At 56.3% G+C, this 115,343-nt stretch carries 104 protein-coding genes and 4 tRNA genes (2 of these 108 cut by a window edge); 64 read left to right on the top strand and 44 right to left on the bottom strand.

Annotation, left to right across the window (positions count from 1 at the left end):
- On the bottom strand, positions 1–963 hold the 5' portion of the coding sequence (locus ABIE60_RS07660; RefSeq protein ID WP_354468849.1) for an OprD family outer membrane porin. The gene continues 252 nt to the left of window position 1, outside the view; 963 of the gene's 1,215 nt are visible here — the first part of the coding sequence; the start codon lies at positions 961–963; its stop codon lies off the left edge, out of view.
- Positions 964–1,091: 128 nt separating this feature from the next.
- On the opposite strand from ABIE60_RS07660, the gene ABIE60_RS07655 reads away from it, so the two are divergent.
- The 6 genes from ABIE60_RS07655 (at position 1,092) to ABIE60_RS07630 (ending at position 5,143) form a co-directional block, all read left to right on the top strand.
- Positions 1,092–2,849 carry a phosphoethanolamine transferase gene (locus ABIE60_RS07655; protein WP_354468848.1) on the top strand — a complete coding sequence of 586 codons (1,758 nt, stop codon included), beginning with the start codon at positions 1,092–1,094 and terminating at the stop codon, positions 2,847–2,849.
- Entirely contained in the window at positions 2,846–3,217 is a 372-nt protein-coding gene (locus ABIE60_RS07650; RefSeq protein WP_354468847.1) for a diacylglycerol kinase, read from the top strand. The genes ABIE60_RS07655 and ABIE60_RS07650 overlap by 4 nt, the downstream gene beginning before the upstream one ends.
- An 81-nt stretch (positions 3,218–3,298) precedes the next feature.
- Positions 3,299–4,783 carry a glutamate--tRNA ligase gene (gene gltX / locus ABIE60_RS07645; protein ID WP_354468846.1) on the top strand — a complete coding sequence of 495 codons (1,485 nt, stop codon included), beginning with the start codon at positions 3,299–3,301 and terminating at the stop codon, positions 4,781–4,783.
- A gap of 88 nt (positions 4,784–4,871) precedes the next feature.
- Positions 4,872–4,947, top strand: a tRNA-Ala gene (locus ABIE60_RS07640).
- A gap of 17 nt (positions 4,948–4,964) precedes the next feature.
- Positions 4,965–5,040: transfer RNA gene (locus ABIE60_RS07635), tRNA-Glu, on the top strand.
- Between the two features lie 27 nt (positions 5,041–5,067).
- Positions 5,068–5,143, top strand: a tRNA-Ala gene (locus ABIE60_RS07630).
- Between the two features lie 14 nt (positions 5,144–5,157).
- On the opposite strand, the gene ABIE60_RS07625 is transcribed toward ABIE60_RS07630, so the two are convergent.
- Together ABIE60_RS07625 and ABIE60_RS07620 are read right to left on the bottom strand one after the other, a co-directional pair.
- Positions 5,158–5,745, bottom strand: a complete 588-nt coding sequence (locus ABIE60_RS07625; protein WP_354468845.1) for an indolepyruvate oxidoreductase subunit beta — start codon at positions 5,743–5,745, stop codon at positions 5,158–5,160.
- On the bottom strand, positions 5,742–7,607 hold the full coding sequence (locus ABIE60_RS07620; RefSeq protein ID WP_354468844.1) for a thiamine pyrophosphate-dependent enzyme: 1,866 nt from the start codon (positions 7,605–7,607) through the stop codon (positions 5,742–5,744). The genes ABIE60_RS07625 and ABIE60_RS07620 overlap by 4 nt, the downstream gene beginning before the upstream one ends.
- A gap of 183 nt (positions 7,608–7,790) precedes the next feature.
- On the opposite strand from ABIE60_RS07620, the gene ABIE60_RS07615 reads away from it, so the two are divergent.
- Complete coding sequence (locus tag ABIE60_RS07615; RefSeq protein ID WP_354468843.1) at positions 7,791–8,540, top strand: metallophosphoesterase; 750 nt, start codon at positions 7,791–7,793, stop codon at positions 8,538–8,540.
- Positions 8,541–8,548: 8 nt separating this feature from the next.
- On the opposite strand, the gene ABIE60_RS07610 is transcribed toward ABIE60_RS07615, so the two are convergent.
- Positions 8,549–11,248 carry a cation-transporting P-type ATPase gene (locus ABIE60_RS07610; RefSeq protein ID WP_354468842.1) on the bottom strand — a complete coding sequence of 900 codons (2,700 nt, stop codon included), beginning with the start codon at positions 11,246–11,248 and terminating at the stop codon, positions 8,549–8,551.
- Between the two features lie 436 nt (positions 11,249–11,684).
- Between ABIE60_RS07610 and paaA the strand changes: the two genes are divergently transcribed.
- From paaA to paaE, 5 genes are read left to right on the top strand one after another with little or no spacing between them, the layout of a single operon-like run.
- Complete coding sequence (paaA, locus tag ABIE60_RS07605) at positions 11,685–12,626, top strand: 1,2-phenylacetyl-CoA epoxidase subunit PaaA (protein WP_354468841.1); 942 nt, start codon at positions 11,685–11,687, stop codon at positions 12,624–12,626.
- A 13-nt stretch (positions 12,627–12,639) separates the two neighbouring features.
- A complete protein-coding gene (paaB, locus tag ABIE60_RS07600) occupies positions 12,640–12,933 on the top strand; it encodes a 1,2-phenylacetyl-CoA epoxidase subunit PaaB (RefSeq protein WP_354468840.1) in 294 nt (97 codons plus the stop codon).
- Positions 12,934–12,952: 19 nt separating this feature from the next.
- Positions 12,953–13,717, top strand: coding sequence for a 1,2-phenylacetyl-CoA epoxidase subunit PaaC (paaC, locus tag ABIE60_RS07595; protein ID WP_354468839.1), 765 nt, complete (start codon positions 12,953–12,955; stop codon positions 13,715–13,717).
- Positions 13,718–13,723: 6 nt separating this feature from the next.
- Positions 13,724–14,263, top strand: coding sequence for a 1,2-phenylacetyl-CoA epoxidase subunit PaaD (gene paaD, locus ABIE60_RS07590; RefSeq protein WP_354468838.1), 540 nt, complete (start codon positions 13,724–13,726; stop codon positions 14,261–14,263).
- Positions 14,264–14,271: 8 nt separating this feature from the next.
- Positions 14,272–15,369: a 1,2-phenylacetyl-CoA epoxidase subunit PaaE gene (gene paaE / locus ABIE60_RS07585; RefSeq protein ID WP_354468837.1), complete on the top strand. Its 1,098-nt coding sequence runs from the start codon at positions 14,272–14,274 to the stop codon at positions 15,367–15,369.
- 53 nt (positions 15,370–15,422) lie between these two features.
- On the opposite strand, the gene ABIE60_RS07580 is transcribed toward paaE, so the two are convergent.
- Positions 15,423–16,031 (bottom strand): peptidylprolyl isomerase, encoded by a 609-nt coding sequence (locus tag ABIE60_RS07580; RefSeq protein WP_354468836.1) that lies wholly within the window; start codon positions 16,029–16,031, stop codon positions 15,423–15,425.
- Positions 16,032–16,195: 164 nt separating this feature from the next.
- Between ABIE60_RS07580 and ABIE60_RS07575 the strand changes: the two genes are divergently transcribed.
- Complete coding sequence (locus ABIE60_RS07575) at positions 16,196–16,951, top strand: EAL domain-containing protein (protein WP_354468835.1); 756 nt, start codon at positions 16,196–16,198, stop codon at positions 16,949–16,951.
- Between the two features lie 16 nt (positions 16,952–16,967).
- Here ABIE60_RS07575 and ABIE60_RS07570 read toward each other — a convergent pair whose 3' ends face one another.
- Positions 16,968–18,599, bottom strand: a complete 1,632-nt coding sequence (locus tag ABIE60_RS07570) for a BCCT family transporter (RefSeq protein ID WP_354468834.1) — start codon at positions 18,597–18,599, stop codon at positions 16,968–16,970.
- A 126-nt stretch (positions 18,600–18,725) separates the two neighbouring features.
- Between ABIE60_RS07570 and ABIE60_RS07565 the strand changes: the two genes are divergently transcribed.
- The 5 genes from ABIE60_RS07565 (at position 18,726) to ABIE60_RS07545 (ending at position 25,539) form a co-directional block, all read left to right on the top strand.
- Positions 18,726–22,205 carry an acyl-[ACP]--phospholipid O-acyltransferase gene (locus ABIE60_RS07565; protein WP_354468833.1) on the top strand — a complete coding sequence of 1,160 codons (3,480 nt, stop codon included), beginning with the start codon at positions 18,726–18,728 and terminating at the stop codon, positions 22,203–22,205.
- A 55-nt stretch (positions 22,206–22,260) separates the two neighbouring features.
- Positions 22,261–23,358 carry an iron-sulfur cluster carrier protein ApbC gene (gene apbC, locus ABIE60_RS07560; protein ID WP_354468832.1) on the top strand — a complete coding sequence of 366 codons (1,098 nt, stop codon included), beginning with the start codon at positions 22,261–22,263 and terminating at the stop codon, positions 23,356–23,358.
- A 115-nt stretch (positions 23,359–23,473) separates the two neighbouring features.
- A complete protein-coding gene (dcd, locus tag ABIE60_RS07555) occupies positions 23,474–24,040 on the top strand; it encodes a dCTP deaminase (RefSeq protein WP_354468831.1) in 567 nt (188 codons plus the stop codon).
- 24 nt (positions 24,041–24,064) lie between these two features.
- Positions 24,065–24,712 carry a hypothetical protein gene (locus ABIE60_RS07550; RefSeq protein ID WP_354468830.1) on the top strand — a complete coding sequence of 216 codons (648 nt, stop codon included), beginning with the start codon at positions 24,065–24,067 and terminating at the stop codon, positions 24,710–24,712.
- A 35-nt stretch (positions 24,713–24,747) separates the two neighbouring features.
- Entirely contained in the window at positions 24,748–25,539 is a 792-nt protein-coding gene (locus tag ABIE60_RS07545; RefSeq protein WP_354468829.1) for a hypothetical protein, read from the top strand.
- A 97-nt stretch (positions 25,540–25,636) separates the two neighbouring features.
- Here the strand turns inward: ABIE60_RS07545 and ABIE60_RS07540 are convergent, their stop codons facing one another.
- The 4 genes from ABIE60_RS07540 to ABIE60_RS07525 all read right to left on the bottom strand — a co-directional run bounded on the left by ABIE60_RS07540 (position 25,637) and on the right by ABIE60_RS07525 (position 30,107).
- Entirely contained in the window at positions 25,637–26,950 is a 1,314-nt protein-coding gene (locus ABIE60_RS07540) for a TolC family outer membrane protein (protein WP_354468828.1), read from the bottom strand.
- Positions 26,937–27,593, bottom strand: a complete 657-nt coding sequence (locus tag ABIE60_RS07535; RefSeq protein ID WP_354468827.1) for a TetR/AcrR family transcriptional regulator — start codon at positions 27,591–27,593, stop codon at positions 26,937–26,939. The genes ABIE60_RS07540 and ABIE60_RS07535 overlap by 14 nt, the downstream gene beginning before the upstream one ends.
- A gap of 71 nt (positions 27,594–27,664) precedes the next feature.
- Positions 27,665–28,858: a GGDEF domain-containing protein gene (locus ABIE60_RS07530; RefSeq protein WP_354468826.1), complete on the bottom strand. Its 1,194-nt coding sequence runs from the start codon at positions 28,856–28,858 to the stop codon at positions 27,665–27,667.
- A gap of 61 nt (positions 28,859–28,919) precedes the next feature.
- Entirely contained in the window at positions 28,920–30,107 is a 1,188-nt protein-coding gene (locus ABIE60_RS07525) for a pyridoxal phosphate-dependent aminotransferase (RefSeq protein WP_354468825.1), read from the bottom strand.
- A gap of 187 nt (positions 30,108–30,294) precedes the next feature.
- On the opposite strand from ABIE60_RS07525, the gene uvrB reads away from it, so the two are divergent.
- The 9 genes from uvrB (at position 30,295) to ABIE60_RS07480 (ending at position 41,225) form a co-directional block, all read left to right on the top strand.
- On the top strand, positions 30,295–32,307 hold the full coding sequence (gene uvrB, locus ABIE60_RS07520) for an excinuclease ABC subunit UvrB (RefSeq protein WP_354468824.1): 2,013 nt from the start codon (positions 30,295–30,297) through the stop codon (positions 32,305–32,307).
- A gap of 9 nt (positions 32,308–32,316) precedes the next feature.
- Positions 32,317–33,054, top strand: a complete 738-nt coding sequence (locus tag ABIE60_RS07515) for a sulfite exporter TauE/SafE family protein (RefSeq protein ID WP_354468823.1) — start codon at positions 32,317–32,319, stop codon at positions 33,052–33,054.
- Between the two features lie 46 nt (positions 33,055–33,100).
- Positions 33,101–34,222, top strand: coding sequence for a substrate-binding domain-containing protein (locus ABIE60_RS07510; RefSeq protein WP_354468822.1), 1,122 nt, complete (start codon positions 33,101–33,103; stop codon positions 34,220–34,222).
- Positions 34,167–35,966, top strand: coding sequence for a sensor histidine kinase (locus tag ABIE60_RS07505; protein WP_354468821.1), 1,800 nt, complete (start codon positions 34,167–34,169; stop codon positions 35,964–35,966). The genes ABIE60_RS07510 and ABIE60_RS07505 overlap by 56 nt, the downstream gene beginning before the upstream one ends.
- 166 nt (positions 35,967–36,132) lie before the next feature.
- Complete coding sequence (locus ABIE60_RS07500) at positions 36,133–37,206, top strand: TRAP transporter substrate-binding protein (protein ID WP_354468820.1); 1,074 nt, start codon at positions 36,133–36,135, stop codon at positions 37,204–37,206.
- Between the two features lie 86 nt (positions 37,207–37,292).
- Complete coding sequence (locus tag ABIE60_RS07495) at positions 37,293–37,829, top strand: TRAP transporter small permease subunit (protein ID WP_354468819.1); 537 nt, start codon at positions 37,293–37,295, stop codon at positions 37,827–37,829.
- A gap of 17 nt (positions 37,830–37,846) precedes the next feature.
- Complete coding sequence (locus tag ABIE60_RS07490; protein WP_354468818.1) at positions 37,847–39,136, top strand: TRAP transporter large permease; 1,290 nt, start codon at positions 37,847–37,849, stop codon at positions 39,134–39,136.
- A gap of 71 nt (positions 39,137–39,207) precedes the next feature.
- Positions 39,208–40,578 carry a cache domain-containing protein gene (locus ABIE60_RS07485; RefSeq protein ID WP_354468817.1) on the top strand — a complete coding sequence of 457 codons (1,371 nt, stop codon included), beginning with the start codon at positions 39,208–39,210 and terminating at the stop codon, positions 40,576–40,578.
- Positions 40,575–41,225 (top strand): response regulator, encoded by a 651-nt coding sequence (locus ABIE60_RS07480; RefSeq protein WP_354468816.1) that lies wholly within the window; start codon positions 40,575–40,577, stop codon positions 41,223–41,225. The genes ABIE60_RS07485 and ABIE60_RS07480 overlap by 4 nt, the downstream gene beginning before the upstream one ends.
- Here ABIE60_RS07480 and ABIE60_RS07475 read toward each other — a convergent pair.
- The gene (locus ABIE60_RS07475) at positions 41,219–41,941 is read right to left on the bottom strand and encodes an ABC transporter substrate-binding protein (protein ID WP_354468815.1); all 723 of its coding nucleotides are present in this window, start codon (positions 41,939–41,941) and stop codon (positions 41,219–41,221) included. The two genes, ABIE60_RS07480 and ABIE60_RS07475, sit on opposite strands and share 7 nt — an antisense overlap.
- 186 nt (positions 41,942–42,127) lie before the next feature.
- Here ABIE60_RS07475 and ABIE60_RS07470 point away from each other — a divergent pair, with 186 nt between their 5' ends.
- Positions 42,128–44,740: a putative bifunctional diguanylate cyclase/phosphodiesterase gene (locus ABIE60_RS07470; protein WP_354468814.1), complete on the top strand. Its 2,613-nt coding sequence runs from the start codon at positions 42,128–42,130 to the stop codon at positions 44,738–44,740.
- Between the two features lie 97 nt (positions 44,741–44,837).
- Positions 44,838–44,914 (top strand) — tRNA-Val (locus tag ABIE60_RS07465).
- 127 nt (positions 44,915–45,041) lie between these two features.
- On the opposite strand, the gene ABIE60_RS07460 is transcribed toward ABIE60_RS07465, so the two are convergent.
- Positions 45,042–45,278: a hypothetical protein gene (locus ABIE60_RS07460; protein ID WP_354468813.1), complete on the bottom strand. Its 237-nt coding sequence runs from the start codon at positions 45,276–45,278 to the stop codon at positions 45,042–45,044.
- A gap of 146 nt (positions 45,279–45,424) precedes the next feature.
- Positions 45,425–46,702, bottom strand: coding sequence for a citrate synthase (gene gltA / locus ABIE60_RS07455; RefSeq protein ID WP_354468812.1), 1,278 nt, complete (start codon positions 46,700–46,702; stop codon positions 45,425–45,427).
- 439 nt (positions 46,703–47,141) lie between these two features.
- Between gltA and sdhC the strand changes: the two genes are divergently transcribed.
- From sdhC to ABIE60_RS07400, 11 genes are all read left to right on the top strand, one after another.
- Entirely contained in the window at positions 47,142–47,519 is a 378-nt protein-coding gene (sdhC, locus tag ABIE60_RS07450; RefSeq protein ID WP_354468811.1) for a succinate dehydrogenase, cytochrome b556 subunit, read from the top strand.
- Positions 47,513–47,860: a succinate dehydrogenase, hydrophobic membrane anchor protein gene (gene sdhD, locus ABIE60_RS07445; RefSeq protein ID WP_354468810.1), complete on the top strand. Its 348-nt coding sequence runs from the start codon at positions 47,513–47,515 to the stop codon at positions 47,858–47,860. The genes sdhC and sdhD overlap by 7 nt, the downstream gene beginning before the upstream one ends.
- Before the next feature lie 3 nt (positions 47,861–47,863).
- On the top strand, positions 47,864–49,639 hold the full coding sequence (gene sdhA, locus ABIE60_RS07440) for a succinate dehydrogenase flavoprotein subunit (protein WP_354468809.1): 1,776 nt from the start codon (positions 47,864–47,866) through the stop codon (positions 49,637–49,639).
- A gap of 12 nt (positions 49,640–49,651) precedes the next feature.
- Complete coding sequence (locus ABIE60_RS07435) at positions 49,652–50,356, top strand: succinate dehydrogenase iron-sulfur subunit (RefSeq protein WP_354468808.1); 705 nt, start codon at positions 49,652–49,654, stop codon at positions 50,354–50,356.
- Between the two features lie 309 nt (positions 50,357–50,665).
- On the top strand, positions 50,666–53,497 hold the full coding sequence (locus ABIE60_RS07430; protein WP_354468807.1) for a 2-oxoglutarate dehydrogenase E1 component: 2,832 nt from the start codon (positions 50,666–50,668) through the stop codon (positions 53,495–53,497).
- 48 nt (positions 53,498–53,545) lie between these two features.
- The gene (gene odhB, locus ABIE60_RS07425; RefSeq protein WP_354468806.1) at positions 53,546–54,766 is read left to right on the top strand and encodes a 2-oxoglutarate dehydrogenase complex dihydrolipoyllysine-residue succinyltransferase; all 1,221 of its coding nucleotides are present in this window, start codon (positions 53,546–53,548) and stop codon (positions 54,764–54,766) included.
- Positions 54,767–54,806: 40 nt separating this feature from the next.
- Positions 54,807–56,246, top strand: a complete 1,440-nt coding sequence (gene lpdA / locus ABIE60_RS07420; RefSeq protein ID WP_354468805.1) for a dihydrolipoyl dehydrogenase — start codon at positions 54,807–54,809, stop codon at positions 56,244–56,246.
- A 125-nt stretch (positions 56,247–56,371) separates the two neighbouring features.
- A complete protein-coding gene (gene sucC, locus ABIE60_RS07415) occupies positions 56,372–57,538 on the top strand; it encodes an ADP-forming succinate--CoA ligase subunit beta (protein WP_354468804.1) in 1,167 nt (388 codons plus the stop codon).
- A 2-nt stretch (positions 57,539–57,540) separates the two neighbouring features.
- Positions 57,541–58,422 carry a succinate--CoA ligase subunit alpha gene (gene sucD, locus ABIE60_RS07410; protein ID WP_091823358.1) on the top strand — a complete coding sequence of 294 codons (882 nt, stop codon included), beginning with the start codon at positions 57,541–57,543 and terminating at the stop codon, positions 58,420–58,422.
- A 114-nt stretch (positions 58,423–58,536) separates the two neighbouring features.
- The gene (gene dbpA / locus ABIE60_RS07405) at positions 58,537–59,913 is read left to right on the top strand and encodes an ATP-dependent RNA helicase DbpA (protein ID WP_354468803.1); all 1,377 of its coding nucleotides are present in this window, start codon (positions 58,537–58,539) and stop codon (positions 59,911–59,913) included.
- Positions 59,914–59,922: 9 nt separating this feature from the next.
- Complete coding sequence (locus tag ABIE60_RS07400; protein ID WP_354468802.1) at positions 59,923–60,381, top strand: YaiI/YqxD family protein; 459 nt, start codon at positions 59,923–59,925, stop codon at positions 60,379–60,381.
- On the opposite strand, the gene ABIE60_RS07395 is transcribed toward ABIE60_RS07400, so the two are convergent.
- Entirely contained in the window at positions 60,378–60,698 is a 321-nt protein-coding gene (locus ABIE60_RS07395; RefSeq protein WP_354468801.1) for a DUF3301 domain-containing protein, read from the bottom strand. The two genes, ABIE60_RS07400 and ABIE60_RS07395, sit on opposite strands and share 4 nt — an antisense overlap.
- A 125-nt stretch (positions 60,699–60,823) precedes the next feature.
- Here ABIE60_RS07395 and ABIE60_RS07390 point away from each other — a divergent pair, with 125 nt between their 5' ends.
- From ABIE60_RS07390 to ABIE60_RS07365, 6 genes are all read left to right on the top strand, one after another.
- On the top strand, positions 60,824–62,299 hold the full coding sequence (locus ABIE60_RS07390) for a protein adenylyltransferase SelO (RefSeq protein WP_354468800.1): 1,476 nt from the start codon (positions 60,824–60,826) through the stop codon (positions 62,297–62,299).
- Between the two features lie 86 nt (positions 62,300–62,385).
- Entirely contained in the window at positions 62,386–63,105 is a 720-nt protein-coding gene (locus ABIE60_RS07385; protein ID WP_354468799.1) for a DUF599 domain-containing protein, read from the top strand.
- Complete coding sequence (locus tag ABIE60_RS07380) at positions 63,102–63,587, top strand: PaaI family thioesterase (RefSeq protein WP_354468798.1); 486 nt, start codon at positions 63,102–63,104, stop codon at positions 63,585–63,587. Before ABIE60_RS07385 ends, ABIE60_RS07380 begins: the two co-directional genes overlap by 4 nt.
- A complete protein-coding gene (locus ABIE60_RS07375; protein WP_354468797.1) occupies positions 63,571–64,032 on the top strand; it encodes a PaaI family thioesterase in 462 nt (153 codons plus the stop codon). Before ABIE60_RS07380 ends, ABIE60_RS07375 begins: the two co-directional genes overlap by 17 nt.
- Before the next feature lie 74 nt (positions 64,033–64,106).
- Entirely contained in the window at positions 64,107–66,020 is a 1,914-nt protein-coding gene (gene htpG / locus ABIE60_RS07370) for a molecular chaperone HtpG (protein WP_354468796.1), read from the top strand.
- Positions 66,021–66,145: 125 nt separating this feature from the next.
- The gene (locus ABIE60_RS07365) at positions 66,146–66,448 is read left to right on the top strand and encodes a c-type cytochrome (RefSeq protein ID WP_354468795.1); all 303 of its coding nucleotides are present in this window, start codon (positions 66,146–66,148) and stop codon (positions 66,446–66,448) included.
- Positions 66,449–66,484: 36 nt separating this feature from the next.
- Here ABIE60_RS07365 and ABIE60_RS07360 read toward each other — a convergent pair whose 3' ends face one another.
- Positions 66,485–67,702, bottom strand: coding sequence for an EAL and HDOD domain-containing protein (locus ABIE60_RS07360; protein WP_354468794.1), 1,218 nt, complete (start codon positions 67,700–67,702; stop codon positions 66,485–66,487).
- A 244-nt stretch (positions 67,703–67,946) separates the two neighbouring features.
- Between ABIE60_RS07360 and ABIE60_RS07355 the strand changes: the two genes are divergently transcribed.
- Positions 67,947–68,840: a GGDEF domain-containing protein gene (locus ABIE60_RS07355; protein WP_354468793.1), complete on the top strand. Its 894-nt coding sequence runs from the start codon at positions 67,947–67,949 to the stop codon at positions 68,838–68,840.
- Positions 68,841–68,859: 19 nt separating this feature from the next.
- On the opposite strand, the gene hisC is transcribed toward ABIE60_RS07355, so the two are convergent.
- Both hisC and ABIE60_RS07345 read right to left on the bottom strand, forming a co-directional pair.
- A complete protein-coding gene (hisC, locus tag ABIE60_RS07350; RefSeq protein ID WP_354468792.1) occupies positions 68,860–69,921 on the bottom strand; it encodes a histidinol-phosphate transaminase in 1,062 nt (353 codons plus the stop codon).
- 90 nt (positions 69,922–70,011) lie between these two features.
- Entirely contained in the window at positions 70,012–70,539 is a 528-nt protein-coding gene (locus ABIE60_RS07345) for a MarR family winged helix-turn-helix transcriptional regulator (RefSeq protein ID WP_354468791.1), read from the bottom strand.
- 270 nt (positions 70,540–70,809) lie between these two features.
- On the opposite strand from ABIE60_RS07345, the gene ectA reads away from it, so the two are divergent.
- The 5 genes from ectA to ABIE60_RS07320 all read left to right on the top strand — a co-directional run bounded on the left by ectA (position 70,810) and on the right by ABIE60_RS07320 (position 75,568).
- Positions 70,810–71,322, top strand: a complete 513-nt coding sequence (ectA, locus tag ABIE60_RS07340; RefSeq protein WP_354468790.1) for a diaminobutyrate acetyltransferase — start codon at positions 70,810–70,812, stop codon at positions 71,320–71,322.
- A 13-nt stretch (positions 71,323–71,335) separates the two neighbouring features.
- Positions 71,336–72,610 carry a diaminobutyrate--2-oxoglutarate transaminase gene (gene ectB, locus ABIE60_RS07335; protein WP_354468789.1) on the top strand — a complete coding sequence of 425 codons (1,275 nt, stop codon included), beginning with the start codon at positions 71,336–71,338 and terminating at the stop codon, positions 72,608–72,610.
- An 81-nt stretch (positions 72,611–72,691) separates the two neighbouring features.
- Positions 72,692–73,090 carry an ectoine synthase gene (locus ABIE60_RS07330; RefSeq protein WP_354468788.1) on the top strand — a complete coding sequence of 133 codons (399 nt, stop codon included), beginning with the start codon at positions 72,692–72,694 and terminating at the stop codon, positions 73,088–73,090.
- A 97-nt stretch (positions 73,091–73,187) separates the two neighbouring features.
- Complete coding sequence (locus ABIE60_RS07325) at positions 73,188–74,618, top strand: aspartate kinase (RefSeq protein ID WP_354468787.1); 1,431 nt, start codon at positions 73,188–73,190, stop codon at positions 74,616–74,618.
- Positions 74,606–75,568 carry a TPR end-of-group domain-containing protein gene (locus ABIE60_RS07320; RefSeq protein ID WP_354468786.1) on the top strand — a complete coding sequence of 321 codons (963 nt, stop codon included), beginning with the start codon at positions 74,606–74,608 and terminating at the stop codon, positions 75,566–75,568. The genes ABIE60_RS07325 and ABIE60_RS07320 overlap by 13 nt, the downstream gene beginning before the upstream one ends.
- Before the next feature lie 24 nt (positions 75,569–75,592).
- On the opposite strand, the gene ABIE60_RS07315 is transcribed toward ABIE60_RS07320, so the two are convergent.
- Positions 75,593–75,838, bottom strand: coding sequence for a PA3496 family putative envelope integrity protein (locus ABIE60_RS07315; protein ID WP_354468785.1), 246 nt, complete (start codon positions 75,836–75,838; stop codon positions 75,593–75,595).
- 213 nt (positions 75,839–76,051) lie between these two features.
- On the bottom strand, positions 76,052–77,782 hold the full coding sequence (locus ABIE60_RS07310; RefSeq protein WP_354468784.1) for a PHA/PHB synthase family protein: 1,731 nt from the start codon (positions 77,780–77,782) through the stop codon (positions 76,052–76,054).
- Positions 77,783–77,999: 217 nt separating this feature from the next.
- On the opposite strand from ABIE60_RS07310, the gene ABIE60_RS07305 reads away from it, so the two are divergent.
- From ABIE60_RS07305 to ABIE60_RS07295, 3 genes are all read left to right on the top strand, one after another.
- Positions 78,000–80,735 carry a bifunctional acetate--CoA ligase family protein/GNAT family N-acetyltransferase gene (locus ABIE60_RS07305; RefSeq protein ID WP_354468783.1) on the top strand — a complete coding sequence of 912 codons (2,736 nt, stop codon included), beginning with the start codon at positions 78,000–78,002 and terminating at the stop codon, positions 80,733–80,735.
- Between the two features lie 66 nt (positions 80,736–80,801).
- A complete protein-coding gene (locus ABIE60_RS07300) occupies positions 80,802–81,503 on the top strand; it encodes an AzlC family ABC transporter permease (RefSeq protein WP_354468782.1) in 702 nt (233 codons plus the stop codon).
- On the top strand, positions 81,479–81,808 hold the full coding sequence (locus ABIE60_RS07295) for a branched-chain amino acid transporter permease (RefSeq protein WP_354468781.1): 330 nt from the start codon (positions 81,479–81,481) through the stop codon (positions 81,806–81,808). The genes ABIE60_RS07300 and ABIE60_RS07295 overlap by 25 nt, the downstream gene beginning before the upstream one ends.
- Before the next feature lie 6 nt (positions 81,809–81,814).
- On the opposite strand, the gene ABIE60_RS07290 is transcribed toward ABIE60_RS07295, so the two are convergent.
- Positions 81,815–82,102 carry an ArsR/SmtB family transcription factor gene (locus tag ABIE60_RS07290; protein ID WP_354468901.1) on the bottom strand — a complete coding sequence of 96 codons (288 nt, stop codon included), beginning with the start codon at positions 82,100–82,102 and terminating at the stop codon, positions 81,815–81,817.
- A 397-nt stretch (positions 82,103–82,499) separates the two neighbouring features.
- Here ABIE60_RS07290 and ABIE60_RS07285 point away from each other — a divergent pair, with 397 nt between their 5' ends.
- Positions 82,500–83,903, top strand: a complete 1,404-nt coding sequence (locus ABIE60_RS07285; protein ID WP_354468780.1) for a xanthine/uracil/vitamin C permease — start codon at positions 82,500–82,502, stop codon at positions 83,901–83,903.
- 38 nt (positions 83,904–83,941) lie between these two features.
- Here the strand turns inward: ABIE60_RS07285 and ABIE60_RS07280 are convergent, their stop codons facing one another.
- Positions 83,942–85,225: a GGDEF domain-containing protein gene (locus tag ABIE60_RS07280; RefSeq protein WP_354468779.1), complete on the bottom strand. Its 1,284-nt coding sequence runs from the start codon at positions 85,223–85,225 to the stop codon at positions 83,942–83,944.
- Between the two features lie 102 nt (positions 85,226–85,327).
- A complete protein-coding gene (locus ABIE60_RS07275) occupies positions 85,328–85,741 on the bottom strand; it encodes a YgaP family membrane protein (protein ID WP_354468778.1) in 414 nt (137 codons plus the stop codon).
- Between the two features lie 147 nt (positions 85,742–85,888).
- Between ABIE60_RS07275 and ABIE60_RS07270 the strand changes: the two genes are divergently transcribed.
- Positions 85,889–86,827 carry a universal stress protein gene (locus tag ABIE60_RS07270; protein WP_354468777.1) on the top strand — a complete coding sequence of 313 codons (939 nt, stop codon included), beginning with the start codon at positions 85,889–85,891 and terminating at the stop codon, positions 86,825–86,827.
- Positions 86,828–86,836: 9 nt separating this feature from the next.
- Here ABIE60_RS07270 and xthA read toward each other — a convergent pair whose 3' ends face one another.
- The gene (gene xthA / locus ABIE60_RS07265; protein WP_354468776.1) at positions 86,837–87,652 is read right to left on the bottom strand and encodes an exodeoxyribonuclease III; all 816 of its coding nucleotides are present in this window, start codon (positions 87,650–87,652) and stop codon (positions 86,837–86,839) included.
- Positions 87,653–87,829: 177 nt separating this feature from the next.
- Between xthA and gor the strand changes: the two genes are divergently transcribed.
- Complete coding sequence (gene gor / locus ABIE60_RS07260) at positions 87,830–89,185, top strand: glutathione-disulfide reductase (protein ID WP_354468775.1); 1,356 nt, start codon at positions 87,830–87,832, stop codon at positions 89,183–89,185.
- 81 nt (positions 89,186–89,266) lie between these two features.
- Here gor and ABIE60_RS07255 read toward each other — a convergent pair whose 3' ends face one another.
- A complete protein-coding gene (locus tag ABIE60_RS07255; RefSeq protein WP_354468774.1) occupies positions 89,267–90,436 on the bottom strand; it encodes a cation diffusion facilitator family transporter in 1,170 nt (389 codons plus the stop codon).
- Positions 90,437–90,781: 345 nt separating this feature from the next.
- Here ABIE60_RS07255 and ABIE60_RS07250 point away from each other — a divergent pair, with 345 nt between their 5' ends.
- Positions 90,782–91,663 carry a bile acid:sodium symporter family protein gene (locus ABIE60_RS07250; protein WP_354468773.1) on the top strand — a complete coding sequence of 294 codons (882 nt, stop codon included), beginning with the start codon at positions 90,782–90,784 and terminating at the stop codon, positions 91,661–91,663.
- On the opposite strand, the gene queE is transcribed toward ABIE60_RS07250, so the two are convergent.
- From queE to ccoN, 14 genes are all read right to left on the bottom strand, one after another.
- Complete coding sequence (gene queE, locus ABIE60_RS07245) at positions 91,664–92,296, bottom strand: 7-carboxy-7-deazaguanine synthase (RefSeq protein ID WP_354468772.1); 633 nt, start codon at positions 92,294–92,296, stop codon at positions 91,664–91,666. It abuts the gene before it with no gap.
- Positions 92,283–93,197 carry a recombination-associated protein RdgC gene (locus tag ABIE60_RS07240; RefSeq protein ID WP_354468771.1) on the bottom strand — a complete coding sequence of 305 codons (915 nt, stop codon included), beginning with the start codon at positions 93,195–93,197 and terminating at the stop codon, positions 92,283–92,285. The genes queE and ABIE60_RS07240 overlap by 14 nt, the downstream gene beginning before the upstream one ends.
- Before the next feature lie 81 nt (positions 93,198–93,278).
- Complete coding sequence (locus ABIE60_RS07235; RefSeq protein ID WP_354468770.1) at positions 93,279–93,821, bottom strand: adenine phosphoribosyltransferase; 543 nt, start codon at positions 93,819–93,821, stop codon at positions 93,279–93,281.
- 222 nt (positions 93,822–94,043) lie between these two features.
- Positions 94,044–94,820: a fumarate/nitrate reduction transcriptional regulator Fnr gene (gene fnr, locus ABIE60_RS07230; RefSeq protein WP_354468769.1), complete on the bottom strand. Its 777-nt coding sequence runs from the start codon at positions 94,818–94,820 to the stop codon at positions 94,044–94,046.
- A gap of 106 nt (positions 94,821–94,926) precedes the next feature.
- Entirely contained in the window at positions 94,927–96,318 is a 1,392-nt protein-coding gene (hemN, locus tag ABIE60_RS07225) for an oxygen-independent coproporphyrinogen III oxidase (RefSeq protein ID WP_354468768.1), read from the bottom strand.
- A gap of 69 nt (positions 96,319–96,387) precedes the next feature.
- The gene (locus ABIE60_RS07220; protein WP_354468767.1) at positions 96,388–97,056 is read right to left on the bottom strand and encodes a sulfite exporter TauE/SafE family protein; all 669 of its coding nucleotides are present in this window, start codon (positions 97,054–97,056) and stop codon (positions 96,388–96,390) included.
- A gap of 2 nt (positions 97,057–97,058) precedes the next feature.
- On the bottom strand, positions 97,059–97,274 hold the full coding sequence (gene ccoS, locus ABIE60_RS07215) for a cbb3-type cytochrome oxidase assembly protein CcoS (RefSeq protein WP_354468766.1): 216 nt from the start codon (positions 97,272–97,274) through the stop codon (positions 97,059–97,061).
- The gene (locus ABIE60_RS07210) at positions 97,274–99,736 is read right to left on the bottom strand and encodes a heavy metal translocating P-type ATPase (RefSeq protein WP_354468765.1); all 2,463 of its coding nucleotides are present in this window, start codon (positions 99,734–99,736) and stop codon (positions 97,274–97,276) included. Before ABIE60_RS07210 ends, ccoS begins: the two co-directional genes overlap by 1 nt.
- Positions 99,737–99,743: 7 nt before the next feature.
- The gene (locus ABIE60_RS07205; RefSeq protein ID WP_354468764.1) at positions 99,744–100,259 is read right to left on the bottom strand and encodes a FixH family protein; all 516 of its coding nucleotides are present in this window, start codon (positions 100,257–100,259) and stop codon (positions 99,744–99,746) included.
- A gap of 70 nt (positions 100,260–100,329) precedes the next feature.
- Positions 100,330–101,754 (bottom strand): cytochrome c oxidase accessory protein CcoG, encoded by a 1,425-nt coding sequence (gene ccoG / locus ABIE60_RS07200; RefSeq protein ID WP_354468763.1) that lies wholly within the window; start codon positions 101,752–101,754, stop codon positions 100,330–100,332.
- A gap of 133 nt (positions 101,755–101,887) precedes the next feature.
- On the bottom strand, positions 101,888–102,784 hold the full coding sequence (ccoP, locus tag ABIE60_RS07195; protein WP_354468762.1) for a cytochrome-c oxidase, cbb3-type subunit III: 897 nt from the start codon (positions 102,782–102,784) through the stop codon (positions 101,888–101,890).
- Positions 102,781–102,987 carry a cbb3-type cytochrome oxidase subunit 3 gene (locus ABIE60_RS07190; protein ID WP_354468761.1) on the bottom strand — a complete coding sequence of 69 codons (207 nt, stop codon included), beginning with the start codon at positions 102,985–102,987 and terminating at the stop codon, positions 102,781–102,783. The genes ccoP and ABIE60_RS07190 overlap by 4 nt, the downstream gene beginning before the upstream one ends.
- 6 nt (positions 102,988–102,993) lie before the next feature.
- Positions 102,994–103,614 (bottom strand): cytochrome-c oxidase, cbb3-type subunit II, encoded by a 621-nt coding sequence (ccoO, locus tag ABIE60_RS07185; protein ID WP_354468760.1) that lies wholly within the window; start codon positions 103,612–103,614, stop codon positions 102,994–102,996.
- 22 nt (positions 103,615–103,636) lie between these two features.
- A complete protein-coding gene (gene ccoN / locus ABIE60_RS07180; RefSeq protein WP_354468759.1) occupies positions 103,637–105,067 on the bottom strand; it encodes a cytochrome-c oxidase, cbb3-type subunit I in 1,431 nt (476 codons plus the stop codon).
- Between the two features lie 399 nt (positions 105,068–105,466).
- Here ccoN and rlmM point away from each other — a divergent pair, with 399 nt between their 5' ends.
- A complete protein-coding gene (gene rlmM / locus ABIE60_RS07175; protein ID WP_354468758.1) occupies positions 105,467–106,540 on the top strand; it encodes a 23S rRNA (cytidine(2498)-2'-O)-methyltransferase RlmM in 1,074 nt (357 codons plus the stop codon).
- Between the two features lie 6 nt (positions 106,541–106,546).
- Here rlmM and ABIE60_RS07170 read toward each other — a convergent pair whose 3' ends face one another.
- Positions 106,547–106,828, bottom strand: coding sequence for an antibiotic biosynthesis monooxygenase family protein (locus ABIE60_RS07170; RefSeq protein WP_354468757.1), 282 nt, complete (start codon positions 106,826–106,828; stop codon positions 106,547–106,549).
- Positions 106,829–106,962: 134 nt separating this feature from the next.
- Between ABIE60_RS07170 and tusA the strand changes: the two genes are divergently transcribed.
- From tusA to trxC, 3 genes are all read left to right on the top strand, one after another.
- Positions 106,963–107,208, top strand: a complete 246-nt coding sequence (tusA, locus tag ABIE60_RS07165; protein ID WP_354468756.1) for a sulfurtransferase TusA — start codon at positions 106,963–106,965, stop codon at positions 107,206–107,208.
- A complete protein-coding gene (locus ABIE60_RS07160; RefSeq protein ID WP_354468755.1) occupies positions 107,209–107,778 on the top strand; it encodes a ProQ/FINO family protein in 570 nt (189 codons plus the stop codon). It begins immediately after the preceding gene.
- Between the two features lie 65 nt (positions 107,779–107,843).
- Entirely contained in the window at positions 107,844–108,278 is a 435-nt protein-coding gene (gene trxC / locus ABIE60_RS07155) for a thioredoxin TrxC (RefSeq protein ID WP_354468754.1), read from the top strand.
- 3 nt (positions 108,279–108,281) lie between these two features.
- Here trxC and ABIE60_RS07150 read toward each other — a convergent pair whose 3' ends face one another.
- Genes ABIE60_RS07150 through ABIE60_RS07135 form a run of 4 tightly spaced genes read right to left on the bottom strand, consistent with a single transcriptional unit; the run spans position 108,282 to position 113,414 of the window.
- Positions 108,282–110,225 (bottom strand): bifunctional diguanylate cyclase/phosphodiesterase, encoded by a 1,944-nt coding sequence (locus ABIE60_RS07150; RefSeq protein ID WP_354468753.1) that lies wholly within the window; start codon positions 110,223–110,225, stop codon positions 108,282–108,284.
- On the bottom strand, positions 110,225–110,938 hold the full coding sequence (locus tag ABIE60_RS07145; protein WP_354468752.1) for a transglutaminase-like cysteine peptidase: 714 nt from the start codon (positions 110,936–110,938) through the stop codon (positions 110,225–110,227). The genes ABIE60_RS07150 and ABIE60_RS07145 overlap by 1 nt, the downstream gene beginning before the upstream one ends.
- A 57-nt stretch (positions 110,939–110,995) precedes the next feature.
- On the bottom strand, positions 110,996–112,069 hold the full coding sequence (locus tag ABIE60_RS07140) for a DUF3080 family protein (RefSeq protein ID WP_354468751.1): 1,074 nt from the start codon (positions 112,067–112,069) through the stop codon (positions 110,996–110,998).
- Positions 112,014–113,414 (bottom strand): MATE family efflux transporter, encoded by a 1,401-nt coding sequence (locus tag ABIE60_RS07135; protein ID WP_354468750.1) that lies wholly within the window; start codon positions 113,412–113,414, stop codon positions 112,014–112,016. Before ABIE60_RS07135 ends, ABIE60_RS07140 begins: the two co-directional genes overlap by 56 nt.
- Positions 113,415–113,586: 172 nt before the next feature.
- Here ABIE60_RS07135 and ABIE60_RS07130 point away from each other — a divergent pair, with 172 nt between their 5' ends.
- Positions 113,587–115,038, top strand: a complete 1,452-nt coding sequence (locus ABIE60_RS07130; protein WP_354468749.1) for an NAD-dependent succinate-semialdehyde dehydrogenase — start codon at positions 113,587–113,589, stop codon at positions 115,036–115,038.
- Positions 115,039–115,094: 56 nt separating this feature from the next.
- Here ABIE60_RS07130 and ABIE60_RS07125 read toward each other — a convergent pair whose 3' ends face one another.
- A protein-coding gene (locus tag ABIE60_RS07125) for a PHA/PHB synthase family protein (protein ID WP_354468748.1) crosses the window boundary here: on the bottom strand, positions 115,095–115,343 show its 3' portion. Its footprint extends 1,497 nt past the window's final position; 249 of the gene's 1,746 nt are visible here — the last part of the coding sequence; its start codon lies off the right edge, out of view — the gene reads right to left on this strand; its stop codon occupies positions 115,095–115,097.

The following is a 115,343-nucleotide window of genomic DNA, read 5'->3' as shown; positions in this document are numbered from 1 at the left end:
GCGAACCTGCAGTGACTGTTCATCCGCACTGTTGAAGTCCAGATATTGAACAGAGTTCCAGACCATCAGAATATTGTTGTCGTTGTTGAAACCGTCCCAGCTGTAGTCATAACCGTCATCGCCGCCGATGTTTTGGTAAGACAGTGTCATGGTCAGGTCGCCAGTCGTGTAGCGGCCTGCGAGATTGAACAGGCTGGACTGATAATCACGGCCGTAAAGGTCGCCGTCATCCGTGCCGTAGTAATAGTGTGCATCCACCAGAATGCTGTCGCCGTTGTTCAGTTCAAACGGGTAGGATGCGTTCAGGTAGGTCTGACGCAGGTAGTCATCAGCGATGCCGTGAGCTGCCTGGACGCTCAGGCCGTTATTGAAGCTGTAGCTGCCGCCGAGTACATACAGGTCGTACTCTTCACCGTTGGCTTCGTACTTGTCAAAGTCGGTTTCGGCCATGTTGACAGCACGATCACTGTAGATGGCATACAGGTCAGCGCCGCCCAACTGAGTATCCAGCTTGATCGCCTGGGTCGAGCTGGGGGTTGAGCGAGAGTCGTCATCGTATAACAGGGGGGTCGCGAGAACCATGCGACCGGCACGCAGCTCGGTGACGTCACCCAGTTTCAGTTTGATGAATGCCTGGCCCAGCTTGGCATAGCTCTCGGTGTCATCGCCATCGGCTTTAAGCATGCCGATACTTTCATCGCCACCGCGGCCATCCAGTTTTAGGGCTCCAAACAGGGAGGCGTCAAAGCCGATCACATCGTTGATATAGGGAGAAGCATAATCAACGCGCACGGCCTGCGAAGCGGCTACGCGGTCTTCCGCGGTGCCCTGACGAAAATCACGGTTGAAGTAAAGCGTACGCAGGTTGATATCCAGGCTCGGCTCATTGGCAAAGGCAGCTGGTGTGGCGATCATGCAGCAACCGGCCAATGCAATGGCGAGTGGTTTTTTTAGTGTATTCATCGTGGCTGTACCCTGTTGAATAAGAAGATCTGCAGATTTATGTTCGCCAAATTTGGCGTTGGCAGCAGACTGAACGGGGCGCAGTGTAATAAAATGCACCTTTTAGCTCAAACGTGCGGGATTAGACCTTGTCTGTATTTAAAACCTTATCCGGGCCCCTGCTGGGGTTGCCTGTAGCGATCGTTTTTCTTTTGCTGCTCGATCTGCTGTTGGTGCGAGACCTGGCGTGGACGCTGGAGAACTATCAAGGCAAGCGTTTCTGGGTCAATTTCGGTATCAGCGCTTTTGTGCTTTGGGCGCTGCTGTTCAATATCCGTGGCTATTGGAACCTGCACCGCCGCACTGCAGTTGCCTTGTTGGCCGGTGTGGCCATTGCCTATTTCGCGCAAAGTGCCTACTTCGGTGTATACCGCAAGTTTGTGACGGTATTTGACTTCCGTTTTTTCGCCACTGATCCCCTTATGACCGTTGAGTTGTGGCTGGAGCACGGTACCTTTCTGCGTCCTGTTCTGGCTGCAGGGCTCGCCTGTATGGTGTTATACCTGATCATGTGCCAGCCGGCTTCTCCTCGTCGCTGGTTGCGCTGGAGCAAGGGTGGACTGGGTGTTGCGTTTTTTTTGCTGGTTACCCTGAATTGGTATGGCGCACCTCATTTTCAGCTTGCACCGGTGGCTTATGCCGGCAACCTTATCAGTGCAGTCGAGTTTAATTACAACCGCGATGACTACCCGCCAAAACCTGTGCTGAATTACCGTGAGCAGGCGCCAGAAGGTGTGCCTTCACTGGTGTTTGTGATCGGTGAGTCACTGAATGTGGATCATATGGGGGTTTATGGCTACGAGCGGGATACAACACCCAACCTGACTCGGCTGGAGCGTGAACAGAAGCTGGTCGCAATGCGCAACGCGGTGAGTATTGGTCCACGTACACTGACCTCTGTACCCTACATGCTGACCGGACTGCAGGGTGTGGATCCGCACGGGGTGATCTACTCTGTACCGACCCTGTTCAACTATGCCAAAAGTGCGGGTTACAGTACGGCGCTGATCACGGCGCAGGACTTCCAGTGGCGCAATACCGACAAACTGTTTGTTGACCAGGATATGGATCACTTCGAACAGGGCAGTCACTTCAGCCCTGATGTCAGCGTCTCGATCGGAGCTGATGATCGAACAGTGCTGGAAAAAGGAATTAAGCCCTGGCTTGGACGTCAGTCAGGAGGTGATCGCCCCTTCATGCTGGTGGTACAGATGAGCGGCAGTCACACCCCGTTCTCGCGTCAGGTGCCGGCCGATATGAAGCAGTTCCTGCCGGAAGAAAACCCGAACAGTATTAACGCCTATGACAACACGGTGTGGTACACGGATCTTGTTCTAAATGAACTGCTACAGGCAGTAAGAGCCGAGAATCCGAACAGCTGGATATTCTATTCCTCCGATCATGGGGAACATGTAACCGGGAAGGGTGGTGCGTTTCATGGTGATTTTCAGGATGAGGTGACACACAACAGCTTTCTGGTATTTCCGCCTGTATCGCACTATGAAGCGATTGCTGACAAGGTGGATTCCCCGCTGTCACAGGCAGACATATTCGCTACCCTGTTGGAACTGATGCAAGTGGAACCGGTGACCCCTATTGATGGCTTGAGCCTTTTGGGCGATATCCCCGAAGATCGCATGCGAATTGTCACGGCGTTCATGAAAACCCTGCATAATGACCCGCGGGCAGCGTTGGTATTCCCGGATCGTCGTATCTGGGAGGTGGATTTTGAGCGCAGTAATGTGCGTCTGGCTGATGGGGAGAGTGTGATTCCCTACCGCCAAATGGGTGCGCAGTACCGTCAGATGTTCGACCGTCGTATTAATGCAGGGAGAACAAGCGAATGATCGTGACCAAAGCCACCGGTCTGGCAAGGTTCTATTACGCCACACGTTATTCAATCAAGGGGTTGCGAGCCGCCTACCGCAGTGAGCCGGCGTTTCGGTACGAGCTGTGGGCGGCAGCGTTGCTGTTGCCACTGGCATTCTGGCTGGCTCAATCCGGCTTGCAGCTGGGGCTTTTGATCAGCACGCTGCTGTTTGTGCTGATCATGGAGCTGATCAATACCGCCATAGAAGCCGTGGTCGACCGCGCCGGTACAGAGTTCCATGCTCTGGCGGGTCTTGCCAAGGATCTTGGGTCGGCAGCGGTGTTACTGTCACTACTCATTACGGCGGTGGTCTGGGGCGGTATCGCCTGGGACAATTTCAGCTGACGTTCCTGCATGGCAGCCTGCCTCTCTTGCGCGTTATAATGCCGCGTTTAACTCACCCCATTACAGGATCGAGTCACCATCATGACTGTTCGTACCCGTGTAGCACCGTCACCTACTGGCGATCCCCACGTAGGCACCGCCTATATTGCACTGTTCAACCTCGCTTTTGCCCGTCAGCACGGCGGCCAGTTCATTCTGCGTATTGAGGATACCGACCAAACCCGCAGTACGGCTGAGTCGGAGCAGGCGATTCTGGATTCGTTGCGCTGGCTGGGGCTTGAGTGGGATGAAGGGCCTGACGTGGGTGGTCCTCATGGGCCTTACCGCCAGAGCGAGCGCAAGGGTATGTACAAGGACTTTGCCATGCGTCTGGTGGAAGAAGGCACGGCGTTCCTCTGCTTCCGTACCGCAGAGGAGCTGGACGAGTTGCGCGAAACCCGTCGTGCCGATGGCAAGCATACTGCACTGAAACAGAGTGACCTTGAGTTGCCGCAGGATGAGGTTGAGCGTCGCATGGCGGCGGGAATGCCTTATGTGGTGCGCATGAAGGTGCCGGAAGAGGGTGTCTGTGTGATTGACGACATGCTGCGCGGTCCCATTGAGCTGGATTGGGGGCAGGTCGACGCCCAGATCCTGCTCAAGTCCGATGGCATGCCGACCTACCATCTGGCCAACGTGGTTGATGATCATCTGATGCAGATCACCCACGTGATCCGTGGCGAAGAATGGATCAACTCGGCGCCCAAACACAAACTGCTGTACCAGTACTTTGGCTGGGATATGCCGCAGTTGTGCCACATGCCGCTGCTGCGCAACCCGGACAAATCCAAGCTCTCCAAGCGCAAGAACCCGACCAGTATTCTGTACTATCAGCGCATGGGCTACCTGCCGGAAGCGCTGCTGAACTATCTGGGTCGCATGGGGTGGTCCATGCCGGATGAGCGTGAGAAGTTCAACCGTGACGAGATGTTCGCCAGCTTCGATATTCAGCGTGTATCTTTGGGCGGGCCGGTTTTCGATCAGGAAAAACTGAGCTGGCTCAATGGCCTCTGGATCCGTGAAGAGCTGAGCCCTGAGCAGTTTGCGGCACAGGTACAGAAGTGGGCGTTGAACCCCGAGTATCTGGCGCAGATCATTCCGCTGATTCAACCGCGTGTTGAAAAATTTACCGATATTGCACCGCTGGCCGGTTTTTTCCTGAGCGGAATGCTGCCGATCACTGAGGCGGATTTCGAGCACAAGAAAATCGAGCTTGAAGAGGTGCGTCGCATTCTGCAGTTCAGTGTTTGGCATATGGATCAGCAGGGACACTGGGACCGTGACAGTCTGTTCGCCGAGCTGAAAAAACTGGCTGATGGCATGGATATCAAGATTCGTGATTTCCTGTTTCCGCTGTTCGTGGCCATATCCGGTACTGCTCAGAGTGTTTCGGTGGTGGATGCGATGTCCATTTTGGGGCCGGACATGAGTCGTGCCCGCCTGCGTCACGCGCTTGAAGTAGTGGGTATGCCGTCCAAGAAGGAAACCAAGCGTCTGGAAAAGGAATACAAGGCGCTAACTGACTGATTCAGTTGTGCAAATTGTCAAGATTCCTGCAAGAAAACGTTTGACAGCACAGGGTGGGACCATTAATATACGCCCCGTCCTGTGACGAGGGGCCTTAGCTCAGCTGGGAGAGCGCAACACTGGCAGTGTTGAGGTCAGCGGTTCGATCCCGCTAGGCTCCACCAAAATCGTCATACACAGCGTCCCATTCGTCTAGTGGCCTAGGACACCGCCCTTTCACGGCGGTAACAGGGGTTCGAACCCCCTATGGGACGCCATCCTTTTGCAGGCATTCGCCTGACTGTGGGGCCTTAGCTCAGCTGGGAGAGCGCGACACTGGCAGTGTCGAGGTCAGCGGTTCGATCCCGCTAGGCTCCACCATCCTCTTATGTATTTCAAGATTCTCTGTAACCGGCATCAAATGCCTGCTCATTAAGAGACAGCATCTTTCCACCCTTGTTGGCAAAACGGTCCAGCAGTGCCTGTTTCAGCAAGCCGCTGTCGAAAGGCAGATATCTGGCTGCGGCACCGAGCATGAGGCTGTTTACCAGTCGACGATCTCCCATACCAATAGCCATATCCCAGGCGTTCAGGCTGCTGATGCTGATTGGATACCGGGCCAGCTGTTCCAGTGGTGCATCCGGATATTCAAACAGCCCTAAAGATACAACCGGTGGGGTTTGTGCAAAGGTGTTGACCAGTGCGGCTGCACCTGTGCGGAGATGCCCCGCCCAGCGCAGTGCCTCGGCGGGCTCGAACGCCAGCAGCAGATCGGCATTTCCGGGTGTGATGGAGGGGGAGTATACCCGAGCGCCAAAGCGCACATGTGAAGTTACGACACCGCCGCGCTGTGCCATGCCTGCCACCTCTGTTTTTTTCACATCATGGCCGGCGCGAATGGCAGCCTGAGCGATGATGTCAGCCGCGGTCATGACGCCCTGCCCACCAATCCCGGCCACCAGTATATTGGTTACATGGCTCATGCACTTACCTCCACGGCATTGATTCGGTTGTCGCGGCTCAGCGGAATGATGGCATCCGGGCCGCAGGTGTTGATGCAGAGGTTGCAGCCGGTACAGGCTGCGCTGTCGATTTTCACGAAGGCCAGTTGTTTTTCACGACCGTTGGGTTTGATCACCGTTTCACGCCGTTCAACCAGAATGGCCGGGCAGCCCACATCAAGACAGTTGCTGCAGCCGGTGCACCTGTTGGCGTCTACGGACAGCGCCGGTTGCTGGCTGTAGCGCTCGGTAAGGACGCAGGGCTGATTGGTTATGATGACCGATGGCCCGGTTTGCTTGACCTCTTCACGCAACGCCTTGAACAGTGTGGGCAGTTCGTATGGATTGACCTCATGGATCCGCTCGGGTTTGACCCCCAGGGCTTCGCACAGCTTTCTGAAGTCAACCTGCACGGTTTGTTGGCCGTGAAGGTCAAGGCCCGAAGAGGGTGCGTTCTGTCCGCCGGTCATGCCTACCGCTCGGTTGTCCAGCAGCAGAATGGTGACGTTGCCACGGTTGTAGGTGATGTCCAGCAGTCCCTGCATGCCCATATGCAGGAATGTGGAGTCGCCGATGACCGCAATGACATTCTTGTTTTGATCCGCTTCACTGCGTCCCTTGTCGATCCCCTGGGCAACGCTTAGCGAAGCTCCCATGCTGATGCAGGTATCCAGTGCATTCCACGGCTGGCCGGCCCCCAGCGTGTAGCAACCGATGTCGCCGGAGATAATGGTGTTTTTAACGTGCGCGAGACAGTAGTAGATACCCATGTGAGGGCAGGCAACACACAGGGTTGGCGGGCGCGGAAACAAATCGTTTTGAGTTGCAGGGGCAGTGGTGCAGGTGTCACCGGTGAGCGGGGCCAGTGCAGGCCTCAGCACTGACGGTGTCAGCTCTCCGATTCGGGGCAGGATGTCCTTGCCGCTGAGCCGGATGCCGGCTGCTTTCAACTCGGTTTCCAGCAGTGGCTCGACCTCTTCGGCCACAATCACTTGATCAACCCCCTGGGCGAACGCTCTGATTGTTTCGATGGGAGCGGGGTGGCTCAGCCCGAGCTTCAGAACGGGGGCTTCCGGGAATGTTTCACGCACATGGCAATAGGCGGCACCCGAGGTGACAAAGCCAATCCGTCGATCGCGGCCGGACTCGAATCGGTTCAGCTCACAACCTTCCGAAAACTGCGCTAATGCATTGTCACGCTGCATCATCAACGGTATGCGGTTGCGCGCGTTGCCCGGCACCATGACGTAGCGGCTGCTATCTTTATTAAAGCACCGTGCAACCGCTGTTTCGGGCGCCTCGGTGCTGACCAGTCCCTTTACATGACAGATGCGGGTGGTCAGGCGCAGCAACACGGGTACTGAAAATCGCTCTGACAGGGCAAAGGCAAAGCGGGTCATGCTGTAGGCTTCCTGCGCGTCACAGGGCTCGAGCACCGGGATATGGGCGAAGCGACCCCAGTAGCGAGAGTCCTGCTCATTCTGTGAGGAAGAGAGCCCTACATCATCCGCCACTGCAATGACCAGCCCGCCGACTGCGCCGATCAGGGTCTGGGTCATCAAGGCATCGGATGCCACGTTGAGTCCAACATGCTTCATGGCACAGAGGGCTCGGCTTCCGGCAAGAGAGGCACCAATTGCGACCTCAAGTGAAACCTTTTCGTTGATCGACCACTCTGAGTAGACCGTTGGATAGGCTGACAGATATTCCAGTATTTCGGTGGATGGTGTGCCGGGGTAGGCTGCCGCCACACGGCAATCGGCATCGCGGGCAGCCATCGCTACCGCTTCGTTGCCGGAAATGAAAATGGCCTGCGGATTACGTACCTGTTCGGCGGCGGTCATCGGGCGCTCCATGACAAGATGATATTTTTTGTTCGGGGTCTTGCTTGAAAATGAATCATGTATCGAGTGTAGAGCGGCAGCTGTGGGCGTATACGGACCTGGATCAATAAAGCGTGAATGTGGCACATTAGCCAATAGTAGCGCGGTGAAGGGCGCTGATGTCGATCATCAGGGAGCGAGAATATGATGAATGTGATCCAGCATGTGACAGCTAATCAGCACGGGCGCGATTTTGTGGTGGGTGATATTCATGGCTGGTACGAGCCCTTGATGGCCGAACTGGAAGCGGTCTGTTTTGACCCTGCACATGACCGGCTGTTTTCAGTGGGTGACTTGATCAACCGGGGACCGGATTCAGAGCGTTGTCTGCTGTTGACCCAAGAGCCCTGGTTTTTTGCGGTACGGGGTAATCACGAGCAGATCCTGTTCAATTGGCTTCAGCAGCCGGAGGCGGTGGATGTGGAAACGTGGCTGCGTTACGGCGGCAGAACCTGGCTGGGAGCGGGGCCGGAGCACTACTTTGCCCGCCATCCTGAGCTGCGTCGCCATGCTGAAGTGCTGGCTGGCCAGATGCCCTGGGTGATCGAGCTTGAGGTAGGCGATGGGCGCAGAATTGGCATCTCACACAGTACCTTCCCGCTGGATGAATGGGAGGATCTGGCACTGAGGCTACCGTTCGAGCCCGCGTTGCAGGAAGCCTTGCTGTGGGAGCGCCCCATCAAGCAGCCTGAGTTTGTGCACCATGTGGAGGGGATCGATCTGACGGTACACGGCCATGTGGTCGTGCCAAGAGTCGAGCGACGGGGCAACGGCATATATATTGATACGGGGGCAGCACTGTTTGAGCAGCCGATTAAGCCCGAAAGCCGTACCCATAACCCGCGTATTACGGCGATTGAACTCAGTGAGCTGTTTATGATCACAGCTCACTGAGCCTGAGTCTAGAAGTGGCCGCTGGCGGAAAAACGGATGCGCAGCTGCTTTTCGATTTCCACACAGATGAACAGCATCACCCCCAGAGCCACAATCAACAGACCATCGAAAAGGGCGATTGCTTCAGTTTCAAACACCATTTGCAGCACAGGCAGATAGGTGATGGCAAACTGTCCGGCCGTGACCAGAATGATGGCCAGCCATACGGCGCGAGTGCCCAGTGCGGCGCGCCAGTTCAGCGATGTGCTGTAGATGTTGCGGATGAAAAACAGGTGGAATATTTTCATCACGACCAGTGTATTCATTGCCAGTGTACGGGCCATCTCTTCGGAGTAGCCCTGATTGATGGCATAGGTATGGATCCCGAAAATAGCCAGCAGGAAGAGCGTGCCTACCAATATGATGTGCCAGACAAGTGCCCCGTTGAGGAGCGGTTCCTGACGTGAGCGGGGCGGTCGTTTCATGGTGTTGGACTCGGTGGGCTCAAATGCCAGCGCGATTCCCAGGGTAACGGCGGTGATCATATTGACCCATAAAATCTGCAGCGGCGTGATTGGCAGCGACATACCCAGCGCCAGTGCCAGCAGAATGGTCCCGGCTTCACCGGCATTGGTGGGCAGGGTCCAGCTGATCACCTTCTTGATGTTGTCGTATACGGTACGCCCCTCTCGTACGGCTGCGGCAATGGAAGCAAAGTTGTCATCCGCCAGCACCAGTTCGGATGCCTCGCGAGCGGCTGCGCTGCCGTTCAGCCCCATGGCGATGCCGGCATCGGCGCGCTTGAGTGCCGGCGCGTCGTTGACGCCATCGCCGGTCATGGCAACCGTCATGCCCTGTGTCTGCAGTACCTGAACCAGTCGCAGCTTGTGCTCGGGGCTGGTGCGTGCAAACACATCCGACTGACGTACCGCTTCGGACAGGGCCGCGTCATCCATCTGGTCAATATCACGCCCCGTAATAACCCGGTCGGTGTGGGTGAGCCCGATCTGGCGGGCAATCGCCCCTGCGGTGGTGGCATGATCACCGGTAATCATTTTGACATTGATCCCGGCGTCATGGCACTCCTGTACAGCGGTAATGGCCTCGTTGCGTGGAGGATCAATCAGGCCTGTAAGACCCAGGAAAACAAGTGCCTGTTCAAGATCACTGTGCTCCAGCACGGTATGATCTGTACTGACAGGGCGCATGGCCAGTGCCAGAACACGCTGACCCTGCTCGGCCAGCGCTTCGGCCTGTTGCAGCCAGTACTCGACCGCGATCGGTGCGGTGTCACCCTCGAGCTGAAGTTGTTGTTGGCACATCTGCAGTACCTGCTCAGGGGCGCCTTTAACGAAAATATAGGCCTCGTTGTCATGGTTGTGGTGCAGGCTGGCCATGAACTTGTGGCGTGAGTCGAAGGGTATGACATCCGTCCGCGTCCATTGCCGACGGGCATCAAGCCCATCGCTTAATGCCTTGGCTGCAAAAGCCAGCAGCGCGGCTTCCATCGGGTCACCTTCCGCTTGCCAATGGCTGTTGTTGCGAGTCAGCTCGGCATCGTTGCACAGCAGGGCGGCGCGAGCGGCCTGAATCAGTCCGGTCTGACTGTCGGCTGTTGTCTTGCCTGATGATGCCTCCAGAGGGCCTTCAGGGGCATAGCCTTCACCTGTAACACTGAACTGCTCGTTGGCCAGTATCAGGCGGGTGACGCTCATTTCATTGCGGGTCAGTGTGCCGGTCTTGTCGGAACAGATGACGGATACGGCGCCGATGGTTTCAATCGCGGGCAGACGTCGAATGATGGCGTTACGCCTCGCCATGGCCTGAACGCCAACGGCAAGCGTAATGGTCAGAACGGCGGGCAGCCCTTCGGGAATGGCCGAAACCGACAGGGCGACCACGGACATGAACAGCTGTGCAAACTCGTGCTCCAGTACGAAGTAGCCGAATCCGAGAATGACCGTGGCCAGGCTGACGATAAAAGCGGTCAACCAGCGCGAGAACTCGCTCATCTGTGCAACCAGTGGGGTGGTGAGCGTCTCTACGCCGGTCAGCAGCTCACTTATGCGGCCAATCTCGGTAGATTCGCCAGTAGCCACAACAACCCCGACACCCTGGCCGCTGGTGACCGTGGTGCCGCTGAAAGCGAGGCAGGTGCGATCGCCGAGTGCGGCGTCAGCGGCAACGGCAGCGGTCTGCTTGTCCACCGCCACTGATTCGCCGGTCAGAATCGCTTCCTGTATCTGCAGATCATGGCTTTTCAGCAAGCGCAGGTCTGCAGGCACCTTGTCACCGGCTTCCAGCATGACGATGTCGCCGGGCACCAGCTCTTCACCGGCCAGGGTGGTGCGTTTGCCATTGCGCATGACAGACGCTCTGGGCGCGAGCATCTGCCGAATGGCATCCATCGCGCGTTCAGCCTTACCTTCCTGCAGTACACCGATAATGGCATTGATCAGCACCACGGCCAGGATCACGCCGGTGTCGATGTAGTGCTGCAACAGGCCGGTGATGAACGCCGCCCCCAATAACACATAAATGAGAATATTGTGGAACTGCATGACAAATCGAAGCAGCGGATGGGGGCGGGGCGGCTCAGGCAGCCTGTTGCGCCCATACTGCTGTTGTCTTTGCTGCGCTGTCTCATGACTCAGCCCTTCAGGGCCTGTATCCATCTGCTGCAGAACATCTTCTGCAGCATGATGATGCCACTGTTCTCTGTGTTTCATGTGTCGATTCCCTGGGTTATGGTTGGGCGGCCTTGTTCTGCTGTGAGTCGCGCTCAGGCTGCAGGTTCCGCAACTGCAGCATGAAGCACTAACGATCAGTACGGTACCTGACGTGCATCAATTTCAGCATTGGTTTGCAGGTCTGGGCTCGCTTGTCATTTTTATTGACTAGACTGATCCATACAGCTGCGTCCGCAGTATCAAATCATCAAGTGATACACTAATACAAAAAAAGTTTAGCTTTTGTGTATCATTTGAATAAATTTGATAGTACATTTAATCCATCGCATGTTGGTGAGCGTATCCTGTTGTATCTGTGCCTGCAGCGGTACAGCTAAACAGGCTGAAAGCGGCCGGAGCGATACAAAAAACACTCTGGCTTAGAAAAATAAGTTACACAGTGCGACAGAATGAACCAAGATCGGAGAGCAGAACGATGACGCCCGAAGAAAAGAATTTCATGCGTAAGATCGAAGCGGAAGAGAAGATCGAACCGAAGGACTGGATGCCTGCTGAGTATCGCAAGAACCTGATCCGTCAGATCTCTCAGCATGCTCACTCTGAAGTGATCGGCATGCAGCCGGAAGGCAACTGGATCACCCGCGCACCTTCCCTGCGTCGCAAGGCAGTACTGTTGTCCAAGGTACAGGACGAGGCAGGTCACGGCCTTTATCTGTACAGCGCGGCTGAAACCCTGGGTATCTCCCGCTCTGAAATGATCGAACAGCTGCAGAGCGGCAAGGCCAAGTATTCCTCGATCTTCAACTACCCGACCCTGACATGGGCTGACGTAGCGGCGATCGGCTGGCTGGTTGATGGTGCTGCCATCGTGAACCAGGTATCCCTGCAGCGCACCTCTTACGGCCCGTACTCACGCGGCATGATCCGTATCTGTAAGGAAGAAAGTTTCCATCAGCGCCAGGGCTACGAAGCCATGCTGGCACTGGCCAAGGGCTCCCCGGAGCAGAAAGCGATGGCTCAGGATGCTCTGAACCGCTTCTACTGGCCGGCCCTGATGATGTTTGGTCCGCACGACTCCGAGTCTGCACACTCCCAGAAATCCATGGAGTGGAAGATCAAGCGCGAGACCAACGATGACCTGCGGCAGAAATTCGTCGATCAGACCGTCAAGCAGATCGAAGTGCTGGGTCTTGACCACCCGGACGCCAACATCAAGTGGAACGAAGCACGTGGCCACTACGACAGCAGCGACCTGAACTGGGACGAGTTCTGGAGTGTGATCAACGGTAACGGCCACTGCAACCGTCAGCGTATCGAACACCATGTTGCCGCCCACGATGAAGGCGAGTGGGTTCGTGACGCCATTACTGCATACAACGAAAAGAAACGCGCCAAGAAAGCACAGCGTGCAGCTTAAGAGGTAACTGGAAATGACAAAGCCAACTGAAAAACTGGAACTGTTTGAGGTTTTCGTACGCTCCAAGCGTGGTCTGGACCACAAGCATGTCGGCAGCCTGCACGCTGAAGATCATGAACAGGCGCTGGAATACGCCCGTGACTGCTACACCCGTCGCAGCGAAGGCGTCAGCCTGTGGGTCGTCAAGTCCAGCGACATCTGCTCATCTCAGGAAGATGATGCGGATTGCTTCTACGACCCGAATGATGACAAGCCCTACCGTCACGCGACTTATTACGTGCTGCCCGATCCCGTCAACAACATGTAATCGGTGAGGAGATAGAGTAATGAGTGACGCAATCAAGGCGGCAACGCTTGAGTATGCCACCCGTTTGGGTGATGACTCCGTGGTTCTGGGCCACCGTATCTCCGAGTGGGTGAGCTACGGTCCGTTCCTGGAAGAAGATATCGCTTACGGCAACGTATCACTGGATTACATTGGCCGTGCCCGCATGTTCTACACCTATGCGGCTGAGCTGGCCAACGATGGCCGCAGTGAAGATGACTTTGCCTACATGCGCAGTGATCGTGAGTACCGCAATCTGCTGCTGATGGAAATGCCCAAGGGTGACTTTGCTTACTCTCAGGTACGTCAGCTGTTCGCGGATGTGTACTACACACTGGTACTGCCGGAGCTGGAAAAGTCGAAGGACGAAACCCTGGCGGCAATCGCCTCCAAGGCGATCAAGGAAACCAAGTATCACCTGCGCCGCAGCCGTGACTGGGTTCTGCGCCTGGGTGATGGCACTGAAGAAAGTCACAAGCGCACGCAGAAGGCCGTGGATGCGCTCTGGGGTTATACCCACGAGATGTTCGACATGGACGAAACCGAGCAGCTGCTGGCTGACAACGGTATTGGTGTCGACGTATCCAGGCTGCGTGATCAGTGGCACAAGATGGTCAGCGACATTCTGACCGAAGCCACTCTGACCGTGCCGGAAGACGCCTGGGCCGTGCGTGGTGGTCGTACCGGTTACCACACCGAGAATCTGGGTCATATGTTGACCGAGATGCAGATCGTGCACCGCTCTCACCCCGGATGCCAGTGGTAAAGCGCCATGAATGAAATCTCATTGATGCCGGAAGAGCAGTATCGTCGCCTGCAGCAACGCAACGCGCCGGACGTAAAGGAACTCTGGAACCTGCTCGATGAAGTGAAGGATCCTGAAGTCCCGGTACTGAGCATCTGGGATCTGGGGATTCTGCGTGACGTGGAGCGTGATGGTGACCGTATTGTGGTCACCATCACTCCGACGTACTCCGGCTGTCCGGCGATGAACACCATCACCGATGACGTAGTGGCCCAGCTCAATCGACACGGCTATGACGATGTTGAAGTCAAAACGGCCCTGTCGCCAGCCTGGAGCTCTGAGTGGATGTCGCCGGAAGGGCGCCGCAAATTGCGCAACTACGGCATAGCACCGCCGGAGGACGCCGATATCGATGCGGATGGTCTGACCCCGGATGCCCATGCCCAGTGTCCGCACTGCGGCTCGCGCAACACCCGTCGGATAAGCGAGTTTGGCTCCACCGCCTGCAAGGCGCTGTTCCAGTGCAACGATTGCAACGAGCCTTTTGACTATTTTAAGAAGATATAGGTGAAGCGATGTCTGACACCAATTTCTACACGCTGAAAGTGGCCGAAGTCCAGCCGGAAACGGACTCGGCGATCTGCGTGACCTTCGAAGTACCCGAAGAACTGAAGCAGAAGTTCAAGTTTATCCAGGGCCAGTTCCTGACCCTGCGCGCCATGATTGATGGCGAAGATGTACGTCGTTCCTACTCCATCTGTTCCGGCGTGAACGATGGCCACATGCGTGTCGGCATCAAGCGTGTACAGGATGGCCGGTTCTCCAACTACGCCAACGACCATTTCAAGCCGGGTGTTGAAGTTGAAGTCATGCCGCCGCAGGGCAGCTTCTACACTGAGCTGAACCCGGAAAACGCCAAGAACTACATGTGCATTGCGGCAGGCTCCGGCATCACGCCGATGATCTCGATCATGAAGTCCGTGCTCTCTACCGAGCCGAACAGCAGGGTCACTCTGATCTACGGCAACCAGCGCAGCAATACCGTGATGTTCAAGGACGAGCTGAACTTCATCAAGAACCGTTATATGGATCGCTTCCAGTGGATCAATATCATGGACTATGAAGATCAGGGCGCGGATCTGCTCAACGGTCGCATCGACAACAAGAAAGGCTATGCACTGCAGAAGAGCGGCCTGATCGATATCAAGAGTACTGATGAAGCTTTCATCTGTGGTCCTGAGGCGATGATGACCGAAGTCTCTCGTGGCTTCCGTATGGAAGGTTTGAGCGACAGTCAGATTCACTACGAACTCTTTGCCACCTCGTCTGCAGACTCCAAGGAGATGCTGGAGAAGGCACAGGCGCGCGTAGCGCAGTACGGCGAAGACAAGATGAGCAAGGTGACCGTGGTCGCCGATGGTCGCTCCGTGATGTTTGATCTGGCTACCGTGGGTCAGAACATTCTGGATGCGGGCATGGATGCGGGTATGGACCTGCCTTACTCCTGCAAGGCCGGTGTGTGCTCCACCTGCAAATGCAAACTGACCAAGGGTGAAGTGGAGATGGATATCTCTCACGGACTGGAGCAGCACGAAATCGAAGCCGGTTACGTGCTCAGCTGTCAGGCGCATCCGATCACCGACGAAGTCGTGCTGGATTTCGATCAGCGCTGATACCGCGTCGGTTTATACCAGAACGCCCCGCCCAGTGCGGGGCGTTTGCGTTTCTACTCTTCGTTCGATGGGTTGTCGGACGTGTTGTCGGACGTTGGTTCGACCATGCGCACGGCACTTTCGATCACCACGGGTGTCAGCGGTACATCCCCGTGCATGCCCTGGCGGCCGGTTTTCACCGCACTGATGCTGTCGATGGTGTCCATGCCGTTGACCACTTTGCCGAATACAGTATAACCGGCCGGACCATAGCGGCCATCAAGCCGGATGTTATCCGCTGTATTGATGAAGAACTGCGCCGTGGCGCTGTCCGGATCCCGGGTGCGGGCCATGGCGATGCTGCCGCGCAGATTGCTCAGGCCGTTGCTGGACTCGTTTTTGATCGGCGCACCGGTTTCAACCTGCTCCATCTCGGCCGTGAAACCGCCGCCCTGGATCATGAAACCCGGGATCACGCGGTGAAAGATCAAGCCATCGTAGTGGCCCTTGTCCACATACTGCAGGAAATTGGCAGTGGTGACAGGGGCCTTGTCAGCATCGAGTTGCAGCTCAATTTCCCCCAGGGTCGTTGTCAGCAACACCCGTGGAGCGGTTTCCTGCGCCTGAGCGGGCACGAACGCAGCCGGCAGTAATGCCAGGCCAAGCAGCAGTGTTTTCAACATCCAGGTCATCTCCAGTAGAATTGATCTCGAATTATAACGTGCAAGGCGGTCTTTGGTCCCTGATTGATCGGCCAGTTCCCTTTGTGTCGGCCTGACACTACACTCCTGTTCTACTAGAGTGTGCTTAACGCCTTCATTGAAAGCACTTGATACAAGGATACACCATGCCCCCACAGACGCTTCCCGGTTGCGCCGGATGCCAGGCGCCGCTGGATTTTGATTTTACCTTTGCCTTTCAGCCTCTGGTCGATCTCTCAAGGGGAGAAGTGTACGGCTACGAGGCACTGGTGAGAGGCGTCGATGGCGCGGGAGCCTTTTCGGTGCTGTCGCGTGTCACTGATGAAAACCGCTACGCCTTCGATCAGGCTTGCCGAGTCAAGGCGATAGCCCTGGCTGCGAAGCTGGGTATGGAGCAGGTGTTGAGCATCAACTTCCTGCCCAATGCCGTGTACGAGCCCGCCCACTGTATTCGCAGTACCTTGAAAGCTGCGCGTGAGCATGGCTTTCCCATTGATCGGATCATGTTCGAGATTACCGAGTCGGAGCGAGTGCATGATGCCAATCACCTGACCCGGATCTTCGAGTATTACCGCCAGCAAGGGTTTATAACGGCACTGGATGACTTTGGAGCCGGTCATGCCGGGCTCAACCTTCTGGCCAGCTTTATCCCGCATACTCTGAAACTCGATATGGAGCTGGTGCGTGACATCGATAGCCACCGGGTGAAGCAGATCATCGTGGGCGGGTTGATCGATATCTGTAACCAGCTCGATATCCGCATTCTGGCTGAAGGCGTTGAAACTGCCGCCGAGATGGAATATTTCCTCCAGCGCGGCGTGACCCTGATGCAGGGCTATTACTTCGCCAAACCGGGCTTTGAGTGTCTGCCCAGCGTAGATTTTGGCAAGCTGCCGAATTGATCAGGCACAAGGCCGGTCATAGACCGGCCGAATCCTGTGCTCTGCGTTCCGTCGCGGGCTCTTCGATCACATCTTCCGCAACCACCCAGGGCTCTGCCGGTGCCAGCTTGCGCTCACCGGTGCGGGCTGCATAGCGCTCTTCACGCAGGGCACGCAACAAACCGGTTGCCATGGCCATCACCACCAGTGAAAACGGCAACGCAGCGGCGATGACGGCCGCCTGCAGGGTTTCCAGACCGCCGGCCAGCAGTAGTACGGCAGTCAAAAGCGCGAGAAAAATGCCCCAAACGATACGGTGCCCGGAGGGTGGGTCGGTATCACCCCCGGACAGGATGGTCGTGATCACCAGCGTGCCTGCGTTGGCAGAGGTGATGAGATAGGTCCCGATCAGCACAATCAGCAGGGTAGACACTACCGGGGTCATGATACCCAGTGACATGCCCTCGATCATGACAAACAGGGCCGAGGAGATGTCGTTGTACACGGCCTCGATGACTCCGCCGCCTTGAAACAACTCCTGGTACAGCGCGGTGCCGCCAAACAGGCCGATCCAGATAATGGTGATTCCGGTGGGAACCAGCAGTACACCGGTGACAAACTCGCGGAAGGTGCGTCCGCGCGAAATGCGCGCGATAAACATGCCCACGAAAGGGCTCCATGCCAGCCACCAGCCCCAGAAAAACACTGTCCACTCCGATTGCCAGCGGCTGTCGTGGGTAGCGTTGGTATGAAAGCTCAGGCGCAGCAGGTTCTGGATGTAATCGCCTGTGGCCTCGATGGTGACACCAATCAAATACTGAGTGGGGCCGAGAATCAGCATGAATAGCACTGCCGCGATGCTGAGCCAGAAGTTCATTTCCGACAACAGGCGCACGCCACGAGAAACGCCGGACACTACCGAGGCGGTCGCGATCATCATGATGCCGGCGATCACGGTGAGCTGCAGCTCGGTGGAGTTGATGATACCAAACACGCGGTGCAGCCCCGAGTTCATCTGTTGCACACCCAGGCCCAGTGTCGTGGCGATGCCGAATACGGTACCGAACACGGCCAGCAAATCGATCAGGTCACCCAGAGCACCATGGACTCGGTTGCCCAGCAATGGGCGCAAGGCTGAACGTACGGTCAAGGGCTGATCATGACGGAAAGCAAAATAGGCCATGGTGAGCCCGACAAAGGAAAAGATGGCCCAGCCGTTGATGCCCCAGTGAAAAAACGAGAGCCGCATGGCGATGATGGCCGCATCTGCATCAGCGCTGCCAAACTCAACGAAGGGGTTGTCCTGAAACTGAAGTATTGGCTGTGCCACCGACCAGAACAGAATCCCGACACCGGTACCGGCTGCAAACAGCATGCTGACCCAGGAGAAGAAGGTAAATTCAGGCACCTCGGCATCGTTGCCCAGACGCACATTCTTGTAGCGCCCAGTGCCGAGCCAGATCATGAAAAACAGAAGAAAGGCAACCAGCAGGACGTAATACCATTCAAGAAAGGGGTTGAGCCAGCTGCGCAGCTGACCGATCGCGGCAGCACTTTCATCGGTAAAGAAAACGCCGGCTACCACGGTCGCCAGAACCATCAGGATGGCAATGATGCTCATCCCTGCGTTCATCCCCTTGAACGGGCCTGTCTGTGCCTGATTATACAATGCACTATCCTCCTTTTATCGGGTAAGATCCTGAAATGGTAAGGGTTGAGGCACTGATTACAACCGTGCCGGGAAAATAGAGTCACGGGCTCTCGGTTCGCTGAGGGTGGGGGAGAGGGTGTTGGAATGACGGAATTGCTGAAGATACGGGGGTTTCCGGCGTTCGTTCTGGTGGCGTTCATCAATGCGTTTGTCGACCTGGGACACAAGGTCACCATCCAGAATACCCTGTTCAAAAGTTATGATGGTGAAACCCAGATTCTGCTGACGGCCATCGTTAATGGCCTGATTCTTCTGCCTTTTATTCTGCTGTTTACCCCTGCAGGCTTTGTTTCCGACAAGTATCCCAAACACCGCGTCATGCAGCTGTCGGCGGCGGCGGCCCTGCTGATCACGCTGGCAATAACGGCCTGTTACTATGCCGGTCTGTTCCTTCCCGCTTTTGCCCTGACCTTTGTTCTTGCCGTACAGAGTGCGATTTATTCACCGGCAAAATACGGTTTTATTCGGGAGCTGCTCGGTGTTGAGCGTTTGAGCGAAGGTAACGGTTGGATTCAGGCCGCCACCATCGTAGCGATTCTGAGCGGTATTGTGGTGTTTTCAGCGCTGTTCGAATGGATGCTGGCCGGACAGCTGTTGCACAGCCCGAACGAGATTCTGCCCAATGTGGCATCTCTTGGCTGGATTCTGGTCGGCGGTGCCGCCCTGCAGCTGCTGCTGACCTTGCGTCTGCCGGCCCTGAGCCGAACCGACCCGCAACAGCATTTCAGTGTGCAGGATTACCTCAGTGGGCGCAGCCTGTGGCGCAACCTGGCTGAGCTTGCGAGTGTGCGCACCATCCTGCTGTCCATATTTGGCCTTGCCATGTTCTGGTCAATCAGTCAGGTGATGCTGGCTGTGTTTCCGGCCTATGCCAAAGAGCACCTGGACCAGAACAACACCTTCATCATTCAGGGGGCGATGGCGCTGGCCGGGGTCGGCATCATGATTGGCTCTGTCATCGCGGGCCGCCTGTCGCGACACTATATCAATGCCGGCCTAATTCCGCTGGGTGCCTGTGGTGTGGCGTTAGGGCTGCTGCTGTTGCCGCAGCTGAACAGTATTGCCCTCTGCGCGCTGGCCTTTCTGCTGATCGGTACCTGCGGCGCGATGATGATTATCCCGCTCAACGCCATGATTCAGTTTAATGCCGAAGAATCGCGTCTGGGACGGGTGCTGGCCGGCAATAACTTTGTTCAGAACGTTTCCATGCTCAGTTTCCTGCTGCTGACAGTGACCAGCGCGCTGTTATCGGTGCCCTCAAGCTGGGTACTGTGGCTGCTGGCACTGGTGGCGGCAGGTGGTGCCATTTATGCAGTGATTCTGTTGCCACAGGCACTTGTGCGCCTGATGGCGACAAGCCTGATTCGGCGGCGGTACAACCTGAAGGTGCTCGGGTTTGAGCACCTGCCGGTGAGCGGCGAGGGGACTCTGTTGCTTGGTAATCATATCAGCTGGCTGGACTGGGCCATGCTGCAGATGGCCTGCCCGCGTCATATCCACTTCGTTATGGAACGCTCCATCTATGAGCGCTGGTACCTGCGCTGGTTTCTGGATCTGTATCGTGTCATTCCCATCTCCTCGCGGGGGCCGCGCAGTGCCATGCGTCAAGTGCGCGAGCTGCTGGCCGCTGGCCGGGTTGTATGCCTGTTCCCGGAGGGTGCCATCAGTTACAGCGGTCAGCTGGGCGAGTTCAAGCGAGGTTTTGAGCGGGTCGCACGGGAAAACGGAGACGGTCCCTTACCCGATGCTCGTATTATCCCCTTTTATCTTCGAGGGCTCTGGGGCAGTCGCTTCTCCCGTTCCAGTGAGCGGCTGCAGGGGTTTGACAACCGTGGGCTCAAACGTGATGTGATCGTGGCGTTCGGTAAACCGATGCCGCTTGATACACGTGCTGAAACCGTCAAGCAGACGGTTGCCCAGCTGTCGATTCATGCCTGGAATGAGTACACCGGTAGCCTTGAAACGCTGCCGCGCGCCTTTATTCGTACCGCCAGGGCGGCTCCTTCGGAATGGGCGCTGACCGATCTGAACGGACCGGTGCTGAACCATCGACGGTTACTGACGGCCTGTATCCTGTTCAGCCGCCGGCTCAGGAAAATTGATGAACAGAATGTTGGTCTGCTGCTGCCGACTGCCGCGGGGGGGGCTATTGCCAATATGGCCCTGTTGATGTCGGGCAAGACGCTGGTGAATCTGAACTACACATCACCCGAGCAGGTATTGCTGGACTGTGCCGAACGGGCGGGTGTGCGCACCCTGGTAACTTCGTCACAGTTCCTGCGCAGGCTGGAGCAGCGTGGTCTGAGTTTCAAGCGGTTGCTGGAACAGATGGACGTGATCATCCTGGAGGATGTAAAGGCTCGGATTGGCAAGACCGAGTCGCTGCTGACGCTGTTGCAGGCGGTTGTGCTGCCGGTGTGGGCATTGCACTGGCGTTACGGGGGAGAGTCGAAGCTGGATGAAACCGCTGCAATCATGTTCTCATCAGGCAGTGAGGGTACACCCAAGGGAGTGATGTTGAGCCACCGCAACATGATGGCAAACCTTAAACAGATCGCGGCCGTGTTGAACGTTCAGGAGGATGACTGTGTGCTGGCAACGCTACCCCTGTTCCATGCCTTTGGCCTCACCGTTACCTGCATGATGCCGCTGGTGGAGGGGATCCCGCTGGTCTGCCAACCGGATCCGACTGATGCGGTCAATATCGGCAAGGCGGCAGCACGCTATCGTGCCACCATTCTGTGCGGCACCAACACCTTCCTTGGCATTTATGTCCGCAACCAGAAGCTGCATCCACTGATGTTCAGTTCGTTACGGGTCGTCGTCGCCGGAGCCGAGAAGCTCTCGCCTCAGATAAAATCCGGCTTCGAGGCGCGCTTTCGCGTTCCGGTACTGGAGGGCTATGGCTGTACCGAAACCACGCCGGTGGCCAGCGTGAATCTGCCGGATTACCTCGATACCCAATGGTGGCACCTGCAGCGGGGCCAGCGAGAAGGGACCGTCGGCATGGCGCTGCCCGGCTCCATGTTCAGAATCGTGGACCCGGCTTCGCTGGAGCCGTTGCCGGTGGGTGATAGCGGAATGATCCTGCTGGGAGGCAGCCAGATCATGAAGGGATACCTCAACGAGCCTGATCGTACTGCCGAGGTGATCATTGAGGCGGATGGTTTGCGCTGGTACAAGACCGGTGACAAGGGGTATCTGGATGAAGATGGCTTCCTTACCATCATTGATCGCTATTCACGCTTTGCCAAGATAGGGGGCGAGATGATCTCGCTCAGCTCGGTAGAGCGAGCCGTGCAGTCAGAACTGGATCAGCCGGAGCTGGTGTTGGCGGCGGTTGCTGTGCCGGATGCGCGCAAGGGCGAGAAAATTGTACTGCTGGTGGAGGGGGCTGATTCCGAGGCGATTCAGTCGCGTCTGCGGAAATCATCAATTGCGCCGCTGTGCCGGCCGGCAAGGGTCTATACAGTGGATCAAGTCCCGCTGCTGGGCAGTGGCAAGATGGATCTTGCCGCGCTGCGTCAGCTTGCACTGGAACAGGACCGCCCTTCTGAGGCATAATTCCGACTATTGTAGTTGGTTATTATCTGGGTTCAGGCCGTCCAAGGAGTTTTCCATGACAGCAGCAAGTGCCGAGCAGATACGTGCAGCCATTGAAACCTGGGTTGATCCCGACACCGGGTTGGCTCTGGCGGAAGTGGCCCGTATCGGCTCGATTGAAATCGACAGTAATCGTATCAGTGTTGAGCTGGAGCTGGGTTTTGCCTGTGCCAGCCAGCACCAGCGGTTGCGTGATGATCTGAGCGCATTAATCAATCAGAGGCTGGTGGGGCATGCGGTTGAAATCCATATCCACCAACAGGTTCAGGCGCACCCCAGTCCCAAAAAACTGCCGAGCCTTGAGGGGGTACGCAATATTATCGCCATCGCTTCAGGCAAGGGGGGCGTCGGCAAGTCTACCACCACCGTGAACCTGGCACTGGCGCTGGCGGCAGAAGGTGCTCGAGTGGGTATTCTGGATGCGGATATCTATGGCCCCAGCCAGGGAATGATGCTGGGTATCCCGGAAGGGCAGCGGCCGGAAACCGCAGAGGAGAAGTACTTCCGCCCCATTGTCGGCTACGGGATCCAGTCCATGTCGATGAGCTATCTGGTGGATGAAAATACGCCGATGGTATGGCGTGGCCCGATGGTGAGCGGTGCCATGCAGCAGCTGCTGAATCAGACGCTGTGGCAGGATCTGGACTACCTGTTGATCGACATGCCGCCCGGCACCGGCGATATCCAGCTGACGCTGGCGCAGCGGGTACCGGTCAGCGCGGCGGTCATTGTCACTACGCCACAGGATATTGCTCTGCTGGATGCCCGCAAGGGGATCGAGATGTTCCGCAAGGTGGATATTCCGGTACTCGGAATTGTCGAAAACATGAGCGTGCATATCTGCAGTCAGTGCGGCCATGAAGAAGCGCTGTTCGGTGCCGGTGGTGGGGAACGCATCGCGCAACAGTATGATACGGAGCTGCTGGGGCAGCTGCCGCTTGCTCTGGCGATTCGTGAGCAGACCGATGCCGGCAGGCCGACAGTCGCAGCCGACCCCGAAAGCGGCCACGCTCTGCGCTACCGGGAGATCGCTCGGCGCATGGGTGCGCGTTTGGCAAAAAAAGTGGCGGCCCCCGGGAACTCCATCCCCACTATTCAGGTCAACAGTGACTAGTACAGCGAGATGAGATTTTCCGCCCCAGTGTTACGCCGGGGCGGTTTTTTTTGCCCAAAACGTATAGAATGGTGCGTTGATTTGCGTAACACACATTCAGGTGAACAAGACAGCTATGGGTATAAAGTCGGATCGCTGGATTCGCCAGATGGCGGACAAACACCGCATGATTGAGCCGTTCGAGGCCGGTCAGGTACGTCGTGCCAATGACCAGCCGATCGTTTCCTACGGGACTTCGAGCTATGGCTATGATGTTCGCTGTGCGGATGAATTCAAGATTTTTACCAACATCAACTCCTCCATCGTTGATCCGAAAAACTTTGATGAGGGCAGCTTTGTTGATGTGCAGTCTGATGTCTGCATCATTCCCCCCAATTCCTTTGCGCTGGCGCGGACGGTCGAATATTTTCGCATTCCGCGAGACGTGCTGACGATCTGCCTGGGCAAAAGTACCTATGCCCGCTGCGGTATCATCGTTAACGTGACACCGCTGGAACCCGAATGGGAAGGGCATGTGACCCTCGAATTTTCCAACACGACGCCACTGCCGGCCCGTATCTATGCCAACGAAGGCGTAGCCCAGATGCTGTTTCTGGGCGCGGATGAGGTCTGTGAGACTTCCTATAAAGATCGCAGTGGCAAATACCAGGGACAGACTGGTGTTGTCGTACCGCGAACCTGACACGCTTTAACATCATTGGTGTACATGAATTCCAATCCTGATTTGAATCAGATCCGCGCTTTCTGGCAGCAGATTGAGCAGACGCTCGATCAGCTGCTGGACAGTCAGCAGGATATGCAGTTTGATGCCGACAGCCTGCTCGATACCTACCGTGTCTCGCTGCAGAAGATCGACCGCAATCTGACCTTCCACTTTGAGCGTGAGCATGAAGAGGGGCCGGTTGAGATGATCTTCGGCTGTGACGGCTATCCTGAGTCGATCCATGCTGTACTCAGCGTGGTAGGTGCTGCGCCTGAGCTCAGTGGCATCAACTTTCGTGCCTTCAATCACCGCTATGACCCAGTGCCGTCCTGCGTCAACCTGGGCGAAGAGTACTGTGATATTGAAGAGTTCTGGTGTTCACTGCGCGTGATCGAGGGCAAACTGCACCTGGCCATCTATCTGCAGGACTCCCCCAAAATACTGGAGATGGATCCGCGGGTTGAGGCGGTGATGATTTTCATGGATGCCCTGATCGGCGAGTATGAGCTGATGACCCGGATCTGGGCGCTGGACTGGTGTGAGCTGCCGGCAGAGCCGCTGGACTTCGGTCTGATCCCCTTGCTTCAGCTGCGTGAGCAGTTTGACAAGTTGAAGGATGACGTCAAACCTGTGGGTATTACCATTCACTGAGCAGGGCTTATCCTGCAGATGGGCGGAGGCACGACATGAGTCGTCGGCTGGCAGATCTTATGGACAGGGTGCGGCAGCGTTATGTGCGCACCATGCAGGAAAGCGGTCAGCGTGAGCCCTACATTACGGCACACCGGGTGTGTCAGCAGATGTTGAACCTTTCACCGCTGGCGCTGGCAGAGTTGATCGCTGAAGATCCTAAACTGCTGTCGGCTCGTGCCGGTGAGCTGGTGGAAGATCCTGCCGAGATCGAGAATCCCAGCGTAGGTGTGATTGTGACCAGTAACATCTGTGCCGCCGCCCTTGAAGGGCTGCTGGCAGTTGCCGTCAATCGTGAATGGCTCCAGATTGACAGTGATGACCGCATTCTGGTCGATGCCTGGGAGCTGGACAACATTCCTGAAGTGAAGAGTGTTGACTACAGTGATGTGGCCCCACCTGATCTGAGTCAGCGCCAGAACAGTCAGCTGTCTGTGCTGTTTAATGCGGCCGAGAAGGCCTATCTCAGGCAGTTGGGTGAAGCACCTCATGATGCCTATCAACTGGCGCTGCAGGTGTCTTCGGATTATGTGGTGTTTGCACCGGATGATCTGGCACCGCTGATTCAGGAAAACCCGCTACTGTTGGGGCTTCGTGCCGACGAACTGGTAGATGAAGACATGTTTGAAGGTGATCCGCCTGCCGGGCTGGTTATCAGTGCCCACCTGACTGAAATGCTGCTGCAGCAACTGTTGGAGCTGGCTCAGGAGCAGGGTGCCTTGCCGCTGGACAGTGCCGGCCAGCTGATTTTGCCCGAGTCGGATGAGGATGCGCCCACGTTGCATTGAGGGGCGGCGGCAACGTTTCGGGGATTCGGTTTCAAGGGATCAAAAGCACAGCAAAAAGCCGGCAGCAGCCGGCTTTTTGCGTATTCAGGATCCAGTTTTATTGGGCCGTGGCCGATGACTGCAGCCACTCATCCAGTGCCAACAGATCATCAGGGTTCAGGGTTCCGAGCTGTTGCTTGAAGCGAAACAGGGTCGAAACATGGTTCAGGCGTGCGGTAGCGTAGTCAAGGCGGGCCTGATACAGCGCCTGCTCTGCCTGCAGTACGTCGACCACGTTGCGGGTACCCACGTTGAAGCCTTCTTCGGTGGCACGCAGTGCTGTCTCGCGTGATTTGATGCTCTGCATCCGGGCTTTAACGCTCTGGACGCTGGTTTGCAGGTCGCGCAGCAGGGAGCGGGTCTGCTCGGTCACTGCGCGATACCTGTCTTCACGCTCATACTGCGCCGCGTAAAGATTCTGCTGCGCCTCGCGCACCTGAGAGCTTGTGGCGCCGCCACTGAACAGGGGCATACTCAGAGTCAGAGCTACCGAGCTGTTATCATCCCAGGGGCGGTTGTTGAATTCGGATTCACTGTAGCCATAGTTGGCTTCAAGGTTGACGCGGGGGTGATGGCCGGCGCGTGCAATCTGACTGTCGCGGCGACTGGTTTCGATGCCCAGCTCGCTCAGCTTGAGCGCCAGGTTGCCGCCGCGTGCCTTATCGAGCCATGGCGCGGGATCGGCCGGTGTGATCGGCTCGATCGGATAATCCTCGCGCAGCAGGTCGACAGCGGTAAAACGCTGTCCTGCAAGTCGTTCCAGCGCTTCGTAGCTGTTGGTCAGGGCACCTTCGGCATCGATTCTCTGTACAACGGCGTTATCAAATGAGGCCTGTGCTTCCTGTACATCGGTGATCGCAATCACGCCCACCTCAAACTGGGCATTGACCTGCTCAAGTCGGCGCTGCAGCGCGCGTTCCTGAGCCTGAGCGGTATCCAGTGTGCTCATGGCGCGCAGGACGCCAAGATAGGCGTCAACCGTGCGCTGGATCAGCTGCTGCTGGTCAAGATCGAACTGAAGTGCCGTCTGCTCGCTGATCAGCTGGCTTTTCCGGTAGCCGAACCACTTGGCGGTGTCGAATACCGGCTGTACCAGTGATACCTGCCAGGCGCTGTCATCCGCGCTCTGGTCACGAAAGCCATCATTGCTGTGTGTATAGCTGCCACCGGCGTTGATCTGTGGCAGCAGTTGCGCCAGCCCCTGGGTGCCCGCTTCCTGTCCGGCCAGGTAGCGTGCTTCTGCAGCCTTGAGCTGCGGGTCGTTGTCCAGTGCCATGCGGTACAGGTCGGCCAGGGCCGCTGCGCTGACAGGTGTACTGCTGAAGCTGGCAAGGGCCAGCAGCGGGATGAGTTTCCGTTTAATGCGTTTCACTGTGCAATACTTCCCTTGAGTGATGTTCGGGCCGGTCGTTGTGTTCCGGGTAGGGCAGAATCTGCTGCCATAGCATATCAACTGCGTCATAAAGCGGCTTGCGCGTGTCTTCAACTTTCATACGCAACAGCGCACCCTGCCAATAGTCCCAGATCAGGTGTGCCAGCGCGCTGGCTGACAGGTCGGTGCGGACACTGCCCTCCTGTTGACAGGTCAGCATATCGTCACGGATGGCATCAATGACACGTTGAATGGCATTGCGGATGGCGTGGCGAAATGCCGGTGAAGCCAGCGCCATTTCACCTGAAAGGTTGGCCAGCAGGCAGCCGATACGCTCGCTTTCATCGGAGAAATCCTCGATCAGGCGCAGCATCATGGTTCGCAGCTTGTCGGCATGGGAACCCTGGATGCGGCTGAACTCCTCGCGCCACAGATCCATTTCAAGTGCCTGGTAGTGTTCAATCACTTCAATGGCAAACGACTCCTTGCCGCCGAAGTAATTGTAGAAGGAGCCGCGCGAAACGTCACAGGCATTCAGAATCATGCTCAGGCTGGTGCCGTGGTAGCCGTGGCGCTGGAACAGATAGTTGCCAAGATCCAGCAGGGCCTCGCGGCTGTGAACAGGGGGTCTGCCTCGTGCCATTAAATTGAACCGATCATTCCAGAAAGACGCTATTGTGCATTAACGGACTGATCAGTTCAATAATCGATGACTCAGCTGTTGCGCTGCTTCTTTTCTTTTCTCAGACGGCTGTCCGCCAGCAGCAGCAGCTCATCACCGCTGCCGTTGACTTCAGACAGCAGCGCAAGTCCTGCACTGGCATGAAAGGCAGAACCCAAGGTCTGGGTCATGGCACGGTTGATCTGGTCCAGGCGCTGTTGCAGGGGCGGTGGCGAGTGCTTGACGGGCAGCAGCAGGACGAACTCGTCGCCGCCAAATCGAAACAGGTGGTCATCGGGCCGGCAGATATGGCGCAGGCGGTCTGCAAACTGACATAAAACACGGTCGCCTTCGTGCTGGCCGTGGAGGTTGTTGATTGCCGAAAGGCTGTCGATGTCAATCAGTGCAAGCAGGTAGTCACGACCGGACTGTCTCTGTTCCTGTTCACTGCTGGCCAGGGTGTGATCGAGTGCGTCACGTCCAGGCAGTTGCGTCAGTGGGTCCAGTTGCGGGCGAGGGCTGTGTTCACTGTTTCCCTGCTGTTCCGGCTGCCAGGCGCTGATCAGATCGGCGCAGAGCTGCAGCAGATGGATGCTGTCAGCGAGGCCGGCTGTTTTTTCCGCTCCCCAAAGGCTCAGGTGTCCCAGCGGATTGCCGTCACGGGCATCCACACGCTGTGCAATCCAGAGCCCCTGATTGCCAAGCAGAGGATCACGCACCGTGGTTTCGCTTCTGTCCCACTCCAGAATCAGGGTGCCGGGCTGGCCTTGCTGGTAGAGCGGGGCTGCTGAGCTGTTTTTGAGCTCCAGTGTTTGCGGCGGCAGCAGCTGTTGCCCGGACCAGTGTCCCATCAATGCCAGCTTGTCAGTGCCCTGCAGTTTGCAGCCAGCCGCTTCGGGCCAGTCAAGCAGTGACGCCAGCAGCTGAGGCAGGATGAAGAACGGATCGCTGCCTGATGCCAGTGCAGGCATCAGCTGCTGCAGCAAGGATCGCTGCTGTTGCCCGGCGCGGTGGCCGCACGCGAGTACCAGATAGTGTTCATCGGTTTTGAGGCGTTCGAAGATCACGCCGTTACTGATCAACATGTCGTTACTTTTGCCGTTGCTGCTCCAGTCGACAATGGCCTTGCGCTGCTTCTTGGGCAGTTGCTCAAAGGCGTCGTTGCTCCACTCGAGTTTCGATTCCTTGAGCAGCAGGGCTGGAGTGGATGTATCCGCGAGCAATCGGGTCAGAATTCTGGTTTTCATGGTGGCATTCGATCACGGTGGGGGGGATACAAAAAGCCCCGGACGGTGCCGGGGCTTGTGCTTAGCGTTCCAGTGCTGCCTTGATGCGGCTGATCGCATCCTCCAGCACGTTCAGGCTGGTGGCAAAGGAGAGTCGCATGTTGCCCGGGGTGCCAAAGGCGGATCCGGGTACCAGTGCGACACCGGCTTCCTGCAGCAGAAACTCGGCCAGAGCAATGTCGTCATTAAACTCGGGGCGAGAGTCGATCACCTTGTGAAAGCTCGGGAATGCGTAGAATGTGCCATCGGCACGGATGCAGTCCACTCCTTCGATCTCGTTCAGGGCATTGACCACAAACTCGTGGCGCTGCTTGAACGCGCTGACCATCATTGTGACGCAATCCTGCGGGCCTTCCAATGCCGCCTGAGCGGCCACCTGAGCGATGGAGTTCGGGTTGGAAGTACTCTGTGACTGAATCTTCTTCATGGCGCCGATCAGTTTGGCCGGACCTGCCGCATAACCGATACGCCATCCGGTCATGGAGTAGGCCTTGGAAACACCGTTCAGCACGATGGTACGGTCATACAGCTCAGGACAGGCGTTCAGGATGTTGCAGAACGGCTGGTCGGTGAACAGTATGTGCTCGTACATGTCATCAGTGGCAACCAGTACGTCCGGGTACTTGTTCAACACCTCGCCCAGAGCCTTAAGCTCTTCCAGTGTGTAGGCCACACCGGACGGGTTGGAGGGGCTGTTCAGTACAACCAGGCGGGTGCGCTCGGTAATCGCCTCATCCAGTTGCTGCGGCGTAATCTTGAAGCGCTGCTCCTGGGTTGTGGTGATGATCACCGGCTTGCCTTCGGCTACCAGAACCATATCCGGGTAAGACACCCAGTATGGGGCCGGGATTACGACTTCATCGCCCGGGTTCAACAGGGCCAGCGCCATGTTGAAGAAGCTTTGCTTGCCACCGCTTGAAACCAGAATCTGGTTGGGGGCGTAGCTGAAACCGTTTTCGCGCTCAAATTTGGCAATCACCGCCTTCTTCAACGCCGGGGTACCATCAACGGCAGTGTACTTGGTAAAGCCGTCCTGAATGGCTTTGGTCGCCGCCGCCTTGATATGTTCCGGTGTGTCAAAATCGGGTTCGCCGGCGCCGAGGCCGATGATGTCTTTGCCTTCAGCACGCAACTCGGCGGCACGGTTGGTGACGGCCAGTGTGGGTGAAGGTTTGATGCTGTTAACGCGGTCGGAAAGTTGCACGTCCAAGCCTTGGTCCTCTCTGTAATCGGTGCAAGGTATCCATCAATGCATAGCGAAAAGAGCATACAGCATAACGCATCCGGTCTGAATGCCCCGTTATGAAAAAAAGCGTATCGACGGGCGTTGCAGGCAGGTTTCTGTGTGTTGCATCAAAACAGGTATAATCGGCGGCTGGTTTGCAACAGGTGGAAACATGAAACAGAGGTTCAGAGTACAGTCGGCATTTGCGCCCGCCGGTGATCAGCCGAAGGCGATCAGTGAGCTGGTCGACGGGCTGGAGTCGGGGCTTGCGGCCCAGACCCTGTTGGGCGTGACCGGATCGGGCAAGACCTTCACCATTGCCAACGTGATTGCGGCAGTGCAGCGCCCGACCATCATCATGGCGCACAACAAGACGCTGGCCGCGCAGTTGTATGGCGAGTTCAAGGAGTTCTTCCCGGACAATGCCGTCGAGTACTTTGTTTCGTATTACGACTATTACCAGCCGGAAGCCTATGTGCCGTCGTCGGATACCTTCATCGAGAAGGATGCCTCGATCAATGACCATATCGAGCAGATGCGGCTGTCGGCTACCAAGGCCTTGCTGGAGCGGGATGACGCCATCATCGTGGCCACTGTGTCTGCCATCTACGGCCTGGGTGACCCCAAGTCCTACCTGTCGATGATGCTGCACCTGGACAGAGGCGATGTGATCGATCAGCGTGATCTGTTGCGCAGGCTGGCCGAGCTGCAGTACACCCGCAATGATATCGAGTTTCATCGCGGCACCTATCGGGTGCGCGGGGATGTGATCGATGTGTACCCGGCCGAATCGGACAGGGATGCCATTCGCATTGAGCTGTTCGGCGATGAGGTGGACCAGATCGCCTGGTTTGACCCCTTGACCGGTGAGGTACTGCGCAAGGTGCCGCGCGCCACCATCTATCCCAAGACCCACTATGTGACGCCACGCGAGACCCTGCTGGCGGCCACCGAGTACATCAAGGAGGAGTTGCGCGAACGACTGAAGCAGCTGCGCGACAACAACAAGCTGGTGGAGGCTCAGCGTCTTGAGCAGCGCACCCTGTACGATATCGAAATGATCATGGAGCTGGGCTACTGCTCCGGCATCGAAAACTATTCACGTTACCTGTCCGGGCGTGATCCGGGACAGGCTCCGCCCACCCTGTTCGATTACCTGCCGGACAGTGCGCTGCTGGTGATCGACGAGTCTCATGTCACCGTGCCACAGATCGGCGCCATGTATCGGGGCGACCGCTCGCGCAAGGAAACCCTGGTTGAATACGGCTTCCGGCTGCCTTCAGCGCTGGACAACCGGCCGATGAAGTTCGAGGAATGGGAGCAGCAGGCGCCGCAGATGATCTTCGTCTCAGCGACACCCAGCAAGTACGAGGCTGCAAATGCTCAGCAGATCGTTGAGCAGGTGGTGCGGCCGACCGGCCTGGTGGATCCGCTGGTTGAAGTGCGCCCGGCGAGTACCCAGGTTGACGATCTGCTGGCCGAGATCAACCGTGTTGTGCCCCGCAATGAACGAGTGATCGTCACTGTATTGACCAAGCGGATGGCAGAAGATCTCACCGAATATCTGGCCGAGCACAATGTACGGGTGCGCTATCTCCATTCGGATATCGATACGGTTGAGCGGGTGGAAATTATTCGTGATTTGCGTATTGGCGAATTTGATGTGCTGGTGGGGATCAACCTGCTGCGTGAAGGGATCGACATGCCGGAGGTATCACTGGTGACCATTCTGGATGCCGACAAGGAAGGTTTCCTGCGTTCGGAAACCTCCATGATCCAGACCATCGGCCGTGCGGCACGTAACGTCAATGGTCGCGCCATTCTCTATGCCGATCGCATGACAGGCTCAATGCAGCGCGCAATCGACGAAACCGAGCGGCGCCGTGACAAGCAGATCGCGTTCAATGCCGAGCATGGCATTACCCCCAGAGGGATCAGCAAGTCAGTGGCGGATATCATGGAGGGGGCCAGCCAGATTCCCGGCAAACGTGGCAAGGGGAGCGCGCGCAAGGCTGCAGAGCCGGATGCCGAGTATCGGGTCGATGCTGAACTGCTCAGCCCGGCGGAACTGGCGAAGACCATCACGCGTCTGGAAGACAAGATGTACGAAGCAGCCAAGAATCTGGAGTTCGAGCAGGCCGCCCGTTATCGGGACGAGCTGGAACGTTTGAAGCACAGTGGTTGAGGGTGTCTGATGCTGGAGTGGAGTGTGTTGATAGTGGCCGGATACCTGGCCGGGGTACTGAACTCGATTGCCGGGGGCGGTTCCTTTCTTACCTTTCCGGCGCTGGTCTGGGCCGGCGTGCCGCCGATCACCGCTAATGCCACCAGTGCTGTAGCGGTACTGCCGGGGTATCTGGGCGGAGCGGCGGGGTTCCGTAAAGAGTTGCGCAGTCTCTCCATGCGGCAGCATGTGCAGATGTCGGCGGTGGGTCTGGTTGGCGGTCTCAGCGGTGCGCTGCTGCTGTTAGTGACGCCTGCCGAACTGTTCTCGAAAGTGGTGCCGCTGCTGTTGCTTTTGGCTACCCTGATGTTCGCCTTTGGTCAAAAACTGCTGGCGCTGGTTCGGAACAGTGAAAATCCGCTGCCACTGCTGCCGGGGCTGTTTGTGGTGGCGGTCTATGGTGGCTACTTCAACGGCGGCCTGGGCATTATGCTGCTGGCGATGTTTGCAGCGGCTGGAATGGCCAACATGCTACTGATGAACGGCCTGAAAAACTGGCTGTCATTCGTGCTGTCGCTGATTTCCGTTGCCGCCTTTGCCATCGCCGGTAAAGTGCTTTGGGTTGAGGCACTGGTGATGATGCTCGCCGCGACACTGGGCGGCTATCAGGGAGCGGCCCTGTCGCGTCTGCTGCCGGTTGTCTGGGTCAAGGGGCTGGTGGTGGTTGTAGGGCTGGTGATGACAGTGGTATTTTTCCTGCGTGCCTGAGGGTGCTGGCTGAAAAACCGTAAACCAAAAAAGGATGTGACGAGTCATGCAGGGAGTGAGACAGGTGTTCTGTCCGGTCAGGGCAACGGTGCTGGGGTTGGTGCTGTTGTTGATGACGCCGGTGGTGACGGCAGCGGGTATTGGTGACTACTGGGGCTACGGCGAGTATTACCGGCAACATCCTGAACAGAAGCGCTGGCTGACCGAGCTGACCGAAGCGGTTCGCCAGCACGCAGTACCCGTTGAAGTGGGCCTGCAGACCCGACCCTTGCGAATCGCCATGGTCTATCCCTCCCTGCAGGCATCAAGCTACTGGCCGGATAACGAACGTGCATTGCAGCAACGGTTGGACCAGCTCGGCATTCGATACCACCTGGAGGCACGTTATACCGAGCCGAATATCCAGCTGGTCGAGCAGGTAAGCCAGATCCGTCAGCTGTTGGACTGGCAGCCGGATTACCTGCTTTATACCCTTGATTCATCGCGTCAGCAGTCGATTATCGAACGGCTGATTCAGAATACGGATACGCGGCTGATCCTGCAGAATATCACCACGCCCCTCAAGTCCTGGGGTGACCGACAGCCCCACATGTATGTCGGTTTTGACCATGCTGAAGGGGCGCGGTTGCTTGCCGATCACTTTGTTCAGCGCTTTCCTCAGGGGGCCGACTACGGTGTGCTGTTCCGCAGTCAGGGGCTGATCAGTCAGTTGCGTGGGATGACCTACATCCAGTCGGTACCTGAAAGTCACCGCCTGCGCAGCAGCTATTACACCGATTCCAGTCGGGCGGGCGGGCGCAAGGCGGCGTTGCAGATGTTGAGCGAACAGCCCGAGCTGGATTACATATACGCCTGCTCTACTGATGTGGCCCTTGGCGCCGTTGATGCGCTGGCGGAACTGGGGCGCAGCGATGTGGTCGTCAACGGCTGGGGTGGCAGCCCCGCCGAGATCGAGCAGCTGCGCCTGGGTGGCCTGAAGGCCGTTCTGATGCGCATGAATGACGACAATGCCATCGCCATCGCCGAAGCAATCAAGCGTGACCTGCAGGGCAAGCCGCAGCCGTTGATCTACTCCAGTGACTTTGTCGTGCTGGATGATGGCATGAGCATGAATGAAATACAGGCGTACGAAGCACTGGCACGACGCTACAGCGCTGGCGGGTACTAGCCGCATGAGCCGGCCACGCTTCAAAACGCTGACCTTTCTGCTGACACTGGGCATATCCCTGGTGTTTGTCGCGGTGTTTCTGGTCGTTAGCTTTATCCAGTCACGCAGCGTGATTGAGCAGCAGACGCATACCCTCAACCGCAGCCTGGCCTTACGGTATGAGGAACGGGTTGCGGACTACCTGCAGCAACTTGAAACCGAAGCGCTGGTCCTGGCTGCGGATCGCACCCGCATCGAGGCACTCTATACCGAAAGTCCAGATCGGTTGGAAACACGCTTCGCTCACTGGGAAGAGAGTCATGAAAATCGCCGCTATGACTTTGTGGCGATCTCTTTTTTTGAGTCGGGGCGTTGTCTGCTGTCGCTCAGTTATACCCCAGAGCTCAGTCAGCTGCCCTGTGAGCAGCTGATGAAGCAGCATGGCAGTTTCCAGTACAAGGGATGGAAACTGCTGGAAGTGGGTGATGAGCAGCTTGCAGTCTACTCGGTCCCTCTCTACCTGCGTGACAGTGGCAAGATTGTCGGCCAGCTTCTGTCGGGGATGCGCCTGGGCGGGAATCGCTATCTGCTGAATTCCATTCTGGTCAAGAGTGACAATCTGCAACAGCTGGTACTCCTTGATGGTGACCGGGTACTGAGCCGACTCCAACCGGAGACCGAATCGGTTGAGTCAGTCATGGCACAGGAACTGGTGTACTCAAGCGGCATGGCTCCGCTTGGGCCGCAACTGCGTGTGGGTTTGCTGGCCGATGCCAGTGCACAGCGGCAATTGCGTGATGCGCTCACGGAAACACTGCTGTATGGCTGTCTGCTGGCACTGGTGGTATCTCTGTTGTCGTCTTATCTGTTGTCATCAGCGGTAGATCGCCAGCTGCAACAGCTGATCAGTTTTACCCGCCTGGCCAACCGCCAGAGCAACACACGTTGGCCGCAAAGCTATATTCAGGAGTTCAATCTGATTGGCGAAGAGATCATTGCGATCGTCAACCGTCTGAAAGAGCGGGAGGAAACACTGGAAGGGGTCAATCAGCGGTTGTCGCAGAACATAGAAGAAAAACGTCAGATTCTGCAGCACCTGATGCAGACACAGGAGCGTGAGCGGCTGCGACTGTCCAACGAGTTGCACGATGATATGGCTCAGTTGCTGGTTGCCGTGCGCATGCATCTGCAGCTGCAGCGTCAGGAGCTCGAACAGGCCCGGTTGCCGCAACAGAACCTGCAGTTGGCAGCCGAGTTGATCGACACTATCTATGACACAGTCTACAACCGGATTCGGATGCTGAGACCGCATGAGTTGAGTGACTTTGGCCTCGGTGTCAGTTTGACGACCCTGCCGGCCGTCAGTCTGCTGGAACAGCTTGATTATGCGGTGGAATTTGACATTGAACAGAGCCTGCCGCTGAAGCCTGAGCTTGTGTCGAACCTGTATCGCATCGCGCAGGAAGCCCTGTCCAATGTGACGCGTCACGCCGGTGGAACCTGGGTTTTGGTGCGTCTGCGGGATGAGCCCGACGGGTTGCGCATGACCATTGCCGATGACGGTGTGGGGTTCATGCCGGAACAGAATGGCGATTTTGAAAACTCAGGCTTTGGACTGATGGGAATCCGTGAACGGGCGGGGCATCTGCATGCTCAGGTTGAGATTCACTCCGATCAGGGGGTCAGTATTGACCTGCTGATCCCGCCCGGATACGCGTACCTGCCGATAGGCTCATCTGATGAGACCGGCATGGTCTCTGCGTAAAAATACGTACAAGGTGCTGCGTAGTGTTCGGTATCATCTGCGTAGAACCCCTCCCGTCTCTGGGTGGTATTTCCGATACCGCCCTGTGTCTTTGCTGTCGATAATGTCATGGCTGATGACTCGTCTGGGTCATTGTCAGACCGACAACAGAGGATAGATAACAACAATGCTTAAATTTACCTTTGCCCGCAAATTGATGGCCGCTGCTGCCTGCGCCGCTGTCATGGTCAGCCCCGTTCAGGCGGCCGAGAAAGTCCACAAACTGAAACTGGCTGAAACCTGGCCCACGAACTTTGGCGTTTTCAGCGAGCCGGCTCGCCGCATGGCTGATCTGGCCAACAAGATGTCCAACGGACGTCTGGAAATCAGTATCGATACCGCCAACAAACACAAGTCCGCCTTCGGTGTATTCGACATGGTGCGTGCCGGTCAGTACGACATGGGCCACTCGGCGTCCTACTACTGGAAAGGCAAGGTCCCCAACACCCTGTACTTCACCACCATGCCTTTCGGCATGACCGCTACCGAACAGTACGGCTGGTTCTACCACGGTGGTGGCATGGAGCTGATGCAGAAGGTATATGAGCCGTTCAACCTGCTCTCCTTCCCGGGTGGCAACACCGGCGTTCAGATGGGTGGCTGGTTCCAGAAAGAGATCAATTCCGTAGAAGACCTGGAAGGCCTGAAAATGCGCATTCCGGGGTTCGCGGGTGAAGTGCTGGCTAAGCTGGGTGCCAACCCGACCAACATTCCGCCGGGTGAGCTGTATACTTCTTTGGAGCGTCGCACCATCGATGCACTGGAGTGGGTAGGGCCTTCCATGGACCTGCGCATGGGCTTCCACAAGATTGCACCCTACTACTACACCGGCTGGCATGAGCCTGCGACCGAACTGCAGTTCCTGGTCAACAAGCGTACCTTTGACAAGCTGCCTGCAGACCTTCAGGAAATCCTGACCACTGCCATGCGCGTTGCGGCCTATGACATGACCATTCAGTCGCACCATGAGTCCGGTGTGAACTGGGCTACCATGAAGGCGGAGTTCCCGAATGTTCAGGTCAAGCAGTTCCCGCCGGACGTTATCAAGGCCCTGAGCAAGGCTAACGACGAGTTGCTGGCTGAGCATGCGGCCAACGATGAGCTGGCCAAGGAGATTCTGGACTCCCAGGCTGAGTACATGGACGTGGTTCGTCAGTGGACTGACATTGCCGACCGCGCCTACCTGAACAGCTTCGAGTAAACCTGTTCCGTTCGAGGCCCCGATATCGGGGCCTCACACGCATCCGGAAGATGTATCTGACAGCCTTGGGCTGCGAGGGATTCTGAATGTTTCTGTTACGCCTGGAGCAGACGATCAACGCCTTTTCCGACTGGCTGGGCAAGATCTCTGCCGTTCTGTTTGTGATCATGCTGTTCAACGTCTTTTACGACGTGATTACCCGCTATCTGTTCAACGATGTATCCATCGGCATGCAGGAACTGGAGTGGCATCTGTTTGCCGCCATGTTCATGCTGGGCGTGCCGTTCACCCTCAGAGCGGGTGGGCATGTGCGTGTCGATCTGATTTATGAAGGGTTGAGCCTGAAAAAGAAGGCCTGGATCGATCTCTTTGGCGTTCTCACGCTGCTGTTCCCCTTCTGTTTGCTGGTGGCCTGGTATGGCGTGGACTTTGCGCGCGAATCCTTTGAACTGGGCGAAGGTTCGGGCGATCCCGGTGGCTTGCCGTATCGTTGGGTGATCAAGGCAGTCATTCCCTTTGCCTTTTTCTGCACCTTCATCAGTGGTGTTGGCATGATGCTTCATTCCATCAATACCCTGGCGGGCCATCACAAGGATGATGGCTACACCCCGATGCAGCACTAACGAACAAGGTATCCCCGATGATCGGTATTACAATGTTTTTCGTGGCCCTGGGCATGCTGTTGATCGGCTTCCCGGTGGCCTTTATTTTTGGTGGTGTGGCGCTTTGGTTCGGCGTCTATGCCGAAGGGCCGGACATGTTTGCCTTCATGCCGTTCCGTATTCAAAGCATCATGGAAAACACGGTGCTGATGGCCGTGCCGCTGTTTGTGTTCATGGGCATCGTGTTGCAGAAAACACGCCTCGCCGAGCAGTTGCTCGAATCCATGGGCAAGCTCTTTGGAGGTGTGCGTGGCGGTCTGGCCATTTCAACGGTTTTGGTAGGGGCACTGTTGGCGGCCTCAACCGGCGTGGTCGGGGCCTCCGTAGTCGCCATGGGCCTGATTTCGCTGCCTGTCATGCTCAAGTACAACTATGACAAGAAGCTGGCCTGCGGCACCATCTGTGCGTCCGGAACGTTGGGGCAGATTATCCCGCCGTCCATCATCCTGATTATTCTGGGTGATGTGATGGGGATTCCGGTCGGTGACCTGTTTCAGGCGGCCATCATGCCTGGATTTATTCTGATCGGTGCCTATGTTCTGTACATTCTTGTGTACACCTATCTGAAGCCTTCAGCGGCTCCGGCCTTGCCGATGGATCTGGATGATGGCACTCGCCGGGAACAGACCTTCAAGGCGCTGAAAGCGATCATCCCGCCGCTGGCACTGATTCTGGTGGTGCTGGGCTCGATCTTTGCCGGTATTGCAACACCGACAGAATCCTCGGCGTTGGGTGGCGTAGGTGCTCTGTTGCTGGCGCTGATCTACCGCCAGTTCAGCTGGAAGATGGTATACAACTCTGCCATCGAGACTGTGAAGGTTACGGCGATGGTTTTTGCCATCCTGTTGGGTGCCACGGCGTTCTCCATGGCGTTCAGCTATACCGGTGGCGAAGAGATTGTAGAGCATTACCTGTCCAATCTGCCGGGCGGGGCCATGGGCTTCCTGCTGCTGTCGATGTTGGCAATCTTGATCCTTGGCTTCTTTATCGACTTTGTTGAAATCAGTTTCATCATTGTGCCGATTCTGCTCCCGGCTGCCGAAATACTGGGTATAGCACCGGTCTGGTTTGCGATCCTGATCGCCATGAACCTGCAGACCAGCTTCCTGACCCCACCCTTCGGCTTCAGTCTGTTTTACCTCAAGGGGGTTGCGCCGCCCAATGTCCGTACCCTGGATATTTACAAGGGGGTTGTGCCCTTTATCATCATACAGGTGGCAATCGTGATTTCGATTCTCCTGTTCCCAGAGTTCTACAGTCTGGTTTAGACTGAACAAACGCCTGTTTAGCCCCGTGCTGCTCAGGCGTTTTACTTTTCTGGCCTTGCGGGTGCAGTTCAATGCCGCTGAAGATCAAGATCCTCCTTCTTTCCATTCTTCCGATGATGCTGGTGACCTCGGCTGTTGCCTGGCTTGGCATGAATCAGGCGCGTCAGCTGTCAGAGGAAGAGATCCGGCTGTTTGAACAGCACCTGCTGGGCTCCAAGCAGCGGGAACTGGAAAACTATGTCAGTCTGGCGCTGACCTCCATCGCTCATATCGTTGATACGGCCGGTCCTGATGACGCTCAGGCCAAAAGTGCAGTCAAGCAGATTCTGACCGATATGACCTTCGGAGATGATCAGGACGGGTACTTCTTCGTTTACACACTTGAAGGGGTCAACCTGGTTCACCCGACGCAGCCGGAACTGGTCGGGCAGGACCTGTATGACATGCAGGACGCCCGCGGCAATTATGTGATTCGCAACCTGCTTGAACGGGCGCGACAGGGGGGCGGTTTCCACCATTACCTGTGGCAAAAACCTTCCAAGCAGGCGCGTGAAGAGAAGATCAGCTATGCGGTCATGCTGCCCAAGTGGAACTGGATGCTGGGAACCGGTCTGTATCTGGATGATATCAGTCGTGAGGTTGCCAAAATCAGGGCCGAGGTCAACCGCAACATTCGTAACACCTTTTTTACCGTTCTGGTCATCATGTCAGTGGCTGTGGTGCTGGTAGTACTGTTGGGAGTTGCGATCAATCTGCATGAAAACCGGCTGGCTGACAGCCGTCTGAGGCTGTTGGCGCATCGCTCCATTCTGGCCAATGTGGCAGACCGGCGTCGCTTCTCGCGGGAATTGCATGATGGCATCAACCAGTTGATGGTATCCGTGCTGTACCGGATTGAGTTGGCGCAGCGCAAGCTGAAACAGGGGAATGAGGAAGGGCTGACTGACCTGGACAAGGGCTATCAGGTGCTGAATGAAGCGATTCAGGAGGTGCGTCGGATTTCTCACGACCTGAGACCGACTCTGCTGGATGATCTGGGCCTGGAGGCTGCGCTGGAAGGCTTGCTTGATCGCTTTACGGAGAGAACCGGCATCCGACTGGACCTGGATATCCGCCTGCCCGGTGGCAGGCTGCCAGAGGACGTGGAAATTACGGTCTATCGCCTGGTCCAGGAGGGGCTGACCAATGTGGAGCGACACTCAGGTGCGGGGCTGCTACGCTTGCGCCTGTGGCAGCAGAGTGGTCAACTGTGGCTGAAAATGCAGGATAATGGCTGTGGGTTTGACCCCGAGGTGCTGGAGCGATTCGAAGGTATCGGCTTGCGCAACATGCGCGAACGGGTCGAGCTGCTGGGGGGCGAGTTCAGGCTGGCTTCACGGCCGGGGCAGGGGGCAACGCTGTTGGCGGGTTTGTCCCTGCAGCAGACAGGAGCTGAGCGATGACAGATTCGATCAGGGTACTGCTGGTGGATGATCATCCGCTGGTAATTGATGGCATTCAGGCCCGGCTGGAAAATGAGGGCGGCATCGAAGTGGTTGGGCAGGCGGGTAATGGTCTCGAAGCCATTGAGCAGGTGCAGAACCTCAAACCTGACGTGGTGCTGATGGATGTGTCCATGCCGATCATGAATGGGCTGGAGGCAACTCGAGAGCTGCGTACACGTTCACCCGAAACGCGAGTGCTGATTCTGAGCATGCATGACAATCGAGAATATATGGTGCAGCTTATCCAGTCAGGCGCTCGAGGCTATATCCTCAAGGATGTGTCGGCCGCCGAAATGGTCAAGGCAATTGAGACAGTCTGTCAGGGCGGCACCTATTTCAGTGCCAGTGCATCCCAAACCCTGTTCAGCCATTTTACCGCACCGGAAACGGCAGCGGTTGAAGAGGCGGGGGGAGAGCTGACTCCGCGCGAGATCATGGTGTTGCGTCAGCTGGCCGAAGGGCATAACAACAAGGAGATTGCCCGTGCGCTGTCGATCTCGGTGCGCACGGTTGAAACTCACCGCCAGAACATCAAGTCAAAGCTTAACATCCATACGGCCGCCGGCCTGGTGCGCTATGCTTTGGAGCACAATCTGGTTCAGTGAATGGATCCGGCCTCCACCACAATGGGTCCAAGATCATTGGCCTCGGCCGCTTTTTGCAGACGGCCGTCTTGCTTGATGTCGCTGACAAAGCGGTTTACCCGTTCCAGCCATTCCGGCTGGTCTTTGGCAACGGCATAGGCGTATCGGAACGGGCGCTCTGTCATCGAAGCCGGCGGCTCGATCAAACGGGCCCAGTCATAGAAACGCAGCACCTTGCGCGAGTAGGGATAGTCCGTGATGAACACATCCGCCATCCCTGACATCACAGCCTGCTCCCGTTCTCGAGGGTCTTCCACCACCAGAATGTCGGCATGCTCAAGGCTGGCGCGCATTTGAGACTCCATGTAGGTTCCCTTCTGCACACAGACAATGGCGCCGGGCTGGTCAATGTCACTCCACTGTTGCATACCGGGGTGGGTGCGTGTGCTGACCGCATACATCTGGCTGGCAAGATAGGGTTCGCTGTAGTCGATACGCTGGGCGCGCGCATCCGTGATCGCAATTGAAAACATGCCGATGTCACAGGCGTCCGCCTCAAGGTCATCCATGAAGCGGCCGAAATGTGTCTCTACAAACTCAAGCTCCACATCAAGGTCGCGTGCAAACTCATGCGCCAGTTCGATATCGATTCCTTCAAGGCGGCCGGTTTTCGGGTGACGCGCACTGATTGAGAAATAGTCTGGCCAGATGCAGACCCGCAATGTTTGTGACTGCATGATCCTGCTCAGGCGATCCGTCGGGTTCGTTTGTGCATTCAGACCAAGGCTGGTGCACAATAGTGTTATCAAAACAGCCCAGTAGCGGGGTGAAACCACCTTGACCTGCATATATCGTCTCCAGAGAGTAAACGGATGCCAAGCACTATAGCAGATGACAAAACCCGGTATAGCCTGAAAACGGGCTTGTCAGTTCTGCTGTTGGGGCTGCTGCTGATTGTTACATTGGCGGTGATGCAACTGGTTTTCGTACAGTTGGGTACGCAGCGGGCGGTGTCTGAGCTGGAAAAGGAAGCCACGCTGCTGGCGCATTCACTGGAAAGCAGTGTAACCCGTACCGTGCAGGGTGTGCAGGGACGGTTGCGTTCACTGCAGGATCTGCTGGAGCATAATCAGGCGCTGCTGCAGCAGCCGGTAGAACTGCAGCAACGCATGCAGATGCTGGTTACCATGACGCCCCAGTTGCGTGAGCTGGCAGTATTGAGGCGCAACGAGAACCGGTTAAGCGTATTGGCAAGCTCCGCGATTGCCCGTGATGGCAGCCTGATTGAGCCCCTTGCCTGTACGGAAAGTGCCCCTGTTGCGGAATTACTGCGCTTTTCCGAGCCGCTGCCGGGACGCTTCCTGGGGGCTGATGCAGGGCCGGTGGGCGTGTATAAGTTACCGGTATGCATGCTGTTCTCTGCTGAAGGCGGGCAGCAAACATGGCTGGTTGCAGTGTTGAATCCTGATGCGTTGCGTGAGCTGTTCCGGCCAATCATTGATAATCTACCGGCACAGGTACAGCTCTATCGTCATGATGGCAGGACACTGGTGGAGTTGCCGGTTGTTGCCGCAGGGTCCGCTGCAGCCCCCAAGGGGTTACTTGAGCAGGTGCGTCAGCGCGAGTGGGGCCTGTACCACAGCGCCGAGCAGCCCAATGTCAACGTGACGGCCTATCGAGCCACCTCCATGCTTCCGTTATTGCTGACACTTTCCATCGATCGTAATCAGGCGCTGGCACCCTGGCATAAAACGGTGGCCACCATGTGGCTGATAGTGGGTGTGGTGCTGGTCCTGATTCTGCTGGCTTCGATCCTGATCGCCTGGATGCGCTATCGCCAGTATCGGCTGATTGATGAGTTGCATTTGCTGGGCGCGGCGATCAGTACCACGGCCAATGCCGTGTTGATTACCGACAGTCGTGGTGACATTCGCTGGGTCAATCAGGCATTTACGCGTCTGACCGGCTATTCGTCCGAGGAGGCGCTGGGCCGCACGCCGGCCATTCTCAACTCGGGTGAGCATTCTGCGCTGTTCTTCAGGCGCCTGTGGGATACGATTCTGGCAGGCGAAGTCTGGCGTGGTGAGGTGATCAACCAGACCCGTGACGGCAAGCAGTTGATGGTGGAGCAGACGATCACGCCGATCAAGAGTGAGCGGGGAGAGCTGACTCATTTTGTCGCCGTGCATGAAGATATCACCGCACGCAAGGCAGCCGAACAGCGCTCACTCTACCTTGCCAATCATGACCACCTCACCGGACTCCCCAATCGTCGAGAGCTGTTGGCGCGGCTGGGGCAGTGGTTGCAGCCGGATGGCCCTGACTATCTCGCGCTGCTGTATATCGATCTGGATAATTTCAAGGCGGTCAATGATACGCTCGGGCATGGTCGAGGAGATGAGTTGCTGATCGGTATGGTAACGCGCCTCAATAACCTGATACCTCCAGGCGGATGTCTTGCGCGCCTCGGAGGCGATGAGTTTGCAATCGTGATGGTACAGGATGTGGGGCGTGAACAGGCGTCGCAACTGGCACAGCGAATCACTGACCTATTGGCCGAGCCCTTTGAACTTGCAGAGCAGCACTTCAGCCTGACAGTCAGCATAGGGCTGGCACTTGCGGCAAGGGGAAAGAGCGACCCGCAAACCCTGTTACGTCAGGCTGATCTGGCACTCTATGCCGCCAAACATGATGGCCGCAGTGTCTATCGCATCTTCAATGAAGAAATGGATTTTCAAGTCAGCCGAAGAGTGAATATTGAGCAGGGACTGCGCATTGCGTTGACTCGGCCTGAGCGCGTTTTCAGCATGCACTACCAGCCGGTGTTCGATGCCCAGACATTGAAGCCTGTGGCGGCCGAGCTTCTGCTGCGCTGGAAAACCGAGGCGGGTGAGTGGATATCACCGGCGGAATTCATTCCGGTAGCCGAAGAAAGCGGCATGATCATTGAAATTGGACGCTGGCAGCTGGAGCAAGTGATTGCGCGCATGGCCGACTGGGAGTTGATCAACAGCAGTAGTTTCTATCTCAGTATTAACGTATCAGCGGTTCAGCTGGCGCGTGATGAGATCGCTGCCAGTTTTATCAGTCTGCTGGATCGGTATGATGTTCCGGCGCACAAGATCACGGTGGAAGTAACCGAAACAGCGATTATCAATTTGAATGACAGGTTTGAAGCCAATCTGGCGGCCTTGGCTGCTGCCGGAATACGCCTGTCGATAGACGATTTCGGGACCGGTTATTCATCACTTGGAAACCTTCGCAATCTACGTGCGGATTACCTGAAAATAGATCGCAGTTTTGTGGTGGGTATCGGGCAAAATCATGGCGATGAGGAGATCATACTGGCCATGCTGGCGCTGGCGCGGAGCCTGAACATGAAAGTGGTGGCCGAGGGGGTGGATAAGGAGCATCAACTCAGGTTTTTGCAGCAGGCTGGCTGTGATCAGATTCAGGGCTATCTGCTTGCCAGACCAATGCCAGAGCCGGCTTTCCTTCGGCATCTGCAACAGCATCAGACAGGTCCGAGCAGTTGAGGAGTGGTTTGATGCAGGCATATGAAAAAAAACGGAAAATACCCTTTGAGAGGGCTTGCGCCCAAGGCCATCATCTATATAATACGCAGCACATTTCAGGACTATAGCTCAGTTGGTTAGAGCACCACCTTGACATGGTGGGGGTCGGCGGTTCGAGTCCGCCTAGTCCTACCAAATTTGCGAAAAGCCACTACGGGTCATGCCGGGTGGCTTTTTTGTTTCCTGCGGTTTCTGGTTTTTGTTCGGTCGGGATGGCGCAGGCGCTGCGCCGTTGGCTCTGTACTGAATGGCTATTGTAGGGTCAGTGACGATGACCCAGACTGGAGCTTTCGACCCTGCTTGGGGTGCAGTCTCTTGCAGATGGTGTAAATGAAGGTGCCTGCAACAGCTCCGTGTTACCCTGCTCGCGCAGCAGATAAGCCTCGCACAGGTCGCATTTGATCAGTTCGCTGTTGCTGAGTTGGCTGATGCTGAGGTGGTACGGGGAGCGAATACCACTGCTCAATAGAGCGCGGCAGTGCTGACATATATGTTCCATCGTTGGGTCCCTCCTGATTTCAAGCGTCCTGCTGGAGATACTTTAGCCTATACGGAGGTGATGGGCATTAGGAATTTTTCCTAATTTGAGTATTTGTGTGGACCAAAAAAAACCCTGCATATGCAGGGCTTTTTGGTTTTTTGCAATCAGGCAGGATAGTCACGCTGCTTTGCACCAGTATAGAGCTGGCGCGGGCGACCAATCTTGTTCGGGCTGGAATGGAATTCATTCCAGTGCGAGATCCAGCCGATGGTGCGGGAGAGGGCAAAGATCACGGTGAACATGTTGGTCGGAATACCGATCGCTTTCAGGATAATGCCTGAATAGAAGTCCACGTTCGGGTACAGCTTGCGCTCAACGAAGTATTCATCTTCGAGTGCGATCTGTTCCAGTCGCTTGGCGATCTGCAGCTGAGGGTCGTTCTCGATACCCAGCAGAGCCAGAACTTCGTCGCAGGTCTTCTTCATCACCTTGGCGCGAGGGTCAAAGTTGCGGTATACGCGATGGCCAAAGCCCATCAGGCGGAACGGATCGTTCGGATCCTTGGCCTTTTCGATGAACTCGGGGATGTTGGCCTCATCACCAATCTCATCCAGCATGGTCAGTACCGCTTCGTTGGCACCGCCGTGAGCCGGTCCCCACAGGGCGGCAATGCCGGCTGCGATGCAGGCAAACGGGTTGGCACCGGAAGAGCCTGCCAGGCGAACGGTGGAAGTGGAAGCGTTCTGTTCATGGTCGGCATGCAGGATGAAGATGCGATCCATGGCGCGGGCCAGTACCGGATTGACTTCGTAGTCAGTGCAGGGGGTGCCGAACATCATGCGCAGGAAGTTGGCCCCATAGCTGAGTTCGTTTTGCGGGTACATGAACGGCTGGCCGATGGAGTACTTGTAGCACATGGCTGCAAGGGTCGGCATTTTGGCGATCAGGCGGTACGCGCACACTTCGCGGTGGTGTGGGTTGTTGATGTCGAGCGAGTCGTGATAGAACGCAGACAATGCGCCAACAACGCCGCACATGATAGCCATCGGGTGGGCATCACGACGGAACCCCTTGAAGAACTGGCTGAGCTGCTCGTGCACCATGGTGTGGTTGGAAATGGTGTTGACGAACTTCTCTTTCTCTTCTGCCGTGGGCAGTTCACCATTGAGCAGCAGGTAGCAGACTTCAAGGTAGTCGGACTTTTCAGCCAGCTGTTCGATCGGGTAGCCGCGGTGCAGCAGGACACCTTTGCCACCATCGATATAGGTGATCTTGGATTCGCAGGCCGCAGTGGACACGAAGCCGGGGTCGTAGGTGAACAGGCCTTTGCCGGTCAGTGGGCGTACATCTATGACGTCGGGACCTTCGGTACCGGAATAAACCGGCAGTTCGATCGCTTCGTCCAGACCATCGACTGTCAAACGTGCTTTCTTGTCAGCCATCAGAGGCTCCTATCATTCTGTTTTGTATTGCTGCGGCTTGCTTCTGAGCCGCTTCATAGGAAATGGCCCGAAAAAGGACCCACCCACTATAGAGTTTGAAACAGGATTGTCAATTAAGCCTTGGGGGTGGAATGTTGCATCGCAACAGAAAGAAATTTCCTAGCAATTCAGCTGTTTTGGGGAAATAAATAATTAGTTGTACGTCGACGCAAAAAGAATAGTACGAGAAGGGCAAAGGGTCTGGATCTCTACACTAGACTTAAGCCTTAGGTGGCGCTGGGCGCGTTGTATTCCAAGGGTGATCTGTCTATACTCTCGCACCTGAGTTGGCACCGTGCCCACTGGTTAAGTGTCAGTTCTGGCATCTCGAGGTACTACTCTCTGAGCACTTCCTAGCAACCTTGTCCTGCAACTGGACAGAAAAGTGTGAACTAGAGCCGTGAACAAGAAAAGACCTGTAAATTTAGATCTGCGAACCATAAAACAGCCACTCCCGGCGATCACTTCAATACTGCATCGCGTATCAGGTGTAGCGCTGTTCTTTGGCGCCATCTTTATGCTTTATGTATTAAGTATGTCGCTGGAATCTCAGGCCGGCTTTGACCGCGCTGCTGAGATGCTCCAGGAATCATTCCTGGCAAAACTCATTGCATGGGGTCTGGTGTCAGCGCTGCTGTACCACTTCTTTGCAGGTATCAAGCACCTGATCATGGATCTGGGTCACTGTGAAGAGCTGGATAGCGGTCGTTTGGCAGCCAAGGTCACTCTGGTGATAGCGGGTATCGCTATCCTGCTTGCGGGAGTCTGGATATGGTAACAAGTATCACAAGCTTTGGTCGTAGCGGCCTGTATGACTGGATGATGCAGCGCGTCACAGCACTCGTACTGTTGGCTTACACCATTTTCATGATCGGCTATCTGCTGATGAATCCGGAACTGGATTACAACCAGTGGAAAGAGCTGTTCAGCGGTACGGTCATGCGTATCTTTACCCTGCTGGCAGTACTGTCCATGGTGGCGCACGCCTGGATCGGCATGTGGTCTGTATCTACCGACTACATCAAGGCGACCGGTGCTCGCTTCCTGTTCCAGTCCGCATGCGGCCTGCTGGCGTTTATTTACGTCGTGTGGGGCATCCAGATTCTGTGGGGTATCTAAAACATGTCTAAACTGCGTACGCTTACTTTCGACGCGATCGTCGTCGGTGGTGGTGGTGCTGGCATGCGCGCTGCGCTGCAGCTGGCACAGTCAGGCCTGAACACGGCCTGTGTCACCAAAGTATTCCCGACCCGTTCTCACACTGTATCGGCCCAGGGTGGTATCACCTGTGCGATTGCCAGTGCTGATCCGAACGATGACTGGCGCTGGCACATGTATGACACCGTTAAGGGGTCAGACTATATCGGCGACCAGGACGCAATTGAATACATGTGCTCCGTAGGTCCTCAGGCTGTATTCGAGCTGGATCACATGGGTCTGCCGTTCTCTCGTACCGAAATTGGCCGCATCTATCAGCGCCCGTTCGGTGGTCAGTCCAAAGGGCCGGATAACCCCACTCAGGCAGCTCGCACCTGTGCGGCAGCCGACCGTACCGGTCACGCGCTGTTGCATACGCTGTATCAGGCCAACATGAAGGCCGGTACAACCTTCCTGAACGAATGGTATGCCGTTGACCTGGTCAAGAATGCCGATGGTGATGTGGTTGGCTGTATTGCCATTTGCATCGAAACCGGTGAGACCGTCTATATCAAGTCCAAGGCTACTGTGCTGGCAACCGGTGGTGCGGGTCGTATCTATGCATCCACCACCAATGCCCTGATCAATACCGGTGACGGTATCGGTATGGCAATGCGAGCCGGTGTGCCTGTTCAGGATATGGAAATGTGGCAGTTCCATCCGACCGGTATTGCCGGTGCCGGCGTCCTCGTGACCGAGGGTTGTCGTGGTGAAGGTGGCTACCTGGTGAACAAGGATGGCGAACGCTTCATGGAGCGCTATGCTCCGAACGCCAAAGATCTTGCCGGTCGTGATGTTGTGGCTCGCTCCATGATCCTTGAGATCCTCGAAGGTCGTGGCTGTGGCGAGAATGGCGATCATGTCTACCTGAAGCTGGACCACCTGGGTGAGGAAGTGTTGCACTCGCGTCTGCCCGGTATTTGTGAGCTGTCCAAGACCTTCGCGGCTGCGGATCCGGTAAAAGAACCGATCCCGGTTGTTCCGACCTGTCATTACATGATGGGCGGTATTGCGACCAATATTGGTGGTCAGGCAATCTCTCCGGATGCTCAGTCCGGTGAAGACAGGATCATCAACGGTCTGTTCGCCTGTGGTGAAGCGGCTTGTGTATCCGTGCATGGCGCCAACCGCCTGGGCGGTAACTCTCTGCTTGATCTGGTGGTATTCGGTCGTGCAGCGGGCATGCAGATCGAGCAGCAGATGCGTGAAGGCTACTCTGTGGCTGAAGCGACCGAGTCTGACATTGAAGCGGCTATGTCACGTCTGAACCGCCTCAATAACAGCACCGGTGGCGAGAAGGTGGCTGATGTCCGCAAGGACCTGCAGAGCACCATGCAGCTGTACTTCGGCGTATTCCGTGATGGTGCAAGCATGCAGAAGGGTCTTGGTCTTTTGAAGGAGATCCGTGAGCGTGTTGCCAACGTACATCTGGAAGACAAGAGTCAGGCTTTCAATACTTCGCGTATTGAGGCTCTGGAGCTTGAAAACCTGATGGAAGTTGCTGAAGCAACCGCGATTGCGGCTGAGGAGCGCAAGGAGTCCCGTGGTGCACATGCCCGTAACGACTTCACCGAGCGTGATGACGAAAACTGGCTGTGTCACTCTGTCTTCTTCCCGCAGAACAAGTCCGTTGGCAAGCGCGCGGTCAACTTCGCGCCGAAAACAATGGATCCGTTCCCGCCGAAAGTACGAACCTATTAAGAGGCTGGTGCGATGCTGGTAAGTGTATATCGTTACAACCCTGAAGTGGATGATGCGCCTTACATGCAGGATGTCCATATTGATATCCCGGGTGGCAAGGACATCATGGTGCTGGATCTGCTCCAGCTGCTGAAAGAAAAGGACACGACGCTTGCGTATCGTCGTTCCTGCCGTGAGGGCGTATGTGGCTCAGATGGCATGAACATGAACGGCAAGAACGGTCTGGCGTGCATCACGCCGCTGTCCGAAGTGGTCAAGAATGACAAGCTGGTGTTGCGCCCGCTGCCGGGTCTCCCGGTGATTCGTGACCTGGTCATCGATATGACCCAGTTCTACAAGCAGTACGAAAAGATCAAGCCGTTCCTGATCAACGACACGCCGCCGCCGGCGATCGAGCGTCTGCAGTCACCTGAAGAGCGTGCTGAGCTGGATGGTCTGTACGAGTGTATTCTCTGTGCATGCTGTTCGACTGCCTGTCCGTCCTTCTGGTGGAATCCGGACAAGTTTGTAGGTCCGTCTGGTCTGCTGCAGGCTTACCGCTTCCTGGCTGACAGTCGTGATACCGCGACCAATGAGCGCCTGGCCGAGCTGGATGATCCGTTCAGTGTATTTCGTTGCCATGGCATCATGAACTGCGTCAGCGTGTGTCCGAAGGGTCTGAATCCGACCAAGGCGATCGGCAAGATCCGCAACATGTTGATTCAGCAAGCAACCTGATCTTTTTCGGGCACAAAAAAACGGCATCCTTGATGCCGTTTTTTTTGCTTTGCAGGCAGGCAAGGCAGGGCGTCATAGCCAAAAGGCCTATGTCATCCATGTAGCATAATTTTATAGAATCCTCGCCTGCTAGCGGTGTTAAGGCCGCAATAAAAAGCGTAGAATTATCGACCGCGGCCGCACGCGATCCGTCGTTGCTGCGGGACGATACAAAAAACGGTAATCAGCAGAGGGTTAACGGGCTGTTGGGTCAGGAAATAGTGCAGCCTGATCGCTACAGTACCCTCTCAGAGCCAGGGTGAGATGATAATGCAAGATGGCATAATGGAGCAGATGTGGAAGAATGCCCATCTCTATGGGGGCAACCTTTCATATGTCGAACAACTATACGAAACGTACCTGATGGACCCGAATGCCGTTCCACAAGAATGGCGTGAAGAGTTCGATCGACTCCCCAAGGTTGGTGACAGCATCACTCAGGATGTACCCCACTCCACCATCCGGGAACACTTCCTTCTCCTCTCCAAGAATCAAAAGCGCGCCATGCCGGTTTCCGGCAGCAGTGTCAGCTCTGAGCATGAAAAGAAACAGGTTCGCGTTCTGCGGATGATCAATGCCTATCGTGTGCGCGGTCACCAGCACGCCGATATTGATCCGCTTAACCTGATGCAGCGCGAGCAGGTGCCTGACCTCGATCCGCGCTTTCATGAGCTGTCAGAAGCCGACTTTGATACCCGCTTCCAGCTGGGCTCCCTGTTCTTTGGTCCTGAAGAGAGCACGCTGAAAGAGATCCTGGCTGATCTCAAGAAAACCTACTGCACTACCGTCGGCGTTGAGTACATGCACATCGTCGACACTCAGGAAAAACGCTGGATTCAGTCTCGCATGGAGCCGGTGCGCAGCCATCCGGTACTGACCAATGACGAGCGCAAACACATTCTGGAGCGTCTGGTTGCGGCTGAAGGTCTCGAGAAGTATCTCGGTTCACGCTACGCAGGTGCCAAGCGCTTTGGTCTTGAAGGTGGCGAAAGCCTGATTCCGTGTCTTGATGAGCTGGTTCAGCGTGCCGGTCGTGACGGTGCCAAGGAACTGGTGATCGGCATGGCTCACCGCGGCCGTCTCAACGTACTGGTCAACCTGTTCGGCAAAAATCCGCAGGACCTGTTTGGCGAGTTCGAAGGCAAGCGCATGATCGAAACCTCCGGTGACGTGAAATACCACCAGGGTTTTTCGTCCAATGTGATGACGCCGGGTGGAGAGGTTCATATCGCCATGGCGTTCAACCCGTCTCACCTCGAGATCGTGTCTCCGGTGGTTGAAGGTTCCGTGCGTGCGCGTCAGGACCGTCGTGATGACCCGGTCGGTAATACCGTGATCCCGGTTGCCATTCATGGTGACGCCGCTTTCGCTGGTCAGGGTGTGGTGATGGAGACATTCCAGATGTCTCAGACCCGCGCCTACAAAACCGGCGGTACCATCCATATCGTGATCAACAACCAGGTGGGCTTTACCACTTCCAAGAAGGAAGATGCACGTTCCACTGAGTATTGCACCGATGTGGCCAAGATGGTTCAGTCTCCGATTTTCCACGTCAACGGAGATGATCCCGAAGCGGTACGCTTTGTGACTCAGCTGGCACTGGATTATCGTAACGAATTCAATAAGGATGTGGTTATCGACCTGGTGTGCTACCGCCGTCGTGGCCATAACGAAGCGGATGAGCCTTCAGGCACCCAGCCGCTGATGTACAGCAAAATCAAGTCCCAGAAGACAACCCGCGAGCTGTATGGTGCGCGCCTCGTTGAAGAGGGTGTCATCTCGGCTGAAGAGTCCAAGGTCCTGGATCAGGACTACCGCAAAGCGCTGGAAAACGGCCAGCACGTGGCCAAGTCTCTGGTGATGCAGCCCAATTCTGAACTGTTTGTTGATTGGCGCCCCTATCTGGGCCACCAGTGGTCTTTCGATTGTGATACAGGGGTAGATGCCAAGCTACTGAAAGAGCTGGCCAACAAGACCTGTGAGTTCCCGGAAGGGCTGGCGGTTCAGCGTCAGGTGCAGAAGATTTACGAAGACCGCAGAAAGATGGCGGCGGGCGCCATGGAGATTAACTGGGGCTTCGCCGAGACCATGGCCTATGCCACGCTGTTGGCTGAGGGCTATCCGATCCGCCTTACCGGGCAGGATGTGGGCCGCGGAACCTTCTCTCATCGCCATGCGGTGATTCATAACCAGAAGGATGCTTCCACCTACATTCCGCTGCAGAATCTGGCGGATGGGCAGCCGGCTTTCGATATCTATGACTCCTTCCTTTCCGAGGAAGCGGTGCTGGGCTTCGAATATGGCTATTCAACCACCACGCCGAATGCGCTGGTAATCTGGGAAGCTCAGTTCGGTGACTTTGCCAACGGTGCACAGGTCGTTATCGACCAGTTCATTACCTCAGGCGAGCACAAGTGGGGGCGTCTCTGCGGTTTGACCATGCTGCTCCCGCACGGTTTTGAAGGTCAGGGACCCGAGCATTCCTCTGCGCGCCTGGAGCGCTTCCTCCAGATGTGTGCCGAACACAATATTCAGGTATGTGTACCGTCGACACCGGCTCAGATTTTCCACCTGCTGCGTCGCCAGGTTGTACGCCCGCTGCGTAAGCCGCTGGTGGTGATGTCGCCGAAATCTCTGTTGCGTCACAAGCAGGCGATCTGTTCCCTCGAGGATCTTTCCGAAGGAACTTTCCAGCCGGTGATTCCGGAAGTGGATCAGCTGGATTCGAAGAAAGTAAAACGCGTGGTCATGTGCAGCGGCAAGGTTTACTACGACCTGTACAACCGTCGCGCCGAGCTGGAAAAGGACGATGTCGCCATCGTTCGCATCGAACAGCTCTACCCGTTCCCGGAGCAGGGCCTGAAAGATGCCATCGCCGATTACACCAATCTGGAATCGGTGGTCTGGTGTCAGGAAGAGCCGATGAACCAGGGCGCCTGGTACTGCAGCCAGCACCATATGCGCAATGTGATGCAGCAGCATGATCCGAAGCTGCATCTGGTGGGTGTGGGTCGTCCACATGCCGCAGCGCCGGCAGTAGGCTATATTTCGGTTCACCTTGAGCAGCAAGAGCAGCTGGTCAACGAAGCAATCAACGGTTAATGACAGGTTCGCAAACAAGACCTGAGCAGCATTAATAAAGGAAACAGCATGTCCATCGATATTAAAGCGCCGACTTTCCCTGAATCCGTTGCTGACGGAACAGTTGCAACCTGGCACAAGCAGCCGGGTGAAGCATGTTCAGCTGATGAGCTGATCGTTGACATCGAAACCGATAAGGTCGTTCTTGAAGTGGTTGCACCGGCAGATGGTGTGCTCAAGGAGATCGTCAAGGGTGAAGGTGACACCGTCCTGAGCGAAGAAGTCATTGCCATCTTCGAAGAGGGCGCGGCTGCCGCTGCGCCGGCACCGGCTGAAAAGGCACCGGCTGCCGAATCCGCCGATTCGCCTGCCGCTGAAGTGACCACCGACGCTGACAAGGTTGGTCCTGCCGCTCGCAAGCTGATCGAAGAGAACGGCCTGGACGCGTCCAGGATTCCGGGCACCGGCAAGAATGGCGGTATCACCAAGGAAGACGTTCAGAACTTCCTGAAGAACAAGCCTGCTGCTGCACCGGCCTCCGCTCCGGCTGCCGCCGCTGCACCGGCGCTGAACATTCCGGCTGGTGAGCGCACCGAGAAGCGTGTACCGATGACACGTCTGCGCGCTACTATCGCCAAACGTCTGGTTGAAGCGCAGCAGAATGCAGCCATGCTCACGACCTATAATGAAGTGAACATGAAGCCGGTTATGGAGCTGCGCAAGCAGTACAAGGACCTGTTCGAGAAGGTTCACGGTGGCACGCGTCTGGGCTTCATGTCCTTCTTCGTCAAGGCCGCTACCGAAGCGCTGAAGCGTTTCCCGGCCGTGAACGCCTCCATCGACGGCAACGACATGGTCTATCACGGCTACCAGGATATCGGTGTTGCCGTATCCACTGAACGTGGTCTGATGGTGCCGGTACTGCGTGACACTGACTCCATGAGCCTTGCTGAAGTGGAAGGTACTATTGCCGACTTCGGTAAGCGTGGCCGTGAAGGCAAGCTGGGCATGGATGACATGCAGGGCGGCACCTTCACCATCACCAACGGTGGTGTATTCGGCTCCTTGATGTCCACTCCGATCCTGAATCCGCCGCAGACTGCGATCTTGGGCATGCACAAGATTCAGGAGCGTCCAATGGCTGTCAATGGTCAGGTTGAAATCCTGCCGATGATGTACCTGGCGCTGTCGTATGACCACCGTATGATTGATGGCAAAGAGGCGGTACAATTCCTCGTCACTATCAAGGATCTGCTGGAAGACCCGGCACGCATGCTGCTGGACGTCTGATCAGACCCGCAATCGAACGAGTGAAAAACAGGATTAAGTAATGTCAGATAAATTTGATCTCATTGTTATCGGTGCCGGCCCCGGCGGATATGTGGCTGCAATTCGTGCAGCTCAGCTGGGTCTGAAAACTGCCTGTGTCGAGAAGTGGGTTGATGACAAGGGTACACCGGTTCTCGGCGGTACCTGTCTGAACGTGGGTTGTATCCCGTCCAAGGCACTGCTGGAAACCACGCACAAGCTGCATGAGGCTCAGCATGGTTTCGCTGCTCAGGGTATCGTGGCCGATAACGTGCGCATGGACACCAAGCAGATGGTGGCTCGCAAGGATCAGATCGTCAAAAACCTGACCGGTGGTATCGCAGGCCTGTTCAAGGCCAATGGCGTGACTCTGCTGCAGGGTACCGGCAAATTGCTGGCCAACAAGCAGGTCGAAGTAACGGCTCAGGACGGCAACAGCAGTGTTTATGCTGCCGATAACGTGATTCTGGCGTCTGGTTCCGTACCGGTCGAGATTCCGCCGGCTCCGCTGACCGAAGGTCTGATTCTGGATAACGAAGGTGCCCTGAACATTGATGAAACCCCGAAACGTCTGGGTATCATTGGTGCAGGTGTCATCGGTCTGGAAATGGGCTCCATCTGGGCGCGTTGCGGTTCTGAAGTAACCGTATTTGAAGCAATGGATGACTTCCTGGCACTGGCTGACGTCGATGTCGCGAAGGAAGCCAAGAAGCTGCTGACCAAGCAGGGTCTGGATATCAAGCTGGGTGCTCGCTGCACCGGCACCGAAATCATCGATGGCAAGGAAGTGAAGGTAAAATTCGCTGATGCCAGCGGTGATCAGGAGATGGTATTCGACAAGCTGATCGTGGCAGTGGGGCGTCGTCCTCAGACTCAGGGCCTGCTGGCAGCAGACAGCGGTGTGAAGCTGGACGAGCGTGGCTTCATCTTCGTGGATGACAGCTGCCGTACTGATGCACCGGGCGTGTACGCCATCGGTGACTCCGTACGCGGTCCAATGCTGGCGCATAAGGCCTCTGAAGAGGGGATTATGGTCGTTGACATCATTGCTGGCCACAAGGCTGCACTGAACTATGACTGCATCCCCAACATTATTTATACCTTCCCTGAGCTGGCCTGGGTCGGCAAGACCGAGCAGCAGCTCAAGTCCGAGGGTGTAAAAATCAAGGTTGGTAAATTCCCGTTTGCTGCATCCGGCCGTGCAATGGCTGCCAATGCAACTGACGGCTTCGTCAAGATCATTGCTGACGAAGAAACCGACCGCATACTGGGCGTACACATGGTCGGTGGCATTGCCTCCGAGCTGATTGCTCAGGGTGTGATTGCGATGGAGTTCTGCTCCAGTGCAGAGGATCTGCAGCTGATGGTATTTGCTCACCCGACCGTCAGCGAAGCTGTGCATGAAGCAGCACTGGCAGTGGACAATCACGCCATTCACATTGCAAATCGCAAAAAGCGATAACCTGAAGGGTTAATCGGTGTGGGCAGTGATCCTGTTCATGCCGATCTGCAGAGCAAAAGGTGTACCTCGGCTGACTGCACTCTGGTCGAGGTACCTGTATAACCGAAAATACAACGGATTAGAGCATGAACCTTCACGAGTACCAGGGTAAACAACTGTTTGCCGAATATGGTCTGCCGGTTTCCAAAGGGATCGCGGTAGATACTCCGGAAGCGGCTGCTGAAGCGGCTGAAAAAATTGGCGGAGACAAGTGGGTTGTAAAAGCCCAGGTTCACGCCGGTGGCCGTGGTAAAGCGGGTGGTGTAAAGCTGGTTGACTCTCCGGCTGAAGCCAAGGCCTTTGCCGAAAAATGGCTGGGCCAGCGTCTGGTAACGTACCAGACAGATGCCAATGGTCAGCCGGTTACCAAAATTCTGGTTGAAACCTGCACCGATATCGCCAACGAGCTGTATCTGGGCGCGGTTGTAGACCGTTCCAGCCGTCGCATCGTGTTCATGGCTTCCACCGAAGGTGGTGTCGAGATCGAGAAAGTTGCTGAAGAGACTCCGGAAAAGATCCTGAAAGCAACCATCGATCCCTTGACCGGCGCTCAGCCTTATCAGGGTCGCGAGCTGGCATTCCAGCTGGGCCTGCAGGGTGATCAGATCAAGCAGTTTGTTCACATCTTCCTTGGCCTGGCCAAGATGTTTGAAGAGAAAGATCTGGCTCTGCTCGAAATCAACCCGCTGGTCATCACTGACCAGGGCAACCTGCACTGCCTGGATGCCAAGGTCGTTATCGACGGTAACTCTGTTTACCGCCACAAGGACCTGCAGGCCATGCACGACCCGTCTCAGGAAGACGAGCGTGAAGCCCGTGCAGCCGAGTGGGATCTGAACTACGTAGCTCTGACCGGTACAATCGGTTGCATGGTAAACGGCGCAGGTCTGGCCATGGGTACCATGGATATCGTGTCTCTGCACGGCGGTTTCCCTGCCAACTTCCTCGACGTTGGTGGTGGTGCTACCAAAGAGCGCGTTACCGAAGCGTTCAAGATCATCCTCGAAGACAAGAACGTTAAAGCGGTTCTGGTTAACATCTTCGGCGGTATCGTACGTTGCGACCTGATCGCTGACGGTATCATCGGTGCAGTTAAAGAAGTGGGTGTCAACGTACCGGTTGTGGTACGTCTGGAAGGTAACAACGCTGAGCTGGGTGCGCAGAAACTGGCCGAATCCGGTCTGGACATCATTGCAGCAACCAGCCTGACTGACGCTGCTCAGCAGGCAGTCAAAGCAGCGGAGGGTAAATAATCATGGCCGTTCTGATCAACAAAGATACCAAAGTCATCTGTCAGGGCTTTACCGGTGGCCAGGGTACTTTCCACTCTGAGCAGGCGATTGCCTACGGTACCAAAATGGTCGGCGGTGTAACGCCGGGCAAGGGCGGTACTGAGCACCTGGGCCTGCCGGTGTTCAACACCGTCAAGGAAGCCGTAGAAGCGACTGGCGCCGAAGCGTCTGTTATCTACGTACCGGCTCCTTTCTGCAAGGACTCCATCCTGGAAGCGGCCAATGCCGGCATCAAGCTGATCGTCTGCATCACTGAGCACATTCCGGTAATGGACATGCTGCAGTGCAAGGTCAAGTGTGATGAGCTGGGCGTGCGCCTGATCGGCCCGAACTGCCCGGGCGTTATCACTCCGGGAGAGTGCAAGATCGGCATCATGCCGGGCCACATCCACCTGCCGGGTAAAGTGGGTATCGTATCCCGTTCCGGTACTCTGACCTATGAAGCGGTCAAGCAGACCACTGACGCCGGCTTCGGTCAGTCTACCTGTGTTGGTATCGGTGGTGACCCGATTCCGGGCTCCAACTTCATCGATATTCTGGAAATGTTCCAGAACGATCCGCAGACTGAAGCGATCGTGATGATCGGTGAGATCGGCGGTTCTGCCGAGGAAGAAGCGGCTGCCTACATCAAGGCAAACGTAACCAAGCCGGTTGTTTCCTACATCGCGGGTGTTACTGCACCTCCGGGCAAGCGCATGGGCCACGCTGGTGCGATCATCTCCGGTGGCAAGGGTACTGCAGACGAGAAGTTTGCCGCTCTTGAAGACGCTGGTGTGAAGACTGTTCGCTCCCTGGCCGATATCGGCAAGGCACTGTCTGAAGTGACCGGTTGGGCAATGAAGTAAGAGCCTTCGGGTTTCTTTCAAAAAGGCAGCTTCGGCTGCCTTTTTTGTTTCCGTGCGCCCCTATCCGCCCTCTGCTAGAATGCGCCTTCAGAAACACATTCCGAAGGTATTCCCTTGAGTCAACATCCCTTTTCAGTCCTGCCGTTGCGTGCCGAGCTGCTGGACAATCTCGCCTCGCTTGATTATCACCTGATGACACCGATCCAGCATGAAAGTCTCCCCGTGATTCTTGAGGGCAAGGATCTTATCGCTCAGGGAAGGACCGGTTCAGGCAAGACGGCGGCCTTCGGTCTGGGTGTGCTGCAGCAGCTTGACCCCACACGTTTTCATGTTCAGGTACTGGTGCTCTGCCCGACCCGTGAGTTGGCTGATCAGGTTGCACAGGAGCTGCGTCGTCTTGCGCGTCAGATCCCCAATGTCAAAACGCTGACATTGTGCGGAGGGCAGCCGCTGGGACCACAGATTGGCTCACTGGAGCATGGTGCTCATATCGTTGTCGGTACCCCGGGGCGTCTTGAAGAACACCTGCGCAAAGGCACTCTCAAACTGGACAGGTTACAGGTGCTGGTGCTGGATGAAGCCGATCGCATGCTGGAAATGGGTTTCCAGACGGCTGTGGATGCCATTGTTGATCAGACACCGACGGAACGTCAGAGCCTGCTGTTCAGTGCGACCTATCCGCGTGAAATTGAAGCGATTGCCAGCCGCATTTTGACCAACCCTGTTCGGGTAGAAGTGGCTTCATTGCATCAGTCCGGCAGCATCCGCCAGCATTTTCATCGCGTTGCTGAAGAGGAGCGTCAGGCGGCCTTGACGGCACTGCTCTACCATTATCGTCCGGTATCGGCAGTGGTGTTCTGCAATACCAAACAGGAAGTGCGTGAGCTGGAATCAGCCTTGCAGCAGGAAGGGATTGCGGCCGTTGCACTGCATGGTGATCTTGATCAGCGCCAGCGTGATCAGACGCTGGTGCGGTTCTCCAATCAAAGCGCTTCGGTGTTAGTGGCCACCGACGTTGCAGCCAGGGGGCTGGATATCGAAGGGCTTGATCTGGTGGTCAACTATCGCCCCGCCAAGGAGTCTCAGGTTCATGTACATCGCATTGGACGCACCGGTCGTGCCGGCCAGAGTGGTGTGGCCGTAACCCTGTTCAGCGACCGGGAAGGTCACAAGCTTGCGGGCATAGAAGCCCAGCTGGATATGATTGCCACCGAAGAGCCCTTGCCCGCTGCACGTGCTGATGGCAGTTATCGTCCACCGATGGCAACGCTGCAACTTGATATCGGCAAAAAACAGAAGATCCGTCCCGGAGATGTGTTGGGGGCACTGACCAGTGGCGAGGGTATTCAGGGTGATGAAGTCGGCAAGATTCGTGTGTTTGATTTCTGTACCTATGTAGCGGTCAGTCGTCCGGCGGCGAAAGAAGCGGTGCGCAAGCTGTCTCAGGGCAAGATCAAGGGTCGCAGTTGCCGTGTACGTCAGTTGCGCTGAGGGGGATTCATGAAAATCTGGGTCGATGCCGATGCCTGTCCGGTGGTGATCAAGGAGATACTGTTCAGAGCGGCCGATCGGACCGGGCTGGAGCTGACGCTGATTGCCAATCACGCACTCAAGGTTCCGCCAGCGGCCAATATCCGCGCGATTCAGGTATCCGGTGGGTTTGATGTGGCTGACCACGAGATTGTGCGCCGTTGTGACGCGGGTGATCTGGTGATTACCAGTGACATACCATTGGCTGCAGAGCTGTTGGGCAAGGGGGCTATGGCCTTGACGCCACGAGGCGAGCAGTTTACGGCAGAAAACATTCGTGCCCGGCTGAATATTCGTGATTTCATGGAGACAATGCGCGCCAGCGGCGTGCAAAGCGGTGGCCCGGCGGCCATGAGTCAGTCGGACCGTCAGGCTTTTGCCAATCAGCTCGACCGACTGATCAGCAAGGCGCTGCGAAGCAAGGGCTAACCGATACGGTGAGGCTGGAGTTCAAACCCCAGTATCCGGCGTCCGCTCAGGCGGACCTGGCCGTTATAGCGTTCATCTCCGGTCGAAGTAAAACTGAACTGGTAACAGCGCTCCAGTTCGAGACGCCCGTGCAGGCTACGCCTCGGCTTCATGCTTTTCAGGGCAATACTCTCGTCGAGCAGCTGCACATCCTGTTGCTGGCAGTAGGCCCTTACCTGACGCGTGGCATGCTCGCGTATTTTCAGGTTCTGCCACCACGCCATACAGAGTGTGGCCGTTAGTGCCAGCCAGAACAGATCAGACAGCTCAATCCACATCGGGGTCTCCTTCAGGAGCCACCATGATACCAGCCGTTCCGTTAAAAATAACCCTGCTAAACTGATGGGTGAAAATACCTGATCAAAATGCTAGGTTAATGGCATTGGATGTTACGGGGGTGATCATGTCCTATCTGCAAGGCTTTGAAGGGCTGGTGTTTGACAACAGCTATGCACGTTTGCCACAACACTGGTTTCAGTCGACACGCATCTGTCCTCTGAAACATGTCCATCTGATCAGTTTCAATCCGCCGGTTGCACGTCAACTGGGCCTGGACCCCTGTGGAGTCAGCCCGTCTGCATTGGCACGGGTGTGTGGTGGTGAGGTCGAATGGCCCGGTACAGAGCCGCTGGCGATGAAGTATACCGGCCATCAGTTTGGAAGTTACAACCCGGATCTGGGGGATGGGCGTGGTTTGTTGTTGGGCGAGGTTATAGGCCCGGGTGGTGAACGGCTTGATCTGCATCTCAAGGGGGCCGGCAAGACCGCCTTCTCCCGTTTCGGTGACGGTCGAGCGGTGTTGCGTTCCAGTATTCGGGAATACCTTGCTTCAGAAGCGATGTCTGGTCTGGGCATTCCGACCACGCGTGCGTTGTGCCTGCTCGGCAGCGAAGAGTACACCCTGCGTAACGGCATGGAGCCATGTGCCATGCTGTTGCGTGTCACCTCAAGCCACATCCGTTTCGGACACTTCGAGTATTTCTATTACAGTGGTCAGCATGATGACCTCCGTCGTCTGGCCCGGTACTGCATCGATCGCCATTATCCGCAGCTGGAGTCAGCTGAGCAGCCAGTGGCAGAGATGTTTGCCGAAGTGGTTCGGCGCAGTGCTGAGCTGGTGGCGTTGTGGCAGGCCTATGGTTTTGTCCATGGGGTGCTGAATACCGACAACATGTCGATTATTGGTGAAACCTTCGACTATGGTCCATTCACGTTCATGGACCACTATGAACCGGACCATGTGGCCAACAAAAATGATCATGCAGGGCGTTACGCCTTTTCACGTCAGCCCTCAATTGTGTTGTGGAACCTGGCAGCACTGGCGCAGGCACTGCTGCCGCTGGTTGAAAGATCAAGGCTGGAAGCTGAGCTGGATCGCTTCGAGGCACTCTATGAGGCCGCAAAGCTGAAGCGCATGCAGGCACGACTGGGTCTGCAGTCGTCCCGGCCGGAAGATGCCGGCCTGATCGCAAGGCTGGAAGCGATATGGGCTGAGCAGCGCATGGATCACAACCGATTTCTGCGGCTGTTGTGTGGATGGCGGCCGGAAGATGCCTCGTCTACCAACAGCCTGCTTGCGCTGGCGGTGCAGGAGAAGGCTGTTGTGGACTGGTTGCAGCAATACCAGCTGCGCCTTGAACAAGAGGTGGCCAGTACTCCGATCCGCCAGGCACAGATGCGTTCGGTCAACCCGCGCTATATCCTGCGTAACTACATGGCGGAAGAGGTGATCCGCGAAGCGCACCAGGGCGACTATGGTCCACTGAATGGGTTGCTGCCATTACTGCGCCACCCCGGTGACGAGCATGCCGAATTCAGTGCCTATGCCGATGCTCCACCGGACTGGGCTGCCGCGATCCATCTGACCTGTTCTTCCTGATGCTCGGGAACGGCGCTGCAGACAGAGGGCCTCATTCCCTGTAGATTAAGGGTTTGAAATCAAGGCACTGAGTCACAGGTCCGGTTATGGAAAAACTACTGCTGCTGATCCAAAACAATTGGCTGAATGCATTTGCGATCGCCTGGTTTCTGTTCTGCTTTCGTGGCTATATGTATTACGCTGCCAGCCGTGCCAAGCACACGTCCTGCCTGGTCAGCATGCTGCACATGTACCGAACCGAATGGATGCTGCGCATGATGACGCGTGAAGTGCGTATCGCTGATACCACGGCCATCGCCAACCTTGAGCGTACGGTTGCCTTCTTTGCCTCGACCACCATACTGGTGCTTGCGGGTCTGATTACGGTGATGAGCTCAGCCGAAAAGGCGATCAATCTTGTGCAGGATCTGCCATTTGTCGTGGTCGCCACCCGGCAGGAGTGGGAACTTAAGCTACTGCTTCTGATCGTGCTGTTCATCTACGCTTTCTTCAAGTTTACCTGGAGCCTGCGTCAGTATGGTTTTGTATCGGTGATGATTGGTGCCGCACCCCTGCCGGCGGAAAACCCGTCTGAAAAACAGGTACGTGCCCACGCCGAGCGCATTGCCACCATGGCCTCCATGGCCGCAAACAACTTCAACCTTGGTTTGCGTACCTACTATTTCAGCATTGCCGTGCTGGGCTGGTTCATGAATGCCTGGGGCTTCATGCTGCTGACAACGGTGATTGTCTTTGTGCTGTACCGACGGGAATTCACCTCCACCACGCTGCAGACCTTAACCATGAGCAGTGGAGCGGAGAAATGACGCAAGGGGAATATGCTGGGCGCTGCACACGGTTTCTGAACGCCCAGCCTCATATGATGAAACTGGGCATCCGCCTGATACAGGCGGAAAAGGGGCGTGCTGTACTGGTGTTGCCGGTGCAGCCGCAACTGATCAGCCCGGTACTGGATACCTACCTGCACGGCGGTGTACTGACCACACTGGTGGATGCCGCCAGCAGTGTTTCGACGTTGTGTGCCCTGGATCGGTTTGAGCTCTGTCCGACACTGGATCTGCGCATCGACCATATGCGCACTCCGGCCCAGAGTCAGCCCCTCTACGTTAGCGCAGAATGCTACCGCGTGACCCGCAGCGTGCTGTTCACGCGCGCGTCTGTCTATCAGGACGACCCCGAACGGCCCGTTGCCTATGCCATCGCCACATTCATGCGGCCTGAAGGCGGCAGCACCGAGTCCGAGTTTCGTCGCCTGATTGAAGGAGGGGACAATGCAACAACTGCTTGAGCTGGTGCGTCAGGCACAGGAAAGTGGAGATTATCAGCCGCTGGTCGATCTGATCCCCTATGCGCGGGTATTGGGTGTGCAGTGTGAATGTTATGGTGAGGAGATTATCTTTCGACTGCCGGCCAACCCCGGCAACATAGGCAATCCCACCATTCCTGCCATTCACGGAGGTGTGATTGCATCCTTCATGGAATTGACAGCGCTGTTCCAGCTCACCCTGCAGCTGCCGCAGCCGGGGCTGGCCAAGATTATCGACTTCTCACTGGATTACATGCGGGCGGGGCTTGATAGGGACACGTTCGCCATTTGTGATGTCAGCCGGCAGGGGCGTCGAGTCGGCAACTGCTCGGTACTGGCCTGGCAGGAACGCAAAAGCAAACCGATTGCACAGGCGCGTGCACATTTTCTGCTGGATGCCGGTACTTTAACCCCTGTTGATCGATAAGCGCTTGAAATCCCGGGACGGGCCCCCATATCCGAAACGTTGAACGTTAGTTTTCGGAGGTAGATAAGCCCGCCATGAGCACAGAAACTCAGAAAGAGACACTCGGTTTCCAGACAGAAGTCAAACAGCTTCTGAACCTGATGATCCATTCCCTCTATTCAAACAAGGAGATCTTCCTGCGTGAGCTGATCTCCAACGCCTCGGATGCGTCCGAAAAACTGCGTTTTGAAGCGTTGCACAACGATGCGCTGTATGAAGGGAACCCGGATCTGGATATCCGCATTGAATTCGATAAAGACGCTGGAACCGTCAGCATCGAAGACCGCGGCATTGGTATGAGCCGTCAGGATGTGATTGAGCACCTGGGGACAATTGCCAAGTCCGGTACGGCCAGCTTTTTGTCCAACCTTACCGGAGATCAGGCCAAAGACAGTCAGCTGATCGGCCAGTTCGGTGTCGGTTTCTATTCCGCATTCATTGTGGCCGAGCGTGTTGATGTCTATACCCGTCGTGCCGGTGAGCCCGCCGAGAACGGTGTGCATTGGTCGTCTGCCGGCGAGGGTGAATTTACCGTTGGCAGCATCAACAAACCCACCCGTGGCACCCGTATCGTACTCAAGCTCAAAGAGGGTGAAGAAGAGTTTGCCGATGGCTGGCGTCTGCGCTCACTGGTGCGCAAGTATTCTGATCATATCTCCATTCCGGTCAAAATGCTGAAAGAGGAGCCGCCGGCAGAAGAGGGCGAGGAGAGGACCGAGCAGAAAGCCGAGCTGGAAAGTGTCAACTCGGCCACTGCACTCTGGACGCGTAGCAAGTCCGACCTGACGGACGAGGAGTACCAGGAGTTCTACAAGCATATTTCGCATGACTTTGCAGATGCCTTGACCTGGTCACACAACAAGGTTGAAGGCAACCTGGAATATACCAGCCTGTTGTATGTGCCGGAAAACGCGCCATACGACCTTTGGAACCGCGAAGCGCCGCGTGGACTGAAGCTGTATGTGCAGCGCGTGTTTATCATGGATCAGGCAGACCAGTTCCTGCCGTTGTACCTGCGCTTCATCAAGGGTGTGGTCGACAGCAACAACCTGTCACTGAACGTGTCCCGCGAGATTTTGCAGAAAGACCCCAACGTCGACAAGCTGCGCTCAGCGCTGACCAAGCGCGTGCTGGATATGCTGTCGAAGCTGGCTAAAAACGATGCCGACAAGTACGCCAAGTTCTGGACTACCTTCGGTCAGGTCATCAAAGAGGGGCCGGCCGAGGACTACGCCAACCGTGACAAGATCCTCAAGCTGCTGCGCTTTGCCTCAACCCACAGCGGCAATGCCGAGCAGAGCGTTTCGCTGGAAGACTATGTCACTCGCATGAAGGAAGGTCAGAAAAAGATCTACTACATCGTTGCTGACAGCTTCAATACCGCCAAAAACAGCCCGCATCTTGAAGTCTTCCGCAAGAAAGAGATCGAAGTGCTGCTCCTGTCCGAGCGTATTGATGAATGGATGATGGGGCAGTTGTTCGATTTCGATGGCCACAGCTTCCAGGATGTTACCAAGGGTGAGCTGGACTTGGGTGAGACCGAAAGCGAAGAAGAAAAGAAAAAGCTCGAAGAGGTGGCGAAAGAACACGAAGGGCTGGTGGAGCGTCTGAATAAGGTACTGGCTGATCGTGTCGACTCCATCCGCATCACCCATCGTTTGACCGAATCACCGGCCTGTCTGGTGATCGGTGACTACGATATGGGGCTGCAGATGCGTCGCATCATGGAGGCTGCGGGCCAGAAAGTGCCTGACACCAAGCCGATCTTCGAGATTAACCCGGAACACCCGCTGATCGACAAGCTGGACAAGGAGCCGGATGAAGAGCGTTTTGGTGAACTTGCGCTGGTACTGTTTGACCAGGCGGGGCTGGCGGCAGGTGCTGCGCTGGATGACCCGGCCAGCTATGTGTCACGGCTCAACAAGCTGTTGCTTGAGCTGAGCCGTTGATAGCGGGAGATTGTATGAGCAAAGCGGACGGCCTCGTGCCGTCCGTTTTTTTATCTGTTCCGGATCAAGGACATTTCCATATTGAGGTTGTATGCTGTGCTCAATTAACGAAATGGAGATCTCCCATGAAACCTCTGCTTGCCATCACTGCTGCAACCCTGCTGTCTCTTCCGCTGAGCGTTCAGGCCATGAGTGCCGATGAAGTGGTACAAAAACACTGTGTTGCCTGTCATCAGGCCGGGCTGGGTGGAGCGCCCAAAATGGACGACAAGGCTGCCTGGGCACCAAGAATTGCAACCGGTGTGGATGCGATGACCGCTACCGTGCTGGCAGGCAAGGGGGCCATGCCGCCAAAAGGGACCTGTGGCAGCTGCAGTGAAGATGAAATCCGGGCTGCTGTTGAAGCGATGACGTCACCACTGCAGTAATTCTGCAACCTGTAGGCGAGCACTCAGGCGACGTGATCAGCTCTGTGTGCTCATCAACTGCATGGACTCGTGAGTCCATTCCAGGCTACTCAGATAGCATGCCTGCATCGCCTCCATCCGAATCAAATCCCTGCTCTCCCACTCGCCCTGCATGAACTGCCTCACCTGATGCAGAAGCGTGCCCAGCGGTGAGTCGTCACCTTTGAGTGCACCCTTGATACTGTCGCTGACATCGACCTGAGACAGGATGTCATCGCGGCTGATGTTGAGCAGGGCGTCAAGGTGTACCAGAAGCCCGGCCATGAAGGCCTGCTCTGCATCCACATCGGCAGCAGGGGTGGCAACCAGTTCCGACATGCGTGCCAGCAGCAGAATTTGCCGTGTCAGTTCTGACGGTTTGCCGTAGTTGTCGGCCAGTGCAATGAGTGAGATCCACTTCTTCAGCTGGTTCATGCCGAGGTAGATCAGCGCTTCCTGCAGGCTGCTGACCTCGCGCCTGAGGCCGAAGGCGGAAGAGTTGACCAGCCGCAGCAGTTTGTAGGTCAGGGCCGGATCTCGCTCGATCAGCTGTTTGAGCGTTTCGACCTGTACGTCCGGGTCGTTCAGCGCGCTGAGCAACTGCATCAGAATCAGCTTGTTGCCTTGTGGGCTCTGGCCTTTCAGCAGTTCGGGCTTGCTGAAAAAGTAGCCCTGGAACAGGCTGAAGCCCAGTTCTCGACAAAAGGCATACTCTTCATGTGTTTCGACTTTTTCGGCCAGCAGGCTGACCTTGAAACGCTTCAACAGCGCTACCTGTTCCTTCAGCTGTGACTCGTTAAGAGCGCGTATATCCACTTTGACGATGTCGGCGATATCCAGCAGGGGATCGAAGCTTTCATCGTAAATGAAATCATCCAGTGCGATGCGGTAGCCTGCTTCAGCATGCCGTCGGGCAGCCTGTATCAGCTCGGGGCTGGCAACACTGTCTTCGAGAATTTCGATTACCATTTCCTGTGGCGGTACGGGCGGCAGGCTGTCGGCTTCCAGCATTTGCTGGGTGAAATTGACGAAAGCGGGCAGAATGCGCAGGCTGCCTGCCTCACAGATACTGGTGTAGGAGTGCAGAATGACGCGGCTGCTCGCCTGATCACCACTGATCAGTGGCAGTGGGTTGATCCCGTCTTCGCTGCGATAAAGCAGCTCATAGGCTACAACCTTCAGATCCAGATTGAATATGGGTTGGCGGGCCATCAGGATTTTGGTGCTGTCAGTCATGTGCAGCCTCTATGTGTCGCCTTTGGGGGCTGTTAGTCCTTTAATAGTGATGCCTGCAGGCAACAGTTAACATTGTCATGCAGGTTGCACTCAAGCTCAAGTGTTCGCTGCGCTTGAGTTCTGTTCTGGATCATGAGTTGATGCAGGGATTGCATACCGACCCCGTATCGGGGGTATTATCGGTCAGAGAAGTAATCGGCCCGCCGCCCGGGTGAGGCATTAACCGCATGTCTGGAGAGATAAGATGACAACGGATGCAACCGAGGCTCGTTACACGGCATTGCTGCAGGTCTGTCAGGACCCGTTGCTGATTCTGGATGGTGAACGGATTGTGGAAGCCGTGCCGGGCAGTGCCGGCTGGGTACAGCCCGATCAGATGAAAGGCAAGAGACTGTCGGACTTTCTGGCTGAGGATCTGCTGATTCAGGTCCGGTCCATGATTGAGCGGGCCCAGCGCGAGGAGGCTCCAGTGCAGCATGATTACCAGTTGCGGCCAGAGCACCTGCCTGAGCTAAGGGCGCTGGGGCTGCATGAGGCGCTTTGGTATCGCGGCAGCTGGGTCGCAACCGCCACGGGCGAGGTAATCTGGAGTGCGCGGGATATCACGGCACAGAAAAGGCTTGAACGGAAACTGTCGCACCAGGCTCAGCGAGATCCGCTGACCGGCGCCTATAATCGTCGTGCGCTGGTGCCGGTGCTTGAAGTATCGGTTGCCCAGGCGCTGCGTTATGACGGTGCAAGCAGCATGTTGTTGATCGATATTGACAACTTCAGTGACATCAACGAGCAGCATGGCTGGGATGCTGGTGATCAGGTGCTGCAGCATACGGTTTCCGAATTGCATCGGCTCAAGCGCACCTCCGACTTTGTGGCCCGCTACAGTGATGATCAGCTGGTGATGGTGCTGCCTGAAACCAATCATGAACAGGCAATGCTGGCTGGCGAGCGCATGCGTTCAGCGGTAGAGGCGCTTGAAGTTCCCTATCCGACGGGTAATCTGGGCTGGACAGTCAGTGTGGGTGTGGCCTCTGCGCTCAATCTGGAAGATGATGCGGTAAGTGTGTTGCGCCGTGCCCATGAGCACCTGCTGATTGCACAGCACAGTGGCGCCAATCGCGTCGAGGGAGAGGCGCTCTGAAACAGAGCGCCTTTGGCAACTAAAGTGCCGGGTGGTTGCGCAGGCAGTCGATCAATGCCTGCATCTGCGTTTCTGTACCGATGGTGATACGCAGGTGGTTGTCGATACCCGGTTTGGTGAAGTGCCGCACCAGAATTCGATTGTCCCTCAGGTATTGCATCAGTTCGGCCCCGGCCGCTTTTGGGTGGCTGGCAAACACGAAGTTGGTGTGTGATGGCAGCACATCAAAGCCCAGAGCTGTCAGCTGTGTCGTGGTCCAGTCTCGGGTTGCGATAATCTGTTGGCAGCGCTGCTTGAAGTACGTTTGATCCTCCAGTGCAGCAATGGCGCTTTGCTGTGCCAGCATATCCAGCGGGTAGGAGTTGAAGCTGTTCTTGACCCGCTCCAGCCCATCTATCAATTCTGCCTGGCCATAGGCAAAACCGACCCGCATCCCCGCCAGTGAGCGTGACTTGGAAAATGTCTGGGTAACCAGCAGGTTGGGGAACTCATTCACCAGCGCGGTGGCACTTTCAGCACCGAAGTCCACGTAGGCTTCATCCACAACGACAACAGATTCCGTGTTGCGCTCAAGCAGGCGTCGGATTTCACTTAAGGGCACGGAAATGCCGGTAGGGGCGTTGGGGTTGGCAAAAATGATACCGCCATTGCTGCCCTGATAATCATCGAGGTTGATGCTGTAGTCGGCGTGCAGAGGTATGTGGCGGGCCTCGATACCAAACAGATCGATATACACGTTGTAAAAACTGTAGGTGGTTTGCGGCAGCAACAGCGGTTGGTTCTGGCGCAGAAAGGTCATGAAGGCGAGCGCCAGTACTTCATCGGAGCCATTGCCAACAAACACCTGTTCCGGTTGCAGCCCCTGATCGGTGGCAAGCGCCTGCTTGAGTGCCTGACAGTCAGGGTCCGGGTAGAGGCGCAGTCGTTCGGCGTCAAACGCGGCAATCACCTGCTGCACGCCCGGCGCTGGAGGATAGGGGTTTTCATTGGTGTTGAGCTTGATAAGGCCATCAACCTTGGGCTGCTCCCCGGGTGTATAGGGGGTCAGCGACTGGATGGCCGGGCTCCAGAATTTACTCATGCTCGGACTGCCCTGCAGCAATTGAATTTAAGGCTGCATGATAACAGAGCCGGCAGATTGGAAGAAATGACGCGCGTTGAATGCGCGGTCTCAGTTCTTCAGTGGGCTCTGTTCATCACGCAGATAGTCGGGGACACCGCTGTCGGTGGAACGGTCCAGCGCGCCGATGTCGAGCATCGGGGCCGCATCGATGTGGTGTGCTCCCAGAATGTGGGATACGCGCTCCAGCGAGGCAACGATCATCGACTGTTCCCAATCGTGCATATCCTCGAACTCGCGGATAAAGGTGTCCTGCAAAGTGGCAGGTGCGGACTTGAGCAGTTCCAGACCCGCTTCAGTAGGGCAGGCCAGTACCTTGCGCTTATCGGTATGGCTGCGTTCGCGGCGTACCAGTTCCTTGCGCTCAAGTCGGTCAAGAATGCTGGTAACGGTTGCCTGTGCCAGGTTCATCTCCTTGGCCAGCATGCCGATGGTCAAGGGGCCATTGATGCGCAGCGTCTGCATGACCATCAATTGTGGCATGGTGAGCCCGGTCAGCCGGCTCAGGTGTTTGTCGTGCAGGTCGGTGGCACGAATGATCTGGCGCAACAGCACCAGTGCGTCCTGACTCTTTTCCATAGCGCTCAGCAGATCTCCGGAAGCAGGTGTGAACTGATCGCGCTTTTTAGCCTGATTCGTAAAGTATTGCAAAATAAGTTTGTCACTCCTTGTTAAGTATTTTGTAATGCAAAGCAATGCAAGATATCAGGTTTTATAGTGTTGAGAGGCTTGAAAGGCGCTCAAATGGACTAATATGTATAAAGCATCACGATGACTTCTGAGCTTGCAATGCCATTCTAGATGTGTTTTATAATAAAAACCATAGCAATACGAAATAAATCAAATACTATGGAATCTGACATTATTACTCTGCGTAAACCCAAGGCCACAGATGGCTACGCCCTATATAAGCTGGTGGAGCGTTGTGCTCCACTTGATCCCAACTCCGTCTACTGCAACCTGCTTCAGTGCAGCGACTTCGCTGACACGGCGGTAGCGGCGGAAGACGAAAACGGTGAACTGGTCGGTTTTATTTCCGGCTACCGTCCGCCCAGTCGTCCGGACACGCTGTTTGTCTGGCAGGTGGCAGTCGACTCACGTTGTCGCGGTAAAAAGCTGGGCCAGAAAATGCTGTTCGAGCTGGCCGAGCGTCTGGCGCCTGAAGGGGTTCGTTTTATCGAAACCACCATCACGCCCGGTAACGTCGCCTCGGAAACTCTTTTTGCTCGCGTGTTTGCGGCCTTGTCAGCGCCGGTTGAGCGCTCGGTCCTGTTCTCACGTGATGAGCACTTTGAAGGCAAGCACGATGATGAAGTGCTGTACCGTGCCGGTCCTTTCAAGCTCACTCCCCCGAATGCATAACCAGGAGAAATCGATGAATATTTTCCAGAAAACTGAATCTGAAGTTCGTACATATAGCCGCTCTTTCCCGGTGACGTTCACCAAGGCGAAGGGTGCTGTACTGACCACCGATGAGGGCAAGGACTATGTCGATTTCCTCGCCGGCGCCGGGACGCTGAACTATGGCCATAACAACGATGTACTCAAGCAGGCACTGGTTGACTACATCATGGCAGATGGCGTGACTCATGGTCTGGACATGCAGACTGAAGCCAAGGCGGAGTTTCTGCATACTTTCCGTGACCTGATCCTTGAGCCGCGCGGCATGGGTGACTACAAAGTCATGTTCACCGGTCCGACCGGTACCAACTCGGTAGAGGCTGCCCTCAAGCTGGCGCGCAAGGTAAAGGGTCGCAGCAACATCATCTCCTTCACCAACGGCTTCCATGGTGTAACGGGCGGTGCGTTGGCGGCTACTGGTAATCAGCATCACCGTGGTGGCATGGGAACTTCCATGCCGGATGTGACCCGCATGCCGTTTGACGGCTACCTGGGTGAAGGTGTTGATACCACAGAATATCTGGAACAGGTGCTGAGCGATCCGAGCAGTGGTGTCGATCACCCGGCAGCCGTAATTGTTGAAACCATCCAGGGTGAGGGCGGCCTGAACGCAGCCTCTTTTGAATGGCTGCGTAACCTTGAGAAGGTATGCCGCCGCCATGACATGCTGTTGATTGTCGATGACATTCAGTCCGGCTGTGGTCGTTCAGGGCGCTTCTTCAGTTTTGAAGAGGTCGGCATCAAACCTGACATCATCACCCTGTCCAAGTCCCTTAGTGGCTATGGTCTGCCGTTTGCAGTAACCATCTTCCGCCCTGAATTGGATATCTGGAGCCCGGGTGAGCATAACGGCACTTTCCGTGGTAACAACCACGCGTTCGTAACCGCAGCGACTGCATTCAAGACGTTCTGGAGTGATGACAGCTTCCAGAAAGAAGTTCAGCGCAAGGCGAAAAAATTGCGTGAAGGCCTGCAGGCGATTATCCGCAAGCATGGCAGCAAAACCCTGGAGCTGAAGGGTCGTGGTCTGATGAGCGGTATCGAATGTCCGGATGGTGATCTGGCCGGTGCCGTCATCAAGAGTGCGTTTGAGCAGGGTCTGGTGATCGAAACCAGCGGCGCACATGACCAGGTGGTCAAGTGTCTGGTACCTCTGGTGATCACTGACGAACAGATTGACTTCGGTATGAAGGTACTCGACAAGGCATTTTCAGCGGCCATGGAAAAACGTGAGCGTAAGGCTTCCTGAGCCTCGGGTCTCCGACCTGGAAGCCCATGAGCGCCTGCGGGCGCTCCGTACACTGAATTAACTCAACGGAGAACAGATTCAATGATCGTAAGAACCCTGCAGGAATGTGAAAACTCGGAACGTCGCATCGTATCCGAGAACTGGGAAAGTACCCGCATGCAGCTGAAAAATGACAACTGCGGCTACTCTTTCCACATCACCACCATCTATGCAGGTACCGAGACTCACATCTGGTACCAGAACCATTTCGAATCCGTGTACTGCATCAGTGGTGAAGGCGAGATCGAAACACTGGCCGATGGCAAGATCTACCCGATCCGCCCTGGCACGCTGTACATTCTGGACAGGCATGACGAGCACCTGCTGCGTGCCAGCTCCGAACTCAAGCTGGCCTGTGTATTCAATCCGCCGCTCAGTGGCAAGGAAGTACATGACGAGAATGGCGTTTACCCGATCGATGCAGATCCGATCGAAGCCTGATCTGTCCCGGATGCCTTTCAACTGAAGGGTATCCGGTCCGTACCTGAGCGCAGACCGTTCAACGGCAAATCCAAGAGAGAAGCCAACAGGATATAACATGCATACTGTAGAGAAGATCGGCGGCACCTCAATGAGTCGCTTCAGCGAACTGATGGACACTATTCTGATTGGTGACCGCAGCGGAGAGGAACTGTACAACCGCATCTTCGTTGTTTCCGCCTATGGCGGTATCACCAATCTGCTCCTTGAACACAAGAAAACCGGCGAGCCCGGTGCCTATGCCCGCTTTGCCAATGCCGAAAACGAAAGTGCCTGGCGTGAGGCTCTGGCTGAAGTGAAGGCGCGTATGGTCGAGATCAACCGGGAGCTGTTTGGTGATACCGACGAGCGCACGCAAGCGGATGCCTTCATTATCCAGCGTATTGCGGATGTCGAGGCGATCATGTCCAACCTGGAAGAACTGTGTTCCTACGGACACTTCCAGCTGGACGACCACCTGATGAAAGTGCGTGAAATGCTGGCCGCCATCGGTGAGTCCCACAGCGCACACAACAGTGTGCTGGCGCTGCGCAAGGCCAGCGTCAATGCACGCTTTGTTGACCTTTCAGGCTGGGATCAGGACGAGCCTCTGGCGTTTGATGACATGATCGAACAGAGCTTTGCCGACATTGATGTCAGCCGCGAAATGCCGATTGTTACCGGCTATACCCATTGCAAGGAAGGGCTGATGCGCACCTTCGATCGTGGCTACAGCGAGATGACTTTCAGCAAGATCGCGACCAAGACCGGTGCGGCCGAGGCGGTGATTCACAAGGAGTTCCACCTCAGTACGGCTGATCCGGGTATTGTCGGGCTGGACAATGTCGTCACGATTGGTCGAACCAATTATGACGTGGCCGATCAGCTGTCCAACCTGGGTATGGAGGCGATCCATCCCAAGGCGGCCAAGGGCCTGCGTCAACAGGAGATCGAGCTGCGCATCAAGAATGCGTTTGAGCCTGATCATGCCGGTACTGTCATCAGCACGGATTACTGCAGTGCCAAACCCTGTGTCGAAATCATTGCAGGCCGTTCCAACGTGTTCGGTATCGAAATCTTTGATCAGGATATGCTGGGTGAGGCGCGCTACGATATCGAGCTGTCGCGCCTGTTGCATGAACTCAAGCTTTATGTGGTCAACCGTGATTCCGATGCCAACAGCATCACCTACTTTGTGGCGGGCAACCGCAAGATGGTTAACCGTGCCGTGCGCTTGATCAGCGAGAAGTACGTGAGTGCCGAGGTGGCGATGCACAAGGTTGCAATTGTCTCGGCCATCGGCTCCGACCTGAAAGTACCGGGCATCCTGGCCAAAACGGTTTCCGCGCTGGCGGCTGCCGGCATCAGCGTGCAGGCGCTGCATCAGTCCATGCGTCAGGTCGAAATGCAGTGCATCGTCAATCAGGAAGATTATGAGCCTGCGGTACGTGCGTTGCATCACGCCTTGATCGAGCAGGAGGATCACGGGGACGTCATATGCGCCGCCTGAGCGCGCTGCTGACGGCCGGAGTGCTACTGGTACTGCCACCTGCACAGGCTCAAACCCCTGCAACCGAAACCACTGCCGCCGCCGAGGCGGCAGTGGTCGTTTCCGAGTCCGAGCAACTGCGTTCGGAGCAGCGTCAGGAGTTGCGTCAACACGTACAGCAACTGCAGGAGCCGCTCTACAACCCGTTTATCGAGCGCTACATGATCGATGAGATCAAGGCGCTGCGCTCCGACATGGAACGACAGCGGGTCGAAATGATTCGGGAAATCACCGACCGTGAGCTGAAGGTGGCCAATACCTCCATCTCCTATGCCACCGACACAGTGACCTACTTTTTCTACCTGATTGCAGCGGCATCATCCATCCTGCTGATTGTGGGCTGGAGTTCAATCCGTGAAATTCGTGAGCGGGTTCAGAGTATTGCCGATGAAAAAGTGGGCAAGCTGGTGCAGGAATACGAGGAGCGGCTTGATCGTGTTGAGAAGGAGTTGCTGCGCAAATCCCGCATCATTCAGGAAAACCAGCATGAGCTGGAGATAACCAACGAGGTTCAAACCCTGTGGGTGAAGGCGACTCAGGAAACGTCATGGGAGCAGAAAATACGACTGTATGACCGCATTCTTGAGCTGCGACCGGACAACCCTGAAGCGCTCACCTACAAGGCGGATGCGGCACTTGAGCTCAATCAGCACCAGTGGGCGATCTCACTGTGTAATCGTGCCCTGACGGTGGATCCTGACAGTGGTCATGCCTACTTTCAGCTGGCCTGTGCCTATGCTGATCTGGGTGCCAGTCGCATAGCGCTTGATTATCTGAAACAGGCGGTGCTGATTTCGGATGAGTATCGGGAGCAGGGACGTCAGGAGCAGCGTCTGCTGTCACTCTCGCAGGAGCCGGATTTTGTGTCAGTGCTGACGCGCCAACAGGAAGGAAGCAGCAAAGAGGATTAACTCTTTGCTGCGCAATTCAAGGCGTTAATGCAGGTAATGGTCCTGGTCGTCGAAGATGTCACCAATCTGGCGCATCAAGCGACGCTCTTCCATCAGGTCTTCGATCTGGCGGCGACGCTTGCCGTTGTAACGTACACGGCTGCGGCCGATCTCTTCCTCTTCGGTAAACTGCTCGTTCCAGTCGTCCAGATCGTCATCTGCAACTTGATCGACACGGATTTTGGTGCCCATCGACATGATCTCATTCATCAGGTTTAACAGGTGCGGCAAGGCCGCGTCATGGGTGTGGGAGCGATTTCGGACCGGTTTTTAAGGTTACTGCCGAGGCCGCGTCATGACTGGGTTTGAGCCCCGTCTCCACTTCCGCGAATATAGTTCAGTGGCCGGTCGGCTTCAAAATAAAAAATTGCTATCGCTTTAATAAAAAAAGACGCGAATGCGCTATCAGGAGAGGAGGGGCTGCCGGTTGGCAGCCCCTGGGGATCACTTTTCGAAAACGTAGGTGCCGGGTGCCACTGCCAGCGGTGGATATTCCTTTGATCCCATGGCCGGGGGCGCAACTTTGCTGCCGGAGTGCTTGTCCAGCCATTCGCACCAGGGCACCCACCAGGAGCCGTCCTGACTCTCATGACGAACCAGCCAGTCATCCGCCGGAATATGCTTGTCCTCAGCGGTCTGAACGCCCAGCTGGTAGCTGCGCCTTGGGTGGCCGGGCTCACTGACGATGCCGGCATTGTGACCGCCGCTGGTGAGTACAAAGGTCACTTCGGTATTCATCAGGTCGTGGATCTTGTAGACAGATCGCCAGGGGGCGACATGGTCGGTCTGGGTCGCGACACAGAATACCGGAACGCGAATGTCTCGCAGTGAGATGACGCGGTCACCAACCCTGAAGCGACCGCTGGCCAAGTCGTTTTTCAGGAACAGGCGTTGCAGATACTCGGAGTGCATCTTGTAGGGCATGCGGGTGGAATCGGCGTTCCAGGCCATCAGGTCGTTCATGTGTGGCGGCTCACCCAGCAGGTACTCGCTCACTATGCGTGACCAGATCAGGTCGTGGGATCGCAGCAGCGTGAAGGCGCCGGCCATTTGCTGTGTATCCAGATAGCCGCGGTCCCACATCAGGTCTTCCATGTAACTGAGCTGACTTTCATCAATAAACAGCATCAGTTCGCCGGCTTCGGTAAAGTCGGTCTGGGCAGTGAACAGGCTGAGTGATTTCAGGCGGTCATCGTTGTCCCGCGCCATGGCCGAGGCGGCAATGGTGGAGAGTGTGCCGCCAAGGCAATAACCGACCAGGTGCACTTTCTGTTCAGGTACCACTGAGTTGATCACGTTGAGCGCGTCCATCACGCCACGGCGCAGGTAATCACCCATGCCCATGTCACGATCTCGGGCGGTGGGGTTATGCCAGGAGATCATGAAAACCGTGTGGCCCTTGTCGACCAGATACTTGACCATCGAGTTGTGCTCGGACAGGTCAAGAATGTAGTACTTCATGATCCAGGCAGGTGTGATCAAAACCGGCTCGGCGGCAACCTTGTCCGTTGTGGGCGAGTACTGGATCAATTCGATCAACCGGTTGCGGAACACCACCTTGCCGGGTGTCACCGCCAGGTTCTTGCCGGGCATGAATTCGGGGTCGATATCATCCGTTTCACTCAGCAGGTTATGCTGGATATCCTCCAGCATGTTCTGCAGCCCCTGTACCAGGTTCTGGCCGCCGGTATTGAGTGTCTTTTCCACCACCAGCGGGTTGGTCATCGGGTAGTTGGTTGGCGAGAACAGGTCAAGCCACTGGCGTGCGGCAAACGACACCATATTCTCATGATGGGACGCAACACCGGGGATCCCGGTAGTTGCGTAATGCCACCACTGCTCCTGCAGCAGAAAACCCTGTGACATCACGTTGTAGGGAAAGCGTTTCCAGGCCTCATCACGAAAGCGGCGGTCCCCCGGTAGAGGCTTGATGAAAGGAGGTGCTTCGGCATCAAGACTGGCGCGGCCGGCCCAGAGGGTGAATGCACTGAGCTTGCGTACCATGTTCTCACGCATCTCGTTCATTTTCCCTGGCGAATGACTGGTATGGATCAGCCAGTCCATATAGGCCAGTGTCAGAGAGGCGGGTGACATGCCGTTGGTGTAACGTCCCTCGATGGCATGGATGACACGGTCTATGCTGTTCTTGATGTCCGGAAGTGGCATGCGGGTCATTTGAGTCTCCTTTCTTGTCCGGTGGGGGGCCGTGACCTGAGTGCTAAGAGTAACAGCCAGTATAGGGGCTGTGTATGACTATTTTTTAACCCAAAGTCGAATTGCCAATAACTGTGCTTTTCGACTTTTGCTGCAGGTGCGAAAAATATAGAATAGCTTATATTACGTTATGCTTGAATGAACACCGGTGCAGCCGGCGATCAGGGGATCAAAGCGAGTGTCGACCAAATACCTCAAACGCTTCTTCAAACCCGAATCCATTGCCATTTTTGGTGCTTCCGAGCGCGAAAACAGCATGGGCGGAATCGTGCTGCGTAACCTGCTGGACAGCGGTTATGCGGGCAAGCTGATGGCGGTCAATGCTCAAGGGTACGAGCAGGTCAACGGCGTCAGCTGCTATCGATCGCTGTCAGATCTGCCTGAAATGCCGGATCTGGCCATCATCTGTTCACCTCCTGAAAGCGTTGCGGGCATTATTCGCAAGCTTGGCGCCAATATGGTGAAGGCGGCCATGATCCTGACCGGGGGGCTGAGCAATTCGGACAGTGACCATTCCCGCTCACTGCGCGAAGAGGTTCGCGAGGCCGCACGCCCTTATGGTATCCGTATTCTGGGTCCTGACTGTATGGGGTTGCTGGTGCCGGGGTCAAAGCTCAACGCAAGCTACGCACATGTAAACATCAGCAAGGGAAAGGTGGCCTATGTCGGCCAGTCGGGGCTGCTTGGTACCGCTATGATCGACTGGGCCAGCGGACAGGAGATCGGTTTCTCCCACTTCCTCACGCTGGGTGAAGGCGTTGACGTTGATCTGCCGGCCATCATCGACTATCTGGCCAAGGACCCCACTACCCATGCAATTTTGCTGCAGATGGATCGCATCATCGGTTCTGCACGCGATTTTGTGTCGGCGGTTCGGGCCGCATCACGTAACAAGCTGGTGCTGGTGCTCAAATCCAATATCATCCAGGACGGTCGCATGTCGGTGGAGCTGGCCCCCGGCGTTGATGATGAAGACCGCGTATATGATGCGGCCCTGCGCCGAGCCGGTGCCGTGCGGGTTGAAACCTCGGACCAGCTGTTCAATGCACTGGAAACCCTGTCACGAATGAAGCCGATGCGTGGTGAGCGTCTCGCCATTGTCTGCAACGGCATGGGGCCCAATGCGCTGGCCAATGATCGACTTCTGCGCAAGCAGGGCAAGCTGAGTGAAATAACCGAAGAGACCCGGACCGCACTTGCGGCCATTTTGCCGCCAGAGTGGAATGGACGTAATCCGGTTGATCTCAATGCCGATGCGACCCCGGAACGTTTTGCCGAAGCCATTCGTCTGTTGACCAAGGACCCTAACGTTGATGCAGTCCTGACTATCCATGCGCCGACGCGCATGGCGGCCAGTGTTGCGACGGCCGATGAGGTGATCAAGGTGGCGCGCAAGACGCCACGTAATGTGCTGACCTGCTGGATGGGACGTTTCTCGGCCATTGAGGCACGTAACCATTGTAACGCGGCGGGTATTCCCACCTTTATGACGCCGGAAGAGTCGGTGGACGCCTTTATGCAGATGGTTGACTACCATCGTAATCAGGCCGCCATGCGCCAGACACCGGCCCCCTATCATCTGCACAACCTGCCCAATCGCAAGCGGGCGCGGCAGATGCTGCAGGATGCCTGTGCAGAGGGGCGTGACTACTTGACTCACTCCGAAGCCAGTGACCTGTTGGATCTGTATGAGATTCCAACACCCAATACCGGCTATGCCGATGATATTGTCGGGGTCGTTGAGCTGGCCCGGCAGATGGGCGGTTCAGTGGCGGTCAAGGCGCTGCACCAGGACAATCTGTACCCCTTCTTTTACGACAGCAGCGCCTACCAGCGTTGGCGTGATCTGGCACTGGATCTGTACTCCATCAGCGAGGTGCGCCATGCCACCACCAAGCTGGCCTACAGGGTGAGTGAACGGTATCAGCCTGATCAGACCCACGGCTTCGTGGTGCAACAGATGAAACGCGGCTTCCAGTCGCTTCAGATCAATGTGGGTGTGACCCGTGACCCCGTATTCGGCCCACTGATTCTGTTCGGTGTGGGTGGCTACGCCATTGATGTGCTGGCCGATCGCAATATCATGCTGCCGCCGCTGAACTTCGCGCTGGCGCGCCAGCTGGTCAAGCGCTCGCGGGTGTACAACATCATCAGCGAAAACAGTTATCAGGTTGAACGTGATGTTGATCATCTGTGTGAGTTGCTGATACGTCTGTCGGAGATGGTGGTTGATCTGCCTGAGCTGAAATGTCTGGAGATCAATCCGCTGCTGCTGAACAAGCGTGGACTGCTGGCCGTCGATTGCGCCGTGTCGCTGGGTGAAGCCGCTCGGTTGTCGATCTCTCCGTATCCGGAGCATCTCAGCGAACATGTGACGCTGCGTCGCTCCGGGCGGAAGGCGATTCTGCGCGCCATCCGTGGTGAAGATGAGCCGGCTCACCTTGAGTTTTTCAACTCGCTGAGCCCGGAGTCGATCCGGCTGCGTTATTTCTACAGTCGGGGTGTGCCCAGCCATGCGGAGCTGGCCAACTGGACCCAGATTGATTACGACCGTGAAATGGCTTTCATTGTGTCGGCACCGAAACTCAGTGGTGCAGGATTTGAAACCCTTGGGGTAGTGCGTGCCGTGACCGATGCCGATAACATACGCAGCGAGTTTTCCATTGTGATCAGGGACGACATGCAGGGCGAAGGGCTTGGGGTGATGCTGATGCAGAAAACCATCGACTACTGCACCAGTCGTGGCACTTTGCAGCTGGTGGGTTCCACCATGCCCAGCAACAAGGGTATGCAGGGGTTGGCTCGCAAGCTTGGCTTCAAGATCAGCTACAACATGGAAGAAGATGTGGTTGATATGAAAATGATGCTGAATGAGCCCACGGAAGACTGGCAGATCTATCGCCTGCAGCACTGACCTCCCTGACTGATTAAGCCCGCCGACAGGACGCTCCCGTGGGGGCGTCTGGTATTGCTACGCATTATGAACACTGTAAACGAACCCGATCAATCCGCTGTTCGCCTTTCTCTGCCGGTACTGTTTGGTTACATTCCGCTGGGGATGGCCTTTGGCATCCTGTTTTCCGAGCTGGGCCATCACTGGCTGTATGCCGCACTGATGGGGCTGGTGATCTACGCCGGTGCCGGCCAGTTCATGGCGGTGGGTCTGTTGGCCAATCAGGCAGGCCTGATCGAGGTGTTCGTGGCGACGCTGCTGCTCAATGCCCGCCACATGGTCTATGGCCTGTCACTGTTGAGTAACCTTACCCTGCAGGGCTCGCGCCGCTGGTATCTGATCTACGCCCTGACCGACGAAACCTATTCGCTGCTGACCATGTTGCAGACCGGCTGTGATCGTTTGCGTGCACGGCTGCAGTTCAGATTGGCACTGCTGAATCATCTCTACTGGGTGATCGGCTGTACCCTCGGGGCCTGGCTGGGTGGTCAGATCAGCTTTTCAACGGCGGGTATCGAGTTCACGCTGCCTGCGCTGTTCCTGGTGCTGACCCTTGAGCAGTATCGAGTGGTACGTCGACCGGGTGTATTTATTCTGGCGCTGGCGATCGGCCTGCTGGCGCTGTTGATCAATGCCGACAACATGCTGATGCTGTCTATCGGCATGGCCGTTTCATTGCTGATCATGGCCAGAGGAGGAGAGGCATGGAACCGACTGCGTATCTTCTAAGTGTCATTGCGGTGGCTGCACTGGCCACCTTTTTGACGCGAGCGCTGCCTTTTGTCCTGCTCTATCGCTGGGCGGATCACCCGCTGCTGCAACACCTGGGGCGCTATCTGCCGCCCGTGCTGATGGTCTTGCTGCTGTTGTACGCATTGAGGGATGCTTTGGTGACGGGGCAATATCTGTTGCCCTCGCTGCTGTCTCTGGGGCTGGTGACTGCGCTGCATCTGCTGCTGCGCAATCCGTTGATCAGCATTCTGTCTGGTACCGGCCTCTATATGCTGCTGATTCAGGCATTGCCCTATGGTTGAGTCGTTTCAGGGCTGAGAGGGGCAAAACAGGTCGTGCAGGGTGCGGATAATGGTGATTGCGGTGGTACCGTTGAGCGAGTAGAAGATGGTTTGCGACTCGCGCCGGGTACGTACCAGTCCATCACGGCGCAATACAGCCAGGTGCTGCGACAGTGCCGACTGGCTCAGATCCAGGCAGCGGTTGAGTTCGGATACGGACAACTCCTTACCGTCGAGGTAACACAGAATCAGCAGGCGACTGTCGTTACCCAATACGCGCATCAATTTCGCGGCGGAAGCTGCATTCTGTTTCATCATCTCGATGCTGTCAGGGCTTAACTGTGGGGCAGGTTCGGCAGGGTGGTGGTCCGCGTGAGTCACGTCGCAATACTCCAGTCTTGTTATTTGTTGGCAATTCTAGCCTATCGCTACAGTTAATCCAATTTAACTAATATACCCAGAGTGCATATTAGTCTTCTCTTATGTCATAACGCGCCGACACTTCAGGCCTTGGCGACCGTGGGTGTGAGCCGCGCCTAGGGGAAACCCTAATACTTTGGTTCAGCTCACGACTAAAGTTGATTGTTGACACCTCGACTTGCTCCGCCCCCGCCTATAACGTTCGGCCTGCTTGTTGTCAGGGGGTTGGGGAGCCCCCTGTTTTCCTTGAATAGAAATAAAACTGACACTGGCCAATGCCAGAGGAGCACTTATGGGACTCTATCAGCGAAAGCATGGGGAGGAGCATCCGTACTGGAAGTTCGGTCCTTTCAAAATTCGTTTGCCATTCATTCACCATCGCTGGGAATGGCCGGAAACAATTCAGGCCTTGATCATGTTCGTGGTCGGCATGGCGATGATACCGCTGCTGGAGCAGTATCTGGGCCTGCCTTACGATGTTGCGCTGGCGTTTGTGGTGATCTGCGGCTTTGGCTTCATGCTACCCACCGTATTGGGAGTTCCGATGGTGCCTGGCTGGATAACCCCCGCGATTCCGGTCGTGGTGCTGTTTCTCGGCAATTTTGAACCCGGCCCTGAAGCGATACGTGCACTGATCGGTTTGCAGTTGGTTGTAACCCTGATCTTCTTCGTGCTCGGTATCACGCGCCTGGGCAGCAAACTTGTCGACATGTTTCCGGATTCGATCAAGGGCGGCATACTGATGGGGGCGGGCATTGCCGCCATCTCCGGTGAAATTGTGGCCGGTGGACGGCTTGAGCAGACCCCGGTGTCGCTGATCATCGGTGGCGCCGTGACCGGATATGTTCTGTTTTCACTGTCATTCCGCGACTGGACGGAAAAGCATCGCTGGGCAAGAGTGATCGCCGGATACGGCATGGTTCCGGGTGCATTGGTGGCGATGGCCATCGGCTGGGCCGTGGGTGAATATCCAATTCCTGAGGTCCAGTTTGGTCTGTCCGCGCCGGCCTTTGACAAGGTGCTGGACTACACCGTGTTCGGCGTTGGCCTGCCATCGCTGGAAATGGTCTGGATGGCGATTCCGACCGCCGTGATCGCCTATATCATCGCGTTTGGCGATATCATCGTGGGTAAAAGCCTGCTCAACCGTGTGGACCATCTGCGCCCGGACGAGAAAATTGAAGTCAATGTTGACCGGGTACATCTGGTTACCGCCATGCGGAACCTGATGCACTCGCTGCTGGCTCCCTATCCGGGTCTGGCCGGCCCGCTGTTCACCGGCGCGATGGCGACCATTGCAGAGCGCTATCGTTACGGTCGCAAGGCGATGGATACCATCTACAGCGGTGCCAGCATCTTCTGGATTGTCGGGTTTATTGCACTGTTCATGCTGCCACTGGTGACCCTGTTCAAGCCAGTGCTGCCGATTGCACTGTCGCTGACGTTGCTGATTACCGGCTATCTCTGCATCAGTGTGGGCGTGGAACAGATTGATAACGCCACCTCCATGGGAGTGGCCGGCACCATGGGTGTTGTGCTGTCAGTCTATGGTGCCGCCTATGGTCTGGCCGTGGGCATCATTCTGTACCTGTTGCTGGAGCGCCGCTCGAAAAAGGCGTTACAGGAGCACGCCGGCGAGATGCCTGAAGAGCCGATACATATCGAAGAGGTAGCCGAGGATTACGGTAACCGTTGAAACACGGGCTGTCGGTGCAGGGATGCACCGCAGCCGACTCAGGCTCTGGCAAAGTCGGTGCGGCTCTTGCGCCGTGGAGCGGCCGGCTTGCTGTTGCCCGCCTGAGTACAGTTGCGGCCACGTTCCTTGGCCATATAGAGGGCCTGGTCGGCACGCTTGATCACCTCTTCCGGTGTTTCTCCGGTCCTGTTCTGGCACACGCCGATACTGATGGTCACCTTCACAATACTGGTATCAGCGGAGTTGCCGCCACGCTGATTGCGACCGTTCTGATCATCCTCTGGCCGATTCTGATCACGTATTTTCATCGGATAGTCGGCAACACGCTGGCGCACCTGTTCAAGGGCTTCAAAGGATTCCTGCTCCGCACGGCGCTTGAACACGATCGTGAACTCCTCACCACCGTAGCGAAACAGCCTGCCGCCACCACGGACCAGATTCAACTGGGCCGCGACCATCCGCAAAACCTGGTCTCCGATATCATGCCCATAACGGTCATTGAACTTCTTGAAATGATCGATATCCAGCATGGCAATTGAATAGTGTCGACCCGGTCCGATGAGGTAATGCTCAAGCGCACGGCGCCCGGGAACACCGGTGAGGGTGTCAATAAAGGCCATGCCGTAACCGTGATGAATCAGAGCGCCGATCAGTAACAGTTGTGCCAGCAGATGGTAGCCACTGTTGAGCAGAGGCTGTCCCGGCTGACTCAGGCTGATCAAGAATGCGAACGACAGTGCTGCGGTCGCCAGTGCATCCACCGGCTGGTGTCGCAGTCGCAGCAGGCAGATGGGCAGCAACAGAAGCAGGTTCCACCAGAAGGCGGCTGCCGGCAGGGCCAGTCCCGGAGCGATAAAGTTGAGCAATGCCAGTGGCAGATGCGGTAGCAGCTGTGTCAGCAACTGGGGGGACTCAAGCCAGATAAGGCCCGGTACCGCGTAGATGACAATCAGGCTGCCGCAGCGAAAAAGACCGCTGCGAGATAACAGCCCGCGTTCGGGCAGAAGCAGTAACGCAACCTGACCCAGCGGCCAGAACAGGCTCAGCAAAACCAGAAGCACGTAGCTGGCAGGATTATCGGGGCCGGCATCGGCGGTGGTTTGCAGCAGGGTGGCGGCACAGGCGAAATGCAGTGACAGCAGAAGAATTCGGCCATGCTTGAAGCCGAGGGCCAGCAGCATCACCAGCAGGGCGAGCAGCCAGGGCAGGGTGTTCAGCAGCAACTGATGGCCGGGCGTAAGCAGGTGGAGCTGATCGCGCAGCAGAAACGGAACCGGCAGCAACAGCAACGGCAGCAAACGCAACGCCAGTTTCAGAATCACGTGAACACCCACTCCATTATCCGGGCAAGAGTCGCAAGTTTAACACGCCCTGAGGAAATGGGTCTGCCGATTGTGACGTTGAACACAATCGGCTGTTTGACATCAGGCGCGATGAGTCGGCTTGAATCCGACCATGCGGGCGATCAGGATGGCAGGGCACCAACCGGTAAAGGCTGACTGAATCAGGCTAAGTCCAATAATCAGGGGCAAAATCAGCAGGGTCGAGCCGACCATACCCAGCACCACAGGCACGCTGGTGGCCAGAATCAGGACGCCGGCGATGATATGAACGCCCTGGTTGACGTTCATGCCTTTGGAATCACACACCTCTTCCTTCAGGCCCAGCAGACGAAAAACCGTGATGGCGGGGCACCAGCGAGTAAAGGCAGACTGAAGCAGGTTAAAGCCGACAAAGGCGGTTAGCCAGAGCCAGAGGGTAGAATGGTATTGGCTAAGTGCCAGGCTGATCAGCACAACAGTACCGGCCATCAGGCGCAGGGCAGCATTCAGAGTCATCAGACATCTCCTTGGTTTAGTATTTTCTGAATTATATATAAATAATATCTAATATTAATAGTCCAAAGTTGACTGAATATCCAATGCTGACGTTTTCATGCTTCGTCAGTCGGGCTATGCTGGGAGAAAATCCGACAGGAGGCCGGCATGAGTGAATTCAGGCGTGTATTGGTTAATCTGGCTGAAGATGAGCATCGGGGTGAGCTGCTGCAGAAAATGCGGCGTCTGCTGACACCCGACAGTCAGGTTGAACTGTTTTCCTGTGTCTATTCCGCAGGGTTGGAAAGCAGTCACCTGTTTGATGCGGATGGGCGGCAACATGCGATCCAGTCCGTCTTGAGAAAGGTGGAGAAAGGACTGCAGTCCCATATGGACAAGCTAGTGCAGCAGGAGATTGAAGCCGGGGCGGATGTTTATTGGGATCGGGATCGTGCCGAAGGCGTGGTACGCAAGGCACTGCGCTACCAGCCCGAACTGGTGCTGCATGCACTCGAGCCGCATCCCAGGTTATTGAGTAAGCTGCTGGCTGCGGCAGACTGGCGCCTGCTGCGTCAGTGCCCGACACCGCTGTTGCTAAGCAAGACACGTCAATGGCCCGAACGTCCGCGCATAGCCGCGGCCATCGACCCTTTTCACCTTGATGATGCCGCCGCCGAGTTGGACCGGAAACTGCTGCACCATGCTGCTCGGCTGGCGGCGCAGCTGGGCGGAGAGCTGCACGTAATTCACGTATTCAATACATTGCCACACTCGGCCATTTTTGATGAGCACCTGGTTGTGGACTACGAACAGTTGCAGAAAAAGGTGGCAAGGGAGCATAAGCAGCGGATCGCTGAAATGATTGCCCCTCTGCAGTTGGAAGTGGGAGACCCCTGCGTGCACCTCAATGAAGGTGAGTTTCATCAGGTATTGCCGAAGCTGGTCGAAGAGCAGTCAATCGATGTGCTGGTGATGGGGTCTTTGGCGCGAGGCTTTATTGATCGGTTACTGCTGGGCAGTTCGGCTGAGCGTCTGCTGGATCAGGTTAGCTGTGATCTGATGATCGTCAAGCCGGACAGCTTTCGCTGCCCGGTGACCGAGTTCTAGACAACGGGGCTAGATTTCGAAGCTGGCCCACACAGGGGCGTGGTCGGAGGGTTTCTCCATGCCCCGTATCTCGTAGTCGATACCGGCGTCGCGGCAGTACTCTAGCAATACCGGCGTGGCCATGATCGCGTCAATGCGCAGGCCACGACGAGGATCATCGTCAAAGCCGCGGCTGCGATAATCAAACCAGCTGAACAGATTGTCTTCTTCCGGGTGGAGCACACGAAAACTGTCACCCAGGCCCCACTGCTTAAGCTGGTCAAGCCACTCGCGCTCAACCGGCTGGAAGCTGGTTTTGCCGGTTTTCAGCCAGCGTTTACGGTTGACTTCACCGATACCGATATCCTTGTCTTCCGCCGAAATATTAAGATCCCCCATCACCACCAGCGGTTGCTCGGGGCTGCAGCTGGACTGCAGATAAGCCAGCAGATCAGCATAGAAACGACGTTTGGCCGGGAATTTTGTCTCGTGGGCAATGTTCTCGCCCTGAGGGAAGTAGCCGTTAAGAACCTTGATGCGCTTGCCACTGGCTGAGCTGAACTCAGCCATGATCATGCGGCGCTGGGCATCAGGCTCATCCCCCGGAAAGCCGTACTCCACATTAACGGCAGGCTCACGTGAGATCAGACAAACGCCGTAATGGCCCTTTTGGCCATGATAGACAACGTGATACCCCATCGCCTTGATCTGCTCTCGCGGGAACTGGTCGTCGGCTACCTTGGTTTCCTGAATGCCGATCACATCCGGCTGATGCTTGTCGATCAATCGCTCAAGCTGGTGCATGCGTGCGCGAATACCGTTGGTATTGAAAGAGATCAGTTTCATGCTCTGTCCTGAAAGAGGCTGCGGGTCAGGCGAATCATGTTATCAGAAAGGGCCAGCCAGGTGGATGCGATGCAATAGTTTATGGCTATTACTGTGGGGCGGCAGTTCTATTGGGCTATCGTGTTACAGCCCGATACAATGTCTCTAATGACCGAGCGGATTGTTAAGGAGAGCACAGTGGCAGAATTCGATTATGACCTGTTTGTGATTGGCGCCGGGTCTGGCGGTGTACGTGCTGGCCGAATGGCTGCCGGCATGGGGGTGCGGGTGGCTGTAGCTGAGGATCGCTATCTCGGCGGTACCTGCGTTAACGTGGGCTGCGTGCCGAAAAAGCTCTATGTATATGCTTCGCATTACGCTGAGTCCTTGCATGAAGCTGAGGGCTACGGCCTGACGGCGGAGTCTGTCCAATTTGACTGGGCGACTTTGCGAGACAACAAAAAGCAGGAGATTACCCGCCTCAACGGGATCTACACCAACCTGCTGAAGAATGCCGGCTGTGACCTGATTGATGGTCGCGCTACTGTCACAGGTCCTCACGAAGTCCGTGTCAATGACAGGACCTATACGGCGGAACGGATTCTGGTGGCGACGGGGGGCTGGCCTTTTGTACCGGATCTGCCCGGCAAGGAGCATGTCATCAGCTCAAATGAGGTGTTTGATCTTGAACGGTTCCCCAGGGATGTGCTCGTTGTCGGCGGCGGCTATATCGCGGTCGAGTTTGCCGGCATCTTTGCAGGCCTTGGTGCACGCACGGAGTTGATCTATCGCGGTGAGCTGTTTCTGCGCGGATTTGATCACGAAGTGCGAGAATTTACGGCCCAGGAAGTGGCAAAAAAGGGTGTAAGCCTCAACTTCAATACCAATATCGAGTCGATTGAGCGGTTGGCCAGTGGTCGCTTGAGTGCTCGCCTGACGGACGGGCGTACCCTGGAAGCCGATCAGATACTGTACGCCACCGGTCGTGTACCCAATACCGAAGGACTTGGGCTTGAAGCGCTGGGCGTTAAGCAGGCGGAAAACGGGGCAGTGGTCGTAAACGACCAGTTTCAGACCTCTGTGCCGTCGATCTATGCCATCGGCGATGTGATTGACCGAGTGCAGCTGACCCCTGTGGCGTTGGCCGAAGGCATGGCGCTGGTGCGCAGCCTCTATGCCAAGGGTTCACCCAAGGTGGATTACGACCTGATCCCCACGGCCGTATTCTGTCAGCCCAATATCGGAACGGTTGGTCTGAGTGAAGAGCAGGCGCGTGAACAGTACAGCAATATCCAGGTATTTCGTTCCGAGTTCCGCGCACTGAAGCACACGCTAAGTGGCAGTGATGAACGGACATTGATGAAGATGATTGTGGATGCTGACAGCGATCGTGTGCTGGGCGTGCATATGGTAGGTGCCGAAGCTGGTGAGATCATTCAGGGTATTGGTGTGGCGCTCAAGGCAGGCGCAACCAAGGCCGTATTCGACAGTACCATCGGTATTCATCCGACGGCAGCGGAAGAGTTTGTCACCATGCGCGAGCCGGTCAGATGACCCAGGCTTCAGCAACGAAAAAGGCCGGGCATCAGTCCCGGCCTTTTTCGTTCTACGCAGCCAGAGTAGGGCCGCGGCTGTCTATCGTGGTGGCAGCCAGAGGTGAAGTGTACGAAACCAGTTCAGCCCGGCCAGCTGCTCGCGCAGGCGTTCCTGCAGCTCGCGTGCCGTCAGACCTGTGTGCAGCATCAGCTGGTGAAACTGCTCAGACGCCTTGATATCCAGGTCGATACACTCAGGGTGGTAGTACAGGATCAGTTCATAGTCGGGATTGTCACCCAGAATTCGGCTGATAATGGCATCCAGATGTTGGCTGACTTCAGGCCGTGTCGGCATGACAGGGCAAAATACCTCGTCATGGAACTCTTCATCATCGTAGGTATCGATATGGAAAATGATGTGGCTGATATCATCAAACCGGCTCTGCAGCTGACACACCACGTTGTCGCCGATGAAGTGTCCTTCCGCCGCACTGAGGTGAGGAGCAACCTGAAGGTGCATTTCCAACAGGCTTTGACTGCCCATGCGCCGACTCTTGAAGCTGTGTACGTTGAGGACGCCATCGACACCCAGCACCTGCTCGCGCAGTTTGGTGACCTTCTCTTCCGGCAGGGCGGTGTCGACCAGTTCTGTGATGCTTTTGGCAACCAGATCCCAGCCAATCTTGCCGACCATCAGCGCAACCAGAACAGCTGCAAGGGCGTCCAGCCACCAGATGCCGGCCATGGCGCCGGCAACCGCCAGCAGTACGACGATGGAAGAAAGTGCATCGGTACGACTGTGCCATGCATTGGCGATGATCAAATCGGAGTCCAAACGCTTGCCCACTTTGAACGTGTACTGGAAAATCCATTCCTTGCTGACAATCGAAAGCGCGGCGACGATGAGTGCCGGCCAGCTTGGCAGGACCGCGGGCTGTTCACTGAAGAGCAGCTGCAGGCTGTCGTAGGCCATGACGCCACCAACACCCACCAGAATTACGCCGAGTGCCACTGTGCCGACGGTTTCAAAACGAGCATGACCCCAGGGGTGATTCTCGTCCGGAGCCTTGTGAGACAAGCGCAGTACAATAACCACCATGAAGTCGGTTACCAGATCCGACAGTGAGTGGATACCGTCGGCAACCAGCGCCGTGGAGTTGGCGACGATACCGATCAGGATTTTCAGGATACCGAGTACGGTGTCCAGAACAGCACCAATGATGGTGACCTTTTCGGCCGCCTTGCGGCGTATGTCCAATTGCTCTTGCATCAGTCCGAGGCTCTCTCATCCAACAGCCGGGGATGATACCCGCAACCATGAGGGAGAACCAGCGCCGGGCTCTGAAAATTAATACTTGCGTTATGTAACATGTTGATTATGAATAGGTAAATACAGCTGGTTAAAATTTAATCAATCTGTAGAAGGGCAAGAGAACATGCCTGCTGAAGCCTTTTGGTAATCAAATTTTCACAGTGTTATCCACAGCAGATGTGGGTATACCCGGCCAGCCCAGATACGGTGGGGGATTGGGATAAAACCTCTGCGGATGATTGTCCTCGGGGGCAGGTCTAACCTAAGATGTGGCTCTTGATTTCGACCTTCACTGGAACGCTGATGCAAACCTCTGTCATGACACAATGGTTTTTGCCGATGGCACTGTTTGTGGTCATGCTGGGGGTTGGCATGACGCTCAGAGTCGACGACTTCCGGCGTGTATTCAAGGCGCCCGCAGCCGTGATGGTCGGATTGCTGGGGCAGCTGCTGTTGTTGCCGTGTCTGGGGTTGGCTCTGGTGACAGTGCTGCAGCTGCCGCCACTGCTGGCGGTTGGCTTGATGGTGCTGACCTTTGCGCCGGGCGGCGCCACATCCAACATGCTGACATTGCTGTCACGGGGTGATACGGCCCTTTCGGTGTCGTTGACCGCGATTTCCAGCCTGATTACCCCTTTTTCGCTGCCGTTTCTAACACTGCTGGCCCTTGGCTACTGGCAGGGGGATGCGGCGTTACCCAAGTTTCCTGTACTTGAAGCGGTAATGAAACTGGTGCTGGTGACCCTGTTGCCGGTAGGGCTGGGTATGCTCGTCAGTGCCCGCAGCCCTGGCTTCAGCCAACGGGTCAAGGGGCCGGTAAAGCTGCTGTCGCTGGCGTTCATGATTGTGGTCGTTGCCGGGATTGTGGTGGCCAACTGGGGACGTTTGCCGGCCCTGATCGCCATCGTGGGGCCTGCAGCGCTGCTGTTGGCACTTTTGGCAATGGGCAGTGGCTACCTGCTGGCTCGCCTGGTGCGGCTGCAGGCGAGCCAGCAGGTGACCCTGAGCATCGAGGTGGGGATCCAGAATGCGGGCACCGCCCTGCTGGTGACGGGGGGGTTGCTGCAGAGTGCCGAAATGTCAGCCAGTGCACTGATCTACGGGGTATTGATGCAGCTGCCGGCCTTGCTGCTGGTGGGCTGGCGCAATCGTGACCTGATGCTGGTGCGCCAGCGCATTCAATGACTAGTCGATACCGGTGATCTTGTGGGTCTGCAGGCCCAGCTTCCACTGTGGATGGGCCATGCAGTAGTCGATGCAGCGGCGGGTATTGGTGCTTTGCAGAGGGCCATCCATTGGCTGTAGGTAAAAATGGTCAAAGCGCAGTTCACTGAACCGCTCGGGCTGGGCCAGTGGCTGTGGGTAGACCAGCTTCAGCTCGTTGCCTCTGTGTACAACCAGTTCGCTGCCGGCCTTGGGGCTGACGCAAACCCAGTCGATGCCTTCGGGCAGAGGGCAGGTACCGTTGGTTTCGATGGCAATTTCAAAACCCTCGCCATGCAGGGCGTCAATCAGATCTGAATCAAGCTGCAGGGCGGGCTCTCCCCCGGTGCAGACAACGTAAGGCTTGCCGCCGGCGGCTTGCGGCCAGAACGAGCGAACCCGCTGTGCAAGCTCGGCCGCGCTGGCAAACTTGCCGCCATTTTGTCCATCGACGCCGACAAAGTCCGTGTCGCAGAAGTCACAAATCGCTTTTGATCGATCCTGCTCCCGGCCGGACCAGAGGTTACAACCGGCAAAGCGGCAGAATACCGCTGCCCGTCCTGCTTGAGCACCCTCTCCCTGCAGCGTATAGAAGATCTCCTTAACGCTGTACATGCTCGCCCCCAAACGCCTCGATCAGCTCAGGCAGCAGGCGTGCATATTCCAGCCCCATGCGAGCCAGTTCGGTATCACGGGCGGCGAGCGCTTCCTCAGGCGTGTCCGCCTCGAGCTGGTCACGGTATTCGTCACACAGACGCAGGCGGTGCAGGCTCAGGTCTTCATGCAGGACCAGCCGGATCTGCTGCTGCCATTCCAGCGCCAGCCGCTTGACCAGCATTCCGGTACCAATATGTGCTGCAATCTCGTCACACAGCAGCTCCTGGCCCTTGACGCTGATTTTACTGCCTTCGGTCATCGGGTCACGCAGCTCGCACTCATCTTCCAGTGCCCAGCCCTGCGGCATGGCTTCACCCTGGACCCAGGTCGTCATGACCTTGTCTGCCTGCACCTGAGTCTGTACCAGTTGTACCTTAAGTGATCCCAGCGCCTGGCGCAGCTGATTGAGCAGGTCTTCTGCCCGCTTGTGCGAAGAGGCATCCACCAGCAGCCAGCCCTGTTGTGGCATCAGCAGGGCGTGGGTACGGCGACGGCGGGTAAAGCTGCGTGGGAGCAGGTCCAGGATGACTTCATCCTTGAGCTGCAGCTTCTCCTTGCGATAGACCTTTCGGCTTTGTTCCGCCTCAATCAGGGCGACACGTTCGTCCAGTGCCTCGCGCACTACACTGCCGGGCAGAATGCGCTCTTCCTGCAGCAGGTTGATCAGCATGAAGCCGTTGCTGCTGAATACCAGCATCTCATCAGCTTCACTGACCGGCGCACTCCAGCCACTGCGACTCAGTTCCTGGCTGCCACAGGGGGTGAATGGATGTTCTGACAGGGCTTCGCTCAGGTGCTCGGGGGTAAACCCCGGGGTGGGCTCAAAGCGATAGACAATAGCGTTACGGAACCAGAGCATGCAATCTCCAGGGATGCAAAAGGGGGATGAATTATAACAGTGTGCACCAGGCAGGCGTACCCGGTGCATGAGATGGAGGGCTCAGCAGCCTTCGTAGGCGAGCAGTGAGTAGACGGGAATGCCCAGCTCCTGAATGCGGGTGGAACCCTGTAGATCCGGCAGGTCGATCAGGGCGGCTGCCTCGGTAACCTCGGCGCCGAGCTTCTTGATCAGGGTGCAGGCGGCCAGGATGGTGCCGCCAGTGGCGATCAGGTCATCGAACAGCAGTACACGGTCACCGGAGGCAACTGAGTCGATCTGCATTTCAACCGCCGCGGTACCATATTCCAGAGTGTACTCCTGATGGATGGTTTCGCCGGGCAGCTTGCCCTTTTTGCGTACCAGTACCAGCGGCAGGTTGAGCTGGTGCGCCAGAATCGCCCCAAACAGGAAGCCACGGGCGTCAATACAGGCGATATGGGTGATATCGCTGTCGATATAACGCTGGATAAACGCATCCGACACCATCCGCATCGCTTTGGGGTCTTTGAAAATGGGAGTTACATCGCGAAAAATTACGCCGGGTTCGGGCCAGTCCTGCAGTGAACGGATGACGGACTTCACATAAAACTCATCATAGGACATAAATATCTCCCGGTTAGGCGCTCAATTGACATAACTCAATGCTGCGAGGGCGAATTAAGGGTGTAATGGCTTCGTTGGGTTACACATTGAGATGGCTACTTCATTGTGCAACTTGAGGCGCGGCTTCGAAAGGAGCGGCGCCTTTTTTATGGGTGTAAAACCCAAACCGGATTGTAAACGGCCGGCCAGACGGATCCGGATACTCCTTTACCTGTCATGGCATCAACTGGTCTGGTTTTCCTGTGGCTGAGAGCAGTCGTTCTGGCGTGCTTCACCGGACAGGCGATACATCTCGTCCAGGTTGGTCAGTTCCACTTCCTTGCCGTCTACCTGCATCAGCTCCATTTTCTGAAAGCGAGTGAAGATGCGGCTGACGGTTTCTACAGCCAGACCCAGGTAATTACCAATTTCGTTGCGTGACATGGAAAGGCGGAAGTTGGATGCCGAATAGCCGCGTGCCTTGAAACGCTGTGACAGTTTGAGCAGGAAGGTTGCGACACGCTGTTCCGCATTCTTTTTTGACAACAGCAGCATCATCTGTTGATCATCTCGCAGCTCCTTGCTCATGCTGCGCAGCATCTGCCGGCGCAGCTCAGGCAGCTGTCCTGACAATTCGTCCAGACGCTCGAACGGAATTTCACAGACGGTCGTTGTTTCAAGCACCTTGGCAGACATGGGGTAATTATCGGCATCAAAACCGCTCAGGCCGACCAGCTCCCCCGGGAAGTAGAAGCCGGTAATCTGCTCTTCACCCTCATTGGTGAGGGTGTAGCTCTTGATTGTGCCGGCCCGGATGGCGTATACGGAGCTGAAGGGCTCGCCCTGATGAAACAGGTGCTCACCTTTCTTGAGCGGGCGGCTTTTCTCTATGATGTCATCGAGCCGGTCGATCTCGGTCAGGTCAAGCGACACGGGAAGACAGAGCGGGCTCAGGCTGCAGGTCTTGCAATGAACCTGCTGCAGGCTGTGAAGCTTTCCTTGAGATTTCCAGTCGGCCATGGGGTCATCCTTATCGTTGGGTTCGTCACACTGCGAGGGCTTTCCCGCATTATGTAACATTTACCCCAGAGGGTGAAGCACCAGGCCCGGTTAACGGGCCTCGACTTTAGATGATACGCGAGAAGCTGCGTGTGGCTTCGTGCTTGGGAATATAAGCGTCGAATGCCATACAGATGCGCCTGATCAGCAGGCGACCTGCCGCCGTCACCCGGATAGACTCAGCGGACAACTCGATCAGGCCATCGGCACTGAACTGTTGCAGCTCTGTCTGCTCGGCACTGAAGTAAGCGTCAAACTGGATATCAAAGCGCTGTTCAACGGCTGCTATATCCAGCTCAAACTGGCAGATCAATTCCGTAATGACCGCGCGGCGAATATGGTCATCACGGCTCAGTGTCACGCCGCGTTTTACGGCATGCTGTTGCTGAGCGACTGCCTGACTGTAGGCGGCGATATCATGTTCGTTCTGATAGTAAACATCGCCAATCTGACTGATGGCCGAAACGCCCATGGCGACCAGATCGCAATCGGAGTGGGTGGTGTAACCCTGAAAGTTGCGGTGCAGCTTGCCTTCGGCCTGAGCGATGGCAAGCTCATCATCGGGCTTGGCGAAATGGTCCATGCCGATGTAAACATAACCGGCTTCAAGCAGACGGTTGATGCTGTTTTGCAGGATATTGAGCTTGGCCTCGGGGCTGGGCAGATCTTCCGCTCGAATATGTTTCTGTGAGCGGAAACGATCCGGAAGATGTGCATAGTTGAACACCGACAGACGGTCGGGGCTCATGGCAATGACAGTGTCGAGCGTATTGGCAAAGCTCTCCTCGCTCTGATGCGGCAGGCCGTATATCAGGTCCATGTTGATCGACTTGAAACCCAGTTCACGCGAGCGCTGCAGTACTCGGGCGGTCATCTCGGTAGGCTGGACGCGGTTGACCGCTTCCTGTACCCGAGCATCCACATCCTGAACGCCCAGACTGATACGGTTGAAGCCGATCTCACGCAGAACGGCCAGGGTTTGGTCACTGGCTTCTCGCGGGTCGATTTCGATCGAGTAATCGCCTCTGTCATCATCACGCAAGTTGAAGTTGCTGCGCAATGCCTGCATCAGTTCACGCATCTGGTCATCGCTTATAAACGTGGGGGTGCCACCACCCCAGTGCAGCTGATTGACCTGTCGGTCGCCTCGGTACCATTGGGACAGTCTGGCCATTTCGCGATAGACGGTTTCAAGGTAGGGCTGAGCCTTCTTGCGGTTACGGGTAATGACCTTGTTACAGGCGCAGTAGTAACAGACGTGGGCACAAAAGGGGATATGCACATAAAGTGACAGCGGCGCGTCCGGGTCAGCCGTGGAGCGACCGGTTTCGATCAGCTGTTCCGGGCTCAGGCCGGAGTCGAACTGGATTGCCGTCGGGTACGAGGTATAGCGTGGGCCGGACAGATCGTAACGCTTGATCAGGTCCATATCCCAGCTGATGGTAGTCTCTTTATTCACCTCAGTACCTCTAGTTGTTGGCCGGTCGGGCATTATAGGGAAGAGTGGCCGAGCGGTAGTTGATGGATATCAATGCGTGTGCAACAGGCTGGTCCAGGGCAGGGTTGCCAGTCCAAACAGAATGACCAGAAGGCCCGCTCCCTGTCGTACGCCACTGCGCTGCAGCAGCTGTTTCAATTGGCGTGCCAGCAACGCCGATGTGAGCAGTGCTGGCAGGGTGCCGGCACCGAATGCCAGCATCAGGCCGGCACTGGTGAGGCTGTTGTTGCTCACAGTACCGACCCAGAGCAGAGTCGTATAGACCAGGCCGCAGGGCAACCAGCCCCAGAACGCCCCCAGCAGCAGAGCCTTGGGCAGGGTGTCGGCGGGCAGCAGGGTTCGTGTGAAGGGCTGTAGCCGGCGCCATACAACACCGCCGGCCCGCTCCAGGTAGGCGGCCCCCTGCCACCAGCCGGCAATGTATAGTCCCATCACCACCATGATGAGTGCTGCAAGGCTACGCAATACCAATGTCAGTTCGGCCGTTTGAGTGAACAGTTGGCCCAGTTGGCCGATCAGAACGCCCGCCAGGGCGTAACTGAACAGGCGGCCCAGATTGTAAGCCAGTTGAAAGCGGAGGCCTCGTTCACCGCCGCTCAGGGCCAGGCTGCCGGCAATTCCACCGCACATGCCGATGCAGTGGGTGCTGCCGGCAAGACCAAACAGCAGGGCAGAGGCCAGAAGTGCGGATTCAGGCATGCTCAGCGGGTATCCTGATCCTGGGCTTCCGGTGCGGGTTTGTCCTTTTTCTGACGTGCATCTTCGGGGATCAGGTCATCGTCGTCATCGTACAGGATGCGATGAGCCGGTGAGTCCAGATCATCAAACTGACCACTGTTCACACTCCAGAAAAATGCCCAGATGGCAAAGCCTGCCAGAATGATCGCGATGGGGATTAACAGGATAACAATATCCATTAGCGTTCCGCTTCCTCATTGGTTGGCTGAGCGGCGACCTGACGGCGGCTCAGTCGCATCGCATTGCCAACTACAACCAGTGAACTGGCGGACATGCCGATCGCGGCCCAGTAGGGCGGCACCAGTCCGGCAGCTGCAGCGGGCAGGGCGAGCAGGTTGTAAAGCAGCGCCCAGCTCAGGTTTTCACGGATAATTGTACGTGTCTTGCGTGCCATGCGTACACTGTCGGCCAGTCGCATCAGGTCGTTGGCGATCAGGACGGCATCGGCATTGGTCTTGGCCAGGTCGGTTGCACTGGCCATGGCGACCGACGTACGTGCTCCGGCCAGTGCGGGAATATCGTTGATGCCATCACCCACCATGATGATTTCAGCACCCTGCTGGCTAAGCTGGTTCAGGTGTGACAGTTTTTGCTCCGGACTCATGCCGCTGAATACCTGGTCAATTCCCAGATGAGATGCGACTTTTTGTGCTGCATCAGAGGCATCGCCCGTGAGCATCAGGGGTATAAGGCCAAGTGCGCGCAGCTCTGCAAGTGCTGTTGTTGCTTCGGCTCGGATCTGATCATCAAGCCGGAACCAGCCCAGAGGCTGCTCGGCATCCGCCAGTAACAGCCACAATCCGCTGCTTTCAGGTTGTTTGGGCGTGTCGTTAGGCCAGACAAAACCGGGTTTTCCGATTCGATAGCGCTTGCCCTCAACGGTGCCGCTCAGGCCCTGACCAACATGCACCTGTACATCCGTAGCAGCCTGAACAGCGTGGGCGCGAAAGGCACGGGCAATCGGGTGTTCGGAACGGCTTTCCAGTGCAGCCGCAATGCTCAGCAGTGTTTGGCTGTCGAGCACGCTGACAGGGCGTATTTCCTCAATGTTGAGATTGCCCTCGGTGAGTGTGCCGGTCTTGTCGAACACGATGTGGGTGGCGGTGGCGAAACTTTCCAGCACATGTCCGCGACTGATCAGCATGCCCCGTTGACGAAGAGTGCCTGTTGCAGCAGTCAGTGCCGTAGGTGTTGCCAGTGAAAGGGCACAGGGGCAAGTAACGACCAGCACGGACAGCGTGACCCAGAACGCGCGAGCAGGGTCGTAGAAGTACCAGAATACCGCCACGGCTGCCGCCGTCAAAAGCGTGGCCGCCACAAATTGGCTGGCAACACGATCGGCGATGCGTGCAACACTCGGCTTCTCAGCCTGGGCGCGGTCCAGCATGCGGACAATGGCGGACAGACGGCTTTCACTGCCGGTCTCGGTTACTTCGATCTGAAGCGGGTGCTCGATATTGAGTGTGCCTCCGATGACCAGCTCGCCCGTGCTGCGTGACTGAGGCAGATACTCACCGGTCAGGGCGGACTCGTCCACTGAACTGCGTCCCTCGATAACACGGCCATCGGCTGGAATGGTGTGCCCCGACTTGACTAAGATCCGGTCTCCGGTTCGCAGTTGAGTGGCCGGAACCAGCGTTTCGGTATCGCCGTCAAGGCGAATGGCGCTGGTTGGCAGCAGGTCAAGCAGTGCGTTGCCGGCCCTGCCGGTACGATGGCGTGCCGCCATCTCCATGAAGCGTCCGACCAACAGGAAAAAGGCGAACATGGTGACCGACTCGAAATAGACATCACCGCTGCCGGAAACTGTTGACCAGACACTGGCAAAATAGGCCAGTAGAATCGCCAGCGAGACCGGTACGTCCATGCTCAGACTGCGTGTCTGCAGATCGCGCCAGGCAGCTTTATAGAAGGGTATGGATGAGTAGAACGCCACGGGTGTCGCAAGCACCATGCTGGCCCAGTTCATCAGGGTGATGATATGGGCATCCATGGAATGGCTGAGTTCACCTGCATAGAGTGCGGCGGCGAGCATCATGGTTTGTGCCATGCAGACACCCGCCACCCCAAGGCGGCGGACGGCGCGTTTGCGCTCCTGCTCCAGCAATTGCTCCTCGCGGTTGGGCTGGTAGGGGTGGCCCTGGTAGCCCAGACGATCAATTTCTGCCAGCAGGTGGCTCAGGCGAGTGGTTTCACTGTGCCAGCGGATGCGTGCACGGTGGGTGGTCATATTGACACTGGCAGCGGTAACGCCGGGTTGGCTGGTCAGATGCTTTTCCAGCAGCCATACACAGGCGGCACAGGTGATGCCCTCAATAACCAGCAGGGCCTCTCGCTGACTGTCCCCGGCGTTGTGTACAAAACTGCCTTGTACATCGGGGTTGTCATACAGCTCCAGCTCTTGCTTGCGCCGATTGCCACTGTTGGTACGAATCAGCTCACTGTCGGCGCTCTGACCATCGCGATGGCGATAGAAATTGTCCAGCCCCCCATCGACGATGGTCTGTGCAACCGCCTGGCAGCCCGGGCAGCACATGGAGCGTTGTTTGCCCTCAATACTGACACTGTACTGGCTGCCGCGAGGAACAGGCAGGCCACAGTGATAACAGGGCGTGCGCGCCGGAGGCTGCTGTGCGGTCATGGCTGACTCATTGTGCAGTGAGCGTGAAACTGAGCAGCTCAGTGTATGGCGGTACGATTTCCTGACGCAGCTGCCAGCTTTCATCGGCAGGAGACAGGGAAAGGTAACGCTTGCCGATCAGGCCAGCACTGAGGCTGCCGGAATAGATGCCTTTGCCATCAACGCTTTTCAAGGTCAGAATCTGGTCAAACTTCTGATGTGTCGGGTGGATGATGTTCAGGCTGAGTGTTTGTGGGAAGCTTGTCAGCATGCCGCTCAGACGCAGATTGATATCGCCGGTTACGGTATCGAAATTGAGAGCGCCCTCAAGACCAAGTCTGCTTGCAGCTTCAGCTTTGGACGTGTCGATGTTCATCCCGCGGGCGACCTTGTAATAGTCTTCCTTGACAATGCCGTCACTGGTGGTCACCGCAATGTACATGAAAAATGAAGCATAGATGAACACCGCAATCAGAGGTGCCAAAATGAACCAGAGCCAGGGCTGTTTGTACCAGGGGGCAGGGGGAGTTGCGTGTGTATTCATGACACTCCTTGAATGGAAACGGCCGGAATGAACCGGCCGTTATTCTAACCTAATTAAGCCGAATGAGGCACTATCGCTGTGGAGTAGGACCCAGGAAACGGCTTTCGGTTTCAATGCGGATTGATGAATCCTCAACCGCTTCGACAGTAAAGCTGAATGAGGTGTTGGCCTGACTCAGTTGCCCCGGTTCTATTTGAACCCTGACGGGGTATGTCAGAAGCTCTCCTGCCTGAACGGTTACTGCCGCTGCAGAGATCATGTTCAGACCTTCCGGGCCATCGATGTTGATACGGTAGTTGTGATCAATCTGTTCCTTGTTGGCGATCTTGAGGGTAAATACGTTCTCGATCAGGCCGGATGGTGTTGTAGTGTACAGCTGGCCACGATCGCGGATCACGTCAACCTCAAGCGGGATGCGATCACCAATCGCCCATATGAAGGCACCAAACATCACCAGCAGTGCGACAAAATAACCGATCAGGCGTGGTCGCAACAGTTTGGTCTTGTTGCCGTTCAGCGCGTGCTCGGTGGTGTAGCGTACCAGCCCGGGCTCATAGCCGACACGCTCCATCATATCGTCACAGGCATCTACACAGGCGCCACAGGCAACGCATTCGTACTGCAGGCCGTCACGGATATCAATACCGACCGGGCAGACATGAACACATGCATAGCAGTCGATGCAGTCGCCGAGGCCGGCCGCTTCCTTGTCGACACCTTTCTTGCGGCTGCCGCGCGGCTCTCCGCGTTTCTCGTCATAGGAGATGATAAGGGTGTCTTGGTCAAACATGACACTCTGGAAGCGGGCGTAGGGGCACATGTAGATACACACCTGCTCACGCAACCAGCCGGCGTTACCGTAAGTGGCTACGGAGAAGAATGCCAGCCACCAGGTTTCCCAAGGTCCAAGATCCCAGGCGAGCAGGTCGGGAATCAGTTCACGGATCGGTGAAAAATAGCCGACAAAGGCAATGGCAGAGGCTACGGCTATAAAGATCCAGAGTGCGTGCTTGGCACTTTTGCGCAGAAATTTTTCCTTGCTCATCGGCTGCTTGTCGAGTCGCATGCGCTTGTTGCGATCACCTTCGGTAATCCGCTCGGCCCAGATGAAAAACCAGGTCCAGACGAACTGAGGGCAGGCGTAACCGCACCAGAGGCGGCCGGCGAATACGGTAACGAAGAACAGCGTAAAGGCCAGAATAATCAGTAGCCAGGACAGCAACATGAAGTCTTGAGGCCAGAAGGTCATGCCAAAGATATGAAACTGCCGGTTGGGCAGGTCAAACAGAATGGCCTGGCGGCCGTCATACTGAAGCCAGGAGGCACCGTAAAACATTGCCAGCATGATGAAGCCGGAAATGGTACGGAAGTTTTTGAAGAAGCCTTTGTAATACTTGACGTAAATATGCTCCCGCTTGGCGTAGAGGTTATAGGATTCAGCCTCTTTCTTGCCTTTTTTGCCGGGTGTTACGTCCTTTACCGGTATCTGATTCATGCCAGTACCTACTGCTGGTTGTGTCGACAGGTCCATGCGCTCCATTAGGAGCGTCGAATATTATACTAGGCCGCAAATAAAAAAGGCGACATGACTTGAATCATGTCGCCTTTTTTTGACCTTTGTCCAGTGCTTATTTGTTGGACAGGCTGTACACGTAGGCTGTGATCAGGTGGATCTTGTCGTCAGACAGAAGATCTTTCTGAGCAGGCATCACACCAAATCGACCTACACGGATAGTGTGAGCGATCTGAGTAAAGCTGCCGCCGTAAAGCCAGGTGTCATCAGTCAGGTTGGGAGCACCCAGTGCGTGCATACCCTTGCCTTCTGCACCGTGGCAGGCAGTACACAGGGCCTGATACTGCTTCTCACCATTGGTGACATCAGTACCGGCTACCGGCTCCTGCCCGCTCAGGGTCATGACATAGCTGGCCACATCACGCACACCATCTTCGCCGAGGACGTCAGCCCATGCAGGCATGCCGCCGTTGCGGCCCTGAGTGATGGAGTGTTTGATCTGGTCGGGGTTGCCACCCCAAAGCCAGTCATCATCGGTCAAGTTGGGGAAGCCAACCGCACCAGTACCGGCAGCGCCATGGCACACAGAGCAGTTGTTGGCAAACATGCGCTGACCCATTTTGAGGCCGCCTTCGTTCTCCGGTTTCTGCAGTTCTTCGATGGAAAGAGCCGCATACTTGGCGAACACCGGTGCGTACACCTCTTCGGCATGCTGCATCTCTTCTTCCCACTGACCATGGGAGGTCCAGCCCAGCAGGCCCTTGAAGTTACCAAGGCCTGGATACAGCAACAGGTAGCCCAGACCGAAGATCACGGTTGCGACGAACATGTAGAACCACCACTGCGGCAGGGGGTTATCATATTCTTCGATACCATCAAACTCGTGACCCAGGGTGTTCTCGGTCGTTTCCTTGAATTTTTCACCTTTGCGGGTAGCCAGCAGCAGCCATGTACAGCCGAAAATAACGGCCAGGGTGATGACTGTTACCCACGCGCTCCAGAAAGCACTCATTTGTCGTCTCTCCTGTTATGGGTCTCTTCCGGTCGGTTCTGCTCCTCCTCGCTTTTCTTGTGCTGCTCTTCATCAGCAAAAGGAAGCTGGGAGGCTTCATCGAACCTTTTCTTGTTCCCCGGCAGGAGAACCCAGATGAAAAGGCCGATGAAGGTAATCAGCATTATGACGGGTATGTAAGGACCATAAACCTCGTAACTCACTGAAAATTACCGCTTGTTGGTGTAAACAGAGTGTGTTTTACCCAGTGACTGCAGGTAGGCGACCAGAGCATCAATCTCGGTCTTGCCTGCTACTTCTTCACGGGCAGAGCTGATCTGTTCATCCGTATACGGAACCCCCAGCTTGCGCAGAGTTTCCATCTTCGCTGCCGTTTCCTTGCCACTCAGACGGTTTTCAAACAGCCAGGGATAGGAGGGCATTTTGGATTCAGGAACCACATCACGCGGGTTGTAGAGGTGCGCACGCTGCCAGTCGTCAGAGTAACGTCCACCTACGCGGGCCAGGTCAGGACCGGTACGCTTGGAGCCCCACAGGAACGGGTGCTCCCAGACGTGCTCGTCAGCGGTTGAGTAATGGCCGTAACGCTCGGTTTCGGCACGGAACGGACGAATCATCTGGGTATGGCAGACGTGACAGCCTTCCTTGATGTAGATGTCGCGGCCTTCAAGTTCCAGAGCCGAATAGGTACGCAGACCGTCAATCGGCTTGGTGGTGGAACTCTGGAAGAACAGCGGAACAATTTCCGCAAGGCCGCCACCGCTGATCACGATAATGATCAGCAGGATCATGAGGCCAATGTTCTTTTCAATCGTTTCGTGTTTGATCATTGTCTTCTGCTCCTCGTCTCAATCAGGCCGCCTGGGCAGAGGGTTCAGCCGCCTTGACGGTGCTGCCGCTGCGTACGGTCTGCCAAACGTTGAAGGCCATCAGCAGCATACCGGTCAGGAAGAACATGCCGCCAATCCAGCGAACCAGGTAACCCGGGTGGCTGGCTTCAAGCGCTTCGACGAAGCTGTAGGTCAGAGTGCCGTCTTCGTTAACTGCACGCCACATCAGACCCTGCAGAATGCCGTTGACCCACATGGAGCAGATGTACAGAACGGTACCGATGGTCGCGAGCCAGAAGTGCGTGTTGATCAGGCCAACAGAGTACATCTGGGCCTTGCCGAACAGTTTCGGGATCATGTGGTAAACCGCACCAATGGAGATCATCGCAACCCAGCCCAGTGCACCGGCGTGAACGTGACCAACCGTCCAGTCAGTGTTGTGAGACAGGGCGTTAACGGTCTTGATGGACATCATCGGGCCTTCGAACGTGGACATACCGTAGAAGGACAGAGATACCACCAGGAAGCGCAGTACCGGGTCGGTACGCAGTTTGTGCCATGCACCGGACAGAGTCATCATGCCGTTGATCATGCCACCCCAGGACGGAGCGAGCAGGATCAGAGACATCACCATGCCGACAGACTGGGTCCAGTCAGGCAGAGCAGAGTAGTGCAGGTGGTGACCACCGGCCCACATGTAGGTCGCGATCAGCGCCCAGAAGTGAACGATGGACAGGCGGTAAGAGTAGATCGGACGTTCGGCCTGCTTGGGTACGAAGTAGTACATCATGCCCAGGAAGCCGGCTGTCAGGAAGAAACCTACCGCGTTGTGGCCATACCACCACTGAACCATCGCATCCACAGTACCCGGGTACATGGAGTAGGACTTGGTCAGGGATACCGGCATCGCCATGCTGTTGACGATATGCAGCACCGCAACGGTGATGATGAACGCCATGTAGAACCAGTTGCCCACATAAATGTGAGAGGTCTTGCGGTTCTTGACAGTGCCCAGGAAGACGATGGCATAGCTGACCCAAACCACGGCGATCAGAATATCAATCGGCCATTCCAGTTCTGCGTACTCCTTGGCGGAGGTCAGACCCAGCGGGAGGGTAATGGCTGCTGCCAGAATCACTACCTGCCAGCCCCAGAAGGTGAACGCCGCCAGGCCATCTGAAAACAGACGGGTCTGACAGGTGCGCTGCACCACATAGTAGGACGTGGCAAAAAGTGCACAGCCACCAAACGCGAAGATAACCGCGTTGGTGTGTAACGGACGGATACGTCCGTAGGTCAACCAGGGAATATCAAAGTTCAGTGCAGGCCACACCAGCTGGGCGGCGATCAAAACGCCAACGCCCATACCGACGATGCCCCAGACCACCGTCATGATGGCGAACTGGCGCACGACTTTGTAGTTGTAAGTCGGGTGTTCAGTTGCAGTGCTCATGTCAGGCTCTCATCAACAAGCTAATAGTAGTAAGAAGAGTTCCACCGGCAATTATCTGGGAATACCCACGCCATTTCAATGCGATGGAACCTTTAACTGTGGTTTATTGTCGCAGGTAGCATTTATCAGCATGATATAGTTGATTAAAAAAGACGGTTTTTAGTAACTGTTTGAATTTTATTTGATAATTATTTTGATATGACTTGTGGCCTGAGTGATTTTTGATCGAAATGGCTGATTTTTAATGACCTGTGGCTGTGCGTCGGTGTTGATTTGATCCTTTGATTGATATGGATCAAGCGCTTTTTTCACGTCATTTTTCATGCCACCGTGAAATGGCTTCTGTTGTTATCAGACTAAAGGATTACTATAGTGCGCTCACCGAATCAGGAGAGAGTAATGAGCGAATTCAATACATTGGTGCTGTATTGCCGGGCCGGATTCGAGAAGGAGTGTGCCGCTGAAATTTCCACACGTCTTTCTGAGGTGGGAGTTTATGGCTATCCGCGTTTCGAATCGGGGCAGGCGTATGTGATATTTCACTGTCAGCAACCTGATGGGGCGACAGATGCGATTCAGCGACTGTGTTTTCGCGACCTGATTTTCACCCGGCAATGGTTTGCGGCGCTACCCCTGTTCGAACAGCTCCCTGCTGATGATCGAGTATCACCGATTCTTGCCTGTGCGCGTAACCTGCCTGTGGCCAGTGAACTGGTGGCTGAGGTGGTGGATACCACTGAAGGGCGTGAGCTGCAGAGTTTTGCGCGCAAGTTTGGCTCGGCCCTGTCACAGGCGCTGCGGCGTGAGTCGATCCTGCTGGATCGCAAGCGTCGTGCCGACTGGCGTTTACACATGCTGGTGCTGGATGGCCGTACACTCTGGCTTGGGGCTGCACCGACCGGTAACAGCTCACCCTGGCCGATGGGCATTCTGCGGCTGAAGTTTCCTCAGCAGGCTCCCAGTCGCTCAACGCTCAAGCTGGAAGAAGCCTGGCGCTATTTTATACCGGTACAGCGTCAGGATGAGCTGCTGGGCGGAGGGCTGAGGGCGGTCGATCTGGGTGCGGCCCCCGGGGGCTGGACCTGGCAGCTTGTGAAGCAGAACATGTTCGTGATTGCTGTCGACAATGGCCCCATGAATCCTGATCTGATGGAGAGCGGTCAGGTTGAGCACCGGCGTGAAGATGCCTTTACCTTTGTGCCACCCAAGCCGGTTGACTGGATGGTGTGTGATATCGTCGACAAGCCTGCGCGCGTGACCGAGCTGGTGCTGCACTGGGCCGAAAACGGCTGGTGCCGGCATGCAATTTTCAACCTCAAGCTGCCGATGAAGCAACGTTTTGCTGAAACCGAAAGCTGCCTTGGCTACTTGCGCGACTCCTTGGCCAGTGCAGGTATCGGTTTCCGACTGCAGGCGCGGCAGCTCTACCATGACAGGGAAGAGATTACCTGCTGGCTGTCACTGGAGCCCTGATCGGCATCAGTGGCCGAATACCGTAATCTTTTCTTCGCCCTCAAGCATGGGGGCAATCTGCTCCATCATTTCGCGTCGCTCTTCCGAGTGATACCACTGCAGCCAGTCGTTTTCGCTGCGGTAGGTGGCCAGAATCAGGCGATGGTTGGGGCTGTCGACGTTATGCAGCGCCTCACCCGAGATGAAACCGGGGATGTGCATGGCCTTCTGCAGGGTTTCACGGGCTACCCGATCGTAATGGGGTTCCAGTTCGTCGGCGACATGGCGCTCAATCAGAACACGAATCATGGCATGACTCCTTGAGAGATGGTCTTTATATCAGGATAATCGCTTCCGAAGCGGGTGCAAGCCTGCATGAGCGGTTCCGCGCCCGGATTTAATTTGCGACAATAGCACTTTGTAATTCAAGGTAGTTGTAATCCATGAGTGAGTCTGTTGCTGATCATCTGCTGGATGCCAGCGGTCTGCTGTGCCCCGAGCCTGTGATGATGCTTCATAACAAGGTTCGAGAGATGCAGGCCGGTGAGTTGCTGAGGGTGCTGGCTACAGATCCTTCTACCCAGCGTGACATACCCAAGTTCTGCGCCTTTCTTGGACATGAACTGGTGCAGCAGCGGGCAGTGGATGCGCAAAGTTTCGAGTATTTAATTCGCAAAGGGGCTGGCTGAGTGTCAGAACTGAACCATCTGCAGCAACAGATAGCGTCTCTGCTGCAGGAGTGTGAACAAAGGCTGTCGGCTGCAGAGCAGCAGGGCGGCCGGACGGGACCCCGGACTACAGAGAGTGAAACAGTGAATCAGACGGCCAACAGCAAGAATCGCTCCAAGAACAGGGCTGCCAACCAGGCAGCACTGGAACAGCTGATCGAAGCCTACCCGCAGACTTTCAGTCGTGACAATGTCCGCCCGCTCAAGATCGGTATTCAGGAGGACCTGATAGCTGATGACAAACTGGCCCGCAACAGAATCAAGCGTGCTCTGGCAACCTACGTGCGCTCAATTCACTATCTGCGCAGTGTGAAAGAAGGTGCTGACCGTGTTGATCTGGCAGGTGAAGTGGCCGGCACAGTGACGGCAGCGGAAGCTGAGCACGCGGCGGCGCGGCTGAAAGAGATACAGGCGCAGCGCAAGGAGCGCCAGAAGCAGGAGCGAATGAAAGAGCAGGAAGCGCGCAAGCAGCAGAAGGATGACCGTCTCAGTCGCAAGCTTGAAGCCCTGGTTAATCTCAAGGGGCGCTGAGGCTTGAAATAGTGGGTTGTTGCCTCCAGATTATTAGAGATATTTAATGTTTTGGAGGCTTACCCATGCCTGACTCCCTTCATATTTCCTGTCCTGCCTGCTTGGCAACCAATCGTATCCCCGCCTCCAGACTGCAGCAGAATCCTGTCTGTGGTCGTTGTCATCAGTCGCTGTTCACCGCGACCCCTCTTGAGCTGGATGAGGCCGCATTTGGCCGCGTACAGGCCAATACGGATGTGCCGATCCTGATCGACTTCTGGGCCTCATGGTGCGGCCCCTGCAAGATGATGGCGCCGGTGTTTGAGCGGGCAGCGGCCGAGCTGGAGCCTGAATGTCGACTGGTCAAGATCAATACTGAGCAGTGCCAGAACCTGGCGGCCCGCTATCAGATTAGAAGCATTCCTACGCTTTTGTTGTTGCACCAAGGTCAGGAAATTGCGCGCCAGGCCGGCGCCATGGACCAGGCAAGCCTGGTCCGCTGGGTGCGCCAGCACCTCTGACCGTCAGGGGAGCGGAGTTGGGGCGCCGTACAGGTAGCCCTGAGTGCCGTCGATCTGCATCTCTTCCAGCAGCAGTTGCTGCATCGGGCGTTCAACATGCTCGGCATAGGCCTTAATCTCAAGGCTGTGTGCCACGCTGATCAGGCTGCTGACGAAGAATCGGTCCTCTTCACTATGGTCCAGCTGTCGAATCAGTGAGCCGTCAATTTTGAGGTAGTTGGGTCTCAAGGCGTACAGATAGCTGAAGCCGTTGGGGTGGGTGCCGAAATTGTCTACCCCGAAGCTGACTCCCAGCTTTTGTACTGCGCGGCGCAGAGACTGTATCGACTCCTGATGTGCCAGAATCGCGGTCTCGTTGATTTCAATGTTAAGCCGTTCACGGTGTGGGCTGGCGCTGAGCTGCTCGAGCAACCAGGGTACGAAGGGCGGGTGTTCCAGTGTCTGGTTTGCAAGGTTGAGACTGAGCGCGGGCGCGCCAGGGTTGTGGCTCAGGTAGTTCAGAGCCTGTCTGACGATGGCGCGATCGATTCGTTCCATCAGGCCGAGATCCAGCGCTACGCTGATGAATTCGCCGGCGCTGCAAGGCTCGTTATCGGGGTTCAGAATGCGGGCGAATACTTCTGCATGAATCGGTGTTTTATCGGGGGACTTGAGGATCTGGTGCTGAAGGAAAATCTGCTCATTGTTAATTGCATCGGCTACATGGGACTGCCACTGTTCTGACCAGGTGTGCTGACTCTGGTGGGCATGATACTGCACCACAGCATCATGACCCGCCTCGGCCTCGTTAACAGCCAGGCGTGCCTGGGACATCAGCTGCTCAGGTGAACAGTGGTCATGACCGGAGGCGATGCCAATGCACAGTATCGAGGGGGTCGAGTCCTTCTTGCTGAGCTGTTCATACAGGGTGTTGATCTGCATCAGTCCGGGTTGCAAACGGCGTTGCCAGTCATCGAAGTTGCGTTGTCTTGCCAACAGCACCAGATCGGCACCGCCAAGTCGGCCGGTGATATGGAAGCCCACGGATTGCCCCAGATCCTCGATCATGCTGGCACAAGCCTTGATCAGATGGTTGGCGGCCTCTTCGCCCAGCTCGCGGTTTACCTGCTGCAGGTCTCGCAGGTGGAACAGCAGCAGTGACGCGGGGCCAAAGTCCTGGCGGTATTCAAGGTGTTCCTGGATCTGGGCCAGCAGGGCGCGGCGATTATTCAGGCCTGTAAGGCTGTCACGATAGGCTGTGCTGCGAAGGGCCTCAATGTTGCGGTTCTGCTCTTCAAACATGTGCTGAACCTGCTTCACCATCAGGTTCATGGCGATCACAACGCGCCGCAACTCACGGGTGCGGGGCAGGTCAGGTTGCTCGATGTATTCGCGCCGTGCCAGAGCCATTGCCTGATGCTCTACGCCGCGCAGAGGGCGCATGATAAAGCGCAGCAGCAGTGTCAGTAGCAGTGCCGAAACCAGAGCGAGTACGCCGAACAACAGCATCGTATCGCGTACACCGGCCCACAGACGCTCATAGGCATATCCGGCACGGCTGCGCACATGAATTTCACCGACCTGTTGCCACTGGTAGGCAATGGCACGAGACATGGCGGGTGGCGTGATGCGCATCATGCTGATGAACCAGTCCGGTGCGTTAACGGTTGCCTCCGGATTGTAGCTTTTGCTGTACAGGATGGTGCCGTCCTGTCCGGTTACTTCAATCTGCTGGTAGAAACCACTGTCGAAAATGGCATTGACGGCGGTGGCGATGGTCGCGCTGTCGGACTGCTGCATATAGGGGGCCAAGTAGAGGCCCAGGTGAGTGGCGCCATCTTCAGCGTGCGACTCCAGCTGGCGTACAAGCGTATCGCGTGAGCTGTCCGACAGGAGGTATACGGTGCCCAGAACCAGCCCCAGCAATACGGTGAATACGGCAGCGATCAGTTGGTTGGTGAGGGACATTATTGACGCTCCTGCGACTGTTGAATATTGACCCGGTTGTTTTCCATGCGCGATTGCAATTGTACCCAGGGCTTGAGACGGTCGGACGTACCCACCAGCTCGGCACGCTGGCCTTTCTTGCTGAGCCAGAGGCTTTCACCGTTGAAAGTATAGACGTGCAACAGGTCCGGGCGCTCATTGGCCGGGCGGATCGAGTTGATCAGATTATCCAGTACCAGCGGCATGGCGGTGGGGCTGGAATAATAGGTCAGCACCATATGGGCCTGATTCAGCTCAAGTGCCTTGACGTAGCTCAGGCTCAAGCGCTCTTCAGGAACACCCATAACCCTGAGTGTGTAGTACTTGGCGATCGAAAAATCCTCGCAGTCGCCGCCATTACTGATCAGGAACTCCACCGGTGTGGCCCAGTAGTCCTCTTTGCCCCAGTGAACAATGTCATCCAGAAACCGTACCTGGTTGAAAAAACGGTTGACCCGCTCCAGTTTTTCCGATTCGCTCAGCTGGTTGCCTTCGCGTATCAGGTTCTGCCAGGCCGTCAGCCGGCGCGCTGCCTGCTCGCCATAGAGCTCACGATAGCTTTCAATACGTGCATCTGAAAGCAGCAGGGGCTGGTCAGCGGTGGCGAGCAGTGTCAGACCGGCAAACAGGGCTGCAACGCAGCACAGGTACAGGTAGCGGCCCGATCTGCGCAGGCACATGAGGGTGTTGCTCAAATGGGGTTCCCCATCAATGTTCTCATCATCTCATGATGGTTGAAAACCGCGCGCCGCTCAAGCGTCATTCTGATCAGAATGTCCGGGCATCAATCCGCACTGGCCGAGCAGACGTTGCCAGGCAGCGGTATGCCGATCTCGAGCCCTGATGTACCGCTGCCACAGGCTGTTGTGATGATCGGACAGTGTCGCCTGAAAATACTCCTTCAGGGCCGGGCTCATCGGCAGCTCAGTGTAGAGTGGTTCAAGGCCGTCGCGCCATTGTTCACCGCTGCGGTGCAGAGCGGACATCATCGGCTGAAGTTCGTTTGCATACCAGCCGTTCAATACGGACTGAATGATGCGTGCCCGGTTGTTGGGGCGATTATTGAAGCAGATCGGGCGCTCATCGAGTCGGGCATTGATGGCACCGGCGGTCTGATCCAGTGTTTGGGTGAGCATATTCAGACTTTTCAGCCAAGGTGCACCGAAGGGGCGGGCATGAAGTTCAGCGTAGGATTGCTCAAGCTGCTCACTCCAGGAAGGCAGTTGCCAGTCAGGCTGTTGGCTCAGCCTGAGCAGCTGCTCAAAACGCTGCAGAGCGGGCTGGAGCGCCCCTGACTGTTGGGCCTGTTCCATACTCAGTGCGGCGTGGGTGCGTGAAAACTGGGAGGTCATTTCGCTGGAATTGAAAATGGCGTTACTCAGTACCCGTGGCAGCTGCTCACGCTTTATCCGTTCGATGCGCTGCAGCCGTTGCAGCAGTTCGTCTTCGTTCTCATCGCGTTCGCTCTGCTGCTTTAGCTGCTCTATACAGCGGCGTAACGGCGGCAAAAAGCGCAGCTCATACAGCATGCGCTGTGATGGCAGTGCCAACTTGCCCAAAGAGCTGTTGCGCTCTCCGATCAGCTCCATCAGGCCGCAACGGCGCAGATCAAATACCTCCACAATGCCCTCTCTCAGTTCGGGGATTTCCAGCAGTCGATCCCGCGTTTGAGGGTAGGGCGGTATGGTTGTATCAAGTTCCAGCTTGATGGGGTAATCGATGGCGTTGGCAACACGACTGGCATAATCCTCCAGTCGCGCTTCAGGGCTTTCAGTGCTGCAGGCGCTCAGCAGAACCAGCGCCAGAGTTGTTATCAACATCCGCATGACGCGCAATCCTGACCAGACGTGTTGTCAATAGTACGGCGCCGACACTGAGGCCGATCAGCAGTCCATACCAGAGTCCCGCCGCTCCCTGCGGGGCTGTCAGCCATTGAGTAAACCCCAGCACATATCCGACCGGGAGGCCGATCAGCCAGTAGGCGATAAATACCATCAGCAGAGGCACGGCCGTATCCTTGTAGCCACGCAGAGCACCGGCTGCACTGACCTGAAGCGCATCGGAGAACTGAAAGACGGCCGCAATGCTGATCAGGGTGGCGGCCAGGCCAATAATCGCTTCACGGTCAGTGTAGAGGCCAACAATGGACTCGGCCAGCAGCAGCGAGAGCGAGCTGCTGACCAGAGCGATGGTCAGGGTAATTATAACGCCGGTGATCACGGCGTGCCGTGCGGCCTCGCTTTGACCGGCGCCGACAAGCTGGCCCACGCGGATGGTCAGTGCCATTGCAATGCTGAGTGGTACCATGAAAATCATGCCGGTATAGCTGATGGTGATCTGGTTGGCGGCTATAACCGTTTCACCCAGCGGGGCCAGCAGCAGTGCCAACACGCAGAACATGCTGACCTCAATCAGCAGTGCAAAGCCGATCGGCAGCCCGAGCCGAAGAAATGTCAGAATCACTCCCGCTCTGGGAAGTTGCCAGTGCCTGTGAAGGCGCAACGGGCGGAAGCGGGGGCTGCGCATCAGGTAGGCAATACCGGTCAGCAGCATGACCCACATCACCACGGCGCTGGCATAGCCGCAGCCAACACCTCCCATCTCGGGCAGTCCCAGCTTGCCGAAAATCAGTACATAGTTGAGCGGGATGTTACACAGCATGCCCAGCACGGCAATGCGCATGACCGGATGGGTTTTGCCAAAGCCTTCACTGTAACTGCGTACCACCTGATAGAGCAGAAACGCAGGGAATCCCCAGCTGATGGCATCAAGATAGTCGCGTGTCGTCCGCTCCAGGCGGGCTTCCAGCTGCAGCAGTTCGAGTACCGGGCCGGGGTTGCGCAACAGCATGACTCCCAGCAGGCTCAACAGCAGCGCAATCCAGACGGCCTGCTGCAGTACCTGACGGCTGCGACGTTCACGATTGGCGCCTATCAGGTGTGCAACCAGCGGTGTGGTAGCCATCAGGATGCCGCCCAGCGCCAGAAAAAGAGGCAACCAGAGGCTGCTGCCAAGCGCAATGGCCGCCAGATCGTTGGCTCCGGCGCGGGCAGCCATCAGGGTATCGATAAAGCCAATGGCGCTTTGGGCCAACTGAGCGACCATGATCGGCCAGCCCAGCAGCAACAGCGTACGAATTTCCTCACGGCGACTGAAGCGTGATCTCAACATGCGGCTTGTACAGGTTGCTGAGTGAGTACGGTATGAATTGAGCGGGTCCTTTTCTCGGCACTGCTGCGCATGTTGGATTATCCTCCTGTTGCGTGGCAAGGATAAGGGTGCGCTCACAGGAGTGCAACGCTAAGATGCAAGGATACTGGCAGATCAATTTTGGAGGTGAGAGATGAAGCTGCAAGACAGCAGTCTGCTGCGTGGGCAGGCCTATGTGAACGGTGAATGGGTAGATGCGAAAAGCGGAGAGACCTTTGCCGTGCTGAATCCGGCCACGGGCGAAGAGCTGACTCGGGTACCGCTGATGTCGGAAGCGGATGCCAACGCGGCGGTGACAGCGGCTTATCAGGCCTTCAAGCAGTGGCGTACGACAACCGCCAAGGAACGAGCGGCCATGCTGCGACGCTGGTTTCAACTGATGCAGGATAATATGGAAGACCTCGCACTGCTGATGACGCTTGAGCAGGGTAAGCCGTTGGCCGAAGCCCGTGGCGAGGTGCAGTACGCTGCCAGCTTTATCGAATGGTTTGCCGAAGAGGGTAAGCGTGCCTATGGCGAGCTGATTCCCACTCACAAGCCGGATGCCCGCATTCTGGTCAGTCGTGAGCCGGTCGGGGTGGTCGCCGCCATCACGCCCTGGAACTTCCCCGCTGCCATGATTACCCGCAAGGCCGCTCCCGCATTGGCGGCAGGTTGCAGCTTCATCTGCAAACCGGCAGAAGATACGCCGCTTTCTGCACTTGCACTGGCCGAACTGGCTCACCGTGCCGGTATTCCGGCCGGGGTCTTCAACATCGTCACGGGAGATCCACGGGCGCTGGGCTCGGTACTGACCGGGCATGAGTTGGTCCGCAAGCTGTCTTTTACCGGCTCTACCCCGGTTGGCAAGCTGTTGATGGCGCAGTGTGCCAATACGGTGAAGCGAGTCTCACTGGAGCTGGGGGGCAATGCCCCTTTCATCGTATTTGATGATGCGGACCTTGAACGGGCGCTGGACGGCGCCATGGCATCCAAGTACCGCAATGCGGGTCAAACCTGCGTTTGCACCAACCGCTTCCTGGTTCAGGATGGCATCTATGATCGCTTTGTCGAAGCGCTGGCTGAGCGTACGCGTGAACTGAAAGTGGGTGCGGGCGTTGACGCCGACGTGCAGCAGGGGCCCTTGATCAATGCCGCGGCCGTTGCCAAGATTCAGAGCCATATTGATGATGCCGTTGCCAAGGGAGCAAGTGTGGTATGTGGCGGCAAGCCCCATGCACTGGGACGCACCTGGTTCGAGCCCACTGTGTTGCGCGATGTAACGCCACAGATGCGGGTGGCAACGGAGGAGACCTTCGGGCCGCTGGCACCGATTTTCCGCTTCAGTGATGAAGCGGACGCAATTGCCATGGCAAATGACACAGAGTACGGTCTGGCGGCCTACTTCTTCAGCCGTGATCTGGGACGGGTCTGGCGGGTGGCTGAAGGCCTTGAATACGGCATGATCGGTATCAACGAAGGGATTATATCCACCGAGCTGGCCCCGTTTGGCGGGGTTAAGGCATCAGGGCTGGGACGTGAAGGGGCGCGTCAGGGGCTGGAAGAGTATCTGGAATGCAAATACATGCTAATGGGCGGTATCTGACATAAAAACGCCGGGGCTGTGTATGCAGCCCCGGCGTTTTTTAAAGCATGGCTGGATCAGTCCAGACGCTTGCGGACGTAGCTGCCTGGGGCAGGCTCAATCACCTTGTAATCACTGTTGCCGTAATCCTTCGGCGCATCAACCTTCTTGCCGGCACGACGGCGCAGCCACTCGTTCCAGTTGTTCCACCAGGAGCCTTCCTGACGCTCGGCGGTTTCCAGCCAGGCCTCGGGGCCACGTCCCATCTCACCCTTGATCCAGAAGTTGCGACGGTTCTTTTTCGCCGGATTGATAACGCCGGCTAC

The sequence above is a fragment of the Marinobacterium sp. MBR-109 genome (assembly GCF_040547565.1).
Lineage (GTDB): Bacteria > Pseudomonadota > Gammaproteobacteria > Pseudomonadales > Balneatricaceae > Marinobacterium.
The sequence above is the reverse complement of the archived record's forward strand: the minus strand, read 5'-3'. Positions and strand labels throughout refer to the sequence as shown.

Excerpts from the sequence above, each read along its gene's own strand:
- ABIE60_RS07375 (WP_354468797.1), top strand. The coding sequence starts at position 63,571 with ATGCAACAACTGCTTGAGCTGGTGCGTCAGGCACAGGAAAGTGGAGAT.
- ABIE60_RS07270 (WP_354468777.1), top strand. The coding sequence starts at position 85,889 with ATGAGTGAATTCAGGCGTGTATTGGTTAATCTGGCTGAAGATGAGCAT.
- odhB (WP_354468806.1), top strand. The coding sequence starts at position 53,546 with ATGTCCATCGATATTAAAGCGCCGACTTTCCCTGAATCCGTTGCTGAC.
- paaD (WP_354468838.1), top strand. The coding sequence starts at position 13,724 with ATGAATGAAATCTCATTGATGCCGGAAGAGCAGTATCGTCGCCTGCAG.
- ABIE60_RS07255 (WP_354468774.1), bottom strand. The coding sequence starts at position 90,436 with ATGCAAGAGCAATTGGACATACGCCGCAAGGCGGCCGAAAAGGTCACC.
- ABIE60_RS07320 (WP_354468786.1), top strand. The coding sequence starts at position 74,606 with ATGCGCCGCCTGAGCGCGCTGCTGACGGCCGGAGTGCTACTGGTACTG.
- gltA (WP_354468812.1), bottom strand. The coding sequence starts at position 46,702 with ATGGCTGACAAGAAAGCACGTTTGACAGTCGATGGTCTGGACGAAGCG.
- ccoN (WP_354468759.1), bottom strand. The coding sequence starts at position 105,067 with ATGAGCACTGCAACTGAACACCCGACTTACAACTACAAAGTCGTGCGC.
- ABIE60_RS07295 (WP_354468781.1), top strand. The coding sequence starts at position 81,479 with ATGGAACCGACTGCGTATCTTCTAAGTGTCATTGCGGTGGCTGCACTG.
- ABIE60_RS07355 (WP_354468793.1), top strand. The coding sequence starts at position 67,947 with ATGACAACGGATGCAACCGAGGCTCGTTACACGGCATTGCTGCAGGTC.
- ABIE60_RS07435 (WP_354468808.1), top strand. The coding sequence starts at position 49,652 with ATGCTGGTAAGTGTATATCGTTACAACCCTGAAGTGGATGATGCGCCT.
- paaB (WP_354468840.1), top strand. The coding sequence starts at position 12,640 with ATGACAAAGCCAACTGAAAAACTGGAACTGTTTGAGGTTTTCGTACGC.
- ABIE60_RS07275 (WP_354468778.1), bottom strand. The coding sequence starts at position 85,741 with ATGACTCTGAATGCTGCCCTGCGCCTGATGGCCGGTACTGTTGTGCTG.
- paaC (WP_354468839.1), top strand. The coding sequence starts at position 12,953 with ATGAGTGACGCAATCAAGGCGGCAACGCTTGAGTATGCCACCCGTTTG.
- ABIE60_RS07300 (WP_354468782.1), top strand. The coding sequence starts at position 80,802 with ATGAACACTGTAAACGAACCCGATCAATCCGCTGTTCGCCTTTCTCTG.
- sucD (WP_091823358.1), top strand. The coding sequence starts at position 57,541 with ATGGCCGTTCTGATCAACAAAGATACCAAAGTCATCTGTCAGGGCTTT.
- ABIE60_RS07385 (WP_354468799.1), top strand. The coding sequence starts at position 62,386 with ATGGAAAAACTACTGCTGCTGATCCAAAACAATTGGCTGAATGCATTT.
- ABIE60_RS07430 (WP_354468807.1), top strand. The coding sequence starts at position 50,666 with ATGCAAGATGGCATAATGGAGCAGATGTGGAAGAATGCCCATCTCTAT.
- ABIE60_RS07220 (WP_354468767.1), bottom strand. The coding sequence starts at position 97,056 with ATGCCTGAATCCGCACTTCTGGCCTCTGCCCTGCTGTTTGGTCTTGCC.
- ABIE60_RS07500 (WP_354468820.1), top strand. The coding sequence starts at position 36,133 with ATGCTTAAATTTACCTTTGCCCGCAAATTGATGGCCGCTGCTGCCTGC.
- uvrB (WP_354468824.1), top strand. The coding sequence starts at position 30,295 with ATGAAACAGAGGTTCAGAGTACAGTCGGCATTTGCGCCCGCCGGTGAT.
- ABIE60_RS07480 (WP_354468816.1), top strand. The coding sequence starts at position 40,575 with ATGACAGATTCGATCAGGGTACTGCTGGTGGATGATCATCCGCTGGTA.
- ABIE60_RS07530 (WP_354468826.1), bottom strand. The coding sequence starts at position 28,858 with ATGAAAACCAGAATTCTGACCCGATTGCTCGCGGATACATCCACTCCA.
- rlmM (WP_354468758.1), top strand. The coding sequence starts at position 105,467 with ATGAGCGAATTCAATACATTGGTGCTGTATTGCCGGGCCGGATTCGAG.
- dcd (WP_354468831.1), top strand. The coding sequence starts at position 23,474 with ATGGGTATAAAGTCGGATCGCTGGATTCGCCAGATGGCGGACAAACAC.
- apbC (WP_354468832.1), top strand. The coding sequence starts at position 22,261 with ATGACAGCAGCAAGTGCCGAGCAGATACGTGCAGCCATTGAAACCTGG.
- ABIE60_RS07325 (WP_354468787.1), top strand. The coding sequence starts at position 73,188 with ATGCATACTGTAGAGAAGATCGGCGGCACCTCAATGAGTCGCTTCAGC.
- ABIE60_RS07535 (WP_354468827.1), bottom strand. The coding sequence starts at position 27,593 with ATGGCACGAGGCAGACCCCCTGTTCACAGCCGCGAGGCCCTGCTGGAT.
- htpG (WP_354468796.1), top strand. The coding sequence starts at position 64,107 with ATGAGCACAGAAACTCAGAAAGAGACACTCGGTTTCCAGACAGAAGTC.
- queE (WP_354468772.1), bottom strand. The coding sequence starts at position 92,296 with ATGTACAGCGTTAAGGAGATCTTCTATACGCTGCAGGGAGAGGGTGCT.
- sucC (WP_354468804.1), top strand. The coding sequence starts at position 56,372 with ATGAACCTTCACGAGTACCAGGGTAAACAACTGTTTGCCGAATATGGT.
- paaE (WP_354468837.1), top strand. The coding sequence starts at position 14,272 with ATGTCTGACACCAATTTCTACACGCTGAAAGTGGCCGAAGTCCAGCCG.
- ABIE60_RS07650 (WP_354468847.1), top strand. The coding sequence starts at position 2,846 with ATGATCGTGACCAAAGCCACCGGTCTGGCAAGGTTCTATTACGCCACA.
- ABIE60_RS07130 (WP_354468749.1), top strand. The coding sequence starts at position 113,587 with ATGAAGCTGCAAGACAGCAGTCTGCTGCGTGGGCAGGCCTATGTGAAC.
- tusA (WP_354468756.1), top strand. The coding sequence starts at position 106,963 with ATGAGTGAGTCTGTTGCTGATCATCTGCTGGATGCCAGCGGTCTGCTG.
- ectA (WP_354468790.1), top strand. The coding sequence starts at position 70,810 with ATGGAATCTGACATTATTACTCTGCGTAAACCCAAGGCCACAGATGGC.
- ABIE60_RS07580 (WP_354468836.1), bottom strand. The coding sequence starts at position 16,031 with ATGTTGAAAACACTGCTGCTTGGCCTGGCATTACTGCCGGCTGCGTTC.
- ccoP (WP_354468762.1), bottom strand. The coding sequence starts at position 102,784 with ATGAGTGCTTTCTGGAGCGCGTGGGTAACAGTCATCACCCTGGCCGTT.
- ABIE60_RS07290 (WP_354468901.1), bottom strand. The coding sequence starts at position 82,102 with ATGAAACAGAATGCAGCTTCCGCCGCGAAATTGATGCGCGTATTGGGT.
- ABIE60_RS07620 (WP_354468844.1), bottom strand. The coding sequence starts at position 7,607 with ATGACCGCCGCCGAACAGGTACGTAATCCGCAGGCCATTTTCATTTCC.
- ABIE60_RS07400 (WP_354468802.1), top strand. The coding sequence starts at position 59,923 with ATGAAAATCTGGGTCGATGCCGATGCCTGTCCGGTGGTGATCAAGGAG.
- ABIE60_RS07135 (WP_354468750.1), bottom strand. The coding sequence starts at position 113,414 with ATGTTGAGATCACGCTTCAGTCGCCGTGAGGAAATTCGTACGCTGTTG.
- ABIE60_RS07380 (WP_354468798.1), top strand. The coding sequence starts at position 63,102 with ATGACGCAAGGGGAATATGCTGGGCGCTGCACACGGTTTCTGAACGCC.
- ccoO (WP_354468760.1), bottom strand. The coding sequence starts at position 103,614 with ATGATCAAACACGAAACGATTGAAAAGAACATTGGCCTCATGATCCTG.
- paaA (WP_354468841.1), top strand. The coding sequence starts at position 11,685 with ATGACGCCCGAAGAAAAGAATTTCATGCGTAAGATCGAAGCGGAAGAG.
- ABIE60_RS07395 (WP_354468801.1), bottom strand. The coding sequence starts at position 60,698 with ATGTGGATTGAGCTGTCTGATCTGTTCTGGCTGGCACTAACGGCCACA.
- ABIE60_RS07545 (WP_354468829.1), top strand. The coding sequence starts at position 24,748 with ATGAGTCGTCGGCTGGCAGATCTTATGGACAGGGTGCGGCAGCGTTAT.
- xthA (WP_354468776.1), bottom strand. The coding sequence starts at position 87,652 with ATGAAACTGATCTCTTTCAATACCAACGGTATTCGCGCACGCATGCAC.
- ABIE60_RS07625 (WP_354468845.1), bottom strand. The coding sequence starts at position 5,745 with ATGAGCCATGTAACCAATATACTGGTGGCCGGGATTGGTGGGCAGGGC.
- ABIE60_RS07495 (WP_354468819.1), top strand. The coding sequence starts at position 37,293 with ATGTTTCTGTTACGCCTGGAGCAGACGATCAACGCCTTTTCCGACTGG.
- ABIE60_RS07575 (WP_354468835.1), top strand. The coding sequence starts at position 16,196 with ATGCCCCCACAGACGCTTCCCGGTTGCGCCGGATGCCAGGCGCCGCTG.
- ABIE60_RS07610 (WP_354468842.1), bottom strand. The coding sequence starts at position 11,248 with ATGAAACACAGAGAACAGTGGCATCATCATGCTGCAGAAGATGTTCTG.
- ccoS (WP_354468766.1), bottom strand. The coding sequence starts at position 97,274 with ATGGATATTGTTATCCTGTTAATCCCCATCGCGATCATTCTGGCAGGC.
- lpdA (WP_354468805.1), top strand. The coding sequence starts at position 54,807 with ATGTCAGATAAATTTGATCTCATTGTTATCGGTGCCGGCCCCGGCGGA.
- hisC (WP_354468792.1), bottom strand. The coding sequence starts at position 69,921 with ATGAGTAAATTCTGGAGCCCGGCCATCCAGTCGCTGACCCCCTATACA.
- ABIE60_RS07485 (WP_354468817.1), top strand. The coding sequence starts at position 39,208 with ATGCCGCTGAAGATCAAGATCCTCCTTCTTTCCATTCTTCCGATGATG.
- gltX (WP_354468846.1), top strand. The coding sequence starts at position 3,299 with ATGACTGTTCGTACCCGTGTAGCACCGTCACCTACTGGCGATCCCCAC.
- ABIE60_RS07460 (WP_354468813.1), bottom strand. The coding sequence starts at position 45,278 with ATGGAACATATATGTCAGCACTGCCGCGCTCTATTGAGCAGTGGTATT.
- ABIE60_RS07615 (WP_354468843.1), top strand. The coding sequence starts at position 7,791 with ATGATGAATGTGATCCAGCATGTGACAGCTAATCAGCACGGGCGCGAT.
- ABIE60_RS07360 (WP_354468794.1), bottom strand. The coding sequence starts at position 67,702 with ATGACTGACAGCACCAAAATCCTGATGGCCCGCCAACCCATATTCAAT.
- ABIE60_RS07150 (WP_354468753.1), bottom strand. The coding sequence starts at position 110,225 with ATGTCCCTCACCAACCAACTGATCGCTGCCGTATTCACCGTATTGCTG.
- ABIE60_RS07515 (WP_354468823.1), top strand. The coding sequence starts at position 32,317 with ATGCTGGAGTGGAGTGTGTTGATAGTGGCCGGATACCTGGCCGGGGTA.
- ABIE60_RS07140 (WP_354468751.1), bottom strand. The coding sequence starts at position 112,069 with ATGCGGATGTTGATAACAACTCTGGCGCTGGTTCTGCTGAGCGCCTGC.
- ABIE60_RS07310 (WP_354468784.1), bottom strand. The coding sequence starts at position 77,782 with ATGACCCGCATGCCACTTCCGGACATCAAGAACAGCATAGACCGTGTC.
- ABIE60_RS07330 (WP_354468788.1), top strand. The coding sequence starts at position 72,692 with ATGATCGTAAGAACCCTGCAGGAATGTGAAAACTCGGAACGTCGCATC.
- ABIE60_RS07390 (WP_354468800.1), top strand. The coding sequence starts at position 60,824 with ATGTCCTATCTGCAAGGCTTTGAAGGGCTGGTGTTTGACAACAGCTAT.
- ABIE60_RS07550 (WP_354468830.1), top strand. The coding sequence starts at position 24,065 with ATGAATTCCAATCCTGATTTGAATCAGATCCGCGCTTTCTGGCAGCAG.
- ectB (WP_354468789.1), top strand. The coding sequence starts at position 71,336 with ATGAATATTTTCCAGAAAACTGAATCTGAAGTTCGTACATATAGCCGC.
- ABIE60_RS07565 (WP_354468833.1), top strand. The coding sequence starts at position 18,726 with ATGACGGAATTGCTGAAGATACGGGGGTTTCCGGCGTTCGTTCTGGTG.
- ABIE60_RS07235 (WP_354468770.1), bottom strand. The coding sequence starts at position 93,821 with ATGTCCTATGATGAGTTTTATGTGAAGTCCGTCATCCGTTCACTGCAG.
- ABIE60_RS07365 (WP_354468795.1), top strand. The coding sequence starts at position 66,146 with ATGAAACCTCTGCTTGCCATCACTGCTGCAACCCTGCTGTCTCTTCCG.
- trxC (WP_354468754.1), top strand. The coding sequence starts at position 107,844 with ATGCCTGACTCCCTTCATATTTCCTGTCCTGCCTGCTTGGCAACCAAT.
- ABIE60_RS07170 (WP_354468757.1), bottom strand. The coding sequence starts at position 106,828 with ATGATTCGTGTTCTGATTGAGCGCCATGTCGCCGACGAACTGGAACCC.
- ABIE60_RS07505 (WP_354468821.1), top strand. The coding sequence starts at position 34,167 with ATGAAATACAGGCGTACGAAGCACTGGCACGACGCTACAGCGCTGGCG.
- ABIE60_RS07210 (WP_354468765.1), bottom strand. The coding sequence starts at position 99,736 with ATGACCGCACAGCAGCCTCCGGCGCGCACGCCCTGTTATCACTGTGGC.
- ABIE60_RS07285 (WP_354468780.1), top strand. The coding sequence starts at position 82,500 with ATGGGACTCTATCAGCGAAAGCATGGGGAGGAGCATCCGTACTGGAAG.
- ABIE60_RS07205 (WP_354468764.1), bottom strand. The coding sequence starts at position 100,259 with ATGAATACACACGCAACTCCCCCTGCCCCCTGGTACAAACAGCCCTGG.
- ABIE60_RS07345 (WP_354468791.1), bottom strand. The coding sequence starts at position 70,539 with ATGGAAAAGAGTCAGGACGCACTGGTGCTGTTGCGCCAGATCATTCGT.
- ccoG (WP_354468763.1), bottom strand. The coding sequence starts at position 101,754 with ATGAATCAGATACCGGTAAAGGACGTAACACCCGGCAAAAAAGGCAAG.
- ABIE60_RS07250 (WP_354468773.1), top strand. The coding sequence starts at position 90,782 with ATGCAAACCTCTGTCATGACACAATGGTTTTTGCCGATGGCACTGTTT.
- sdhA (WP_354468809.1), top strand. The coding sequence starts at position 47,864 with ATGTCTAAACTGCGTACGCTTACTTTCGACGCGATCGTCGTCGGTGGT.
- ABIE60_RS07475 (WP_354468815.1), bottom strand. The coding sequence starts at position 41,941 with ATGCAGTCACAAACATTGCGGGTCTGCATCTGGCCAGACTATTTCTCA.
- ABIE60_RS07510 (WP_354468822.1), top strand. The coding sequence starts at position 33,101 with ATGCAGGGAGTGAGACAGGTGTTCTGTCCGGTCAGGGCAACGGTGCTG.
- fnr (WP_354468769.1), bottom strand. The coding sequence starts at position 94,820 with ATGGCCGACTGGAAATCTCAAGGAAAGCTTCACAGCCTGCAGCAGGTT.
- ABIE60_RS07490 (WP_354468818.1), top strand. The coding sequence starts at position 37,847 with ATGATCGGTATTACAATGTTTTTCGTGGCCCTGGGCATGCTGTTGATC.
- ABIE60_RS07240 (WP_354468771.1), bottom strand. The coding sequence starts at position 93,197 with ATGCTCTGGTTCCGTAACGCTATTGTCTATCGCTTTGAGCCCACCCCG.
- sdhD (WP_354468810.1), top strand. The coding sequence starts at position 47,513 with ATGGTAACAAGTATCACAAGCTTTGGTCGTAGCGGCCTGTATGACTGG.